The organism is Metabacillus idriensis (genome assembly GCF_009674765.1).
Lineage (GTDB): Bacteria > Bacillota > Bacilli > Bacillales > Bacillaceae > Bacillus_P > Bacillus_P idriensis.
Genome location: NZ_WKKF01000002.1, coordinates 461374 through 576716, shown reverse-complemented (window position 1 = coordinate 576716; position 115343 = coordinate 461374). Strand labels below are relative to the sequence as shown.

Below are 115343 nucleotides of genomic sequence, written 5' to 3'. Positions count from 1 at the left end.
AGAAGTTGCAGGTGCGTAAACTCTTTACATAATTACCGACAGGGTACCAATGGAGCCCGGCTGTTTCAAAAGCTAATTTTGCTTCTTCAAGTCTGCTCTCAGGAATATCTAAATAGAGCTGCTGGAAGGTTGTCAATTCGAGCTCCTGATCTTCATCCATATAATCAGCAAGCGTGATCAGCTGTTTAGCTGTAAGCTTTGAGCCAAAATTGATGCCTCCATTTACAGCAAGCTTTACCATTTTATCCTCCATATTCAAAGCCCGCTCTCCTGTTTTCTTTCAAGTATAGCTTTTTTTCAGAAAAGTGTGAATGATGTCAGACTCGGTTTTTGTAGCCTGTTAAAAAGGTTAAGACTGAGTAGGCGGCTAAACGGCTTGTCATATCACGAAAATCAAGCGTAGGATCAATTTCTACAATGTCCATGGCTTTCACCGGCGGTACTTCTCCTAAAAACCGGATTGCTTCAATCAGCATGCGGGAATCCATGCCTCCCGGACCAATTGCCGGACATCCCGGTGCAAACGCCTGATCCATTACATCCATATCCAGAGAAACATAGATGGTATCTACCTCTTTCAATAACTCTTTCACACATCCCTCGAGAATCTGCAGAATTCCGTTTTCATACACGTCCTGCATCGTGAAAATATGGACGCCTTGTTCTTTGCCGAAATCGGTATATTCTTTGCCATTAGAAAAGTCGCGAATACCAATCTGATAGAGGTGTTTTCCTTCCAGCACACCTTTTTCGATCAGCTGTCTAAATGGTGTTCCATTTGACGGTCCTCCATCTTCAAGGTTGCGCAGGTCATGGTGTGCGTCGAACTGAATAATTCCAGCCTTTCCTTTTTCTTTTTGAAAGGCAGTGAAAATCGGTGCTGTGACAGAATGATCGCCGCCAAGAAAAAGGGGAACCATTAGCGGGTGTTCACTCAAAACTCCTTCCACCGTCGTTTCGATTCTCCGGTGTGATTCAGAAAGGTCTGTTACATGCATAGAAATATCACCAAAGTCTATGATTCTCTCTTCTTTTAAATCTGTATTGTCATGGATCGAATAGGTGGTAAAAGCGTTCATCATTTTTCTGATTGTTTCAGGAGCAAACGATGCCCCTGAATGGCTGATTGATGGTTTAGATAATGGAACTCCAACTAACCCAATGCCTTCACAAATCTCAAAATCCCGTTTTTTAAGCAGCGTTCCCGCCCGTGAAATCCCCCGGTCTGTGAATCTTGCATCATGTGATAGAAAGGGTAGATGGCTCACGGTGATCCCCCTTTTCAAAAACAATGTCACCTTTCTTAATCACGGCCTTCGCGTGATTCACTCCGAAATGATAAGGAATATATTCATAGTTTCCCGCATCCCAGATGACAAGGTCCGCCTGCTTCATCGGGGCGATGATCCCACGAATGCCGCCTAATCCGATAGCATAGGCTGCATTGACCGTGACAGCATTCCAAATTTCTTTCGAAGTCATTTTATACATTACGGCTGCGAAAGCCATAATCAGCTGCAGGTTCTCAGTGGGACAGCTCCCGGGATTGAAATCAGTCGCAAGAGTCACCGCAACTCCTTCTTCCAGCATCTTTCTCGCTTTGGCATGATCCGGTTTGCTCAGATAAAAAGAGGTGCCAGGCAGCAGGCAGGCAATCACCCCTTTTTCAGCCAGCTGCTTAATGCCTTCGTCTGAAGTTCCGACTAAGTGCTCTGCACTGACGGCACCTAGCTCAGAAGCCAGTTCCGCACCTCCTAATGGATCAATTTCATCGGCATGGATTTTCACTTTAAACCCTTTTTGCTTTGCTTTTGATAAAAACACTCTGGACTGTTCAATCGAGAATACGCCGGTTTCACAAAAAATATCGACAAATTGAGCTAATTCTTCTTTTTCAATCACATCCAGCAGCTGAACCATTTCTTCTAAAAAAACGTCCGGCTGATGCTTATGCTCAGAAGGTATGGCATGCGCACCCAAAAAGGTTGAAACTACTTCGGCTGCGTGCTCCGTATTTAATTTTTTTGCAGTCCTAAGCTGCTTCAGCTCTGTTTCTCCGTTTAAGCCGTATCCGCTTTTCGCTTCAACCGTGGTCATTCCATATGATAGCATCCGGTCAAGATGGCCGGCTGCTTTTTCATATAGCTCCGCTTCACTTGCAGCCCGCGTTGCTTTTACAGTCGAAAGAATGCCGCCGCCCTGTTTCAGGATTTCCAAGTAAGGAACGCCCTGCTGCTTCAGTCCCATTTCATGCTCACGGGATCCAGCAAACACTAAATGAGTATGAGGGTCAATGAGGCCAGGTGTAACAAGCTTTCCTTCACAATCGATCCTTTTCTCAGCTTTCCATTCAGATGCTTCTTCATTTGAGCCAATAAGAGCAATTCTTCCATCGGCAATCGCAAGTGCCTTGTTTTCAAGAACAATTAGCTCATTCATGTCCTTTCCGCATAGAGGACCTTCTTTTTCATAATCCATCGTCAAGAGCTGGCCGATGTTTTCGAGTATTAGATCATATTTCATAAAAGAACCTCCCTCTATTCCTGCATTGGAATGCGTACATTGTGTTCTTTGGCAAAAGTCTGCGCCTCTTCGTAGCCTGCGTCTGCATGGCGGATAATGCCCATTCCAGGATCAGATACGAGGACTCTTTCTAATTTGCGTTTAGCTGTTTCTGTTCCGTCAGCGACAACAACCATTCCTGAATGCAGAGAATAGCCCATTCCAACTCCGCCGCCATGGTGGAAGGACACCCAGCTTGCACCGGCAGATGTGTTTACTAATGCATTTAATACTGCCCAGTCTCCAATTGCATCGCTTCCGTCCTTCATCGCCTCTGTCTCGCGGTTTGGAGAAGCAACAGAACCGCAGTCAAGGTGATCGCGGCCAATGACGATCGGCGCTTTCAGTTCTCCTGTCCGTACCAGCTCATTAATGGCAAGGCCCATCTTCACCCGTTCTCCGTACCCAAGCCAGCAAATACGAGCCGGCAGACCTTGAAAAGCAACATGCTCATGTGCCATATCAATCCACCGCAGCAAGGCTTCATTTTCAGGAAAAAGTTCTTTGATTAGCTGATCTGTCCGGTGAATATCAGCAGGATCTCCAGATAGAGCTGCCCATCTGAACGGACCTTTGCCTTCACAGAAAAGCGGACGAATGTAAGCTGGCACAAAGCCCGGGAACGCAAATGCATTTTCCACTCCTTCGTCTTTTGCTACCTGACGAATGTTATTGCCGTAATCAAACACGATGGTGCCGCTCTTTTGCAGCTCCACCATGCATCTAACATGCTCTGCCATTGATTTTTTTGACTTCTCAACATACAAATCCGGATGATCCTGTTTTAACTGCAGCGCTTCATCCATCGATAAACCATGCGGAAAATATCCGTTTAACGGGTCATGTGCGGATGTCTGGTCAGTAAGGATATCAATCTTGATGTTTTTCTCCATCACTTCATGAAGAACATCTACTGCATTTGCCACTAATCCGATTGATAGAGCTTTGCCTTCTGATTTCGCTTCCATTGCCCATTGCACGGCTTCATCCAAAGAGTGTGTCAGCCTGTCACAATACTTTGTCGCAAGTCTCTTCTCAATTCTGCTTTGATCAACATCAGCAGCAATCACAACTCCGCCATTCATCGTGACTGCAAGAGGCTGTGCCCCTCCCATACCGCCAAGGCCGGCCGTCAATGTGATTGTGCCTTTTAAGCTTCCTCCAAAATGCTCCTTTGCCACTGCAGAGAACGTTTCATAGGTTCCCTGAAGAATTCCCTGTGTTCCGATGTAGATCCAGCTTCCCGCCGTCATTTGGCCATACATGGTGAGGCCTTTTTGATCTAGTTCGTGGAAGTTTTCCCAATCTGCCCATTTCGGCACAAGTACAGAGTTCGAAAGAAGAACCCGCGGGGCATGTTCATGCGTTTTAAATATACCGACAGGCTTTCCTGATTGAATGAGAAGCGTCTCATCATGCTCCAATGATTTTAACGACCGGACGATCCCACCCAGTGCCTCCTGATTTCTTGCGGCCTTTCCGATGCCTCCATAAACAATGAGCTCTTCCGGCTTTTCTGCAACCTCAGGATCCAAGTTATTCATCAGCATTCGGAGTGCAGCCTCCTGCTCCCACCCTTTACATTCTAATTCCGTACCCCGTTTTGCTCCTGTGAATTTTGCTTTCATGATAAAATTTCCCCCTTTTTATCGTTATGATCTTTTTTAAATCTGTTCACATCCGCTTTTTTCAGCCAGGCGGCAGCAGCTTCCATATCCTTTGAAAAAACCCTGTCCTTCGTAATCGCAGGGACCACCGTTCTTCCATGAAAATAAAATGTTCTTGTCGTTTCGGACATCTTCTCAATTCCCCGGTAGGCTGCTGCCTCCATTGCACAAATCAATTCAATCGCAAGCACACGTCTGCAGTTTTGAATAATTTGATAGGCATGCCTGGAGGCAATCGTCCCCATGCTGACGTGATCCTCCTGATTTGCTGATGAGGGGATTGAATCCACACTCGCAGGGTGGGCAAGCGTCTTGTTTTCAGACACAAGCGACGCAGCACAATATTGCATGATCATCGCTCCTGACTGGAGTCCGGGCATTGGACTCAAGAACGGCGGCAGATCATTGAGCTGCGGATTGACCAGTCTTTCAATTCTTCGTTCGGAAATATTAGCAAGCTCTGCGATGCCCACCTTCAAAAAATCCATGGCAAACGCAATCGGCTGACCGTGGAAATTCCCTCCTGACAAAACCTTTTTGCCATCATCAAAAATCAGCGGATTATCCGTAGCTGCGTTCATTTCAATTTCAAGCTTATCTTTCACATAAGAAAGGACCTGAAGACTTGCCCCATGAACCTGAGGGATGCACCTTAAGGAGTAGGCATCCTGAACCCTCAGCTCTCCCTGATGGGTCACCAGAAAGCTGCCTTTTAAAATCCCTCTGATTCGCTCAGCCACTTCCATTTGCTCTTTGTAGCCGCGGGCAATATGAATGTCTTCATCAAACGCATCAATGATTCCTCTCAGACCTTCAATCGTCATTGAAGCGATGTAGTCTGCCTGCAGCGCCACCGCTTCAGCTTCAATGTAATTGACGAGTCCCATTGCCGTCATTGCCTGTGTCCCATTGATTAAAGCCAGACCTTCTTTAGCCTGAAGCGTCACAGGATGAAGTCCCGCTAACTGAAAGGCTTCATCGGTCTCCATTTTCCGTCCCTGATAAAAAACCTCTCCTTCACCGACAAGAACAAGTGCCATGTGAGACAAAGGAGCCAAATCTCCGCTTGCTCCAAGTGAACCCTGCTGCGGCACAACGGGATGAATCTCGTGATTCAGCAGCGAAACAAGTAAAGATAAAACCTCCCTGCGGACTCCGGAAAAACCTTTCAGCAAGGCATTAAGCCTAAGCAAAAGCATCCCCCGTGACACCTCTTCCGGAAACGGGTCTCCAACACCGCATGCATGACTTCGAATCAAATTGATCTGCAGCTCTTCTGCATGTTCGGCATCAATCAGCACATCACTGAATTTCCCAAACCCCGTTGTAATTCCGTAAACGATCTTCTTCTGAGCGACTATGTTTTCAACCGCTTTTCTGCTCTTTTCAACCGAATCCCACACATAGTCAGGAATATGAATCATGGATTTTTCATATAAAACCTTCTTTGCTGATTCAATTGTGAGTGAACTTCCCGTTAATTCAATCATCTTTCTGCTCCTCTTTTGTTCAAAATAAAAACCAAAAAGGAGGCCATACCAATAGAAACACGCAAAACCGTGTTTCTACCGATACAGCCCCCTGCTATCTATTAACTATGGGTGCATCTTATATATGATTGATTCCCAAACCCATTGCCTCATGCTCTGAACCTTTAACAGGTGCACCTATTGTGCCGTACAAAGCAATCGCAATCCATTCGCCTTCCGTTTCTGCCTCGTAAGGCTTGCCGCGGACAATGGCAAAACGAAGTCCCACGGTGCGCAAAACACTTCCAAGCTGAACCTGCCCTCTCGTCACGCCATGAAGCGCTTCCATAATAGCATGATACAAGGAGTGTGTTTCACGGTATCCATCAGGCGATATTACACCTGAACGTTTTGCTGCCGTTTCAATGGCCGCAACTACTTTATGCGTCTCCATTGAACCCGTTTTTCCCTGACAAAATTGAAATCCCTGCTCTGTCAGCTGCTGCCCATAAAATTGATCGTCTTCACCGAGCAAAACGAGCTGCATGGCATTTTTACCAATACGATGATCCGGTTGTATGCTCATATCCATTCTCACTTCATACTGAATTTTCTGATAAACTAGTGTCTATCGTTAGTTTATGATTGAATGAGGAAAGTGTCAAGAGTTTAATTGCTGTCTGATCCGGTACTGCTGAAACGGACCGAGAGAATGACTTTTGTGATTGCCCAGCTGCCCAAATGAACAAAGAGAAGCAGCGAGAGCATCATCGCAGGACTTAAATCCACTCCGAAAAGCAGCAGCGTGAAGAAAATATAGATGGCCGCCATCGTAAGGATCCATGCGACCGACCGTGATTTCTGATCAATGAAATGAAAAACTTCATCAACTCCCCTTTTTTTCTTCGCAAAATAAAGACCAAGCAACCATCCGATCAAACCCGCTGCCATTCCCCCGTATAACCCGATAAAAGCTCCAGCTGATTCCATCATCCCTCTCCCCCATCCTCAAAAATAAAAATTTCTTCAATTCTGCACGTAAACGAGTTCGCAATCTTAAATGCAAGTTCCAAAGACGGATTGTATTTTCCAGATTCAATCGCAATAATCGATTGTCTTGAAACGCCAACCTGAACCGACAGCTGTTCCTGAGTCATCCCTTTTTCTGCGCGCATTTCCTTGATTCTGTTCTTCATGTTCATCCACCTTGTAAAGCTTCCTTTACGTTAAGTTTACTTTACATGGAATTAAAAGTAAACTCTTTTTCCAGCTGAACAGAAAAAAGAAGAGAAGCCTGCGCCCCTCTTCTTGCTTACCATTCTTCTGATTACCTCAACCCGTATGCCTTAATCACATCCTGCGTGATTTTATTCCCGGCATCATCCCAGGCAGATGCCCTCAGAGATACGTGTTTGCTGTTTTTAGTGTTGTTGATTTTAGCCTTCCATTTATTCTCTGCTGTACGCTCGAGTTTCACTTTCTTCCATGACTTTCCTTCATTGAAAGAAACCTCAAGTGCTGCACCTTCCAGTTTTCCATATCCTTCAACTCCATCCAGTTTTGAAGCAGATAATTCCAGATTTGTTGATGGAGCAGCTAATGCATTACCGTTCATATCGGTTTCAACCTTGTAGTCAAGAGAATAGAACGGTAGCAGTGTATGGAAGTCATCTCCTTTTCCAGACCAAAATGTCCACTCTGTTTGTGTGCTTACGGATGTGTCCCAGCGGTTTGGGTCACGCTTGGCATCTGTGACTAAACGGTACTGTTTTCTTTCTTCTGAGATGCCGCTGAATACATTTAATGCCTGACTTGTCCCTTGTTTAATCAGGGTATCTCCCTGGTACAGCTTATGTGATTGATTTTTAACTGATTCATCATAACCCGTTCCGCCAGTGCTTCCATTTCCTGAATCTGCCCAGGCTGGAATGTTGAACTGGAACGAGTTTCCTTGGCGATTAGGCGTCCAATATCCAGCTCCGAGACGCGGGCGCACAACGGGTGAGAACCAGTCTTCCTGCAGTCTTTCACCTTCTTCATAGGTTACAGCCGGCTGACGGACTTCCCACGGACTGTCTAAAACCTGTGCCTGGTGATACCAGCGTGTCCCTTCAACTGCTGAAACCCACTCGGTTCGTACAGATGGCAGCTCAATCTTATACTGGAAACCGACTGCTCTGACTGTATGTGGACGCAAGTCATAGCGGAATTCTCCTCCAGGAGCTTCCTGATCAGACTTGTACCGTGTATCAATTTTTACGAGTTCACTGTTAGAAGGAGCATAAGTCAAATCCTTCGGAATGCTTTCTCCATGAACATCCATTAAATCATAAACAAATGGCGTGTTCGGTTCACCTTCAACAAAAAGCTTCAGGTTGCCTGAACGTGCAGCCTTTATCACTTTGTCTCCTTCACTTTTGCTGATGCCGGCAACAGCAAGGGGAATGTCCGTATAATCCGGATTTCCTGCAAATACGCTGAATTCTGTATCTTCATGATTGACGATAATTAAAAGCTTCGCTCCTGCTGCATGTGCGGCAACAGCTTGCTGTGAAGGAGTAACATCTGCATTGCGGTCAACAACGACAGCCTTTCCTTTTGCGTTTAATCGTTCAAAATCAGCTGCTGATCCGTTTCCTGCATAAACGGCTGATAAGTTATACTTTCCATCCAGCATTGTGCTGCCTGCCAAAGGAATATCATCCAATACTTTATCTTTAAAGTGAATTTGAAGATAAGGCTTGATTAACCGCCAGCGGTTCAGCATCTCAAATTCTCCATTTTTCACTTTCTTTGTCGGAGCAGCATACATTTTATCAATCCATACCGGCATTAAGTACACATGGTTCATCGATTTGCCGTCGAGTGAACGGTAATATTCCATGCGCTGATAGCTTGGCTCTGTCTCCTTTGGCACGTCAACTTTTATTTCGTTTGCTTTACGAGCATCAAGTTCTACTGTTTGAGGTCCGTCTAATGTAATTTCAGGATTTCCGACTAATGCAACCCCGCGGTGGTCTGTATTTTCATCTACTTCCATCATGGACATAGCGGAGTACGTTCCAGGGCGCAAACGGAATTCTGCCGTTCCATTTACAGCCACAAACTCTGGATCCATGTCCTTGTTTACAAGGCCAACATATGCAAGGGCAGGGTTACCGTTACGGTCTTTTGCTGTCAGCGTTAACGTGTATTTTTCCTCTTCTTTCACCATACCCATTGTGGTATGAGCCACTTGTTTGCCATCAGCATCCGATGCCGTTAAATGACCTTCATATCGGGTCCCTGCTTCACCAAATTGCGGATCCAGCGTGATTGAAACGGTTTTTGTTCCATTTGCCGGAATCGTGATCTGGCTCTCAGAAATCGTTAGCATGCCTTCTGGTGAAGCGTTTCCTTTTGTATTTTTAAAGTCAGCCTGAAGATTTAATGTGGCTGCTGTGTCCGAATCATTTGTATACGTGACTGTTTTTTGTACAGGCTGTGCATCCGCGTTCGGCCACTTGAAGAAACCGAATGACAGAGAACCCGTTGCCCGGACTTTGCTTGCTGCTGCAGCCGGTACATCCAGACGTCCTGAACCAATGTGATACGGGGAATAAGGCAATTTTTTAGAAGTACTCATCAGTGCTTCTTTTAACTGAGTGCCGTTCCAGCCCGGATTTTTCTGCAAAAGAAGCGCTGCAGCACCGGCAACGTGAGGTGTAGCCATTGATGTCCCGTTCAGACTCTTATAAGAACCTGTTCCAGCTGAAAGGCCTGAACGAGCGGCAAGAATGCCGACTCCAGGAGCCGATAAGTCAGGTTTTAACCCCTGATCCCCGTAGCGTGGTCCTTTAGATGTAAAATAGGCAATCTTATCAGACTTATCAACAGCTCCGATCGTTAAGGCAGCATCTGCAGCTCCCGGTGAACCAATCGCACCTTCCGCCCCATTGTTGCCTGCTGCGATGACAAAGAGAGTCCCTTTTTCTTCACTAAGCCGGTTGACAGCTTGAGCCATCGGATCGGTTCCATCAGAAGGTTCAGAGCTTCCGAGACTCATATTCACGATCTTCGCGTTTTCAGCTGCCCATTCCATACCGTCAATGATCCAGGAATCTAAACCGCTTCCTGAGTCATCCAGTACTTTGCCGACTACTAAACGCGCTTCAGGGGCAACCCCTTTATTCTTTCCTTCAGAAGCAGCACCTGTTCCGAGGACGGTTGAAGCAACATGTGTACCATGACCGTGTTTGTCATCCACCTGCTGGCCTGGAACAAAGCTTTTTGACGTCTCAATTTGGCCAGAGAAATCAGGGTGGGCTGGATCAATCCCCGTATCAAGCACAGCCACTTTTACGCCTTCCCCTGTAAACCCAGATTCCCATACTTGCGGAGCACCGATCTGCGGCACACTTTGTGCAAGAGATGCTTCTACTTTTCCATCCAGCCAGATCTTTTCAATTCCTTTTTCAAACTCAGCTGTTTCCGGCTTCGCTTTTTCTAAAACTGCTGTTTCAGGGGTGATATCTTCCCAGAATATTTCTGCTTCCTTTTTTGATGCAGAAAGCGCAGCACCGTTAATACTTTCAAGTGTACGTACTGTTTTTGTCCCTTTTGGCTCCGATTTTGCTTGGGCAGCCCGCGCTTTCGTCTCTTCATATTCCACGATTACCGGGAGAGAAGCGAGACTCTTGTCGTCATAGCCATTTTCAATTAATTCCGTTACGTTAAATAAATCTTTGTCCAGCTTGTCAGCTGCCAAGTAAGGCATGGCTGAATTTGGAATGACGAACGTTTCTTCACCGATGGTCAGGATCTGTGCTCCTGCACTGTTTTGATCGGCAGGCTCAACATTGATCACGCTTTTACCGTCTTCAATCTCTTTAACCGTGACCACATCGCCTGTAATAAGGGTGATTTTGTGCTCGCCTTTATTTGTTATCGTATTTATTATGGAAGAAGTCTCAGAAGTTTTTTTCAGATTTGTTTGATCAATTGCTTGGACGCTGCTGAAAGTTGAGGAAAGCATGACTGCAGATACAGAGGTTGCGACTAACGACTTTAGAATAAATTTTCTCAATTTACATCCTCCTAAATAATAAAAATATATTCTTTCAATATGTACGTCTGGATGTAAGTAAGTAACATGCACTCATAGATAAGAGAGATGAACCGTTTGCTGCTTTCTGGAAAAGACACCTCCTCTGTAAATAAAAGCTACTTAAATTGAGTTTCTGTAATGATGTTTATTGCCAAAGAATTTAATAGAATTGTATATTGCCGGATGCAAAGTAACAATTGGGGTTTTTGAATGGTCTTGTGAACTATTCAGAACGATATAAACTTCAATTATGATAAAAAAAATTGAATATCTGAGGCAAAGTATCTATTTAACCGCATTTAAAATTGGGGTTTTTGCTCAAACTATGGATTATTTTGAAAGATTATGAATGTAAGAATGATAGAACTTGAAAACTGATTGGAATGGTTTTGTTTGCTGCAAAACGTTACATAACTCAGCAAACCGTTTCATTCAAATGGGCTCTGTCAACCATCAGACTTAACCTGCATAAAGGCTGAATAAAAATAAAAAGGAAACTCCGCTTGAATTGGAGTTTCCTTTTTAAAAATTACAGCGCCGCTTGTTTAACAAGTATGTCCGCCTTTTTCACTATTTTTAAATGCCAGGGTGTGCTCACGATGCACTATCCTGTTTTGACACCCATCTTTTTCATTTTGCAACAAGTAATTACGTTGCCACGGTTTCTTTTTCATTCAACAAAAGACGGAAGGTTTCTTGATCTGATCCTGCAGGAAGCTCGTATTGATCTTTATATTTCTCGCTTCCTTTCCCGGTCACAAGAATCCAGTCTCCGGCTTCTGCCAGTTCCCATGCTTTTTGAATGGCAAGAGTCCGGTCCGGCATTAGCATGTCAGCTTCTTTGCCTGAAGACTGAAGATACGCTTTCAGCTCGTCAATCATTTCGTTTTGCTCAACACCGTTTAAATCGTCAAATGTCAGAATCGAACAGTCGCTCATGCGCGACGAGATCTCCATCATTTCCGTCCGTTTGCTTTCATCACGATCGCCTCTGAAGCCAAATACATGAAATATCCGCTTTGCTCCGCAGTCTCTTGCCGTTTTCAGAATGTATTCAAACGCATCTGCCGTATGGGCATAATCAATAACCGCCGTTGCATCCTTTTGATGGCTGTACATTTCGAACCGTCCAGGGATTCCTTTGAAGGTTCGAAAACCTTCAATAAGCTTTGCTGAGTCTATGCCAATTTTCCGTCCAGTCAAATAGGCCATTGATGCATTATAGATATTATGAAGACCCGGAATGCTCATGGAAAAACGAAACTTTTCTCCGTTTTCAGTGACTTCAAAATTTGAACAGTGTACATCATTTTCCGATGTAAAAACAAGATCATCCATTGGTGAACGTCCGAAAGTGGACACCTGAATGTTCCGCTCTTTCAGAAGGCCAGCAAGCTTCTGACCCCATTCATCATGGGTGCTGATGATTGCCTTTCCGCCCTGTTTCAATTTTGAAAAAAGCTGCTGCTTCACTTCAAAATACTCTTCGATCGTATTGTGATAGTCCAAATGTTCATGAGCAAGGTTCGTAAAAAGACCTACATCAAATTCGATTCCTTCCAGTCTCTTTTGGGAGAGCCCGTGTGAAGAAACCTCCATAATCACAGCGTCATCCCTGCTTTCAGCCAGTAACCGCTGCAGCTCAAGCGGATCAGGCGTCGTGTTCTTTGAAACGTATGCCTGTCCATTGATCACATTGTGAACAGTGCCAAACAAGGCACAGGAATAGCCGGCCTGCTGCAGAATGTGCCTCAGCATAAAAGAAGTGGTCGTTTTTCCGTTTGTTCCCGTAATCCCGATCATAATGTGTTTCCGTGATGGATAATCATAAAAGTGTGCAGCAAGGTTGGCCAGCGTATCTCTGCTGTTAGCTACCCTTACGTATGGAACCGGCAAATCCGTCAGATCTTTTTCCCCGACAACGGCCGCAGCCCCTTTATTGATTGCATCCTGTATATAATCATGGCCATCCCGTTCAAAGCCTGAGATCGCAACAAATAAGCAGCCTGGTTTGATCTTGGCTGAATTTGCGTCGATTCCTGTGATTTCGGCAGATCCCAGTTCTTCCTGATTTAAAATGGAATGGCCAGTCTGCTCGAGCAAAGTAAGTAATTTCATAGTTGATCTCCTTATTTCATGGCATCCGTTCTGTTATGTTGCGTCAAAAAGAGCTTTGTTATCATTTTGCGTTATGTGATACCATATCTGTTCGAAATCATTCCGGTTTTATGAGGGATGAATGGAGATGAAAATATTGGATATTGTCGAATTTACATGTGTTTGGGCTTTTTAGTGGCTAAAAAAGAATGTGGCTCGTCAATTTTGGTGAGTTACTAGTTATTTGCCCCCCCACTTATCGACCTTACTGACTAATTGAAGTGGGGGAATCAAAAAACGGCTCCAACTAAGGAGCCGCCTAAAAGGGGGGTCTATGTTAACTATTCACAACCTCTTTTTGAGAGAGCTTCACTTTTTTAGTGATTTTTTCTCCTTGGCGGTAGAACTCTATATTTATTTCATCACCAATATTGGTTTGTGAATAGAGAAATTTGCGCAGTTCACTTGAATTATTGATGGCTGTGCCGTTCATCGCAACGATGACGTCTCCTTCTTGCATGCCAGCTTCAGATGCCGGTGATCCCGGGCTAACACCCTGTACAAATACTCCTTCAGTCACTTTGTTCGGAAGCTGAAGCGTGTTTGTACGGTACTGCTCAGGTACTTCGCTTAGGTCAAGAAGACCAACTCCTAAGAATGGACGATCTACTTTTCCTTTTTCCAGCAGTTCATCTACAATTGGCTGAAGGTCGTTGCTCGGGATAGCAAATCCTAATCCTTCCACCCCGTCCTGTGTGATTTTCAGGCTGTTGATGCCAATAACCTGGCCATTCATATTCAATAAAGGTCCGCCGCTATTTCCTGGATTAATGGCCGCATCCGTTTGAATAACATTTAACTCCCAGCTGCCTTCAGAAGTTGAAATTGGAATGGTTCGGTCTGTTCCGCTGATAATACCTTCCGTAACCGTGCGGGAGAAATCGAGTCCAAGGGGATTTCCAATCGCCACGACCCTTTCACCTGCACGAAGGTCTCCTGAATCTCCGAAATCAGCAACCGTTTTTGCATACTTGCTGTCGATTTTAAGGACGGCTGTATCTGTTAACGGATCCGCTCCAACAAGCTCTGCCTGCGATTTTTCTCCATCTGAGTAGGAAATCTCGATGCTGCTTGCTCCCTCAATGACGTGATTGTTTGTAATAATATAGGCTGTATCACCATCTTTTTTGAAAATAACCCCGGAACCTGTGCCTGCTTCAGCATCCTGAGTTCCGCCGCCAAATCCCTGCTGCTGCTGTTTATTTGATATCCCTACAATCGCTGGCGACAGCTTTTCCACCATATCCGCAATATCGCTCGTTTGACTGATAGGCTGGGTATTCACTGTACTTGAATCGTTTTCTTCTTGAGAAGTATTTGAATCAATGGAATAAGAAGGTTCATTTGAGCTTGTTTCTTCATCAAGAAAAGGCTGTACCCCAAGCACCAGCGCTCCTCCGACTACCCCGCTGATTACAGATGACATAACCGCTCTCCATCTGGACGGCTTTTTTTGAGGCTGTCCAGATCTGACCATCATTTCTCGTGAGTCCGGGTCTAATAATGTATCTTTCCGTTCTGTATCGTCGTAATATCCCATCCTGATTCCTCCTAGTGATTTTCTTTGTTAACCCTACTATAAAAAATCATTTTGGGAGAAAGATGAAAAGATTATGTGAAATTGTTAAATGATGACCATATCTGTGAAGACATTGTATAATTACGTATAAGAAGGAGCGTGAATGGGTTTGTCATACTCTATTTTTCTTGTGGAAGATGAACAGAATTTAAATGATTTGCTGACAAAATATCTGGAGAAGGAAGGCTATAAGGTCACCTCATTTACAAATGGGGAAAAAGCGCGCCAGGCCATTCATGAAACTCCTCACCTTTGGGTTCTCGATATCATGGTACCGGATGTTGACGGCTATCAATTAATAAAAGAAATTAAAGCAGTATCATCAGATACCCCAGTTATTTTCATTTCTGCGCGGGATACAGATATTGATCGGGTGCTCGGGCTTGAGCTTGGAAGCGATGATTATATTTCAAAGCCTTTCCTTCCCCGTGAACTTGTCATTCGCGTTCAAAAGCTGCTGACCCGTGTTTATGAAAGCAGCACAGTTAAATCAAGCGTACAGCTTCCGCCTTATACGATTGATGAAAGTGTGCGCTCGGTCTCGCTGAATCAGGAAAATCTGAATCTAACTTCTAAGGAATTTGATTTATTGCTGCTGTTTTTGCATAACAAAGGCCAGGCTTTTTCGCGTGAACAAATGATTGAGCATATATGGGGAAGCGACTACTTCGGCACAGACCGGGTGGTAGATGACCTCGTCCGCCGCCTCCGCAAAAAAATGCCTGATTTGAAAATAGAAACCATTTACGGTTACGGATACAGGATGCTGACGGGATAATGAAAAATAAATCATTGACGTTTCAAATTTGGATTGTGATCTCAGGGATTCTTCTCGTCATTTCTTTGCTGCTGATGATCATATTCCCAACTACACTCAGGAATTTTTTCACGAACGAGATCTATACAACGATTGAAAATGAACAGCATATTCTGACGGAATACCGCCTTCAGGGAAATGTGCAAATGGACCCTCTTACGAGAAACGGAGAGAAGCTCTCTCCTGACCGCTCGGTTCAGCACATCATTCTCCCTGAGAGTGCGCCTTTTTTTTACAACGAAAAAAAGCTTCCATTGAGATTTCTTCAAGAAACGCAATCACTTGCTTCTAATCAAAAGGACATCACAGAAGAATACTCGAGGGAAATTAATCATGAACGGCTCTTTTTTGTAATCAAGAAGGTGACCGTTGACGGACAGCCGGCATTTCTTCTTTCCTACGCATGGGATTCTTACCGGAATGATCTTGTGCTGACTTTGTTCAAGCAGCTTGTTTTTGTGATGATCATTGTGTTTCTTTTCAGCTGGATTCCGTCCATCTGGCTTGCAAAATATCTGTCGCGTCCTATTGTCTCTTTAGAAAAGGATGTGAAAAGAATTTCGAACGAAGATTGGCATGAACCCGTTGTACTTGACCGGAGCGATGAAATTGGAAAGCTTGGAGAAACAATTGAAGTGATGCGAAAACGGCTTGTTCAAAAGGATGAAGCACAGCGCACCCTGCTGCAGAATATCTCCCATGACTTAAAAACGCCGGTTATGGTCATCCGCGGATATGCGAAATCAGTGAATGACGGCATTTATCCAAAGGGTGATCTGACAAGCACGATGGATGTGATCGAGGAGGAAGCACATCGTCTGGAGAAAAAAATTAAGGACTTGCTGTATATAACAAAACTTGATTATTTATCTTCGAGAAACTCCGGTAAATCTGAGGTTGAACTGAATATGACAATTCGCGAAGTCATCGACCGCATCAGGTGGTCACGCCAGGAGCTTGATTACGAAATAAACCTGGAACATGCGGCTATTCATGGCGATAATGAGCTGTTGATCAAGCTGCTTGAAAACTTATTTGAGAATCAGCTCAGATATGCGGATTCAATGATTGGTGTTCATCTAAAACAGGCGGGGAATGACTTCCTTCTTAAAATATGGAACGATGGGCCTCCGATTGAAGAGGACGTTCTGCCCCATCTGTTTGAGCCTTTCCATAAAGGCAGCAACGGCGAATTCGGACTTGGCCTCAACATCGTTAAAAGAATCGCCGAGCTTCATCACGGTACAGTTTGGGCTGTGAATGAGGATGGAATGAGTACGTTTTATGTGAAAGTACCAAAAAGATAGCAAACGGCCTTTTTAGGAGGCCTTTTTTTTATGTTGAAGTGCGTGATTAATGTTCTGGCATCCAATAACAAAAAAGAACAGCTTTGATGCTGCTCTTTCATTTCCCATCTTAATTAACATCTCCCAAATATATCTTTTCCGGCTTCTTCCCAGATTCAAGCTCCATAATGGACGGCAGCATCAACATCGGATAAAGCCGATAATCGGTAAGGTTTTTTACAGGCAGCCATTCTACACCAATTTGGCCTTCATCAGGAATGACACCCGCGGCCGGGGCTTTCTGTCCTTCTTTAATGCGGCATAAAAACATCAGATCCAATTGATGGAATCCTTTATCCCATTCAAACCCATGATTGCCCCCGACATAATCCCGAACAAAAATCAGGTCATCAATCTCAACTTCAACCCCGATCTCCTCCATGCACTCTCTTTTCAAGTTTTCATGAAGGTTCTCTCCATGCTCCTGTCCGCCCCCTGGCAAAATGTAGAAAGGTCCGATCTCATCTTCTTTCTTGATGACTAAAATCTTGCTGTCTTGAATAATAATGGCTTTTGATGCTGTACGTACCATATGTGATCTCCTTTTGACTAAAATTTCATCCTCCCCCATTATATTGGAATCATAGTGATAATTGTCATTTTTTGTACAATGTTTCTTTTAATATCCTGTCGGCCAATTCGCTAATCTGCGTTCACTTTTTGTCCCGTTTTTAACCACTGCAAATTCAAGCGCTTTACACAGATATTTTCTTGTATCTCTTGGGTCAATCACATCATCAATATAGTGCTTGGATGCCGCTTTGTAAGGGGAGCTGTCAAATGCCCATTGCTCGAGTAATTTTTTCCTTGCTTCAGCCTGGTTGATTTCATTTTGCAGCTGTCTGCCGTACACAACATTAATGCCAACCTCTGGTCCCGTGAAATTAATTTCTGCCGTTGGCCACGCAAAGACGAAATCAGCCCCCATCGTTGGACCGCACATGTTTCCGTATGCTGCACCAACACTTTTTCTAATGACTACGGAGATTTTAGGTACAGTCGACTGAGCCAGCGCCTGATTCCAGACCATGATTTTAGTCGGCATTTTTTCCCGCTCAGCTTCTTGACTTATTCTAAATCCAGGTGTGTCATGCAAGAAAATCAACGGGATATGATATGAGTCGCACAGGCATATAAAATCAGTCGCCTTATCGCACTCCTTCGGTCCGGCAGCACCGGCAAATTTCTTTGGCTGATTTGCCACAATGCCGACAACTCTTCCATTCATTCTGGAAAATACCGTAACAAGGCCTTCTCCATACGCAGATTTATATTCAAAGAACTGCTGATTATCTACAATTTCCCGTATAATCTCCTTCATATCATAGACTCTGTTTTTGTGTCCCGGCAAAATAGTCAAAACGTTCCCTGTGCTCCGATATGGATCATCATTAGTATCAATGAAAGGAGGTTCCTCTCCTCCGTTCAAAGGCATATAGCTGAAGAAAGTTTTCAGCTGTTCAATACATTCTTCTTCCGTACTGCCAAAGGTATCTGCCTGACCTGTTTCATTCGCATGAACCCTCCATCCGCCGAGCTGTTCTGTATCAACCTTTTGACCTGTTGCCATGGAAAGCATTCTTGGACCTGCGATAGCCATACAAGTTCCTTTTAGCATCGAGACAAAATCAGAGGATACCGCCATCCATGTCGGCCCGCCAAAACTGTCTCCCAAAATGGCCGTCATTAGAGGGACTTGTCTGGAATGGGTCAGCATTTCTTGAGGGAAGAGCTTATCGCTGATGCCGTCAGATCCCATTCCATCAGGCATCCTAAGGCCCCCTCCCTCATTTAAATTAAAGAGAGGCAGTCCTCGCTTCAAAGCATATTCATGTATTTTTTTTGATTTTCTAATATGAACAGCGCCTTCTGTACCGGCAAATACCGTTTTGTCACCTGCCATAATAACCGCAGGCCGCCCATCTATTTTTGCTAATCCTGTAATTAGCCCGTCCCCATAGCTTCTGTCCTCTGCACCTGGATAATCTGAATGATTCAGCATCCCGAGCTCCATAAAGCTGTCCGGATCAGCTAACAGAGAGATTCTTTCTCTTGCAGTCTGAGAGCCATTCTTGTGGAGCAAATCCATTTTCTCCTGACCCCCGCCAAGCTTGGCTTTATCTTTTCTCCTATTCAAATCCTCAACTGCGTCATGAACTGAATTCTTCACTTCATTCATTTTCTCACCTCCGCACTTTCAGGTGTTTTTAATAGCCTCCTCAACACTTTTCCTGAGCTTGTAGATGGCAGTTCCTCCCTGAATTCAATTTCTCTTGGGTATTTGTAGGCCGCCATATGCTCCTTGGACCAGTTAAGGATGTCTTGTTCCGTCACTTTTCCTCTCTCATTTGGTTTCAGCACAATAAACGCTTTAACGCTTTCGCCCCTGACAGAATCAGGTATGCCTATGACTGCACTTTGCATCACTGCTGGATGCTCATTCAATAATGCTTCAACATCTTCAGGGAAAACACTGTACCCGGAGCACTTAATCAGTTCCTTCATGCGGCCAAAGAAATAGAGATACCCATCCTCGTCAAGCAATCCGATATCCCCTGTAAAGACCCATCCATCCCTCAACGCTTCAGCGGTTGCATCAGCCCTGTTTAGATAGCCTTTAAATATCCCCGGATTCCTGACAGCAATTTCTCCTTTTTCACCTGGAGCAGCAGGAAAACCTGTCTCAGTTTCTACTATTTCGATTTGATTCTGATAGACAGGGATCCCGCAGCTTCCAAACTTTATCTTATCTTTAGGCATGAACGTATCACATGTATGAGTTTCGCTCAGACCATACGATGCCTCATGCATAATGCATCCTTTCGTAAGTTCATGCCATCTTTCAGCCAGTTCTTTTGTAACTGGCATGCCAAAGCTTGTGGATGGATTATGCCTGAGTGATGTAAGATCTCTTTTTTCCACACCCGGTGTTTGCAGAATGGCTGCATTCATCGGTGCAACACTATACCAATTTGTTATTTTGTATGTTTCTATAGCATCTATGACTGTCTCCGGATCAAACCTTGTTAATAGATAACAAGTGTTCCCTGCATAAACAGGGATATTTACACCCATGACCATTCCGGCAATATGGCATAACGGAGCAATTGCAAGTGAGCGGTCATCCTCCCTCATTTCATTGGTTTCTGCAGTTGCAGCTGTTTTATATAGAGAGCTTCCATATGTCAGAAGCGCTCCTTTTGGTCTTCCGGTTGTGCCAGAAGTAAAAATCATTAAGCCAATATCATTCCAAATATCAATCTCCGCATTTTTATTAAATGGAGATTCTTCTATAAAAATATCCTTCATATCATGTGCAGATTCAAAGGTTTGTCTTGCACCAGATAAGTCTTCAGGCTGCTTTAGAGCAGGGGGTTCAGGGGAAAAATCCCTATAATGAACGGTAATTGCAAGGATTGGAGATTCCAAATCACGACTGGCTGTGACAACTCTTGAATACAGCTCGCATCCTGCTATGATTCCTTTCATCCCTGCTTCTTTAAAAAAGTAAGAAAGTTCTGATTCTTTGTACATTGGATTAAGAGGGACAACGATACCTCCAATTTTTTGAATGGCATAGTGAGCAATAATGTATTGCGGGCAATTCTGCATATATAACCCGATTGCATCTCCTTTCTTTATTTCATTTCGGTTTAGATATCCTGCAAGCTGGCCGATTTTTTTATGCAGCTCTTTCCATGTAATTTCTCTTCCATAATACGAAAAGGCAATTGCATCAGGTTTTTCAGCGCAATGCTGATCAATATACTCGTGAAGCGGTCTCTCACCATGCCGATATTGTAGAGTTTCAGGCAGATAAGATGGCCAATAAGACGGAATTGTCATTTCCATTCCCCGTTTCCTTAAAGATTGTGAAAGGCATTAAACTGACCGGTTAGTATGTTGTGAGATTATTATACAATGAACCGTCCTTCCAATAAACAAAATTGTTTTAATTTTCTAAAAACAAACCTTATGTTTACTGCTTCACATACGGGGAAAATGAACATCAGATAGTAAAGGAGGTTTTCCTTATGGGAAGATTAAAGGATAAACTGGCGGTTATAACAGGAGCAGCAACAGGAATTGGCGCTGCGACTGCAGAGGTTTTCGCTAATGAGGGAGCAACCGTGATTTGTGCAGATATTAAGGAAGATCAGCTGCATGAGACGGTCGAAGCCATCCGCTCAATCGGAGGACAGGCGGAAGCTTATTATCTGGATGTTGCTGAAGAAGAGAGTGTTGTCTCTTTTGCAGAAAAAATAAAGCAGGCATACGGAAAGATTGATATCCTCTTCAACAATGCGGGAGTCGATCAGCAGGGCGGAAAAGTCCATGAATATCCTGTTGAACTGTTTGACCGGATCATGGCTGTAGATTTGCGCGGAACCTTTCTATGCAGCAAATATTTGATTCCGCTTATGCTTGAAAATGGCGGCTCTATCATTAATACGTCCTCAATGTCAGGGCGTGCAGCAGATCTTGACCGTTCAGGCTACAACGCTGCAAAAGGCGGCATCACAAACTTCACTAGAGCGATGGCCATTGACTATGCCAGGAATGGAATTCGGGTGAATTCTCTATCCCCAGGCACAATCGAAACACCCTTGATTGATACACTTGCCGGCAGCAAAGAAGAAGAAATGGGACAGAAATTCAGGGACGCAAATAAGTGGATAACACCGCTCGGCAGATTAGGAAGTCCAAAAGAAATGGCGACTGTAGCTCTCTTCCTTGCATCTGACGACAGCTCTTATGTGACGGGAGAAGATATTACAGCAGACGGCGGAATTATGGCCTACACGTGGCCGGGAAAAATGCTGATCGAAGAAAAATGGAAAAAAGAAACGGAATAATGGTTATCTGGGGTACTCCTGTTTTTGGGAGTACCTTTTTACCCGCTCATATTTTCTCTAATTTCCATCAATGCTACAATATAGTTAATTAACACTAACTCACCCAGGAGGTCCCGCCTTTGAAACTGCCAACATGCACGTCATGCCATTATCAATTCACATGGAAAGAAACACTTCTTACCTCGCTGAAATTCACCAGAATTCTGAAATGTCCAAAATGCGGTAAAAATTTGTATCCAACCCCTAAATCAAGAACAAAGGGAACTCTCTTAATCGCCATTCCAATCGTTGCAGCGAGTTTTATAAGTTCCATGATTGGTGCTGATGCAGCAGTAAGAATAACAGCCATTATTCTCGCAGGAATTCTATCTGTCCTGCTATCGCCTTACTACTATGAATACATAGAAGAAGATAAACCATTATGGTAAATAAAAGAGCGTGCTCTTTTATTTACGGGTTCGGTTTCCGAGTGCAAAATTAAATATAACAAGACAATTAGAAGGTCAATTCGCATAAGAATTGACCTTCTCAGCGATGAAAGATTTGGGGTGCAATTCTACCCACCCAAATCCTCTGTCTGAAATTTCGTGTTAAAGTTTAAAAAGAAAGTTTAGGAGAGGAAAAGGGGGAATGGTATAGTGCAAAAAGTTTTTTCTCGTGTACTGATAAAAGATAATAACGATAATATTCTGGTTGTTCAAGACAGGGCGAACATTTGGAATTTTCCAGGCGGCAAAAAGGAAATAGGAGAAACACCTTTTGAATGTGCTAAACGAGAAGTTATAGAAGAAATAGGCTTACACATTCATAATCTTACAGAAATATTTCAAGGTAATTATCGCTTTGAGGATATACAATGGCGTGGACACTTTTATTTTGCTAATTGCGTTAGTGGTATTCCTTCAATGAATGAATTAGATAAAATAAAGGGAATACAATTTATTAACAGCTTTGACTCAGCTGATTTTCCGAAGGAACTTTTGGAAATTACTAAACAATTGTTCGAAAGTCCCCTTTTAAAAGAAAAATCAACTATATGGAATTAAAGTAGTTTCGTCTTTAGAATGAAGGACCAATATAAGTTAGTTTGAGTTCCTAATTATCAATATTAAAAATGATTGCAGCTTATAAAAGGGATTGTCCAATAAGTCTCTAAAACGAAGCAGGCAGGAAGAACTAATGTTATTTCCTTTCTGATTTTTTCTATAGGGTCTTTTCATAACTTTGTTATTTTTAGACTCCATGTTACAAACTATTAGTGGATTGCAGCGGAAGGAACTTGACTCCTGCGGGAAATAGAGCAAAATGGGAGACCCCCCAGGCAACGCCGAGGAGGCTCCCATGCTCCCCGCGGAAAGCAAGTTCCTGGAGCGGAAAGGAACGGACAACATTTATCATGGAAAACAACAATCTATGCGAAAACAGACTTTCTGGACAGCCCCTTATCCTAATTGCATTTCCATTTCTGTGTTAATGATTGTGTGTTATTTTTGTACTTCAACACCAGCCCGTTACTCTTTTATTTACCTGTTTTTTCATAGAATTCTTGAAAAACTGCAATAACACTAAAAAAAGAGAATGCTCCCGATGAAGGCCTATTCCCCCCGCGGTCCAATCATATCAAGCGGATTTACATACTCATCAAATTCCTCTTCCGTCAGCAGCTGAAGCTTTAACGCAGCTTCTTTCAGCGTGCTTCCATCTTTATGTGCTTCTTTCGCTATTTTCGCAGCATTTGCATAACCAATATGAGGGTTCAAAGCTGTTACGAGCATTAAAGATTCATTTAAATATTTATCAATAACATCCAGATTCGGCTTGATGCCAATCGCACAATGATCATTGAAAGAATGAATTGAATCGGCAAGCAGTCTCACTGATTGCAGGAAATTATACATAATAACGGGCTTGAACACATTCAGTTCAAAGTTGCCCTGACTAGCTGCAAATCCAATGGTTGCATCGTTCCCCATTACTTGTGCTGCCACCATCGTAATGGCTTCACTTTGGGTTGGGTTCACTTTTCCAGGCATAATGGAGCTTCCCGGTTCATTCTCAGGAATGGTGATTTCTCCGATTCCGCATCTTGGACCGCTTGCGAGCCATCTTACATCATTGGCAATCTTCATTAAATCTGCTGCAAGACCTTTTAAAGCCCCATGAACAAAGACGATTTCATCATGACTTGTCAGGGCGTGAAACTTATTTTCAGACGTGCGGAATTTAGTGGCTGTATAAAGGCTGATTTCTTCAGCTGAAAGTCTCCCAAAATCAGGGTGGGCATTGATGCCTGTTCCAACCGCTGTACCTCCGATGGCAAGATCGCGCATCTTTTCAACGGATAAGAGAATCATATCTTTCGACTTTTGCAGCATATGCACCCAGCCGCTTATTTCCTGACCCAATGTGAGAGGGGTAGCATCCTGAAGATGTGTTCTGCCGATTTTGACAACATCTTCGTTTTCTTTTGATTTGTTCACAAGCGTTAAATAAAGCTTATCAATGGCAGGAATTAATAAATCAAAAATAGAGAGCACTCCTGATATATGCATCGCAGTAGGAAATGTATCGTTCGAGCTTTGCCCCATGTTGACATCATCATTCGGATGAATGAGCTGATCCGATTCTCTTAACAGTGTGTTTCCTCTGTTTGCAATCACTTCGTTTACATTCATATTGCTCTGCGTTCCGCTTCCTGTCTGCCATACAACTAAAGGAAAATGATCATCGAGTTTTCGGCTGAGAATGTCATCGCATACTTTCACAATCGCATTTTCTTTTTCTGCGCTTAGTTTTCCTAATCTGCCATTCACTTTAGCAGCACTTCTTTTTAAAATGGCAAATGCGTCAATCAGCTCCTTAGGCATTTTTTCCGACCCGATTTTAAAGTTTTCTTTGCTTCTCTGCGTCTGAGCCCCCCAAAACTTATCTGCAGGAACTTTAATCTCACCCATCGTATCTTTTTCAATTCGAAATTCCATTTTCTGCACCTCCATATTTTTTATCCTTACCCTTTTTATTCAAGAAAAGTTCATATAAACCTTTTTAACACACCTATTCTTCCGCCGCTTTTTTGATAAAATATAGAAAAACGGCGGAGGAAATAAAATGAATTCTTTTAAGCTCGCTATGTTCGATTTGGACGGAACTCTCACAGATCCCGGGACAGGAATTATTCATTCTATTAAGTACGCATTAAATGCAATGAATGTAAAAATGCCATCAGCCGCTGTATTAAAAGACTTTATTGGACCGCCGCTTCAAGTGTCGTTTCAAAAGCATTTAGATTTTGATCAAGCTGACACAGAGCAGGCCATCCGCTTTTACCGGGAGTATTTTTCTGAAAAAGGGATGTATGAAAATGAAATTTATCCCGGAATCATCAGTCTCCTTGAAGACTTGCATGGTGAAAATATAAAGCTTGCTGTTGCTACTTCAAAACCAACTATCTTTGCAGAAAAAATTCTTAAGCATTTTAAAATGGATGCCTATTTTGAGCAAATAGCCGGAAGCAATCTAGATGGCACACTTACTTCCAAGACAGACATCATCGCAGAGGTTGTAAAGCATTATCCTGATATATCCAAATTAGAAATCATTATGATAGGTGACCGTGAGCACGATATTATTGGAGCGAAGGAAAATAACATTGCTTCAATTGGGGTTTTATATGGGTATGGTTCAAAGAAAGAACTGAGCTCAGCATCACCGGATATTCTTGCGCCATCAGTGAGAGCACTGAAGAAAACCTTGATGCAGCAAGGAAATACACAGCTTAATCAAACGTTTGTTTAACTATTAATGAGGTGATAGAATGGGAGATTTCTTCGTACTGACTGCAGCATTGCTGCTCTTAATTTTTGTTTTAGACTCGCTTGCAAAATTGAAGGGTTCAAGTAAAGACAAGAACGAAAACATTCTTAAACTATATTTAGGATTTCTAATTCTGATTGCCATTTCGGTGATTCCCTATAAATTGTGGATACTGACAGGCAGCCATCACAGTCCTGACGGCATGCTCGTTACGGCAAGTGCTGCTCTTGCCATGATTGCTTTCGTTATCAGCTTTTATTCCCGCAGAGTTAAAAACCATGCTTGAGGATAGATACTAAAATGATAAATGCAGCGAATGAAACATATACAAGCATACGATATTTACGCAATATTTAGGAATCGGCGCATAAACGCAATCGTTTATGCGCTGTTTTCATCTTGTAACAGCAGGAACATTAAAACTATTCATCTTCCCAAAAATCATATACGATTTTATTAATAAAATTTATTGATGAGAAGTGATCTTTTCAGCAAGAAGATATCGTTACCTTTGCATAAAGGTAAAGGATGGGATGATATGAAAAAACGGAATGTGAAAATAATCATGTCAATCGTGCTGATTCCTAGTCTTGTCTTTGTCATGGTCAAAGGCGGAGAAGCTTTATTTACAAGATCATCAGGCAGCACTGCTGTTCAAGCCAATTATGAAGATGAAAATCTTGAAGCAGCGACATTTGCAGGCGGCTGTTTTTGGTGCATGGAGCCCCCTTTTGAAAAGCTTGACGGTGTTTTGGAGGTTATCTCAGGATATACGGGCGGCACCGAGGAAAACCCTTCGTACAATGACGTTTCTTCAGGAAAAACAGGGCATGTTGAGTCTGTTCAGGTCGTATATGATCCTGCTGTGGTGTCCTATGAAGAACTGCTGGATGTTTATTGGAAGCAAGTGGACCCAACCGATTCTGAGGGGCAATTTGTCGATCGCGGCAAGCAATATTCCACAGCAATCTTTTTTCATAATGAAGATCAGAAACTGGCGGCACAGGCCTCTAAAGAAAAAATGGATCAATCCGGACGCTTCGATCAAAAGATTGTCACACCAATTCTGCCTGCCTTAACATTCTACATGGCAGAGGACTATCATCAGGATTATTACAAAAAGAACCCAGTCCGATATGAATATTACCGGAACAATTCCGGACGGGATCAGTTTTTAGAAAAAACGTGGGGCGATGAACTGAAAAAAGAACAGGCATCTGATAAAGCCTATCCCAAACGTTCAAAAGAAGAGTTGAAAAAAGAACTGACCGACATACAGTATGAGGTCACTCAGGAGGACGGCACCGAAAAAGCTTATGACAATGAATACTGGGACTTAAAAGATGATGGCATCTATGTAGACATTGTTTCAGGAGAACCGCTTTTCAGTTCTCTTGATAAATATGATTCAGGCACAGGCTGGCCGAGTTTTACGAAACCGCTTGTGAAAGAAAATATCGTTAAAAAAGAAGACCGCAGCTTCTTTACAGTCCGCACCGAAGTAAGAAGCAAACACGCAGATTCCCACTTAGGTCACGTATTCGATGACGGACCTGAACCGACCGGACTCAGATACTGCATGAATTCAGCTGCGATGCGCTTTGTGCCTGCAGAGGATTTAAAAACAGAAGGATACGAAGAATTTGCAGCTCTATTTTAGAAATAAAAGAGGCTGGGACAAATGGTTTTCAGCCAAAGAAAAATCCGAACTATTATGTGAAATTCCAACTTGAATTTCGTTTTAGTTCGGATTTTTTTCTTTGGCTCTTTTCATAAATATTGTTGCTACAGTACTAAATGTTAGAAACCTTTAGTGGATTGCAGCGGAAGAAACTTGACTCCTGCGGGAAATAGAGCAAAATGGGAGACCCCACAGGCAAAGCCGAGGAGGCTCCCATGCTCCCCGCGGAAAGCAAGTTCCTGGAGCGGAAAGGAACGGAAATGATATATCATGAAAAACAACAATTTATGCGAAAATAGCTCTTTCTATTAATGGTTTTCGCACTATTCAATGTTCGGCTTTCATTCAGGAGATTATCGTTACGTCCCGGTCTCTTTTTATAGCCCTTCTATCCTGTTAAACTCCCGCAAAAGTTTCAGTTTTTCAAGCGTAAGAGAGCCCTTCCACTCTTCTCTGGCAATAAGCCATGTATCTTCATACTGCCCCCATGACCAGGCTGGTGCAAAGCTGCCGTCATCAGTTTGCTGTCCAATGATGAAATCAAGATTCAGTTCCACGCTCTCAGAAAATAATGGATAATACCTGGAGCTTGGAGATTGAATCACACCCGCAGGCTGGAGTCCGTATCCCATCCACTCTTCTGGATTCCTGATGATACATTTGTTAACAAATTCATCAATATGAACGGTCATTTCACGGCTGATTACCTCCGGCGCTCTTTCAGTAAGTCTTAGATAGCAAAGCAATTCATGAAATTCATATTCCTTAAGGGCCCGAAGATGGCTGATTGCATAATCTGTCATTTCAGATAGCATACTCTCTGGTATGAAACTTTTATATTCGAATAAATAACCAAGTATTTCAGCATTTGGATTTCCCCAATCTTCTCCGGACTTTTGATAATTCCACCAAGGTGCCCTCGGCGCTGCTTCTACCTCTGGGGGAACTTTCTCCCATCCAGGAAGTTCGGTTTGAAACGTCTGGATGAAATAAGCAATAACTTTGTTAAGGATATCGTCTTCCTCATTCGCATTTACTCTGGATAGATACTGCATGGCAATCGTCGAGGCGAGTGCGGAAGAAGCTGAGCATCTGAAATCCGGCTCAAGTCCATTACCGAATCCGCCATCTTGATTCTGGTAAGCTTTAAGCTCCAATAGCACATCTTCTTTAGAGCCGTTCTCAAATTCAAATAGATATAAAGCACGGTCCACTTTTCGTGCTTTTTTAAGCATAAATTCCCGTGCTTTAAGAAATTGCTCCTTCGTAAACTGCTTCATAACCCCATCCCCCGCTATTTTTTCAGTCTTATGATCACCTTTGTACCTTTGCCCATTTCACTTTCCAATTTGAATTCCCCGTTATGCTCGGTAATGATTTTGTTGCTGATCGTAAGACCGAGGCCGATTCCTTTTTCTTTTGTAGTAAAGAAAGGTGTTCCGAGCTTTTCAAGCCGTTTTTCATCAATACCTGTCCCATTATCCTCAAACGTCAGCCGATAATAGAACCCTTCTATGCTCTCTCCTCTGATTTTGAGGCGGCCGCCATCCGGCATAGCTTCTATTGCATTTTTCATGACATTGATGAAAACTTGTTTAATTTGATTTTTTTCGCATTCTATCTGTGCGGCATCTGAGTCAAACTGAAGATCGATGTCCACATTTCTGAGGGAAGCCTCCGGATTCAGCAGAATCATTGTATCTTTAAGAAGCTGAACGATATTTGTGCTTTCTTTCAGATGAATCGCCTGCGGCCTTGCCAGTGCCATGAATTCATTGACAATCTGTTCAATTCTGCTTAATTCATCCATAATGACATTCTGATATTTTTTATCTTTCCCGTTACTGTCTTCTTCTGTCAGCAGCTTGAAAAACCCCTTTATGGATGTAAGCGGATTCCTTATTTCATGGGCAACACCTGCTGCAAGCTCACCTAATACCGTAAGCTTTTCATAGTTGCGGATATAATCCTCGACTTTTCTTTTTTCAGTTATGTCCCTCGATATAAACACAATGCTCTCAGGCTCTCCGTGCTGATTCAAAACGGCCATCCCTTTTCCCTCAAACAAAACGGCCTGTCCTGAATGACTGATTTTGTGATAAGGAATGGTGACAGGTTCTTTTGTGGTAAAAAGAGTGCTCATAATTTCTTCTGCTTTATCTTGATCTTCTGCAAGAATATAGTTGAAAACGTTTTGCCCTATCATACTCTCAGGCTCATATCCCAGAATTTTCTTGTAAGACGGTGATGCATATTTATAATTTCCTTTTAGATCGACTACACAAATTAAGTCGTTGCTGTGCTCTAAAATGATCCGGTATTTGCTTTCGCTTTTTCTCAGCTTTTCTTCTGTTTGCTTCCGCTGGGTAATGTTTCTGGAAATGACGATTGCATGTTTTAACGTTTCATTTTCAGTGACAGGAACTCCGTGTGATTCAAGCCATATATAAGTATTGTCCTTGCATAAATAACGATACTCAACCGTCAGCTGTCTATTTTCTTTCAGCATTTTATAAAATTGGTCTGCAATCTGTTCTCTGTCTTCAGGATGAACAAATTGAAAAGGGCTATACCCTACTGCTTCTGACATGTCGTACCCAAGCACTTCTTTGTAAGAAGGAGATACATAGGTAAACAGTCCGTTTTCATCAAGAAGCCCAACGATATCACGCATGTTCTCCGTAATCAGCCGGAACTTTTTTATCGTTTCCTCGTGCTCTTTTTCAAGCTTTTTTTTATTAGTGACGTCTCTGATTATCACCTGGGTGGACTGCATGTCCCCCCATACGTTTGGGAGTGTCGTGACTTCAACGTTTATGGGCAAACCTTTTTTGGTATACCAGATCTGTTCCATTGAGGTTGGCGTGAAACCATTTTTTGTATCAGTAATCCGCTGTTCGATCATCTCTTTATATTGCGGATCAATGGAATTCCAGATCGGTTTTCCTATCAGATCCTCCTTGCAGGTGTACCCAAGCAGCCTCCTTGCAGAAGGATTTATATATGTCCACTTTCGGTTTTCGTGAATTAAAAATGCGGTTGGAGAGTTTTCAAGCTGATTTAGATAAACTTCCATTAATCCATCCAGTTTTTCCTGAGAAAGGACTTTCTCTTCATGAGCCTGTTCCAGATTCTTCATTGCGGTCCACCCTCCTCCAAGTACATTCATACCCATAATATATCAAATTTTCTGGCATTACTGAACTTTTATAAAAAAGCTATATTTAATAAAGCCAGCATCCTAAAACGGATACTGGCTAAAATACATTGCTAATGTGTAATGCCATGATGAATAATTTCCACACTGATCTCGGGCTTAATGAGAATATTCGGGTAGTCCTCCTCCCATTTTAACTTCTTCCAAAGAGAAGGATGATAGGCGATGAGTTCTCTCCCAATCCCGAGAAAATCGCAATTTGCCTCCAAAAGCTTTGCAGCTGCATCCTCTGATTGCTGCTGAAGATATTTAGTAATTTCAGTTTGGACTTTCTTTAAAAGCTTTGTGTCATATAAATGATCGTGCGGGAATTCACTGATTTCTATTTTCACATTTACAGGAAGGACAGCCTTCACTTTATGATTCAAATCCTTTTTAATTTTCAGTTTTGCTTTGGACTCTGCTACATCATAGGAAACAACAAGCTTTTCCCCCTTATATGTGATCTTATGGCTCATATCCATCTGTTTATCTTTTCGATTTGCCATGATTAATAGTGTTTTTGATTGTGCCAAATCCATGGTGGTACCAGAAAATTTATCTTTGTGAAAAAGGGCCGTTCCGATTAAATCGGCTGTATGATTTTCTTTATCAAGCTTCATATATGGAAGAACCAGACCTTTTCCTTCATCGAATAAAACCGTGCACATAGATTGAATGGTTTCAACAGGTATGACAGAAGACGTTTCGGAGGTATCAATAAGCCCTGCTAAATATTGTCCAATCAATTCCTCGCCAACCTTTTGCAGATTAAGAATTCCTTGAGGATTTTCCTCAACTATGACAAATTTCCCGTTTAAAGGGTTTTCAGGCGTGCGATATAGGACATCCGCTATTTGAAACAACCCCTTTTCAGCGAGATCATCCTCTATTAAAAAAATTTTATTTTTAGCGGTCATCACCGTTCCGGACATTTGCTGATTGAGCTTTATTTTTGCATTTCTAGGCGAGGTTGCTGTTACAAAAAATGTTTTATTGATGGGCTGCTGTTCTTTAGACGTATAGGAGTGAATAGACGTAGTCGTCAAAATTTCATCATCATTCGCGATTTGAAAGGCAGTAGCGGACATGAATACCGTGTTTTTCAGCATTTTTTGATCCCAGCACCCCGTAATCACCGGCAACATCAACAGTACCGGGATCATCCGCTTAAAAAGTCTGATCATGTTTTTTCTTCCCCTTTCTGAAAAAGGATAATATCAGCAAACAAACAGGGATTGTAAACACAAATATATAGGAGAGTTTGTCAACATAATCACTGAGTTTTCCTGCCAGCTGATCACTTTCAGCCGGTGATAAAGCAAGTAAGGATACAGCTAAAACGATTAACGGAACAAAAGAACGATGGTTTTTCTTATTAAACACATTCTGCATCCCTGTGCTTGCAATATATATGTACATCAGACCTGACGTAATAACAGAAACGACCCAAATGGCGAGGAAAACAAGATCGACCCTTTCAATAATGGAATATGTAATGGCCTTAAGCAGATAAAGGGTTGGTTCAGGTACAATCTTCATCTCTTTTGGACTAAAAAACACATAACTGGTAAATGTAATGTAGGAATAAAAAATGGTCACAATGATATTGCTCACCGTAACTGATTTCAATACCTGATTCGGCTGGCTGTTTATATATGGATAAAGAAACAGCATGATTTCAAAACCAAGAAAGGACATAATTGCTTCTTTGCTTCCCAGTAATATTTTTACCGTTCCGCTGTCTCCGATAGGAAAAATGTAGCGAATATCAGCTATTTGATAAGCGTTAAGAGTGAGTAAAAAAAGGAAAATCAGCAAAAATGAGACGATCACGAAAAACCGTGCCATTTTACGGATATTCTCTTTTGCAAAATAGACTGAAACTGAAGCAAGGAGCAGGATTAAGACCCATGCCGGAGTTTCGTGATAAATCCATCTCTTTAATACATTTACATACAATACAGCGATTAAGCTTGAAACGAAAATATAAAACAGGACGTAGCCCAAATTAACCAAATTCCCTAAAATTTTTCCAAGCAGCAGTTTATTGATATCAAATAAGGACTTATCCGGATATTTTTTAACAAGAAGCCAAAATAAAATGGTGAACAGCTGGGCAAATACACCTGCAATAATTGCGGATATCCACCCATCAGTACCAGATACAAGATAGATATTATAAGGCAGCGACAAGACCCCAATGCCGATCTGAGTTTGAAGGACAAGGAAAAACATCTGTTTGTGTGTGATATTATGATTCGTTTTCATGCTTCGACCAATTCCTTAGCGAATTTTGTCTTCTGACCTTTTGAGGAGATGTATCTTTCGGACGATCATTCATATACCAATGATGCATTCTCAGCACAGAATCTTTAAGATTGTCAAATTGCATCGGAGCAAGGGGATAAAAGTAAGGTGTTCCAAAGGATTCAAGGAGGCTGAGGTGCATGAGAATGATGACGAAAATAAAAACAATTCCCAGATAGCCAAATATCGCTGCACCGAACATCATTGGAAAGCTCACCAGCCGCAGTGCTGTACTCATCTCATTTGAAGGGACTACAAAGGAAGCAATGGCCGTTAATGCAATGACAATAATCATCATATTAGAAACTAAATTTGCTTCTACAATGGCTGTCCCGATGACTAAACCGCCAACTACCCCAATGGTTTGCGAAATCGATGTTGGCAGACGCAATGCCGCTTCTCGCAGCAATTCCAAAATGATGACCATCAGGAGTGCTTCAGCTATCGGCGGAAGGGGAACATTTTCAAGCGAACTTTTTACAGTCAGAATTAAGTCATTTGGAATGAGCTCATAATGATAAGAAATGGTTGCGATATACAAAGCTGGCAAACTTATGGAAATAAAGAAGCCTAATATTCTAATAAGGCGATAAAAGGACCCGAAAATCCAGCGGCTGTTATAATCTTCAGGTGTTTGAAAGAATGAAAAAAAATTAACAGGTGCAATCAGTGCAGAAGAACTTCCTGTCGGCAATATGACTACTCTTCCTTCAAAAAGATTAGAAACAACCTTATCCGGACGCTCTGTACTTAAAATTTGCGGAAACAGAGAATATGGTGAATCCTCAATCGATTCTTCGATAATTCCCGGTGTATCAACAGCATCAATTTTTATAGACTTTAATCTGGTGAGAACTTTCTCAATCAATTCTTTGTTTGTAAGATGGTTTATATAAAGTACAGCTACCCTTGTTCTTGATATGTTTCCAATTTCTAAGTATTTCACAACTAGACTTCCATCCAATATTCTTTGTCTGATTAAGTTGAGATTGATATCCATATTCTCCGTAAAACCTTCATGAGATCCGCGGACAACCTTTTCATTCTGTGTCTGTTCAACCGATCTTGCCTCATGGATAGCAGAATCAAATGCATAAATGCAATCCAGGTCTTCTAAAAGCAATAAACATTTACCCTTACAAAGAAAATGAATGGCTTCGTGAATATCCTTCGTTTTTGAAATCGAGGCAATCGCAACAACATCCTCTACCACTTCAGACTCTGCATGCTGTAATGGGGCTATAATATCCTGATTGATCTTGTCAGACTTCATAAGAGGCACAAAATACAGCAATAGCCCTTGCTTGCCTTTAAACATAATTTTTCTTTGGCCTAAATCATCCGTATGATCCAGGTGAGTCAGGATTTTTGCGATATTTACATTAAAATGGGATGAAACAGGTATGTTTGTATCTTTGGGAGGTGCCGTATTCTTTGGCTGCTGTGCTTTTTGCTTTGATTGTTTTTTTTTCTTGAATAAAGAAAACATAGACCCACCCCTCCACTAGAATCTTTATTAGTTTCTTAGTATGTTGGTAAAAGTATGCATCCGAATATTTTATAAGAAAAGCGCAAGCGCCCGTTTGGCGCTGGCATGTCAGATAAGGGTCCGAGGAGCCTGAGCGATTCCGCTCGCAATTGAAGCGCAAATTTTTATACTTTCTTATCTCAGTCTGTAATCAGGCACAAGGAACCACAACCTTGTACCTGGATTATTTTCAACATTTTTAATTGTGAAAATAATCACTTGCAGCTTGTTGCTTTTCCTGCTATATTGCTAACAAATGAATATTTTATTCATTCTGCTGGGGGAGTCCATGATGCTGGACTGAGAAAAGAACGCGAGTCTTTGACCCTTTGAACCTGATCTGGATGATACCAGCGTAGGGAAGCGGTGTGGCGTAGGCCGTTCTATTTGGCTTTTTACACATACTGTTCCAAGGGTTCTGTTCATTAACAGAACCCTTTTTCTATTCTTTCGCGGGTGCAGATCAAAACTCTACTAAACGATATGAGGAGGAGTTAAGATTGGATTTCGCATTTACTAAACCGTTTGAGGGCAGCAAAAAGAGGTACAAAAAAGGATCAAGAGAGGACATTTGTGTACCTTTTCGGGAAATTGAACTCGCGGAAGATCATGAGCCTGTGCTTGTTTATGATACGAGTGGTCCCTACACAGATTCAGCAGCTGTCATTAATATTAAAAAAGGATTGGCTGAAGTAAGAAGAAGCTGGATTTTTGATCGGGGAGATGTTGAAGAATATTCAGGGCGCAGCGTAAAACCTGAAGATAACGGCCGAAAAGGGAATGTTACTCCACTTGAAAACGTCTTTACTGGTGATAGAAAAGTACTGCGTGCAAAAAAGAATTCCAATGTCACTCAGCTTCATTACGCCAGAAAAGGAATCATTACACCCGAGATGGAGTTTATAGCCATTCGTGAAAACATGGACCCTGAGTTCATTAGAAGTGAAGTTGCGGGCGGCAGAGCCATCATTCCTGCAAACATCAATCATAGAGAAAGTGAGCCGATGATTATCGGCAAGCATTTTCATGTCAAAATCAATGCCAATATAGGCAACTCAGCCGTCTCTTCATCCATTGAAGAAGAAGTGGAAAAAATGACATGGGCGATTAAATGGGGCGCTGACAACATCATGGATTTATCGACTGGCAAAGATATTCACACAACCAGAGAATGGATCATCAGAAATTCTCCAGTACCTGTTGGCACAGTTCCCATCTATCAGGCGCTTGAAAAAGTGAATGGCATTGCAGAGAATTTGACCTGGGAAGTATATAGAGATACCTTAATCGAACAGGCAGAACAAGGGGTCGATTATTTTACTATTCATGCTGGTGTTTTGCTGCGGTACATCCCTCTTACAATTAAAAGAACAACCGGGATTGTATCAAGAGGAGGATCCATTCTTGCAGGATGGTGCTTAGCCCACCACGAAGAAAACTTTCTCTATACTCACTTTGAGGAGATTTGCGAGATCTTAAAGCAATATGATATTTCCATTTCCTTAGGCGATGGCCTTCGTCCTGGATCGATTGCAGATGCAAATGACGAAGCCCAATTTGCAGAACTTGAAACACTTGGTGAGCTCACTAAAATCGCATGGAAGCACGATGTTCAAGTGATGATCGAAGGTCCTGGACATGTTCCGATGCACATGATTCGGGAAAATGTAGAAAAGCAGCAGGAGATTTGTCAGGAAGCGCCTTTTTATACACTTGGACCATTAACAACTGATATCGCACCGGGGTATGATCATATCACTTCAGCTATAGGTGCAGCCATGATCGGCTGGTTCGGAACGGCGATGCTTTGCTATGTGACGCCGAAAGAGCACTTGGGATTGCCTAATAAAGATGATGTCCGCGAGGGAGTCATTGCTTATAAGATCGCTGCGCACGCCGCGGATCTCGCCAAAGGACATCCAAATGCACAATATAGAGACGATGCCCTGTCTAAAGCCAGATTTGAATTCCGGTGGGAAGATCAATTTAATTTGTCCCTTGACCCTGACCGGGCAAAAGAATATCACGATGAAACGCTGCCGGCTGAGGGAGCCAAAACCGCTCATTTCTGCTCGATGTGCGGACCTAAATTCTGTTCGATGAGAATATCCCACGATTTAAGAAATACCGTAAAAGAACAGGAAATGGAAGAAGGACTGAAGCAAAAGTCGAGAGAATTTGTTGAAAAGGGTTCGGCTATATATCAGTAGACCATTTAAGCTGTGAACGTTCTGCCGGTTCATTGAATCATTTTGGGCAGAACCTTGTATTACTTTCCAAACCGGTCCATTTACTGTCCGGAATGTCGGTAATACTGGCGGAAAACAGGAAAATACTTTCTTCTTTGAATGAAATACTATCTTTTTTACAAATTCTCACAAAAAACAGCGGAATACACACATTCCGCTGTTTTCATATCTTACTGTATCGCCTGCAAACCTGCCTGGTTCAAGAAGTTCCAAGGCTTGTTGTAATGCGGCTGGAAGAAAAAGTCGACAAAGCCAAGCTCATCAATCGTCATGCCATTTTGGATACAGACAGATAAAGTATTGATTGATTGAGTCAGATCAGCTTTTGACATCACTTGTGCACCAACAATTCTTCTTGTTCCTTCTTCATAAACGACCTTCAAAGTGACAGATTCATAAGATGGCATGAACTCAGGACGATCATTTTCTAAGATTGTGATACTTTTCACATTCATATCCATAAAAGAAGCGGCTGTTTCTGTCATTCCAGTTGAAGCGATATTGTTTTCATAAATCTTAATGCCTGATGTACCTTGAGTACCCATATATTTGATTGTTTTCTTCACTAAGTTTTTTGCAGCTAAAGTTCCCATGCGGACGGCATTTGTAGCCAGTGGAATATACGCATGCTTCCCAGTAGGATTGTAGAGAATCGCGCAGCTGTCGCCTGCTGCAAAAATATCTTCATTGCTTGTTTGCATATACTCATTGACGATGATAGCGCCATTATCCAGCATATCTACCTGCCCTTGCAGCAAACCCGTATTCGGTTTAAATCCAATGCATAGAACAACTAAATCTGTCTCGTATGCTCCTTTTGTTGTCACTACTTTTGAAACATGGCCATTTTCGCCTTCAAATTTGCTGACTGTCTCACCCAGAGCAAGAGTAATGCCGCGATTTTCAAATTCATTTTCTATGACTTCTGTATATTCTGGATCAAGATATTTGCTTAAAATGCGGTCTGAACTGTCTATTAAAGTAACTTCTTTTCCGTAAGATTCAAACGCTTCTACAAGCTCAATCCCAATATAGCCTGCCCCAACAACTGTGATTTTCTGGGCATCCTTCGCTTTTTCAATGATATTATTTGCATGAGTATAGTTTTTTGAAAGGACGATATTATTCAATTGAATTCCTTCTAAAGGAGGAACAATCGGCCAAGATCCTGTCGTCATCACTAATTTGTCGTACGTATCTTCAATGACCTCCCCTGTTTCAAGGTTTTCAGCTGTCAGTGTTTTCGCTTCTGAATCGATAGACGTCACGGCATGTTTCATTTTCATCGTTACTCCCATATTCTCAAGTTCCTGAGGTGAAGAGTAAAATAAGCCCTGTGCGTCCTGAACAACTCCTCCTACATATAACGCGATGCCGCAAGATAAGAATGAAACATTATCATTTTTTTCATAAACCGTAATTTCTGCTTCCGGATAAAGCTTCGTCATATTTGAAACTGCTGCTGTTCCAGCATGTGTACATCCAATCACTGCGATTTTCATAAAGGTAGTTCCTCCTTGAGATTATCATTTGTGAATGTTTTCACATAATATTGTGAAGTTATTCACATATGTTGCTTAATTCATATTATATTCCCCTATTTTCAAAAACGCAAGAGATATTGTGAAGTTTTTCACATAAAGTTTTTTCCCTGTTACTATCTATTCATCAGTCAATCGTCATGGTAAAATTTTTACAATAATGTAAGAAAAACGCAAGCGCCCGTTTAGCGCAGGCATGTCAGATAAGGATCCGACAGAAAAGGCGCTTTTTGCCAATACTTTCGGATCCTTACTGGCCGAGGAGCCTGAGCGATTCCGCTCGCCATCGAAGCGCAAAATTTTATACTTTTCTTATCTTTTTAAAAAAATGCGAGGTTTTCACATGAAATCTGCCGTAGAAATCAGCAAGCACATTTTACTATTTCTCTTAATTGTTCTATCTCTCATTCTAGTCGTTCTTTTCCCCAGAGATGTTGAAATAAGAGCTGAGGGCAGAGCACAGACAGTCATATATGACTTTCAGTTTTCATGGTCTGTCTATCAAGAAAACATAACATCTTTTTTCAGCGGCCTTTATCAGGATAAAAGCCTTGGACTGACAAAATATGAACGCCCTGTAGAAGAAGAAATGAAACTGTACTTTTCAAGAAGCATAAAAATCATTATGACTGCTTTCCTCCTGAGCTCAATTTTCGGAATCCTGAAAGGAGTATATGATGCATCGCACCCCAGTCCGCTCGGAATGATTTTTGGAAAAGGATTCACATGGGTGCTGCAGGCCATTCCTGATTTCTTTCTGTTTCTCTGTCTGCAATGGGTTCTCATCATCTATTTTAAGGACTATGTCGATCTATTTGGACACGATAACTGGTACAGTTTTTTGTATCCCGCTCTGCTGGTTTCCATATACCCTGCCCTGTACATAAGCCGCATTACTGCTGCATCCTTTCAGGAACAATCAGACAAGCAATATATTATGGTAGCCCATTCAAAGGGATTGCCGCAAGCTTTTATCACATTTAAGCATGTTCTTAAAAACAGTGCAGTTCCAATCTTAAATCATGCCGGCTCCATGATGATCTATATTCTTTCCAATTTATTAATTGTGGAATATCTGCTTGATTACAAAGGGGCAGCATACCGTCTATTCGAAGCGTTTAATGTAATGCCTGTCTTAAGTGTTGGCTTGAACACAGCAATCGAGCCAAACGTCATTATTGCATTTGGCACTTCTTTCATGCTGCTCGTGCTTATTGTTCAAATCACGAGCTTACTTATTAAAAGAATGATAGATCCTAGGGAGGGAGGGGTATGAGAAATAAGACATTGTTGGTCGGAACCATTATGCTTGCTGTCATTATCATGATTTCTCTGGTTGGCCCTCTTTTCCCAAATGTGCAGGAAGGGACCAAAGAACAGCGAATGGTTTTTATAAACAGCACGACCTATGAACGGGCGCCTTTCCCTCCCTCACTGCATCATCCTTTTGGAACGGATGATGACGGGAGAGACATCGTCAGCCTCATTATCATGGGAGCAAAAGACACACTGCTCCTTATTTTCAGCATTACAGTCATACGTTATCTTGCCGCCATTGTGCTTGTTTTTTTAGGTTCCAGTAAAAAAAGTCCGTTCAGGCTGCTGATATACGGCTTAAACGGTTTTGCTGCAAGTCTTCCCTTAATTTTTGCAGCCATTCTTTTTATTACGATGCCCATGTTTACCTTCAGCCCTAATCGCGTCATCTGGATCATTCTCTTTCTCTCGCTGACTGATGTCGGCAAAGTTGCGTTTATCATTCAGCAATCAATGAGCAGCCTTTCGCATTCTCAATTTGTAGAAGCAGGAGTGACTGTCGGCAATAAACCATTAGGTCTTTTCACTCGCTATTACCTTCCGAATTTATTGCCGGAGCTGATCGTCCAATTTTTTATGGACCTCGGAAAAGTGGCCCTTTTACTTGGACAGCTCGGGATTCTATCTATCTTTGTCACACAGGTTTTTGTTCAGACGAACTATGGATACGGTGAACTGCAAAATACAAGCCTGAATTGGTCAACTCTTCTTGGGATGGCAAGATCTGATATATTAAGAGGCTTCTGGATTCCATTTTTTCCGGCACTTGCCCTGACATTCCTGATTTTCACCTTCAACTTCATCGGTGAAGGGCTTAGATAGCATTTCAGCCGTGTATAAACGGTTTTAAAAAAGTAAATGCCTGACTGCAGGAACAGTCAGGTACTCTTCTATATTTGGTCTTTATCAAACCATCCTTTTCGTTTAAACCAAATAAACATCATGAAACTTAGGAAGCCCATTCCTCCAAGTACATAAAAATAGCCGTATTCCCATCTGAGTTCTGGCATATTGTCAAAATTCATGCCATAAACCCCTGCTATAAATGTCAGCGGCATAAAAATAGTTGTAATGACAGTCAGTGTCATCATCACCGTATTTGCACGATAAGAGTTAACCGAGATATAATTTTCCCTTATTTCAGCTGTGAAATCCATATTGGCAGAAATCAGCTCGGACAGTTTTATCAGATGGTCATACACATTCATGAAATAGGTTCTTTCACTCTTTGGGATATTCAGTCTTTCTGAATTTAATAGCCGGTAAAGCAAATCTCTCATTGGATAGATGGTCCGCTTTAACTTAAGCAAGCCTGAACGCGTTTCAAACACCTGCTTCATAATCTGCTTGATTCTGAATTCCCCGCTCTCAAGCGCATTCAGCGTCTCTTCCATTTCCGTTATACATGGAAAATAGAAATCAACCAGTTTATCTAACAATTCATAAAAGACAAAATTGGGTGTAAGAGATTTCACATTATTTACTTGCTTTATTTTTTCATAAAGAAGCTCTGTTTCTTCCGACTGATGTAAATGAAAGGTTACAATATACTTATCAGACAGGAAAACATCCACTTCCTCGGCCTCCATCGTTTCTTTATTAATAGAATGAAGAACGAAAAAATGATACCCGTCATAATAGTCAAGCTTCGGCCTCTGCAGAAAATGAAAACAGTCTTCAATAGCTAAAGGATGAAATTTGAAAAGATCCTTTAGCACTTTTCCTTCCTCATCTTTTTCAGGATAAATATCAAGCCAGACCATTTTATATGGATCAAGTGAAAAATTCTTTAAATCGACTGAGTGAATGATGCTGCCGCTATGATCGACTGCCATCGTTTTAATCAAAATGTTCCATCTCCTTTAAATCGACACATCCCGCTTCGTAAAAGCTGCCCATGCTGCTGCGAAAAACAGGCATAAATAAATACACAAAACAGCAATGGAAAATCCCATTGTTGTCCCCTCAAATAACGGCCTGTTCCCTTCAAGATGCTGCTTAAGGCTTGTATTGGCAAACAGGATGTACTTTCCCCATTCCAAATTGTAGTGTGCAAGGAGCTGGACGAAGGTTTTTCCTGAAAACGTGATGAACATCGACAGTCCTATAGCAAGAGAGCTGTTTCTGAATACAGCAGATATCATAAAAGCAAATGTCGAAATCATGATCATTTCAATGAATACGGTAAGATAATTCAGGCCGATGCTTTTTATTAACTCTGACTCCCACGTTTCGCCCGCTGTCCCAAAGAAAATTAGTCCTAATAAAACAGACAGGGCAAAATAGAAAAGTAAAAAGTACAATCCGAACAAAACAGAAGTGATGTATTTCGCCAGAAGAATTTTCGTGCGGACTACAGGACGGATGAGCAGAAATTTAATTGTGCCCCACGTAAATTCATTTGCTACAATAGCCCCGGCAATCACAAGTGCAAAGAAAGGCAGAACAAATAAAAAACCTGTAGTCAGTGATACATATCCCAGTACAAATTCATTGGTTCCTGCACCGGAAAACATTCGTTTTGATATGACTGCCAAAAAGACGCTGACCACAGCAAGTGTAATAAAAAGGACGCTTGAACTTTTCTGAAAAAGCAGTTTCATATGCTCGATTTTAATTAATTTCATCATGGAACATTTCCTCCGTAAGCTCGATAAAGGAGTCTTCCAATGACTTATAAAAAGGCTGGATGGAATAGACATCGATCTTTCCCTGCACGAGTATTTGATTGATTTTTGGAATCTCCTCTTTCTTGATTAAAAGAGAGATTCCATTATTGTGAATGACTGCGGAGTATTGGGGCTTTAATATTTGCATAGCGCGTTTGCCCTCTGATAATTCAAACCCCACTTTAAGCAGTTCATCCTTCTGCTTGCCAATCTCATTTACTGCAGCGATCTGCCCTCTTCTAATAATGGCAGCTCTTGTACAAAGTTCCTCTACTTCTTTAAGAAGATGAGATGCAATAATAACGGAAACATTTTCTTTTTCACATAGCTCTCTTAAATAGGTTCTAAGCTCTCTGATCCCAGATGGATCCAGTCCGTTTGTCGGCTCATCCAGAATGAGAAGCTTAGGTTTATGTAAAATGGCCTGTGCAATTCCAAGACGCTGTCTCATTCCAAGCGAGTAAGTTTCCACTTTGTCGTGGATTGCATTTCCCATATGAACAAGACTGACAACATCATCAATCCTTTTTTTACTGATGCCTCCGTGCATATGGGCAAAGTGCGATAGGTTCTGATAACCCGTCATAAAGGGATAGAATTCTGGATTTTCAACAATGGCTCCAGCATGTGAAATCGCTTTTTCAAATTCTCTGTGAACCGAGTGCTGATTGATTGTTATTAATCCGGAATCTATCTTAACGAGTCCTAGGATGGATCTGATTAATGTCGTTTTCCCTGAACCATTGGGACCCAGAAGTCCGAATATTTCTCCTTCATATACGTCCAGGGAAATTTGATGGAGCAGCTGTTTTTGACCAATTGACTTGTCCACATTTTTTACGCTGAGAATGACCTTCTTCATGCAGCATCCCTCCTCCTATCAACAGTATATACCGGAAGATGAAAATTCGAAAAGATGGATGGCAGAGGAACGGTATACGAAAAAAACTGCCGATAAGAATGCCTCAGACAGTTTTCAGGGATATTTATGTATCTTGCGGATGCCCAGGAGGCTGAAAATATGGCGGCACCTTAAGCCAGCTTCTCTCAATCATCAAATTCTTTAAATTGACACTATATTGAATGACAGCCGTTAAAAAGGATAAAAACATGACGGCAACATCGTTCCGGACAGTCTGAGCGAGTGCCGTTCCGCAAAAGGTTATATAGGTTGCCGTTTTCACACTCAGGAAATTAGCGATTTCATTGTCAGTAAACCTCACTCCGTATGGAACATTGCCTGGATTCGATAACGGCTTCTCTTCTGAAGTAGGCGGCAGCGGGATTCCCTCTTTTATTAAAAACTCTTTAAGGTTTTGAATCACGTCTGACGTTTCTAATCAGTTCTGTATCTGTTGTTGTATTTAAAAACACACCATAAAACACCACGGCTTCTTCCATTAAAGTCGATAATGTCCAAAGTGCCATTACTTCTCCCACATGCAGAGGCGCCTTTGGTTCATCATCAGCCGTTAATTTAATCATATTTTTTATCGTTTCAATTACATTCAACATTGTGAACACCTCCAATTCATATATTTCCCATTTTTTAAAAATAGTATTTCCTTATGTATAAAAAACTAAAAAGGGAGGATGCTCCGTCATCTAAATGACATTAGCATACTCCCTGATCTAAACTTTATCTCGGCTAGGCTCTTCTCTGTTCCACTTTTAAGCGTTTATGCTTTTAAGTGATAAAGTACTGTCTCTATAATACCTCTCTCTTCAAATAGCGTCAAGGTCTTTTTTCATTAGCATATTAAAAAAAGGCTCTTTTCGTAAATATTGTTGCTTTTAGACCAGATGTTAAAACCATAAGTGGATCTACGCTGCAGGAACTTGACTCCTGCGGGAAAATAGAGGGAAATGGGAGACCCCGCAGGCATGCCGAGGAGGCTCCCAGCCGGACCGCGGAAAGCAAGTTCCTGCAGCGGAAAGGAACGGACAACATTTATAATCAAAAACAACAATTTATGCGAAAACAGCCTAAAAAAAAGAGACCCATAAGCTTTGAGTCCCTTTAAGATTACATTTGATCATTCTTTTTTGCAGATGCTGTTTCAGTCAGAGTATTCACATTTTCCTGCACCTTCGTGCTGTAAGTAAAATCGCCATAGCAGTAAGGATAGCGGAAGTTCTCTTTATCTCCGCCGCAATTGTAGAGATCAGGCTGCTTTTTGACCTGTAACATCGAAAATTCTTTTGCAAGGTCCTCGCTGTGTTTGCCGCCATTTTTCACAATAAAATCAATGTAGCCAATTCCCATATTATAAGCTTGAATGACCGTCAGCTCGTCCACATTTCGTTCTTTTCCATACTGTAAGCTTTTTTGAAAATAGTTAACGCCCTGCTCAATGCTTTTAGCCGGATCTTCAATTGTATTTCTCGGAAGCCCCGCAGATTCAGAGGCCTGCATGGGATCTCCGCCCACTCCTTTGCTTTCCTGCTGCATCAGAGCAAGAACAAGCGGCGTATATTCTTCAAGCTGATACTCTGCAAGCTCCTGTGTAATCAGCTGCTCATACTTCTTTACATTTTCAAATCCGTCATTTGGATAGGTAGCCGGCAGTTTATTTTCTGCTGAATAAAAAATGGTCAGCACAAAAAATGCAATAAACAAAACCAGAATAAAGCCTATACTATTTTTAAGGAATCTTATCATTTTTCATACTCCGTTCCCTTTTCCCCTTGTATCTATCATTATAATGATTCTAGCAATCTCATCAATAGTTAGCTCGCTGCCTGCTTCTAATCAATCTAAGAATAAGGTAGAATGGGAGGGAGGGATACGGCCTGAAGTCTTTCTATCCATAAGGCCAGAGTCTGATGTGAAACTTTTTTGACCTTGCCTTCGTCTTAATTCTATGAAACTTCTTGTACATCAAAGTGAGGGATACTGCATGTTTGAAATAAAACAAATTGAAGCAGAACATACATACGCCTTAAGGCAAAAAGTTCTTATGCCTGACCATTCGATTGATGAATGCGGGTATACGCGTGATAAAAAAGAAGAAACGCTCCACATTGGTGCTTTCAAGGAAGAAACGTTGATTGGAACCGCCTCTTTTTTCAAGGAAACACATGAAAAAATGAAACAAAAAAACGTCTATCGTCTCCGCGGACTAGCAATCGATCCTGAGCACCGCAATCAGCTCCGAGGGCAGACGCTGCTTTTATTTGCTGAAAATAAACTGACTCAGCTTGATGCAGCCATGCTTTGGTGCACAACGAGCGTGAAGAATGTTGAGTACTATCAGCACCTGGGATTCAAAGAAACGGATCACCGTTTTCATTTGCCTTCAAAAGGGTTAAACGTATTGATGGTAAAACCTTTGTAGAACCGCTTCGGCGGTTTTTTTTGCATGCTATGGACTCGGAGGTTCGCTATCATCCCCGCTGACTTGGATTGGAGCATCTCATTTATTAGCTGAAATACAGCAGCTTCTGCTATTTTTTCTATCTAAAAAGCCTGCAGCATTCGACCGCTGCAGGCTTCTTTTCATTTTACTTCTTTATTTTCGATTGTCAGCTGTCTTGTCCCATCCGTGCTTTTCAGCCATTCGTATACAGACTGAGACAGGTTTTTTTCAATAATCCGGTCAGCGGCAGTCGGACGTGAGCTCATGCATTGGGATTCATCAAAGATAAGCTCTTTAAAATCAAGATCCATCTGCTGCTGCAAGAATGCCCCAAGCTGCTCTGGACGGATGGACTCGTTAATAATCAAGAAAGAGTAAGTCACTCCTTTTTGATCTTTTTTCTTGAGATAATCTGCAGCGTGCATCCACACAGATTCTCCACCTGTTACGACAACACCATCAACGGCTGACGCCGCATCCCGCATTAAATCAGACAGTTCCTCTCCTGGGAGCTGAACACAGCACACTCTCTGCTTCATATATAAAAGAGAGCTGATTGTATCTTTTACCTTAAGTACATTTGTTACAACTTCATTTAAAGCCGTATCGTATCCCAGTGAGCTGTCAGATAAAATAGAGATTGGGAGAAAGAGCAGCTTCACTTGTGCCAAAGACAATAAGTCGACAGCCTTCTTGCTTCCGCCGAATACGATGACAGCGTCATATGCTTCGATGACTTTGAGAAAACTTTCCTTGTTCTCTATGATCGTTTTTTCAGATACAGAGCGAACCCAGCTTTCCAGAGTTTCTGCCTTCAGTTCTGATAAAACAGTGTGCCATTCAAGTCCTTCTATTACGCTGTTCGTTTCAGAGGCGTACTGTGTAATGGCCTGGGTGATAGACTTCGTTTCATTTATAGTATCGATGCCGAGAACTCCGATGCGCATGCTATCCCTCTTTCTTTTCTATAGGCTCTTTTCGTAAACATTGTTGCTAGAAGCAGTTAGTAAAAAATCGGGTTTTGGATTTTTTACAGTCCTTACGCCCTCTAAAATAGCTCTGTATCCTCAAATTCAGGAAAAGAGCACGACAGAGAACTCCTTCGCATGAAATAACGATACGCAAAGCAACAACTAATGTGAACTCAGCCTTTCTATATATGCTTTTGCTGATAAGCCGCTATGCTTGCGTACTCCTCTTTCAGAAGGCGTGAAAGGCGAATATAGATAGGTGTTAGTTCTTTATAAACCTCAACATGTTCTGAGATTGGCTTATGGTGGTGGGTACCGCCGACCATATCTGATACTACATCAAGAGAGTCCACATGTCCAAGTCCATATAAACCAAGAAGCGCAGCACCTAAGCACGAGCTCTCAAAGCTTTCAGGAACAGAAACCTCCTGATCAAAAATATCCGCCATCATCTGGCGCCATAATTCTGAACGGGCAAATCCGCCGGTTGCCTGAATTTTTTTCGGCTCGCCGATCAGTTCTTCAAGTGCAAGAAGCACAGTATATAAGTTAAATATAACGCCTTCTAATACAGACCGTATCATATGTTCTTTTTTATGGTGAAGTGATAGCCCGAAGAAGGATCCTCTCGCGTTTGCATCCCACAGAGGCGCACGCTCGCCGGCAAGATAAGGATGGAAGAGCAAACCGTCAGATCCCGGCTTCACAAGTGATGCAATCTCAGTCAGCACTTCGTATGGATCTTTGCCTAAACGCTTGGCTGTTTCCATTTCAGAAGATCCTAATTGATCGCGTACCCATCTGAAAATCATTCCGCCATTATTAACCGGACCGCCGATTACCCATTTATCATCAGTCAAAGCATAGCAAAAGATCCGTCCTTTTGGATCTGTCACCGGTTTGTCCGTAACTGTCCGGATGGCTCCGCTTGTACCGATTGTAACTGCAACAACTCCAGGCTGAATCGCATTAACACCAAGGTTTGACAATACTCCATCACTTGCTCCGACTACAAACGGAACTGATGCAGGTATGCCCATTTCTGCTGCATAAACAGCATCGAGTCCCGTTAATGAGAATGTAGTATTTACAGGTTCTGAAAGATGTTCAGGCGTTATTCCTGCGACTTCAAGGGCTTCTTTATCCCAGTCTAGGGACTCCAGGTTAAACAGCCCTGTTGCTGAAGCAATTGAATAATCGATAACAAAACGCTTAAACAGCTTATGGAAAACGTACTCTTTAATGGAAATAAATTTAAACGTTTTCAAAAATAAGTCTGTTTGTTCATTTCGGATCCACGTAATCTTAGACAGCGGGGACATTGGGTGAATAGGTGTGCCCGTGCGTAAATAAATCTCATGGCCATTCATTTCTTTTGCTATTGTTTCTGCCCATTTGGCACTGCGGTTATCTGCCCACGTCATGCAATTTGAGAGCGGTGTTCCATCCCGGTCAACAGCGATGACACTGTGCATCGCAGAGCTGAAAGACACGCACAGCAAATCAGCCGGATCCACCTTGCTGCTTACTTCCTTAATTGTTTTAATCACAGCTTGAAAGATCTCATGCGGGTTTTGTTCTGCTGTTTCAGGATTAGGCGAGTATAACGGATACTCCACTCCAAATGTTGAAACGATTGTTCCATCTGTTTTAAACAAAACCGATTTTGTACTTGTTGTTCCAATATCGACTCCGATTACAAATTTCTGATTCATGGTGACTCCTCCTTACAATGCCCAAATCATTTTTAGAAATGAAAAAGAAGATGCTTGTTACTAAGCCTCTTCCCTTCTAATTTCAATGCCTAAACGTATTAGTCTTTATTTACGACAGCATGTCCGCCAAACTCATTGCGCAGCGCTGCGACTACTTTTCCTGAGAATGTATCTTCATCAAGCGAGCGGTATCTCATCATTAAGGATAAAGCGATAATCGGCGTAGCAGTCTGAAGATCCAATGCTTCCTCAACTGTCCATTTTCCTTCGCCGGATGAATGCATAACTCCCTTAATGCCATCAAGTCTTGAGTCTTTAGAGAATGCATTTTGAGAAAGCTCCATTAACCATGATCTAATAACAGAACCGTTGTTCCAAACTCTTGCAACCTGTTCGTAATCAAAGTCAAATTGGCTTTTCTCAAGGACTTCAAAGCCTTCTGCAATAGACTGCATCATGCCGTATTCAATGCCGTTATGAACCATTTTTAAATAGTGGCCGCTTCCCATAGCTCCTGCATAAAGATAGCCATTTTCAACACAGATATCTTTAAACAGAGGTTCGATTGAAGCAAACACTTCTTTTTCTCCGCCGATCATCGTGCAGGCACCATTTCTTGCGCCTTCCATTCCCCCGCTTGTTCCTACATCAAAGAAGTGGATGCCAAGTTCCTTCAATTCGTTTCCACGGCGAATGGATTCCTTGTAATTAGAGTTTCCGCCGTCAATGACGATATCGCCAGGAGCAAGAAGATCTTTTAATTCTGAAAGCACGTTTTCTGTAATAACGCCTGCAGGCACCATCATCCATACCGTTCTTGGAGATGGAAGCTTAGAAACTAGATCTTCAATTGAAGATGAACCAGCCGCACCCATATTAGCAATTTTATTTACAGCATCTGAGTCGATGTCAAATGCGACAACCTCATGTTTATGATCAATTAAATTAAGTGAAAGATTATATCCCATTTTCCCTAAACCGATTAAACCTACTTGCATGTTGTAAAACTCCTTTATATCTTGTTTTTGTCCTATAACCATTATACGAAAATTTTTTTCTTGTGCAATCGTTTTCAAGAAATTTTTTTTCATATTCTTTTTATGCTATACTTTTTTAAAGTATAAAAATGCAAATAAGATTCTGTATTCATGTCTAGCTGCAGCGCCTGACTCCTCGGTCAGAACGGATTCGTCAAAAAAGTCAAAACCGGACTTTTCCGACGGATCCTTATCTGCCATGCCTGAGCTGAGCAAGGCGCTTCCGCTTTTCTTAGTAAATGTAAGCGAGGTCATACTCTATGGGGCAAAATTGTTTAGGAAGTATTCGTTCTCATTATGCAAGGTTAAGTGAAAAAGAAAAAAAGATAGCTGATTATATTTTGGAGAACCCGAAAGAAATTATTCATAGCACCATCAATGAAGTGGCAGATAATCTTGGTGTTGCAGAAGCAACTGTTTTCCGTTTTTGTAAGCGCATAGATTTTAAAGGCTACCAGGCAATGAAAATTGCGCTTGCCTCTGAAATTATGAGCCCGGTTCAGCAGATTTACGAAGAAATTAATGACAATGACAATGAAAAGGCTGTTGCTGAAAAAGTTTTTCACTCCAATATCCGTACACTTGAAAACACCCTTCAAATCTTGGATTTTTCCTCCATTCAAAAGGCTGCCGGCATCCTCTCAGACGCAAACCGCGTTAACTTTTATGGAACGGGAGGATCAGCCATTATTGCGATGGATGCATATCATAAGTTTATTCGAACTGGAATTTCGGCCTATGCGTTTATTGACTCACACTTTCAGCTGATGTCGGCTTCACAGCTGACCGACCGCGATGTTGCCGTCGTAATTTCTCACTCAGGAACGAATAAGGATACCATTAAGGTGATGAATACAGCTAGAAAAAACGGGGCAAAAACCATTGGCATTACGGGATTTCCAAAATCTCCAATCGGTCAAAATGCGGATGTCTCCCTCTATACAAGCTCAGAAGAAACCGAATACCGGTCAGAGGCGCTCGCTTCTAGAATTGGCCAGCTCAGTCTAATTGATGCTCTGTATGTAAACATGATGATTTCAAATAAAGATGACGCAAAAAAATCATTGGAAAAAGTCCGGGATGCCATCTCGGAAACACGCGTATAAGAAAAGCGGAACCGACTGGTCAGACCCGACAGACGGAGCCGTTCTGGCCGAGGGGCTAGGAGGTGTAGCTAGACATCGAAGCGCAAAATTTTATACTTTCTTATCTCTTAAGAAATGCGGAAGCGCCTGGGTCAGCTCCGAAAGGCAGAGAAGAATCCGATCTAAACGATGAGTTAATAATCCCACTCTAATTAGAGAGCCCCCTAGGTTCTCTTTTTTTTCGGCTTATTAAAATAAAATATTTTTTCATAAATGTATTGATTTTAAAAAATATTTTTCATATAATCAGAGTCACTAGTTGAAAGTGCTTTCAAATTTTCAAACAAGAAAGGATTTTATCCATGTTATTACTTATTGTCTTTGCAGCAATCGTTGCTCTCCTACTGCTCATAACTGTGGCAAAGCTGAATCCTTTTGTCGCTTTAATTGTAACCGCTATCGGTGTTGGTCTTGCGACTGGAATGCCGCTTATTTCTACAAATCCCGAGGTGCCTGGCATTATTGACTCGATCAAAGCAGGTATGGGAAATACGTTAGGGTTTCTTGCAATCGTTCTTGCACTTGGTACAATGCTTGGCAAAATGATGGCAGAATCAGGCGGTGCCGAGCGCATTGCCAACACTCTGATTGCAAAATTCGGAGAAAAAAATGTTCACTGGGCAATGATGTTTGTTGCTTTCATCGTTGGTATACCTGTATTCTTCCAGGTTGGTTTCGTTCTTTTGATTCCGCTTGTGTTCACAATTGCACGCCGAACTGGAGTTTCACTCGTCAGTCTTGGAGTTCCGCTTGTAGCCGGTTTATCGGTTGTGCATGGTTTAGTGCCGCCGCATCCTGCCGCAATGGCAGCAGTTGGGATCTTCAAAGCGGATGTAGGCATGACCATTCTTTATTCGATTATTGTCGGTCTTCCGACTGCCATTTTAGCAGGTCCTGTTTATGGTAAATGGATTGGCAAACGCATCCACAAAACCGTTCCAAAGGAAATTGGCGACCAGCTGACAGAACAAAAAGATGAAAAAGAGCTTCCTGGCTTTTTAAATACAGTTATTACAGTATTAATTCCTGTTTTCTTAATGCTTTCTGCTTCGATCGCAGAACTGTTTTTATCAAAAGAAAGCACAGCATTTGAAGTATTCCGATTCCTTGGAGACCCTGTTGTTGCTTTATTAATCGCAACAGTTTACTCATTCTTCAGTCTCGGTTTCTTCCGCGGCATGAACCGTGATAAGATCCTGAAGCTGACAAACGACTGCCTTGCTCCTACTGCTACAATTCTATTAGTTATCGGTGCTGGAGGCGCGTTTAATAAGGTTCTTCTCGATTCAGGCATTGGCGATTACATCGCACAGCTTGCACAAGAATCAAACGTTTCACCCATTCTTCTTGCATGGGGAATTGCTGCAATGATTCGTGTTGCAACAGGTTCGGCCACTGTTTCTATGATGACAGCAGCCGGTATCGTTGCTCCAATTGCAGCTGTAGTTCCAGGTGTAAACCTTGAGCTTCTTGTTTTAGCAACAGGTGCAGGCTCACTCATTCTGTCTCACGTGAATGATTCAGGCTTCTGGATGATTAAAGAATATTTTGGAATGACTGTTAAAGAAACGCTTCAAACATGGACAGTGCTTGAGACGATTATTTCTGTTGCTGCACTTGTGTTTATCTTATTGCTAAGTATGTTTGTATAAAGACGAAAAATCCTCAGGCAATTGCCCTGAGGATTTTTTTATGGCCTGGTTCTAATGAATTGAAGCACATTCTTCTCACATATTTGTTTCCCGCGAAAAAAACTGACAGAATAGACAGCAGCTGTAATAGATATTGAGACGAGCAAATATATCATCCAGTACAAATGTGTTCCGGCATGATAGATGCTCAGCGCAAACGCACCCGTGAACCATACGATAATATGCAGGAGATGCTGAAGCTTGTATCGCTTGCGTTCAGCTATGGCCTCAATAAAAAAGACCGTATAGACGACCGCAAGAAGCGCATAAATAATAGAAACAAAAACGAGCATAACAAACATGCAGGATCACGCTCCTTCCCTTCATTTTCTCACAATTGATGTCCACTATAAAGAAATTTATCCGATAGTTACCCAGGTAACTTTTTTATAAATTTATGTTATAATTACCTAGGTAACTAATTTTTAAGGAGAAATGATATGTCAGAAATCGATCAGAATATTTTTCATTCCATTCAGCAGCTTTCAAGGCAGCTTACAAAACGGCTGAATGAGGTCCTGCAGCCTCATGGCCTGTTCAGTGCTCAATGGACTGTTTTATTCACCTTAAAAAAGTATGGAACACTGACACAGACAGAGCTGTGTGACTATCTCTCAATTGAAGCTCCGCCTATGACACGAACCATTCAGAGGCTTGTGAAGCAAGGATATGTTCTTCAAACTCCAGGTTCAGATAAACGGACAAAGCATATTAAGCTTACAGATAAAGCAATAAATGATTATGCTCTATGGGAAAAATCCGTTTTAGAAATGGAGAATGATTTACTCAAAGGAATTCCTGATGACATGCAAGCTCCTCTCCGGACATACATCCAGCAGTGGCTTCAGCACATAAGAAAGACAGAACGGAGATGAAAGAATGAAAGAACAAAAACTATGGACGAGAGATTTTCTCTCTATATCTTTAAGCAGCTTTTTTCTATTTTTAACATTTTATTATTTGCTTGTCACACTTCCGATCTATGCTCTTCATGACTTAAACGGCAAGCCATCTCAAGCAGGCCTGATTGTGACCATTTTTCTGCTTGCAGCGATTGTCATCCGTCCTTTCGCAGGAAAGTGGATTGAGCGCCATGGAAAAAGGATTGTGCTGATATCCTCTCTTTCTATCTTTGCTTTAGGATCTCTTCTCTACTATTTTACAAATACAATGAACGGATTGTTTCTTCTCCGCTTTTTTCACGGGATTGGATTCGGAATGGCTACAACAGCTGCAGGAGCGATCGTTGCGGATATAATTCCTGAAACCCGCCGCGGGGAAGGAATGGGCTACTATGCGATGTCAATGAACCTTGCCATGGTCATCGGCCCTTTTCTAGGACTTACCGCAATGGAAGAATGGGGAACAGCAGTGAGGTTCGGCATCTGTATCTTTACTGCCTTTTTCTCTCTGTTCTCAGGTCTTATAATCAAGCTGCCAAAGGCTGTAAAAGCAAGCAGCAAAGTGATGCCTTCAGCCGGCAACAAAGGTTTGAAAGGATTATTTGAACCAACAGCGATTTCGATTGCCCTTGTTGCAGGATTATTTGCCCTTGTCTATGCTTCTATTCTTTCGTTTGTTTCGGTTTATGCAAAAGAAATAGGCTTAATTGAGGCAGCAAGCTACTTCTTCGTCGTATATGCCATCGTTATGCTGATTGCAAGACCATTCACAGGAAGATGGTTTGATCAATACGGGGCAAACGTCATTGTTTATCCTGCGATTATTTGTTTTGCTGCTGGCATGGTGCTTTTAAGTATGGCAGAGACATCGTTTACCTTTTTACTGTCTGCAGCTCTTATCGGCTTAGGCTGGGGAACGCTGTTTCCAAGCTTTCAAACGATTGCTATTCAGTCTGCTGAACCTAAACGGAGAGGGCTTGCCACCGCAACCTTCTTATCCATTTTTGATATCGGAATCGGAATTGGCTCCTTCCTTGTAGGTGTCATCACGACTAAAATTGCATTCAGTTCTCTGTATTTCTTCAGTTCATTTTTCATCCTGGGATGCCTGGCTGTGTATTATTTATTGCATGGCAGAACCGCAGCTTCTGCTAAAGAAGAGAAATCAGAACCAGAAACTTATTTAAAAGCAAATGGATAATTCGAAACCATCACTTCAAATAGGAGTGATGGTTTTTTCGTTTGACTGTTTTCGCATAGATTGTTGTTTTCGATTATAGATGTTGTCCGTTACTTGCAGCGAGAGGAACTTGCTTTCCGCTGGGAGCATGGGAGCCTCCTCGGCGTTGCCTGTGGGGTCTCCAATTTTGCTCTAATTCCCGCAGGAGTCAAGTTTATCCGCTGCAATCCACTTAGAGTATAAACATTTTTTTAATAGCAACAAAGTTTACGAAAAGTGCCTTTCTTTTACACTATGATTGAACTTTTTAACTAACTTCCTTGAACATCCGATTTCTAATCATTTAAAATGCTAATAATGATGATAATTAATATTTATTTTACTAATAATAAACTCACTGATAAAGTAAAAGGAGAACGAATTGCTTAGGAAGTGTACATCATGTTAAAAAGTCAAACAAAGGAAAAACAGAATATTTTTCCATTTATGCAGGGGATTTTGCTGACATTTATATTTGCAGCTGCAGCTTCTTATATAGCAACATTTTCCTTTTTCTCCATAATCGGACCGCTTATTATCGCCATGATCATTGGAATCATGTGGAGAGCTTCTGCTGGTATAAGTGAACAAGTGCTTGCAGGAGCAGTATTTTCAAGTAAAAAGCTATTGCGATTCGGCATTATTTTGCTCGGAATGAGACTGAATTTATCTGACCTCTATCATGCAGGTTTCAATGTATTTGTCTTATCCCTGATCGTCATCCTCTTTACCATACCTCTTGTATATGCTCTATCCCGCTTTCTCAAAGTGGATAAGAAACTCAGTATCCTCACCGCCTGCGGAACAGCGATTTGCGGTGCCGCAGCAGTTGCAGCAATTGCCCCATTAGTCAAAGCGAATGACGAGGAGACTGCTGTGAGTGCTGGAACCCATTGCCATTTTAGGCACGGCCTTTACCCTGCTTTACACCTTTATCTATTCATTTATTAATCTAACACCCTATGGGTTCGGTGCTTTTTCGGGAGGAACGCTTCATGAAGTTGCACATGTCATAGCTGCGGCATCGATCGGAGGAACCGAAGCAGAGGATATGGCCATAATCGTAAAATTAACCCGTGTCGCCCTTCTTGTACCCGCTGCTTTAATAGTCGGAATCCTATTTAGAGAAAAAAAGACAGATGGGGCTCCCTCATCCTTGCCAATCCCATGGTTTATTCTTGGATTCCTTTTCATGAGCGGATTGAATACAGCCGGGATTGCATCAGAGGAAACGGCTGCTTTCATTGTCTTCTTATCCTACCTATTAATTGGCATGGCCATGGCCGGACTGGGATTGAACGTCAACTTAAAGTCTTTTAAAAAGCTTGGCGCTAAGCCGCTGATTGCCGGTTTGACAGGGTCGCTGGTGCTGTCTGCAGCGGGGTATGGGTTAGTCCTGTTATTGGGGTTGAATTAAACAAATAAAGCCGGTCATTGCCTGACCGGCTCTTTATTTACCTATCAGCTCTCTTACCCTCGTCTCAAGCAATTCCGCCCCGCCATACCCAGTAAGCACACTCACTATTTCTCCATTCCTGTCTACAAAAAAAGTGGTAGGCACCGCTGCCACTCTGTACAGGGATGAAGCTTCCCCTGTTTGATCAAGCAAAACTGGAAATGAAAATCCATGGTCTTTAGCGAACATATACGCTCCTTCTTCAGAATCCTGATTCGTCATGTTCACTGCATAAATCATCACCTGATCTTTATATTTCTCTGCAAGATTCACTAAGTCAGGTGCTTCCATTTTGCACGGGCCACACCAGGATGCCCAGAAGTTCAGAACAATGGGCCGATCGTAGGGCGGTTTTAATTCGTGTTCTTTCTGGTTGATATCCGTCAGCTTAAGTTCAGGTGCTTTTGCTGCAGCAGGTTGTCCCAGCGGGATCCAAAAGCAGAAAAGAACAACAAGCAGGATCATTTGCCTCATAAAGATCACCTTCCTTTTTTATCCTTATCATTCTCCTTGAAGATTGGACATATTCCTGTAAGACGAGCGTACATATGAATTAAGAAGTTTTTGAAAGGAGCGGCTGGTGTTGCTGTCTAAAACAAGTTCAAAAATCTTCACCCTCTTTTTCCTCGTTCTCCTGATTGGAACGATGGCCTATTTAGATTCATTTCAGGCACATAATACGGAAACCGGAACTTTTCCTATGGCTGCTGATGAAGAAGCAGAGACTGCGGCAAAGGAGCAGCTGCTGTTTACAGTGTTCGAGGATAAGAAAATTGCATCCGAAGTAAAAGATGGATATAGGGTGGAAACGTATCAGGAATTTGAAGTCCTTAAAGATGCAGATGGAAAAACAGTTGAAGTGAAGCCGACAGAGAACTACAGTTATATAAAATACAAAGTTGAATGAATAAAATGTCAAAAAGCTGATCTTCAGAAAGATCAGCTTTTTCATTTCGAAAGAAGGATATAACCTTTGTTATACAGCTTTCCGCTCTGCTGAAATTTAGAAGGATGGGTTTCTACCAGATATTCTCCCTGCAATTGGCCAAGACTCAATTGCATCCTTTTCTCAAATGGCGCATTTTGATAAAAAGAATCCGCCAGCTGCCGTTCTTTTCCGATTGAAAGTCCTTTAGGCACGAAGATGGCCCAATCTGCCAGAGGAATCACACCTGAAATCGCCAAGTCCCGGCGACCAGCAGCATGAAAATCTGTCACCATTAAAATGGTCCGGTTTTGATTTTCGGCACAGCCTGCAAATTTGACCGCAACGGCTTCTAATGAAGCATGAAAGTACTTTGCGAGCGGCTTAAAGGAGGACAATTTCTCGCCATGCTGATTCATCTGCCGCTTAAATTCAGCTGTTGGAAGCAAGAGCTCAGATGCTATTTCATCACAAAGCCTCTCAATTTCATCTTGCACACTTTCTTTTTTCCTGTACTGAATATGATCAAACTCATCCATCAGGGTATGAGCGATTTCATGGGCAATCGTGAAATTCTGCCTCCTCGGCGGATCAAAAATATTAACGTACGCAGCTATTTTCCCGTCCTGAATGACAAGCTGGCCGGATTGATCGTTCTCCATATATTTTTCCCGAACCGTGATCCCTGCTAGCGAAGCAAGCATTTTCATATTGATGGGAAATGATCCGCCGAAACTAAAATAATCGTCCATTAGCTGTCGTGCCCTCAACAGTGCTTTTTCTCTGGAATTCATTCTATTCGCTCTCGATTGAGGTTTTTATTGCCAGGAAGATTTTCTCCCATTCATCTTCAGTGGATGGCTGTTTCCCTCTATATTTAATGTTTGCAAGCATCTGAATCTGTTCATCGTGAAGTCCGTTCTTCTCTGCAAAAGCAAGCAAACTTGCAGGTACATCCGCCTGACGGTTGAGAGCGACCTCTTTTCCCATCAGCTGACCCATAGTTACTTCAAGTGCGATGGCAAGCTGATATAGCTTTTCCGCGGAAATTTGTTTGTTTGGGGTATTCTCAATTTGTGAAAGATAAGGTTTAGAGACTCCAGATTCACTTGAGAGTTTTGCTAAAGTCCAGCCTTTTTTCACCCTGAACTCTTTTACATACTTTCCAATATTCAACGAAACTCCTCCTCTTGCTCTTAATATAATAAATTTTGTTTGCAATAGCAAACTCATGTTGATATAGTAAAAGAAAGTTTGCAATAGCAAACACTCTGGAGGTACAGATATGGGATTTCATTCAGATACAAGTGCTCTATTCAATCTGCTGAAGCATCACCCAAAAAAGCCTTTACCGGATTTTCTGACAGAGGAAATGCTGCTTGGAATTGGCGGAGGTGCAGGATACGGATACTTTACTTTCTTTTATGAAAAAGAAGATTTTTCGAGCTTCTATTTAGGAACCCGTGCGTTATGGGAAAGCAGTGAACTGTTTATTTCCGGCGCATTAAAAGCGCTAGGTTTTCAGCCTGCTGTTCAGCAGACAAAAGACCGCAAAGCTGCCTTTGAAAAATTAGATAAGCAGGTTTCAGGCGGAAATCCAGTTATTGTTGCAATAAACGAAGATGTGTTCCGCAAAAAAAGCATTTCTCCAAATGGCTATCAGATCTACGGTCTGGTGTCAGATATCAACAAAGAGACAGGAATCGTTAAAATCGCTCTACAAAAGGACATACCTATTGAAATTTCAATTGAAGATCTTATCCTGGGGCGCGATCATTTGGCAACAAGGAAAATCATTAATCAATCGATTTTCTTGAAGGAACCTGCTGACCAAGACCTTTCGTTAAAGAAAATCATAGCTGCTGCAAGAACAGGTATTGAAACAGGGTTAAAAAGCGCACACAACCCGAGAATGAGCAACTTCGGCATTACCGCTTTGGACAGATGGAAGACAAGCCTGACAGCTTCAAACAAGCAAAGCTTCGGTAAAATCTTTCATAATACCGCTCATCTCGTAAATGCCCTTTACTATACGTATTATTGGATTGTGGAAAATACGGATGGCTATGCACTTCGCCGCTCCTATTCAACATTCTTGAATATGGTCGGAGAGATCATTCATGAACCTCTGCTGCTGGAAGCCGGCGGGCTATATGAAAAAGCGGGATTGATATGGAGACAAATTGCCGAGGACTCCTTAAACAGTGAATACGATGAATTCCTTTTAATGAAAGAAAAATTTCAGGAACTGAATAAGTTTTATCATAGTGAAGAATTCAGGTTGAAAGAATATAAGCAAATGAACGCGGACCTGCTTGAGCTGAAAGCAGAAGCAAGCGAACAGCTGCAGGTTACTGAGACTGACCGCAAGGAACTGTTTACGCATCTGGCCGGATTGATCTGCCAAATTCAAACACTTGAAAAAGAAGCTCTTATTAAACTAGAAGAAGCTCTTCATTCAAAGAAATGGGAGGATTATCTATCTTGAAGCATACAGTCGTTATTAAAGCACCAGCCGGCTTCGTCTTTGAACAACTATCAACTCCGTCTGCACGCGAATCATGGACAAAGGAGATTCAAAGCATTCAATATGAACATCCTTCAGAAGAGAAAACAGAGGGTGCAGCATTTATCCAAGTTCAAAAAGAAGGTGCAATCCGAACTTCTTTTCACGGAAAAAATGTTGCAGTGATCGAACCGGAAACTTATTCGTATTCCTTGGAAAGCAAAGCATTTAAAATGGTGATCTCCTATCACCTTGAAGATTTGCAGGGTGAAACAAAGGTTACCCAGACCTATGAGACGATCTATTTATCGCCATTTGCAAAAATCATGGGCACACTTTCAAGCAAACTGACCGGGAAATTAGCTCTGTCCCTGCTGCATCAATTAAAAAGATATTGTGAAAATTCTTTAATAAAATAAAAAGGAAGCTGATGCACCTGCACCAGCTTCTTTTTTAAGAGATAAGAAAGTATAAAATTTTGCGCTTCGATGGCGAGCGGAAGCGCCCAACTCCTCGGCCAGAACGGCTCCGCCAGTAAAGGCAAAAAGCGCCTTTTCTGGCGAAGCCTTATCTGTCTGTCGGAGCTAAACGGGCGATTCTGCTTTTCTTATTTACCGCCTGTAAATGAAATTCCCTTAATGAAATAGCGATTAAAGAATGCATAAATCAATAGAACCGGCAGCGTAAATACCATGGATGCTGCCATAATGTAGTTCCAGTAGCTGACGAACTGACCCTTGAAGGTATTCAGCCCAAGCGGGAGTGTAAACATTTCAATATCTGTCATCACAATCAGCGGTCTCATGAAATCGTTCCAGAAGCCCATAAATACAAAGATTGACTGTGCAGCAAGAGCCGGTCTTGCAAGCGGAAGCACAATTTTAAAGAACGTGCCAAGTCTGCTGAGGCCATCCATTTCAGCTGCTTCTTCCAATTCTTTCGGAAAGTTGATAAAGAACTGGCGCATCATGAAAATGAACGTAGCATTAATCATGGCCGGAACAATCATACCCTGATACGAATTCAGCCAGCCAAACTCTTTTAAAATCAAGTAGTTTGGAATCATCGTGACCTGGGCCGGAATCATCAGTACAGCAAGAATCGTAATGAACAGCGCTTTTTTTCCGGGAAAGCTGAGTCTTGCAAGAGCATATCCTGCCATAGAATTGAACAATAAATTTAATATCGTTCCAATGACGGCAATTAATATACTATTAAACATCCATCTTGGGAAAAGCTCCTGCTCTATGAAAATCTGCTTATAGTTATCAAACGTAAAGTTTTTAGGAATAAAGCTTAGCGTGCCGCTGACTATTTCCTGCAGCGTTTTAAACGAAGAGGAAAGAGCCCATAAAAACGGCACAAGTGTCGTAACAGCATAGAGTACTAGAATCGCGTATACAATCGCTTTTCCAATTCCAAATTTCTTTTTCATCTTTCCATCCTCCTTTTAGTAGAGTGACTCTTCTTTTGAAAATTTCCGCTGCAGCAATGTCGCCACAAGAATTACAATCGCAAGCAGCAGAACAAGAGCCGCCGCGTATCCCATCGTTCCGAGATTTTTAAACGCATACTGATAGACTAAAAGAACAACGGTTAAGGTTGAATTATCCGGTCCCCCTGATCCAGCTGAGAAAATGTAGGACTGATCAAAAAGCTGGAATGTTCCGATTAAGCCCATAATCGCGACAAATGATGTGACCGGGCGCAAGTGCGGTACCGTAATTTTCAAGAATTTCTGAACGGTATTAGCCCCGTCAAGCTCCGCTGCTTCGTAAAGTGAGTCCGGAATATCCTGCAGAGCAGCTAAATAAATAACCATGAAAAATGGTGCTGTGGACCAAATATTCATAATCATAATCGCATTAAGCGCGATATTCGGGTCTCCAAGGAAGTTATAGGTCGGCAAGCCCAGTGTGTCTAATACGTTGTTGATTAATCCATTTTTGTTGTACATCCACATAAAAATCAGGGTTAATACAGCAGACGATGTCAGGGTAGGCAGAAAGTACACAATTCTAAAGAATGTTTGGCCCTTCATTCCTGCATTTAATGTTGCCGCAAGGATCAGCGCGAGAATCGTCTGACACGGAACAACAATCACCACATATTTAAATGTGTTCCACAAAGCGATCTGCGCCCTTGTGTCATCAAGGATTCTCGTAAAGTTATCAAAAGCGACAAAATCATAGCTTGCTGTTCCCAGCAGCTGCACTTTATGAAACGAGAGAAAGACTATATAAAAAATGGGACCGATGATAAATAATAATAAGACAAACAATGCAGGCGACATGAAAAAGTAGCCTTGTCCAGCCTCTCTTAATGTTCGTTTGGAAAATAGATTTTTCATTTTGCTATCCAAGCCCCCCACTTTAAGTAAATCCTGCACAAACTCTTTCTGACGAAGTAAAAAGGACTTCGTCAGAAAGAACCAGTGCAGATTTTAAAGAAGAAAAGGGAAACAAGCATTTCCCTTTTCTCAGCCACTTTTTCTTATTTTGAGTCAATTTCGCTGTTTGCCTGTTTTTCCGCTTCTTTTAATGCTTCTTCAAGCGGACGGTCTCCAAGGAATGCACTCATAAATTGGTTGTTGAAGTTATTCACGATAATAGGAAGATTTGAGCCTTCTGACCATACAGTTGCATAAGAAGCGCCTGCTACAAGCGGTCCGCGCAGCTCATCTTTGTCATAGCCAAGCTTTTCTGCAACGGATTTACGGGTCGGCAGAGCATAGCCTTTACTGGTCCATGTCTCCATGCCTTCTTTTCCAGTCAGGTATGAAAGCAGCTCCCATGACGCTTCTTTCTTTTCAGAAGCAGCATTCATGACATAAGCAACACTGTAAGCCATCGTTGATTTCTCACCATTAATCGCCGGCAGCTCAGCTGTTCCGTACTCTACATCAGGGAATGTATCAGCTAAAAATGGAATTGCCCAGTTTCCTTCAATGACCATAGCCGCTTTTTGCTGGCCGAAAATTTCTCCGCCCCAGGTTGCGCCTACTTCTTTGGCTTCAACCGCTGATTTATCGACATTGTGCATATCAATAACCGGTTTTAATGCTTCTACCACTTCATCAGATGCAAAATTTGCTTTATCCTCTTTTACTACATCGCCGCCAAGTGATTCAGCCACCCAGTATTGGCGTGCAAGCTCAGGCGCGACGCCAAATCCGTATTGTCCGTCTTTCGTTAGTTTCTTAGATGCCTCGCGGAACTCTTCCCACGTTTTAGGAACCTCTACGCCAGCATCAGCAAGCATTTTTTTGTTATAAAAGAGCGCTAAAGTTGAATAGTCTTTTGGGAAACCGTACGTTTTATCCTCAGATATAAACGCTTCCAATAATGGCTTTTCAAAATCTTCAACGTCAAAATCCTCTGTAACATACTCATCTAAAGGTTCAATAACGCCAGTTTCAATCAGACCAGGAGCTTCAAATGCATCCAAATAAAAAACATCTGGTCCTTCTCCGCCGATTAAGCGTGTTTTAATAACATCCATATATTGTTCTGTAATAACCTCAAGCTTGACATCAATTTTAGGATGCTTCGCTTCAAAGTCTTCGATCGTTTGCTTTAACAGCTTTTCTTCAGTCGGATTTCCGCCCCATCCAGCAAGCGTTACTTCCACTTTTTCACCGTCTGCGCCCTCTTTAGATGTTTCATCAGAACTGCACCCTGCCAAAGCCCCTGTAAATAACATCGAAGCAACTCCAAACCCCGCTAACCATTTTCTTGATTTCATTGCCGTTTCCCCTTCCATTGCTTTTTATGATCTAAAGGAAGCTGCCTTCCAAAAGATTGAAGTAAACCTGCTTATTTTTGGACAAGTGTTCCAGTTGATTTTAAAGAATATCCTGTTGTGTTTTTAAGAACTTCCACTATAAAGGTCTCTCCGCTGCGAGTGACTGCAATTGATAATTGTCCTTCTCCAATTGCAATATTTTGAACTTCCAGAGCATTCATACCATCCAATAAAACCGGAGAGAGTGTGATTTCCTTTTTTAAGCTGTCTGGAAATAACCCCAGCATCGACTGGATAAAGACAAGCGGTGTACCTGCTGCCCATGCTTGAGGTGAACAGGCCACAGGGTATTTCACTGCTTTGCCGCCCAAGCTGTCGTATCCGCAGAAAAGTTCCGGCAGACGGTCATATTCGAAATGAGCTGCAGCATCAATGAGCCCGCTCATCACTTTGCCTGCTTCTTGCTGATAACCCGTTTTGCTCATGCCAAGAAGAGAGATGCTGTTATCATGCGGCCAGATGCTGCCATCGTGGTAGCTCATAGGGTTGTAGCCTGCTTCGCCTTCAGCCATCGTCCGGATTCCGTATCCAGAAAACATCTTGGGTGAGACAAGCATCTCAGTTACAGCTTTCGCCCGATCCTCATTCAGCATTCCTGAAAATAAAACGTGACCTGGATTCGAGGTAATCGTTCCGACCTGCTCTTTCTTTTCATCAAGTGCGATGGCATAGAACTGAACATCCTCCATCCAGAATTCCTCATCAAATCTTTCCTTGAGCGAATTCGCCTGTCTGCGAAGCTGTTCTGCACGTTCTATTTGATTCATTGTTTCATAGATATCAGCAATTCCCATTTTGGCCTGATAAACATATCCTTGCACCTCTGCAAGTGCGATAGGTGTTTTTGCGTATTCTCCATTTCTGTGAACAACAGAATCGCCTGAATCCTTCCAGCCTTGATTCGCAATGCCTTTGCTTGATTCCTGATGGTATTCCACAAAAAGATCTTTGTCGCGGTCTCCATATTCATCGATCCACATTAAAGCGTTCTCAATCGTTTTCTCAAGACTCAAAGCAAGTTCCGTGTCACCTGTCCACTTCACATACTCTGATAGAAGAATTAAAAACAGCGGTGTGGCATCAACCGTTCCGTAATAAGGAGTAAACGGGATTTGACCTGTAGCAGCGAGTTCTCCAAAACGAATTTCATGCATGATTTTACCCGGCTGTTCATCTCTCCATGGATCCACATTCTGACCTTGATAGTGTGCCATCGTAAGAAGTGTTCCTTTTGCAATTTCCGATTGAAAGGGCAGGATCTGCAAAGCTGCAATTAAGCTGTCACGGCCAAATGGAACGCCAAACCAAGGCAGCCCGGCAACTGGAAATGGACCAAATCCTACATCTGTCAGCAAAACCCTCATATCATTCAATCCGCGGTCAACAAGACGCTGAAGCGGAGCAAAATCTGTTTTGATGCTTGCTGCTTTTTCATTCCACTCCTGATAGGATTCTTCAAGCTTGCGCATTGCATCATCTTTTTGCGCAGCAGTGTTTGGTTTTGCTTTCCCGATTTGCGGACGAATCGCAAGTGTGACTCTGTCTGTCTCTGAATGAGCTAATTCAAATTCAAAATCGATTTTTCCTTTTTCATCAACTTTTTTAGCTTCTTTATCCCACGTGATCAATGTGCTGCGATTAACATTGTCCGCTCCTGCATAGTGAAAGGAAAGTGTATTTCCTTCAGCCGTTTGACCTGTTCTGCTGCCAAGATCTCCATTTTGAAATCCGCGGACAACAAACATATCCAGAAAATCTGCATCAGCATGGATGCTGATTTCAAATCTCACAGGCTTTGGAAAATAGTTTTTCACTTTTATCTCTTCATAAAGGACATCATCATAAATGAATCGTGACCGTTCAATCTCTACAGATTCCCTCCATAAAATCAGTTCTCCGTCTTCTTCCATATGGGGATTTGTTAAGAGAATGTCAGCTTTATAGTTTTGATCTGCGTCAGATGAGAGCAAAATAGGGTCTTCACCATTAATCTTCAAATCCAGTTTACTTAAAAAACGTGTGTCTTTTGTATAAAGCCCCAAACCATAAGGATGGTTTTCAGGGATATTCCCATTTGTATCTGTCAGCAAAAATAAGTCATTTTCTTTTATCACACGGTAGTCCATCTTTGTCCTCCTTGATGTTCCGAAACGTTTCGGATTTACAGAAAAAAATATAGGTTTTCATCCGTAATCCCGAAACGTTTCGGATTTTATGTGTAACCACTTATGGTTTGTGGTTTTTTTTGGTTGATTCTCTAATGATCAAGTCCGTTTTAAGGGTTATGACATTTGATCCGCTTTTTCCTTCAAGCATATCGATCAGAGAATTTGCAGCCTGGTAGCCAAGTTCAAATTTATTCTGGGCCATTGTCGTTAATGCAGGATTAGAGTAGGCAGCAAGCAGAATGTTGTCATAGCCAATTACAGATAGCCCTTCTGGAACAGGTGTGCCTGATGCTTTCGCACTTTTCATGGCCCCAAGCGCCATTAAATCACTTGCACAAAAAACGGCCGTTATTTCAGGGTGTTCTCTAAGAAGCTTTTCAGTAACCAATTCCGCTTTTTCCTCGGAAAAATCACCGCTGACGATCCAGTCTTCATTCACTTCAAGCTTTGCTTCCATTAGTGCATCTAAATAGCCTTTTAACCTTTGTTTGCTGACATACGCTTGATCATGGCCATTGATCAGTGCTATTTTTGTATGTCCCAAGCTGATTAAATGTTCAACAGCCCGCTTTGCTCCGAGCACATTATCTGTCGTTACATAGCCAACACTGTTTGATGCAATGGGAATATCGATGAGCATACAGGGAATATCACTCTCAACAACCTCTTTTAAATAAGGATCATCGATTTTCATTCCTTGAAGAATGGCTCCGTCTACCCGCCGTTCCCTGCATAGCTGGGAATAGGTTTTCTCCCGCTGTTTTGTTGTCGTTGTACTGAAAAGCACCAGATCGTAATCCCGCTCAGAAATGCATTCATTAACCCCTGACAGTACTTCAAAGGTGAAATTATCCTTCGAACTGACGCGGTCCATGCCTGAAACGAGCATACCGATGGTTTTTGATTTCTTCATGACCAATCCCCGAGCAAGCGTATTAGGACTGTAGTTTAATTCTTTAGCAATTCTGGAAATTTTTTGTCTCGTCTTTTCATTCACATCCGAATAGCCGTTCAATGCTCTTGAAACAGTCGTAACGGATACTCCTGCGGCCTTCGCAATGTCCTTAATTGTCGTCAAAATTATTTCCTCCAAAACGTTTCGGATCCCTTTGATTGAAATCATACTTTATCTTGTTAGCGTTTGCAATATCTTTTTTTCTGAACATTGTGTTTTTGTTTTCAGGTGATGTAAAAGCATGGCAATCAAATAATATAAAAAGGCCGTTTTCGCATAGATTGTTGTGATCGATTATAAATTTTGTCCGTTACTTTCCGCTACAATCCACTTAGGGTATAAACATTTTATTTAATAGCAACAAAGTTTACGAAAAAAACTTAAAAAAAAAAGAGAAAGGCATTGTATTTCTCCATTCTCTAAACATACCGCAGCCCTATTCTATTATTAAATGTCTGATTTTTATTTTTAAATACAAAAAAATGGTTCGAGTAATCAATCGTCAGCTCATGATCGTATGTATCTTCAAAGTCATCATCAACGATAAAATCCAGCTTTTCTGATGTAATCACTTTTTCATACGGTTCCTTTTCTCTTTTATTAATGACTTTCATTTCATACAGCGTATTCACAATATCACAGCTGCCCCGGTCAAAAGATAGCTGGATCAGCTTATCATCAGGTATTTCACTTAACTTGCTTTTAGCTTGTTCAGTAATCGTTATATTCATATAACGAACCTCCTATTCTTCCTTTGGAACCAGTATTTCAATGTGTCTTTTCAGATTTTCTACTTTTATCGGAAGCTTATCCCCTTCATCACCGTCGATATTTGCAATCATTTCATAAGTGGAGGAAGCTTCTATCATTGGCACCTTTAAGTATTCAACATGCTCGCTGCTTGCAAGCTCACCCGTCATTATTTTCGGGAGCAGGAGCAGAAATTGCGGCAGGGCAACATCTTTAATAATGATGACGTGAAGCATGCCGTCGTTTACCTCTGCTTCTGGTGCGATCGTTTCAAATCCGCCGACTGAGTTTGTCAGGGCTATAAGCATCAGCAAAGCTTCACCCTCCCATACACCCGCATCGGATTGAACCCGGAGTTCAAAAGGCTGCTTCTCCTTCATCTTTTTTACTCCTTCAATGATGTAGGCAAGCGGACCAAGTTTTGTTTTCTGCTCAACAGGTGTAGAGAAAGATGCCTCAGCTAAAGCGCCGACAGCTACTATATTAATAAAATATCGATCATTGATTTTTCCAACATCCGTTTTCCTTGTGTGCTGCTGCTCCAAAATAGAAATGGCCTCTTCAGGATCGAGCGGAATATTGAGTGCTCTCGCAAAATCATTTACCGTACCGAGGGGGATTAAACCGAATAAAGGCCGGTGATCCTGTTCTGCAATCCCGTTTATGGCTTCATTTATCGTGCCGTCTCCGCCCATTGCCGCAACAAAATCAAGCTTTCGTTCACAGGCTTCCCTGGCAAAATTCATAGCATCACCCTCGCCTTTTGTCGTGCGAAGCTCTGTTTCATAGCCCATGTTCTTCATTGTATTTAAAGCGTGTTCCGTATATTCAGTTCCTTTTTCCTTGCCTGAAGATGGATTTACAATTAACATTGCCTGCTTCAAACCTTTTTCCCCCTCGACTTTAAATGTCTATAATTTACCTTACCCCTAAAATATACAATTTGAACCATCCATATAAAAAAAACATTGCTTCTTTTACTGAAGTAATGTTTTTTATCACAGTATGGCGATCCGTTCGTAAATATCACGCAGGTTTCTGCAGCCGAGCCCTTTTACGTCCTCAACATATTTACACCATAGTTTTGCTGTCAAGATCGCATCGCCTAATGCATGGTGACGGTTTATGACTGCAATCTGTTTATGATCGCACCATTCTTCAAGTCTTACAAACTCTGCATTCGGTTCAGCAATGCGGTATAAAAAAGAAGTGTCCACTATCCGGTGCTTGAACGCAGCGCGGAACAGTTTCCTGCTTGCATGCTGCATAAAGTTTTTTTCATGAGATGAGTGATGAGCAACAAGAGTATCTCCTTTTACGAACTTTAAAAATTCAATCATGGCTTCTTCAAGAGAGGGAGCACCCTTTAAGTCTTCATTCCTAATCCCCGTTAACTCACTGATTTCATCAGACATCCCATTTTCATGCCTGACAAGCGAGTAGAAACGTTCCTCTTCCTGCAGCGTGCACCCGCTCACCTTCACTGCACCGATGGAAATGATTTCGTTCCCCTGCTCTGGAAAAAAACCGGTTGTTTCAATATCAAAGACCACCACATTCAAATCATCCAGTGGAACCGACAGCGCCTCTTCAGCTTTCATTTCGCGCTGCAGCTGACGCAGAAACGCGATTTGCTGGGAGTTTTGCCCGCTTTGAGCCGTTCCAAAAACACTCGTTTGAAACTTTCCATGCACCTCTCTAATAAAATGAACGAACGGATTCGACTTCATTTATGAACACCCTTTTCAATGATTCCCTGTACAAAGTGATGCAGTTTTTTTCCGTTTTTCAGAATGGTCTTCATTTCTTTTTTCTCTGCACGGCCGAGCTTCTGAATGGGAAGGTAATGGACATCATCGTATTCTTGGATTCTATTTAAATTAGACATTCGAAACTGCAGGAGTTTGGCAAAACTGGTTTTATAATCCCCCAGCTCGTTTCGATAAAACTCGTCTTTGCTGAGCTCATCTATCCGTTCCATTGTGGAGGCAGCTAACACTCCTTCTTTAATGGCAAGGATTCTAACTGCATTTACGTAAGGTAAAAAGGCAGCTTGCTTTAAATTGAGTGATCCCTGATAAGGACCGCTGCTTTCAGTGAAGATTTGCCCAAGAGGACCAACAGAAGGCTTGAGATGCATGATATTATCCATAAAGCGTTTTAATAGCTTCGGAGATTTTTTCTGGCACTTATCAATTCCTTTTTTTAAATGATCAATAAATGCTTCTTCTCCCGCAAGCACTCTTGCATCCACAAAAATCTGCAGGTACCTCATAGACTCAAAGCTTACTTCCTCCATCCATCTTAAAAGCTGTTCTTCAAAAGCTCCAAGCGATTTGCACCAGACAGGATTTGAGCTCATGACTTTTCCTTCGCAATAAGGATACCCTGCAAGATGAAGACCTAGGGAAACTTCTTTTCCAAGCGCCAGAAAGTACTGATCTGCATCCGTACCGCTTTTTTCATAAACCATTCCATGATCCTGATCACTGATGACCCCCTGTTCAAATCTCCCTGCACTCCCCATCACAAACCACGAAAATGGCGAAGGAGGAGTCCCTTTTTCCTCCTTCAGCTTTTGCAGAGATACTTCAAAAACCGCCCGCATGACTTTATCATGGAATTTATTTAATGATTGCGTATCAGATGTATATTTTTTAATCTCTTCATCTTTCCATGAACGAATTGATTCGTAGCTTTCTCCCATTTACAGCACTTCCCTTTCGCTCCGGAATTAAGAGCTGATCTTATCCTCTTTTGATAAGAATACTTCAGGATAGCCGTAACTTCCATGCTCACTCATATCAAGCCCCATAATTTCTTCTTCTTCTGTTACACGAAGACCGCCCATCAGCTTTTTAGCAGCAAAAAGAATGATAAACGAAACGGCAAAGGCATAAGCTCCCGATACGCCGACACCCATGATCTGAACCCCTAATTGTTCAAAACCTCCGCCGTAGAATAATCCCGGCTTTCCAACTGCCGCAAGTTCAGGTGTTGCGAAAAATCCAGTTGAAATGGTTCCCCAAACTCCTGCTGCCCCATGAACAGATAATGCGTAGATTGGATCATCTATCTTTCTCTTTTCAAAAAATCTCACACTATAGAAAACTAGGATTCCAGCGATAAAACCGATAAGAACGGCTGCCCACGTATCTACAAACGCACATGATGCTGTAATCGCTACAAGACCCGCGAGTGCACCATTAAGCATCGTCGGCACATCTGATTTCCCAAGCACTGCCCATGAAACGATAAGCGCTGCAACCGCACCAGCTGCCGCAGCAAGATTCGTATTCAGAGCAACATAACCGAAAAATCCATCTTCTACTCCAAGTGTGCTTGCTGCATTAAATCCAAACCAGCCAATCCACAGCACCAAAACTCCTAAAGCCGTAAACACCTGATTATGCCCAAAAATGTTATTAGCAGAACCATCCTGATTGAATTTCCCAATACGGGGCTTCAGTAAAATTGTCGCCGCAAAAGCTGCCATTGCACCCGTTAAATGGACAACCGTAGAGCCGGCAAAATCCTGTTTACCGTGTTCTGCCAGCCAGCCTCCGCCCCAGATCCAGTGTGCAACCACAGGATAGACAAGTGCTGAGAAAAGCACCGTAAAGACAAGATAGATTGACATCTTAGCACGCTCTGCAAATCCACCAAGTGCAATTGTTATTGCAATTCCGGCAAAAGCAAGCTGGAACAGAAAGAAGACAGATGAAGAAAGATTCATCCCTTCCAGCTCATATCCTGAATAGAAAAAGTGGGATAAACCGACAAAGAAATTAGCATTGTCTCCAAAAATAAATCCAAAGCCCACAGCCCAAAACACAAGTGATGCAAGGCCAAATGTAAAAATCGTCTTTCCGGCAATATGACCGGCATTTTTCATGCGTGTAGATCCTGCTTCAAGCAGAATGAATCCGCCCTGCATGAGAATAACCAAAATTGCTCCCAGAACCACCCATAAACTATTTAACAGATAGATAGAATCCAATTTAATGTCCTCCTATTGCTTATTTCATAACATTGTATGTTATAAAATATAACATGAGTTAATCATTTTCTATTTTAACGTATATTTTTCTATAGTCAACCAATTTTCTAAAAATTATTATAACTTAATGTCAAAAAAACTAACACGATTATAATTGCATTATGTTTTTGATGAATCGTTGATTACCTGTATTTATAATAGACATTTCTTCCTTAATAAGGTAAAATTATATTGTGAAGTATTTCACAATTATATGAAAGGGTGTTGCACAATGGCACAAGAAAAGATAAACCGTGTAGTCTTGGTTGGAACCGGATTTGTCGGATCCAGCTACGCATTTGCTCTCATGAATCAAGGAATAGCTGATGAACTGATTTTAATTGATGCTAATGCCGAAAAAGCGCTTGGGGATGTAATGGATCTTAATCATGGAAAAGTGTTTGCGCCAAATCCTACCGCCATCCGTCTCGGAGAATACGAGGATTGCAAACACGCAGATATTGTTGTCATTTGTGCAGGGGCTAACCAGAAGAAAGGCGAAACCCGCCTTGATCTTGTAGCGAAAAACCTGGCCATATTCAAAGAAATTACCGAAAGCGTGATGAAATCCGGATTCCGCGGAATATTTCTAGTAGCAACGAACCCAGTTGATATCCTTACCTACGCAACATGGAAATACAGCGGCCTGCCGAAAGAACGGGTGATAGGTTCAGGAACCATCCTTGATACTTCCCGCTTCCGCTATCTGCTTGGAGATTATTTTAAAATAGCTCCAAATAACGTTCATGCCTACATAATCGGCGAGCACGGTGACAGCGAGCTTCCTGTTTACAGCTCTGCGGATGTCGGCGGAATCCCTGTCATGAAGATGATTGAACGAAGCGAAGACTACAAAAAAGAAGATTTAGATGAAATCTTTAAAAACGTTCGGGATGCAGCCTATCAGATTATTAATCGAAAAGGGGCAACCTACTATGGAATCGCAATGGGACTTGTCCGCATTACGAAGGCAATCCTTCACAATGAAAATTGCGTCCTGACCGTTTCTGCTCATCTTGACGGACACTACGGAGAAAAAGATGTCTATATCGGAGTCCCGGCTGTTATTAACCGCGAGGGAATCCGCGACATTATTGAGCTTGACCTGAATGCTGAAGAACAGGATAAATTCAGGAAAAGTGCTGCGATATTAAAAGGGATACTGGCACCTCATTTTAATTAGAAATCGGCTGTGTACCTGATTCGTTAGAAAAAGACCGTTCTGCTCCGGCTTTAGAAGCTGGAGTTTTTCTTTTTAGCTGAAATAAAGGTTCTTATAGCCGGTTTGCCAATTATTTTAACTGAATGAAGATTTTCTGATTTAGCGACTATCCAAAAATTCAGCTGCCATTCTTCTTTTCAAGATAAAGTCCTCAATTTCTAGCCCTCCTAAAAAAAAGAGCATGAACCACTAATCGGTTCATGCTAGCTGTCTTTCTTTTCCTTCACTCTTAAAAGCCTCAATCCATTTAACGTAACAAGCAAAGTCGCACCCATATCTGCAAAAATCGCGATCCATAATGTCAGCCATCCTGGAACAACGAGCAGCAAGGCAAGCAGTTTGAGCCCTAAGGCAAAGGCGATGTTCTGCTTAATAATGACAAGCGTTTTGCGGCTCAGTTCAATCGCAAGTGGCAGTTTTTTCAGATCATCTCCCATTAGGGCAACATCTGCTGTTTCAAGAGCCGTATCCGTCCCAGCTCCTCCCATCGCGATACCAACTGATGCTGCAGCAAGGGCAGGAGCATCATTTACGCCATCCCCCACCATTGCGGCTGCCCCGTATTCACCTTGTATCTTTTTCACGGCATCCAGTTTATGCTGAGGAAGCAGCTCAGCATGAATCTCAGACACTTCTAACTGATGTCCGATTGCTGCCGCGGTACTTGCATGATCCCCCGTCAGCATGATGGTCTTTTGAATGCCAAGCTCTTTTAGCTGCTTCACAACACGGACACTGCTTTCACGGACCTCGTCTGCCACTGCTGATACAGCAAGCACCACTTCATTCGTACCAGCGAGCATGACTGTTTTTCCCTGTTTCTGCAAAGAATCAACCTTGTTTCTTAATTCACCTTCAAGTGTACGCCCCAGCATATCTTCAAACAGCGAAACATTTCCAACGTAGTACCACTCTTGTTCAATCTTTCCTTTAATGCCTTTTCCAGTGATGGACGCGAATTCATCTACAATCAGAGATTTATAATCGAGCTCCTGCTGCTCTGCTTTTTTAATAAACGCAGAAGCAAGCGGATGCTGTGATCTATATTCAAGCGCACTTACCAATTTAAATAAGTCATTCTGTGAAATTCCCGATTGTAAAACGTCAAAATCGGTAACCACAGGAGCCCCTTTTGTTAAGGTGCCTGTTTTATCAAAGGCAACCGCCTTGATTCGGCTTAATTCTTCAAGGTAAATACCGCCTTTGATTAAAACTCCATTTCTCGCAGCGTTTCCAATGGCCGTGACAATGGAAACAGGTGTTGAGATGACAAGTGCACACGGACAGCCGACAACCAGAACGGCTAATCCCTGATAAATCCAAGTATCCCACATACCGCCGAAAAACAGCGGCGGAATAACAGCGACTAAAAAGGCAACCGCCATAATCGCAGGTGTATACCACTTTGCAAACTTGTCTACAAATGCCTGCGATGGTGCGCGTTCCGCCTGAGCTTCTTCTACTAAATGAATGATTTTAGCAATCGTCGTATCATCAGCAAGCTTGGTAACCTTTACTTCAAGCAAGCCTTCCTCGTTAAGAGTTCCTGCAAACACTTCCGCCCCAGGTTCTTTTTCTGCGGGGAGCGATTCACCCGTGATGGACGCCTGATTAACAGCAGATACCCCTTTAACAACAACTCCATCCATGGCAATTTTCTGGCCCGGCTTCACAATCATTATATCGCCGGCTTCAATTTCATCCACGGAAATGGAGCTTTCAACGCCGTTTCGTCTAATTAACGCTTCTTTCGGAGCGATATCCATTAACGAACGAATGGACTTGCGAGCCCGGTCCATTGAGTAGGATTCCAGGGCTTCACTGATGGCAAACAGGATAACTACAACAGCCCCTTCGCTCCATTCCCCAATAATGGCGGCGCCAATAATGGCAATCGTCATGAGCGTTCGCATATCAAACTCAAGTCGAATCAAATTTTTAAACCCTGTGATAAACAGGGAGTATCCTCCGATGATGATGGCAGCCAAAAAGGCAAAGATAGACGGGGCACTCTCTTCCCCATATGAAAATAAAGCATAATAGCCCATCACTATGAACAGTGCTGATACCAGAAGTGCACCGTATTTTTTTAGGAATGTTTCTTTAGGCGCTTGAACGGCTCCCTTTTCAGAAAGAATTTTAAGATGCTCGAACGCACCTGCTTTTTCAATATCGCGCATGCTCGCTTTGCCAATCACTGTTAATTTAGCGGCACCGAAATTCACTTTGGCATCGGTTACACCATCAAGTTCTTTTACATTGCGTTCGAATTTCCCGGCACAGCCTGCGCAGGTAAATCCCTGAACCCGGTACACGTTTTTTTCAGCCGATTGTTCTGCTCCCACGCTGGCTCATCTCCCCCTGATGTTCAAATGCAAGCTGAATCAGCTGCTTTACATGATCATCATCCAATGAATAATAGACTAGCTTTCCTTCTTTGCGGAATTTAGCAAGCCCCGTATTTTTCAAAAGCCTTAAATGATGCGATGCCGTCGCAGTGGTAGCCCCGACGATATTCGCCACATCACAGACACAAAGCTCCTCTTCTTCTAAAAGCGCATAAGCAATTTTCAATCGAGTATCATCAGCAAGGGCTTTGTAGATTTTCGTCACATTAGCCGTTTCCTGCCCGCGAAGCTTATTCTTAACCCGTTCCACTTTTTCCGAATCCACACAAGTTATTTCACATACATCCTGCATCTTCACTTCATCACATCCTATTCATTCAAACGTTCATTTGATTAAAGTATATGCAGGGAAGCATGAACAGTCAAACAACAATTTGAATGTTTGTATAAATAGATAATCTTTCCTATAATGAATTTACATAAGAAGTCAGAAGGAGACTCACGATGAAAAAAGAAAACCTAGACGCAGACACGTTTCAGGACCTGGACGAAGAAACCCTTTTCATCGCTTCCCAGACCTTCAAGGCGCTGTCGGATCCGACACGGCTTCGCATATTAAACCTGCTCACCCAAGGGGAACGATCCGTAAATGAAATTGCCGATACATTATCTCTTCTCCAATCAACCGTATCCCACCAGCTGAGATTTCTAAAAAACCTCCGTCTCGTCAAATTCCGCCGCGAAGGGACAACCTTATTCTATTCACATGACGACGAACACGTTATCGGGCTATTGAAGCAGACGATTGAGCATGCTAGGCATTAACCGAAAAGCGGAACCGCCCGTTTAGCTCCGACAGACAGATAAGTCTCAGCCAGTGAAGGCGCTTTTTGCCTTTGCTGGATGAGACGTTCTGGCCGAGGAGTTGGGCGGTGGAGCTAGACACCACGAAAAGCGGAACCGACTGGTCAGGCCCGACAGACAGATAAGAATTCACCCGAAAAGTCCGGTTCCCGCCTTTTTGGGGGAATTTGTTCTGGCCGAGGGACTAGGAGGTGGAGCTGGACACCGTGTAATGCGATGTTCCCCCAATTGGGACTTCATTTAACCAAACGCTTTTTTTGCGATCACCGTTTTGTTGTAAATTTAGCCATAATCCTATTTATTTAGCCGAACACCACAAAAAAGAGACACAACCGTGTCTCTTTTTAATTACAATGATCATCCCCGCAGCATGCTGAATCTTTTCGATCAATCTGAATCGTTGTATGATGCAGTCCAAATTGATCATGCAGGATCCGGTTGGCTTTTTTCAATAAGTCCTGCTGATTCTCCCCGCTCTCAACTACTAAATGACAGCTTAGAGCCGGGAAATCTGACGTAATCGACCATACATGCAAATCATGGACGCCGCACACTTCCTCCATTGTCAGGAGAGCAGCCCGAATATCATCCGTTTTCAAATTCCCAGGTGCACCTTCCATTAAAATATGAAAAGAATCCTTCGTCACGCGGAAACCGCTGATGATAATCAGCACCGCAACAATAATACTCGCGATTGGATCTGCCAAGCCCCAGCCAAAAAACATAATAAGAAGCGCCGCGATAATTGCGCCAACAGAACCAAGCATATCGCCAATAACATGCAGGAAAGCACTTCTTACATTCAGATTTTCTTCCTTATCACCGCGCATCAGGATAAAAGCAGCCGCGATATTGACAAGCAGACCAATACTGGAAATCAAGAGCATGCCAGAACTGATGACCTCAGGCGGATCGATAAAGCGCTGATATGCTTCTGCGAATATATAGAGTGCAATAATGATTAATGTGAGGCCGTTAATAAAGGCAGCCAAAATCTCAAACCTTTTATAGCCGAACGTTTTAGATGTTGAAGCGCCTTTTGCTCCAAATGTCATTGCAAGATAGCTTAAACCCAATGCTGCTGCGTCACTGAGCATATGTCCCGCATCAGACAGCAGCGCCAGACTATTTGTCAGCAATCCCCCGATCACTTCCACAATCATGAAAAGAGTGATAATGGAAAATGCCAGAAGGAGCGCCTTTTTATTACTTGTATGGTGGTGGTGGTGATGATGCCCCTCATGGCCGTGATGATTATGCGAGTGCCCCATTTTCAATCCCCCCAATTCAACATTATATGAGTATGTGTTCATATATTAATTATTTCAAATAATTTCAACAATTGCAAGATATATTTATGTTTCACATACCCTATATTTTTCATTAAAAAAGTTATATGAGAGGATTTCAAGATTGAAGAACGAATTTATCGGATTGATTATGCAAACTATTTTTACAAACTATTAATTTATAATAATTATAAAATAATATTGATTTTTTACTGAGAGATGTTATCATTATAAATGGGTTAAATAATATAAAACTATGAGGTGATTCGATTTATGAGTAATGAGAGAAAAAATCTTACTACTAGTTGGGGTGCGCCTGTCGGGGACAACCAGAATTCAATAACAGCAGGTTCTCGCGGTCCAACGTTAATTCAAGATGTCCACCTTTTAGAGAAGCTTGCACACTTTAACAGAGAACGTGTGCCTGAGCGCGTCGTTCATGCAAAAGGTGCAGGAGCACATGGTTATTTTGAAGTAACAAATGATGTAACAAAATATACAAAAGCAAATTTCTTATCAGAATTGGGTAAACGCACACCTATGTTCGTCCGTTTCTCAACTGTAGCCGGAGAAAACGGTTCAGCTGATACAGTGCGCGACCCGCGCGGATTTGCTTTGAAATTCTATACAGAAGAAGGAAACTATGACTTGGTCGGAAACAATACGCCGGTTTTCTTCATTCGCGATGCAATTAAATTCCCTGATTTCATCCACACACAAAAGCGCCATCCGCAAACACACTTGAAAAATCCAGATGCTGTTTGGGATTTCTGGTCTCTTTCACCTGAATCTCTTCATCAGGTAACAATCTTGATGTCTGACCGCGGTATTCCGGCAACGTTCCGTCATATGCATGGCTTCGGAAGCCATACATTTAAATGGACAAATGCTGAAGGCGACGGCGTGTGGATTAAATATCACTTCAAAACAGAACAGGGCATCCAAAACCTTGCTCCGGAACTTGCAGCTAAAATTGCTGGAGAAAATCCGGACTACCACACAGAAGACCTGTTTAATGCCATTGAAAAAGGTGATTTCCCTGCATGGAAAATGTACGTGCAGATCATGCCTTTAGAAGATGCGGACACATATCGCTTCGATCCATTCGATGTTACTAAAGTATGGTCACAAAAAGACTATCCGTTAATTGAGGTTGGCCGCATGGTTCTAAACCGCAATCCGGAAAACTACTTTGCAGAAGTCGAGCAGGCTACATTCTCTCCTGGAACACTTGTGCCTGGAGTCGACGTATCTCCGGACAAAATGCTTCAAGGCCGTTTGTTTGCCTACCATGATGCACATCGCTACCGTGTAGGTGCGAACCATCAGGCACTGCCGATTAACCGTCCTAAAAATGAAGTCAACACTTACCAGCGAGACGGCCAAATGCGCTTTGACAACAACGGCGGCGGCTCTGTCTACTACGAGCCAAACAGCTTCGGCGGACCAGCAGAATCAGCTGAAAACAAACAGGCGGCATACCCTGTTCAAGGCGTTGCAGACAGCGTCTCTTACGATCATAACGATCACTACACTCAGCCTGGAGACCTTTATCGCCTCCAAAGTGAAGAAGAACGTGCCCGACTTGTTCAAAACTATGTTGAAGCAATGGCTCCGGTCACGAAAGATGAAATCAAACTGCGCCAAATCGCGCATCTTTATAAAGCTGATCCCGAATTCGGCCAGCGTGTAGCTCAGGGACTTGGACTTCAGGTTCCGCAGCAGGTTTAAGTAATTTAAAGTAATAGCTTTACAATTCGTTCTCAGGTTATATTCTCACTTTTGCACCCGCTTAGTTGGCGGGTGCTTTTTTGTAGATTGATAAGGCTGCAGGAACGATTTCTTGTGATTAGCCAAACCGAAAACTTCATTATTCTTACTAAATTCCTCATTTTAAATAAAAGACTGTTTTCGCATAGATTGTTGTTTTACATGATAAAAGTTGTCCGTTCCTTTCCGCTCCACTTAAGGTTTTTAACATTTAGTCTGGTAGCAACAATATTTACGAAAAGAGCCAAATAAAAAAACAGCCGCTACCAAGCGGCTGCCACTCAATAAATATCCCTGCGCGAAAACACGACAAACGAAACAATCAGTCCGGCTGCTGCCCAGATGCCGAGGACACTCATGGAGAAGCCCAGAGTCATCCCGTTGATAGGAGGCGCCATGCCGGCTACATAATCAGTCAATCTTAGGTTGACCATGAAAAAATACTTGGCTGATTCCCATGAGGAGACCATATTCGCCAAAATCGCTCCTGCAATCAATGCTGCGAGCATGACTCCCATAACAGAGGCAGTGCTTTTCATGAGCACGGAGAGTGTAAAAGTCAAGGTTCCGACGACAACAGCCACGAACCATACTAATCCAAGCTCCATTAAAATGTACTGCCACTGTTCAACCAATCGTACCTGATCGGTGTTCAAGTCCTCCCCCTGAACGGTAAACCCGGTCAGGATCGGCATGTTCCATCCCCCATATCCGAAGACGGTTCCTGATATGAGATAGGACAGCACTCCGAGCGATAAGACGATAAAAGAGACCGATAATATTAATGTGATGTACTTGCTTAATAAGATCTTCCACCTTTTAACCGGCCTTGTTAACAGCAGCTTGATTGTACCCCTTGTTGCCTCTGAAGAGACGAGATCGGCTGCAATGACCATGACCATCAGCGGCAGCAGGAGGTCAATTGAATTCTCGGCAAACATCCTCATAAAGGTTGGGGCTCCTGGAGCGCTCGGATTAATGTCATTATCCAGGTAGTACTGCTGCTGCTCCATCCGGATTTGCAAATATTTCTTCCATTCTGCAGAGATGCCGCTAGAGCTCAATCTGTTTTGTGCATTGATAATTTCCTGCTGCAATTGAGAACGCCAATCGGTTGTTCCCAATTCTTCCTGCAGGGTTTTCGCTTCTTTCATTTGTGCATATGTGAAGAGTCCGACGAGTACGGCTAAAATGCCGGCAATGATAAAAAGGCGCTTTTTCCGGATGATTTTGATCATTTCATTATAGACAAGGTTAATCAATGGTTTCACCTTCAGTCAGCTCGATAAACAAATCTTCAAGTGTAGGCAATTTTGTCTGAATTTCACGCACTTTTACACCGGCTCCAACTAATTTCTCATTCCATGCGGGAATGCTTTCTTCCTCATTATAGGTAATGATTCGGTCATCATATTCGGCAATCAGGGTTGTTTCTCCCGCCAAGATGGCCTTTCCTTTTTCAAACGGATCGAGTCTCCAGATGACCCGTTCTTTTTCAGCAAGAAGGTGCTCAACTGTATCTACTTTAAGAATGGCCCCTTTAGAAATGATCGCGACCCTGTCGCACATTAACTGAATCTCACTTAGTAAATGGGAAGATACAAGAACACTCAAGCCTTCTTTTTCAGCTAAAAAGCGAATGAATTCCCGCATCTCTCTGATGCCCACAGGATCAAGTCCGTTTGTCGGCTCGTCTAAGATCAGCACGTTCGGCTTGCCTAATAATGCTTGTGCGATTCCAAGGCGCTGGCGCATTCCCAGCGAATAAGTGCTCACCCTGTCGCCAATCCGATTTTGCAGCCCGACAAGCTCTACGACTTCATCGATGCGCTCCTTAGGAAGTCCAGGAACCATTCTAAAGAAATAGTGAAGGTTTTCAAGTCCTGTCAAATAAGGATACAGCTCAGGATTTTCAACAATGCAGCCGATATTTTTGATGGCATTTGAAAAATCAGATTTAAGATCATGACCGCAGATGGTAATCTTGCCTGACGTTGCTTTTATCAATCCGACAAGCATGCGGATCGTTGTTGTTTTGCCTGCGCCATTTGGACCAAGAAATCCAAACACTTCTCCCCTTTCAAGCTGAAAAGAGATGTCTTTGATGATTTCTTTTTTGCCTATTTTCTTCCGTAGATTTTCAACCACCAGTGTTTCGTTTGAGTTAGTCATCCTGATTTCCCTCCCCGCTGAACACGATCAAAGATGCCAGCCGCTCTCCAATCAGCTTGTAGCCTTCTGAATTCGGATGAAACTTGTCGCTGTACAAATAATCGTTTACATTCTGCTCAAATAGATCAAATGTCGGAACCATGACAACCTTTGGATAGTTCGCTGCAATTTCAGCAGATTCAAAATTCCACTGCCTTACAATAGCAGAAGTTGTTTTTGCATCCTCCAGGTCATTAAAGGGATTGTAAAGACCCACATAATATACAGCTGCTTCAGGATTTACCTTGCGAAGTTCCCCAATGATTTTCTTTAAGTTCGCTAAATATTTTGCTTTAGCCTGATCATTTTCCGCTGATGACAAATTCTCAAGCGCCTGTCCGCCTTGAAAAAGGTCATTTCCGCCAATGGTCATAACAATTGTATCTGCGGCGCTGACCTGTCTTCTGATCTCAGGTTTTTGAAGCTGCTTCACTACCTGATCTGAGACTTGGCCTTTAATCGCTAAATTCGAAAGCTTAATATCCCGGTCTGTCTTTTCTTTAAGCTCATCTACTAAATAGCCAATATACCCCTTGCCTGACTGATCACCTGTTCCGCGCGTCAATGAATCGCCAAGTGCTACAATTTGATAGTCTTCATCTGATTTGCTGACTTCGGCTTCATTAGCAGAATCCGAGTGTACTTTGGCATCCGGCTTGCTGAAAAAATAGCTGTTAATCGTCCAGCCCAAACCAAAAATCCATAAGACTGTCGCCAGTACCGATAAAATTGCTATAAACTTCGCTGTATTTATCTTCAAACGATCACCTTTTCTTAAAAACTTGTTACCCATCAATTTACATGAATGTAAAACAAATAAGCAACTATGAATACTTCCATTTTCAGATAATTAGAAGTCTTGTTCAAGTAATCGCCATATTTAGATTCTGTTTATACTTACGAAGTGAGAGGGTATTGTCCCAGTAAATCGGGAAAGGCGGTACTCTATGAATAATGAAATAAAGGCATTTGTTTTTGATGTATACGGAACTCTGTTTGATGTCCATTCCGTGAAGAAAAAAGGAGACGAGCTATACGAGGGCAAAGGAGAAGAATTAAGCAAAGTCTGGCGTCAGAAGCAGCTGGAATATTCCTTTTTGCGGCAAATCATGGGCAGCTATGAATCCTTTTTGACGATTACGAGAGATTCGTTAAGATATGCTCTCCACTCACTTGAGTTAAAGGATGTGAAAGTACATGAGGACGCCTTAATAGCAGAATATACAAAGCTTTCGCATTATCCAGAGACTGAAAAGGTGTTATCTCAGCTGAACCATAAAAAGCTTGCCATTTTTTCAAATGGATCACATGATATGCTGGATCCGCTGATCAAACAATCAGGACTTTCTCCCTTCTTTGATCATGTGATCAGCGTCGATGAAGGGAAGCAATATAAACCTTCACCGGCCTCTTACACACTTGTGCTGAAGGAGCTTGGAGTTAAACGTGAAGAAGTTCTCTTTATGTCATCAAACGGATGGGATATATCAGGTGCAAAAAACTTTGGATTCAGGGCGGCCTGGATCAACCGCGGCGGATTGCCGGAGGAGGAGCTTGGTTTGAGTCCTGACAGTATTTATTCTGATTTAAATGGGATTCTTGAGTGGAAATAGAAGAGAAAGAGGCTGGGACAAATGGTTTTCAGCCAAAGAAAAATCCGAACTATTATGTGAAATTCCAACTTGAATTTCGTTTTAGTTCGGATTTTTTTCTTTGGCTCTTTTCATAAATATTGTTGCTACAGTACTAAATGTTAGAAACCTTAAGTGGATTGCAGCGGATAAACTTGACTCCTGCGGGAAATAGAGCAAATTGGAAGACCCCACAGGCAACGCCGAGGAGGCTCCCAGCCGGACCGCGGAAAGCAAGTTCCTCTCGCTGCAAGGAACGGACAACATTATCATGAAAAACAACAATTTATGCGAAAATAGCTCTTTCTTTTAATGGTTTTCGCACTATTCAATGTTCGGCATTAATTCAGGAGATTATCGTTACGTCCCAGTCTCTAAGAATTACATATAGAATAAATGCTTATTTCTTTTCAGAAAAATTCCTTTTCATCCATCTTCTTTCCTTTACCGAAATAGAAAAATAAGCAAAAGCTGAAAGGAGTGCCCCTCCTGCTGAAGCATAAAGCAAGATATTATGGTGAAAAAGGATGGATATAAAAATCCCAGCAGTTCCAAGTAATCCAAAATAGATTGAGGACTTCTTATGGTTTTCAATGATAATAAATTCAAATTCTTTCCTTTGGTTCTGTTTCTCTGTTTTTCCTGAGTTTATAAAGTCATTTATAAACATCGGCAAGGCTTTTAACACAGGCTGTGAATAAACCCAATTGACCAGCAGTCTCCACTTATTGGCATCACTTGTCTTTAGCCAGCTAATGAATGCCGGTTTGATGATCTCAATTGTTTCCTGATCCGGACTGATCGTGCGGACAATGCCTTCAATCGTTACGAAAGAGCGCCCTAAAAAGACAAAACGAGTTGGAACCTGTACGGGCAGTGATTTAACCCTATCATTTATTTCTTTATTTAAAGCAATCAAATCGAGCTGCTTCAATTGTGAAAGATCAAATGACAGCGCCTCTTCAAGAACTCTTTGAATAACGGCAGGATCAGCCTCTGGAAGTAAAAAGCCCAAGTTTAATAGAACATCCGCGGCTTTTGAGTAATTCTTCATTAAAATGGCTGCAAGCAGTTCCTGAAAATGTTTAGCATCCTTTTTTGATATCTCTCCTATCATTCCGAAATCAAGAAGAACAATCGTACCATCTTTCTGAAGCAAAACATTTCCTGCATGGGGATCGGCATGAAAGATTCCCGGTTCCAGCCATTGAGGCAAAAACAGACTAAAGAGCTGCTCGGCCAACTCAATCCGGTTAATTCCGTTCTCTTCCATGAAATCCTCATCCGTTATTCGCACCCCGTCCGCCCATTCCATTACTAAAACTTCAGATGTACTTAAACTCTCATAAATCTGGGGAATTTTAAGCTTTTTAACCGTTTTAAACCGTTCACTGAAGTGTTTGGCTGTTTCTTTTTCCTTCAAAAAGTCCAATTCTCTCTCAATCACTTGTTTTAGCTCTTTATAAAGCATTCTAAAGTCAATAAATCCTTTAGGAACTGGGGCAAGGTAACGGGCAGCCAGCATCACAACATAGAGGGACCGGAAATCGGATTTTACAATTGATTTAATCGTGGGGCGCATGACTTTTATTGCAACCTTTGTTCCATCCAGTAATTCACCTTGAAAGACTTCTCCAATTGAGGCTGAAGCTACAGCTTCCGGCTGAATGAATCGAACCTTTTCTTCAATTGCACAGCCCCATTCTCTTGCAAGGACTGCTCTCATTTCCTCCCAAGGTGAAGAAGGCACTTGATCAACTAAATCCTCAATTTGTTTTATAAAGCCGGCAGGAAGAAGATCTGCACGTATGCTCATAATCTGGCCCACCTTAATCAGCAGACCCTCTAATTCGAATAAGGTCCGGCGAAACCGCTTGCCGATTTTCACCCACAGTTCTTCCCAATCTTTATCCTTCTTCCTTACTATTCGGTACCAATATACCTCGGCCAGAACGGTGAAAGCCAGAGATAGAATCTTCCACATGCGATACCACTTGCGCTGATTTTTCATTTGCTCCTCACTCCCCGTCATTGACCAAATGTTGACTAGCCATCTCCAGAATCATGTTCATCACCTTTGGATGTTCTCTCCCAATTTCCTGCTTTTGCATGGCAAGAAGAAACAGGCTTTTGATAAATGCTGCTACAGTATCAGGGTCATAATCCTTCAAGTATCCCTTCTCTTTCCATGCTGTTACTAAGGTTCTGATTTCCCGATCATCATTTTGGGAGTGAGCTTCTAATTTCTCTCTCGGCAGTGTTCTAAGCAAATGATTCATTTCATCAGAGCTGATATTTCTCATTAAAGGATTTTCATCTATAAATGCAAAAGCGCCTCTCATTTTGGATTGAAAGCTTTCCCGCGGTGAAAGTTCCGGAACGAATAATTCACTGAAAAATTTCGTGCGCATTTCGTTTTCAAGTTCCTCCAGAATTTCGAAGAACAGCACTTCCTTAGACGGGTAAAATTTATAAAAAGCCCCTTTAGAGATTCCGGCTGCTCTCGTCAAATCTTCTACGTTTGTTTTTCGTATACCGTGAAGTTCAAGCATCTCTTTGCCTTTTTCAAGTAAAACTTTTTTGATTCTTTGTTTTTCGTGTTCTGTAAATGCTCTTGGCATTGGGTTCAATCCTCTCTGAATCTCTGTGACTGATTTATTTTTATAGTCACATAATACTTCTAAAATCCAGTTTAATCCATCTTTTTCTTTCGACAAAAACGCAGACGCCAAGGCCTGCTCCGACAGGCAGAAAAGGATTCTGACAGTAAAGTCCGGTTTTGTCTTTGGCGGCAGTTCCGTTCTGACCGAGGAGTTAGGCGCCGGCACTTACCGGAGATATCCTTTTTGCACTATCCACAATCTATAAAATTTATAATTTCTCTAAACAAAAAAAAAGTCTGCCCGAATATGAGCAGACTTTCTATCATCAGTTATTTATATATTTTTCAAAAACTTCGCCGAAATCTTTAATATGATACTGCTCGCGGACAGAAGTCATCCAAGTAAAACCAAAATCAGTCAGGTCTCTGTATGTATCAGAGAGCTTATTGTTGTCTGTTCTTGAGTTTTGAAGGATGTTTACGGCTTTATCAAGGCTGCTTGATGCCATATCTATGTATATAGCATTTTCATGTGTGATTTCAGCAATGCGAAGAAGTGATTTATATAAGTCTTTCAGCTGTTCAATTTGATCTTTTCTTACATCAATATCAAACCTTTGGCTGCCTAGGCTGAATTTTATTTCTACATCCATATCGATTTTACCGGCTGTCTCAAGCATTACATCTGAAAATTTATACTGTGCGTAAGGATAGCGTTTGAGAGTTCTTTTAGAAGAGACAGCATTTGCCCCATCTACATGAATAAAAGAAAGATTTGTAAAGCAATATTCATCTGCCTTTGTCTTAATTAAAAAATAGATCTTCTCATTATCCTCATGCATCACATAATCATCTGCATCCGTTTTGTCATAATCAGCCGGACTAATAATCGTACCAATATCGGATAACCCTAATGCCTCTGAAGCTAGTTTTTTAAACATGGCTTTTTCATCCTTCCTTGTTTTGCATCTCCCTAATTTTAACAAGAGACTGTGAGATTGAAAACTCTTTTCTTTGCTTGTCAGGAAAGACTTTTCTTTAATGAAAAATGAGACAAGCGCCAATTTATTGACCGAAAAGTTACACTCATATTTGCCTTTGCATATCTTATAAAATAGTAGCGGAGAACTGCAGAGTAGGCGGTCAAACGATGAGCAATAAAGATAAAGCTGTATTTGGAGCATGGATCCAGGCAATTGGGACAGTGACTGCGGCTGTTGGAAGCACACCCTCAAATGTCCTCACAGATCAGCAGCTTGAAAACTTAAATTTATGGGGGAATGTTCTGCAGGGGACTGGCAATGCAATCCTTGCAGATACAATTGACTCATTTAACTTAAATAAAATCGGCAATATGATTCAGGCAATTGGGAACTCAACAGTTGTCACAGGAATTATCATTGATTTCAGCGAACGCACTCAGACACTTCTTGATGTTCAAGGCAATCTCCTTCAGGCGACAGGTGGGGGTTTAGGCATTGCATATTCATTAGAGCAGGAGAAGTCGATCGAACAGCTGTACAGTATATACGGCAATCTTCTTCAGGCAATAGGAAATTCCATGCAGGCCATTGCTGGCGGCATGCAGCTTCGGAATGAAGATCCCGGTAACATCAACACTGTCGGAAGCTGGATTCAGGCGATTGGGTCCATTATCTCAGCCATTGGAGAAACGAAATACTGAATACCTGCTAAGGAAAGAAGGGCAGCGTCAATTTTGACACTGCCCTTTCTATATTATTTACTCCCCTTTTGTCGTTGGAAGATTTCCGTTTTCCCATGATGCGTATCCGCCTTTTATATTGATGGCATTTTTAAACCCTTCCGCCTGCAAAAGACTCATCCCAATCGCAGATCGAACACCAGATTGACAATGGACAAGCAGCTTTTTATCTTTAGGAATTTCATCGATTCGATCGCTGATAGTGCCTAACATAATATGTTTGGCATCCAGGATATGACCCTGTTCCCATTCTGCATCATTTCTGACGTCAATCACTGCGTACTCATCAGGATTCATCCTCAGTTTTTCATCAGCTTCTGCTGCAGAAATCTCTTCATAGGATTCATACTGATCAAGCTGTTCAATTGCATCTGGCTCAATATAAGCTTCAGCCCCATCAAACCCCACTGATTCAAGCATTCTTTCAGCTTGTTCCAGCTGGGTGCTTTCACAGATTAAAATGGCGGGCTGATCATAATTTAATAACCACCCTGACCAATTAGCAAAGGTTTTAGCGAAAGGAATGTTCAGGCTTCCTTTATAGTGCTTCTTCTTGAACGATTCAGAAGGTCTTAGATCGATGATCTGAATTCCTTCGCGCTCATCAAGCTCTTTTACGGAAGTTAATTTGTGCAGTTCCTTTTCCTTCAGAAACTCCGGTCCTTCTTTGTTTACTTTTTTCATTAGCGCAAAATATTTCGGAGGCTCTGGCTGTCCTTTCAGCAGTTCTTCTGCAAACTCGTCCTTATTTTCAAACTGAAAGGCCCAATTGTTCATCTTTTCGTATCCGACTGTTGTAACAGGTACCGCTCCAAGCGACTTTCCGCAGGAACTGCCTGCTCCATGGGCGGGCCATACCTGCAAGTAGTCAGGCAGTTCTTTGAATTTCCAAATAGAATCAAACATCGAAGCCGCACCTGTTTCAGCAGTTCCTGACACACCCGCTGCCTTTTCAAGGAGATCAGGCCTCCCGACGTCTCCGACAAAAACGAAATCTCCCGTAAAAATTCCCATCGGAACATCTGAGCCTCCGCCCTTATCTGTCAGCAGAAATGAAAGACTCTCTGGTGTATGGCCAGGTGTATGTATCACTTTCATCTCGATTTTGCCTATCATAAAGTGCGAACCATCTTTGATTAATTGATGATCGAACTCATCTGCGAACGCATACTTCCAGTTTTCATCGCCTTCATCTGATAAAAATAACTTAGCATTTGTCGTTTTAGCAAGCTCCCTGGAACCAGACACATAATCAGCATGAATATGAGTTTCAGTGATTGCCGATATATCAAATCCCTCTTTCTTTGCTGTTTCAAGATAAGGCGCAATGTGCCGCGCAGGATCTACCACTAAAGCCTCACCTGTTTTTTGACACCCGATTAAATAGGACATGTGTGCAAGGTTTTCATCAAAAAATGAACGAAAGAACATATTGAAGCCTCCTATGCATTTTTTCAGGGAAATAAATACCCCCCTATGTATATATATATATATCTTATTTCCTTTCTTTTTACAAACAAAACATTTTTTGTCATGAAGCTTCATATTCAGGGAAAACTTTTATAAGATAAATTCATTTGTATAAATACCCTATATAGTATTTAATAAAGGTAGAACTTAAATTATGAGGTGAGTAAAATGAATAAAACCATCAGTTCAAATTACATACAGCAGCATCTTGCGAATGAAAGAACCTACCTTGCATGGATCAGAACCTCTATTGCCATAATTGGTATTGGGTTTTTGATGACGAACATCCATTTCACCTTTTTGTCAAAGCTTTCCTCTCTTGCAGACACCATTACAATGGGCACTGGGATTGTTTCGATCATCTCAGGAATAGCGATTGTCCTTTTTTCTACTTTTGACTATTTGAAAAAAATGAAGCAGATTGATGCTCAGACGTTTGAGCCGTCGAAGAATATTGTTATTTTTCTCTCGTTTATTATCTTAGTATTCATTTTGGGCTTTGCCTTTTATTTTATGATTATTATTTAACCTAAAAAGCAGCGGAATTATATCCGCTCCTTTTCTTATAAAATGTCCATCCAAATCTTCACTGCAGTAGCAAAAATCAGGACCGCGAGGATGATTTGAAGCACTTTCGTATTTACTTTTTTCCCTGCAATCGCACCAAGAGGAGAAGCAATTAAACTTGCCACAACCATGATAAGCGCAGGGTAATAGTCAACCTGTCCTGTGGTGATTTTCCCGACTGTCGCGCCTATTGATGATATGAACGTGATGGCGAGAGACGACGCAATCGTCATGCGTGTAGGAATCTTCAGTACTACAAGCATGATCGGCACCAATAAGAATGCACCGGCAGCACCTACGATCCCAGACCCAACACCTACGATTAAAGCAAGGACAGCTGCAAGCCATTTATTAAAGATAACCTGATCAAGCGGAATGTCATCGATCCCCTTTTTAGGTATAAACATCATAATAGCCGCAATTAGTGCGAGGATACCATAGATGAGGTTGATTCCCTCCTCAGACATCGTCTTTGAACCGAATCCTCCGATAAAGCTTCCAATCAGAATGCTTGCACCCATATAGATGATAAGCGTTTTATTTAAGTATCCGCCTTTTCTGTAGGCCCATACCCCGCCTATAGTGGCAAAGAAAACTTGAACCGCACTGATGCCTGATACCTCATGTGCGCTGAAAGCTGCTAAACCAAACAACGGCGGTATATAAAGTAGCATCGGATATTTGATGATAGAACCGCCAATCCCGAGCATACCGGAAATGTAAGAACCGATAAAACCGATTAAGAAAATGGTTATGATAAATGCAAAATCCATGGTTGTACCTCCTTATAAGAAAAGGGAACCTTACATGGTTCCCTTCTTTTTATCCTTTTTTAATCCAGAACTTGAATACATTGCTTTCTTCTTCGTGTTTTACAAGCTCATGTCCTCCGGATTTTGCCCATGCAGCGAGGTCATTTTTAGCCCCTTTATCTGTTGCATGAATTTCAAGCACCTGACCGCTTTCAAGGTCATTCATTGCTTTCTTTGTTTTCACGATCGGCATCGGACATGCCAGTCCTTTTGCATCTAATACTTTTGCTGTTTCCATGTCTAAATTCCTCCTATTTGTTTGAGTTATCGTACTGCACAGCGATTTGGACCAATTTCCATTTCACGCTGTTTTTCCTCATCAGGATTGATTTTCCCCATGTTTGTTTCACGGATTTCCTGATAAGCATTTGGCTGAGGGGGTAAATTCTCAGTAACAAGCTTTCTGAATTCGTTTTCGTCTTCAATGTTTAAACCGTGGTTCTTTGCAAACAGGACACCCAATTTTTCAGAAACACTGCCATCATCATTCAGTTCATCAATGATCATAAAGTGTGCCGGAAGGACGATTAACTCTTCAGATAACTCTTTATAACGTGTATAAAGACTTTCTCTCAAATCACCCACCCAGTCTTCTGCCATACCAGCAAGATCAGGTCTTCCAATTGAATCAATGAATAGGATATCTCCTGAAAGCAGGAACTTCTCATCAATCACAAATGATGTAGATCCGATCGTGTGGCCAGGAGAATACAAAGCATGAATATTAATTGTTGTACGGCCGATTGTGACATCTGTTCCGCCTTCTAATGGCTTGTAATCAAATGTAACTTCTCCTGCATCTTTAGGAGGCAGCCAGTATGCTGCATTCATTTTTTCAGAGATGATTCTGCCGCCCGAAATATGATCGGCATGAAGATGCGTGTCAAATACATGCTTTATTTCTGCACCCTTTTCCTGTGCAAACTCAAGGTAAATATCCGTCATACGCGTTGAATCAATAATTGCTGCTTCATTATTTGAGATAATCATATAAGAAAGACAGCCTTTTCCGATGCGCACGAATTGATAAATTTCGCCGCCATCCTTTAAATCTCCAACTTTTACAGGCTCTAAATGCTCACTCCAGGCTTTCATTCCGCCTTTTAGATAAGATACAGACAGCCCTTCCTCTGCAAGCATCTCGCCCACCATAATGGAAGATCCTTCTTTAGCACACACAACTAACACTTCTTGATCTGCAGGAATGCTTCCCATAATTTCTTCTACGCCATCAAGCAAATCAAAATAAGGGACATTCAGATAGCTGAAGTTTTCACCTTCGATTTTCCAATCCTGAAAATCACTTTCGTTGCGCACATCCAAAATAAATAATGCTTCTTTGTTAAACACTTTTTTGGTTACTTCTTTTGCAGTCATAGCTTGTAAAGTCATTTTATTTTACCCCCTAAGGTATATTTTTTATTAAAAAAATTTAGCTTTTTAAAAAGTTAATGTGATCTCTGCATCTTTAGCAAATTCCAAAAAGGTTACCGCTCCGCCCACTTCAATGCCATCTACAAAATCTTCTTTTTCAAGACCCATAACATCCATTGTCATTTGGCAGCCGATAAATGTTACACCCATTTCCTTCGCCATTGAAACAAGCTCAGGTATAGCAGGCACATTAGCTTTTGCAAATCCCTCTGCAAAATGCTCCTTGCCTTCAGGCATTGGAAGCTGCTGATATGCTTCCTTATGAATCAAATTTAACCCTTCGAAGGTAAAGAATATCGCTACTTCCTAATCTGTAGCAGCAGCTGCAGTTGCAATATTAAATACTTTATAAGCGTCAAATAATCCGCCGTTGCTTGCGATAATTGCCGTTTGTTTAGCCATCATAATTCCTCCAAATGTAGAATTTATCGATTATTTTTAGATATTTTCCGTTTTTCCAGTCCATTCGCTCATGCCCGGCACAACATTTATTACATTTGAAAATCCATTGTCAGCAAGCTTTTGAGCTGCAAAATCACTTCTGCTTCCTGTACGGCAAACTACGTAGATTTCATCTTCTTTATTTAACTCGTTCAAACGGTCTTCAAGTTCTCCAAGTGGAATAGAGACTGCATTTGGAATGTGATTAAATGCATATTCTGCTGCTTCACGCACATCCAGTACAACAATGTTCCCTGCTGCAAGCTTCTGTTCAAGTTCTCCATTGCTGCTTACATTTGGATACTTTCTTTCAGCCGTTTCCTCGCTTGATGATTTTCTTAAATAATGCTTTAAAACGTCTCCATCTTCAATCGTGCCTAAATACTGGTGTCCTGAACTTCCTGCCCATGCCTTCAAGTCAGCCTTTGATCCTTTATCTGTTGCCAGAACCTCAAGAACCTGGCCTGCTTCTAATTCCTTCATTGCTTTTTTCGTTTTTACGATTGGCATTGGACATGCAAGTCCTTTTGCATCTAAAGTGATATCTGTTTTTAATGAGTTCATGAAGTATTCCTCCTATTTACCTGCTGGGGTATATTTTAAAGTAAAAAAATTTATTCTGTTTTTCCATCCCAATCAAGCATACCGCCTGTCATATTAATGACCTTAAAACCTTGGCCTTCAAGGAATTGCGCGGCACGTCCGCTTCTTCCTCCAGAACGGCAAACCATTGTGTATTCCTTTGATTTATCAAGCTCATGCATGCGGAATTCTAAAAGGCCTAATGGAATGTTTACTGCTCCAGGAATTTTCCCTGACGCTACTTCATCCGCTTCACGCACATCAATGACATTTAAAGAATCCAGAGCATTTTCAACTTCTTTTGCAGTCAATTGTTTCATGTTCATTTCCTCCTTAATTCCAGGCGTTCATTCCGCCTTTTACGTTTGTTACCTCTTTAAATCCTAACTTTTTCAGTGTTTTGCTTGCTTTTTGGCTTCTCATGCCGCTTTGGCAGATGACGATAACCTCTTTATCCTTCGAAAGCTGGTTTGCTTTTTGTGTTAATTGGTGGATAGGAATATTTGTGAATCCTTTTAGATGATTCCCTTTAAACTCCCCTGGTGTACGCACATCAATAAGCTGTTTGTTTCTATTTTTCAACTCGGATTTCAGCTGCTCAACTGATATTGTTTTGATTCCTTTAGCAGGAATGAAACGTTTGATGATGAAAAGAAGCAGCAGACCAATCAGAATATAATTAACGATTTCCAAGCATGTTCACGCCTTTCTGGATTCATCTTAGATAAACAGATTTACATTGCCGTCTTCTGCATCTGCTAAATAAGCAGCAACACCTGCATATTCAATATTGTCCAAAAGCTCTTTTTCCTGAAGTCCAAGCAGATCCATAGTCATTGTACAAGCAACAAGCTTAATGTCCTGTTCCTGCGCCATTTCAATAAGCTGCGGAAGCGGAATGGCATTGTGTTTTTTCATGACGTCTTTAATCATCTTTGGACCCATTCCGGCAAAGTTCATTTTTGAAAGCCCCATTTTATCTGCGCCTCTTGGCATCATTTTGCCGAACATTTTCTCCATGAAGCCTTTTTTAACTGTAATAGGTTCATCTTTTCGAAGAGCATTTAAGCCCCAGAATGTGTGAAAGATTGTTACTTCATGATCGTAAGCAGCTGCACCATTTGCAATAATATAAGCTGCCATTGCTTTATCATAATCACCGCTGAATAGAACGATTGTTGTTTTTTTAGTTTCACTCATGTTGTTTTCCTCCTTGGTTATCCTTTTTTTATATAAAAAACAAAAACATTGTCTTCTTCTTTCATATCAACCATTTCATTGCCTGTAGAAGCAGCCCATGCCGTTAAATCATTTTTTGCGCCTTTATCTGTTGTAAGAACTTCTAAGATCTGGCCTGTTTCAAGATCATTCATCGCTTTTTTAGTTTTGACGATCGGCATCGGACATGCTAATCCTTTTGCATCTAAAACCTTATCAATATTCATTTCTTTTTCCTCCCTTTTCAAAATTACCTTTACCCCTATGGGTATAATACTAGTTAAAAATAAAGAGGGTGTCAACCCTTTTATTTTATCTGCTTCGCACAAGCAGATTCACCGCTTCTTTTACAAGTTCTTCTGTGTTTTCGCCTTCCTCATTTGCAGCACGGACGCATTCAACCAAGTTTGAGCTGACGACAACTCCAATTGTACGGTCAATCGCTGTTCTAGTGGCAGAAAGCTGTGTAATCACATCTTTACAGTCTTTTTCTTCTTCCATCATGCGTAGAATGCCTCTTAACTGGCCTTCAATCCGTTTCACCCGGTTTTTCATTTGATCGTTGTACTCCATATTGATTCTCCTTTCAATTATGCTGATTTCATCTCAGCACACTGTGTATTTGCAATCGTACATCCAGTGACCTGAAATCCTTTTTGCTTTAGAACGCGAATGCCAAAATTTCTTTGCATTTTATCCGATGCAATCACATGGATCTTCTTATGCTGAATCTCCATGTAGTATCTGTTTAAAAATAAGCAATCGGAATATTCATTGCACCAGGAATCGGATCTTTATATGACTCATTGTAGTCTCTTAAGTCTACAACATCTATTTTGCCCAATTCCAGCTCGGGCATATTGCTGCAGCGGATTCCCCGTACCGGAAAATACCGATTATATATAAAAATAAATGTAAGTACTATTATACTTGTAATAAAATAAATCATCTATACCCCTCCAAATTTCCTTGATGAAGGAATTGATGTGAACAAGACTTATATTATACCCATTAGGGTATTTTGTCAACAACCAAGATTCTTGGGTGGACTAAAATTACCGAGAGCGAGTGAGTTTTAATGGTGTCAGCGGACATAATTAACCAAATCAGAAATCTTAGCCGAAGAGACCAGCAGCGATTGAAGGAGTTCTTTACAAACTCATTGGGGAGTGCAGCAGAAACAGAGTCTGTATTCTAAGATGTAGCAGAACAGAAACACAAAGACGGCTACACCTGCACTCATTGTCAATCCACTAACGTCATTCGTTTCGGTAAATACCAAGTTAAAACTACAATCAATACCATTGAACGCCAAAGATACCGCTGCAAAGAGTGCTGTAAAACATTCACAGATATGAACACTCCTCTTCACAGAACACATATGCCGAGTAAATGACTTCAGTTTATCGAATGTATGATTGAGGGGTATTCCCTTCGAAAATCAGCTAAACTCATTGGTGCTCATTATGAAGGGCAGGTTAATTCAATAATCGGAAGGAAAAAGGTATATAGAAAGGGAACTATTTGATTTACCGGATTAAATAAAGGAGAGACGGCTATGAGTAAATCATTTATTGAACAAGTACATTATATTAGAATTCCTGTAAAAGATTTAGAACTGTCTGCACAATGGTATAGAGATGTATTAGAGCTCCAGTTACTAAACAATACTGAGGAACTTGCAATTTTAAAAGTTAATGAAGGACCTTTCTTACTTATCTTAGTTCCTACCGAAGATGAAACATTTGCACATTTTACAATTGATAATGAACAAGAATTTAGCATTGGCTTTACAAGTCCAGAATTATCTAAATTTCATCAACACTTAATTGATAATCAAGTTAAGGTCGAGGATATAAAAGAAAATAATGGTCATGCCTTTTTTCACTTTTATGACCCAAATGGTAATAAACTTCAAGTACACTGGTAAGATTATAATAAATAAATTACCTTATTTCATTAACTGGTGCTTTAACGGAATAAGAACGGGAACGTCCAAATCAGACGTTCCCATATTTTTTGCCTGAAAAACAACAATATTTACTAAAAAAGAAAAAAAATGAACTTTTTACCATAGCTGTTACTCTTATAAAGGAGAGAGGTGAAGGGATGAATGCCGGACGATTAGTGAAAAAGGCGAAGAAAGGCAATAAAGAAGCATTGCTTCATTTAATCATGTCTGAAAAAGATGCTTATTATAAACTTGCTCTAACCTATATGGGGAATACACATGATGCGATGGATGCAATGGATGAAATGATTGTACGAGTATATGAAAAACTGGATCAGCTGAAAAAACCTGAGGCGTTTCACAGCTGGAGCAAAACCATCTTGGTCAATTGCTGCAAATCACTGCTTCGCGAGCGGAAGAGGACGATCTTAATGGAAGATTGGACATCTTCAGAAGGGAAAGAAACAAATCCCTTAATAAAAAGTGAGCAGCTAATGGAGATTCAGGAGCTTCTTGTTCATTTAAATGAAGAGCAAAAAGAAGCAGTCACCTTAAAATATTTGCATGATTTCGACTATCAAACGATTGCGGAAATCACCAATACCCCTATTGGTACTGTGAAATCAAGAATCTTTCAAGGACTTAAAAAGCTGAGAAAGCTTTTCGGAGGTGAAGATATTGGATAACATCGAAAAACATTTTGATGATGCTAAAAGGAAAATGGAATCCATTCAGGTACCTGAGGAACTGGAAACAAGATTGCGGAACTCGCTTCAGTCAGCTCCAGTTAAAAGAAGAAAACGTTCAGCCTCTCTTGTCTTAACAGCAGCCGCGGCCATATTCCTGCTTGGCTTCATCACGTTTCAATATAATGCTTTTGCCTTTTACGGCAAGAAGCTTTTGGGATTTGATGAATTGAGTTCAGGTACACTAAATGAGCTCAATGAAAAAGGATTGGGGCAAATGATCGAAAAAAAGACCACCCTTGGTAATGGAACGATATTTGAATTAAATGGAGTGATGGCAGATGGCAATCAGTTTGTTATGTTTTACACCCTGTCAAACCCTGCAGGAATGAATGATGACAGCATCTACGAAATGAATCCTGCGAGGATCACTGGCCTTTTTACTAATTCACATTCAGAATACGGTACCTCTCAGTTAAATGAAACTGGTACTGAATTAAAGGGAATCTTGTCATTCGAACCCGTCAGTCCCTTTTCAAAAGAGTTAACGCTGCATTTTTCGCATCTAACGGAAATTGGACAATTAAAAGAAGAAAAGCTCACCTTTCCCTTCAATCCAAACAAAGCCATGCAATCAATTGTAAAACAACCGATTAAGCAAACACTTAACGTCGATAAGGGCAAAATCACATTCAGCTCTATAAAAGCTACACCGACCATGACAGTCATTGAGGGAAAACTGAATGTAGATAACTTTGACAGGGTTGACTTTGCACTGGGAGGAATTGAGTTAAGAGCAAATGGCAAACCCGTGCCATTAACAGGAGGCGGCAGCAAATCCTCTCTAATAGGCAAAACATTTGATATCAGCTATGATGCTCTGCCGGAAAAACTGGAGACGTTAGAACTTGTATTGAAGGAATTTGCAGGCTATCAACAGCTGAATGAAAAAATCACGCTTGCTTCAAATGAAAATGAAATCATCAAACTAAGCGGGAAAGAATTGATGATAAAGAAAGTATCCATGACATCTCAAGGAGCTGAGATCACTATTGCTACAGATGATGACGTCATGCTTGATGGGGTATCCATTGCATCGGACGATATCGAAACCCCTATAAAAACAACAATCAAACAAACCAGCACAAAGCAAGAAAACGGACGGGTAATGAAAGAAAGAACGTTGATTTTTGAAACAGAGACAACACCAGAAGTTCTGTTAATAGAAGGGTTTCATTATATGAAACTCTATAATGATTCTATTATGATTCCAGTTGATTAGAGGCTCAAGAACCTGAAAACCAAGAAAAAACGTTTGGCAGCAAGCGTTTTTTCTGTGATCTTAAGGAAATAGGTTAGCTGGCAAATGTCCATTTTTCCTCCTATGCTAACTGTATTTTTATATAAAGGAGTTCATGCAAATGAAGAAAACTCATCACGAAGATGAGTACCGAATGAATTATTGATGCCATTTGCTCTCCAATATCGCTTCGGCAGAATGGAAATAGGAATCTACAGACATATATCCGATTGCATAAAATCCATTATCCGGATCCCAGATCTTATAGCTGTCCAGGCTTTTTCTATAGTTTTCTGCAAGGTCGTCCGGAACAGCGAAAGCATCTTTAAAGTCGATGGTCTGGTGTTCCTGAATAGGAAGATAGAAATACCCGGCAGAAATCACGCCTTTTTCTACTAAGTCTTTTAGAGCCATGCCTGAGGCAGCGTGATCACGATGCGGATCCTTATAAGACATAGCGTGGTGTGAAGCGTTTGGGAATTGCTTGTTCATTTTTTCCATAATTTTTGAAACAGCTTCTTTTTGAATGTCCCCATCAGGCAGATCATATATGAAGATATTTTCAGGATCAACCCCAAGTGCCTCTGCTGATTTTTTGAACTCTTTTACACGGGCTTCTCCAAATTCCTCTACTGAAAGGACAGGTTTAGCTTCTTTTTCCAGCCTGCTGTTCACAAGATCTCTCGCTCCGCTTGCTTTTCCTTTTGACAATAAGACAACTGCAACCTGATCTCCCTTTTCTAGAGACGCAAGCATCGAACCGCCCATACTGAGAGCCTCATCATCTGCATGCGGTGAATAATAGACGGCAGCAGCAGGCTCATCACCCAAAGGCATACAGCCGCTTATCATTGACAGCGGAAGCATGAACAGCAGCAAATATACAATTTTCATAAAATCCCCCATATATAGATAAGCATTCCTTTTTGATAAATGTATTGTACCAAAGATTCCCGTTCTCATGTATACTTTGCTAGTAGGATTACTATTAAGACGTGACGAAAGGAACTTAATATGGAACAGCTTCAAGAAAAGAAAATCAATAAAAAAAGAGTGTATTCTCTTGATATGTCGAGAGGGTTCATTGTTATGCTGTCTGTTTTTTTAAGCACAATCCCATATGGGGGTTATGAATATTTACGTCATGCAGATTGGTACGGAGTAACAATTATTGACCTTATTTTGCCTTCATTTATCACAATCTTCGGAACCAGTATGGCGATTGCTTATCAAAGAGGCGTATCCTGGGAAAAAATTATAAAACGCACCATCCGGTTAGTTATCTATGGGCTGCTTTTTACAATTATTGTTTCCTGGAGTTTCGATTTATCAAACATGCGATTTACAGGTGTTTTGCAGATGTTTGCTTTTTTAGGCATCTCTGCTGTATTCATTACTAGATTTATTAAATCTCCAATCCAGCTCATTCTTTTCGCTCTTTTTCTATGGAGCCTGTACGGAGGAATTCTCTTATATGCCGCACAATCCTGTGAAGGGGGACTCCCGCAGGAGCAGTGTAATCTCTCGGGTCCGATTGATGGAGCTATATTCGGTGAAAATCATATTTACCAGCAGGGCCAAAGAGGATTCGATCCTGAAGGAATGGTCACAAGTTTTGCTGCACTTGGAAATGTTTTAATGGGATATGCAATCGGCAGACTCATCCTGACCAGAAAAGAAACAGGCGCCTGGAAGGAATTATTAGCTTTAGGTGCAGTTTTAATTCTATTCTCACTAATATGGGATCACTTTCTCCCTTACAATAAAAGAATGTGGACACCTGCATTCGCTATGCTTGCCGCTGGTACTGTATCAATCATGATTTCCGTTTTCTATCTCATATTCGATAAACGGGAAGTCGATGCTAAACATACTGGGCTGAAACCATTTGTCTGGTTCCTAGAAGCTTATGGACGAAACAGCTTTTTAATTTACTTTGGGAAGTTTATCATTGCTGCGGTGCTGACTCATATTACAATCACAGCGGATGCGCGCACCTTAAACTCCTACCTTCTTGAATGGGTAAACACACTCAGTCCTTTCCCGCAGATTACATATGCTTTGATCATGCTCTTGTTTTGGACAATTGTTGCGATGGTTTTACATAAAAAGGGACGGTATATTAAAGTGTAGGAAAAAGCCAGAATCGCGATGATTCTGGCTTTTTTACAGGTTTTATTCAGCTGATGAATGTAAGGTTACCTGCATCCCGTCAGTAGCAGTCAATGAGTATATTTTTTCATCATTCTCAAATTATTGGACCATCCAGCCTTACCCCTTTAGAATACGCAAATTGAGCAAACTCATCTGCATCATCAACAAGGAGCTGCAGCATGACCGACTCTGGCATGCATTCACTTTTTCTCCAAAACTCAAGGGCGCTTTGACCACTTTTGAAAACCCCGCCCTGGTGCTCTTCTGCAGCTTTCCAGTCGTTTGGAATACCGAGCTTATTTTCAAAAAAATCTGCCATATCCATACTATGTTCAGAGACTGAAACATATCGATAGCCTATAACCTTCATTTTTTCTACCCTCCTAAAAATTTCAATTTTATTCCATATTAACGCTTTTAGGATTGATAACAAACTTTTCGGAGAAGCCAAAAACGGACCTGCCTATCGGCAAGTCCGTTATTTATATCGTATTATAATTAGTCACCAAGTATGTATGGTGGAGACGGTGGGAGTCGAACCCACGTCCAGAAACATCGCCACTAAAGCGTCTACGAGTGTAGTTGATATATTCGCAATTCGCTAACTCTTATGCCTATCAACGGGCGTCGGAGCAGCTAGTCTGATTGGTCTCTTCCTTTATCCCCAGACGGAGGCATCAGGCGTAGCCCACTTAGAGTGAGTCCCTTACCCTACCACATGGGCGATGGAGGGAGGAACCGCTATAGTCTGTTATTAAGCAGCTAAAGCGAAGTTGTTGTTAGTTTTGCCAGTTATTATTGGCGTGACGTTTTAACGAGGACGATCCCCTCGACTCGCAACTAAAGCTCGAACTATCCCTGTCGAATCCGTAACGTCCCCATGATAATAAGTTCAGCATGGAAGTTAATCCAGCTTCACTATGGGAAGTCCCTTAAAGGGAAACGGAAACGCTCATGAAAGATCAGAGCGGATATGAAATTGTTGTTTGTCTTACAAGTTCTATTATATCAGATAGGGACAATAAATCAATTGTAAGTTATTGTCAATCAATAGTCCTTCTGACGATCGCGGAAAGCTCGTTCCACTTCACGTTTCGCTTCTTTTTTCTTTAAGTCTTCACGTTTGTCATATTTCTTTTTACCCTTACCGAGTCCAAGCAAAACCTTGGCAAAGCCGTTTTTCAGGTAAACTTTCAAAGGAACAAGCGCATAGCCTTCTTCTTTTGTAAGTCCGATCAGCTTGCTGATTTCTTTGCGGTGAAGCAAAAGCTTTCTAGTTCTCAGGGGCTCATGATTATAGCGGTTGCCTTGTTCGTACGGCGAGATATGCATGTTATGAAGGAAAACCTCTCCCTGCTGCACTCTTGCAAAAGCGTCCTTTAAATTCACGCGTCCAGCACGAATCGCTTTGATTTCCGTTCCCTGCAAAACAATGCCTGTTTCATACGTCTCTTCAATAGAATAGTCATGGTTTGCTTTTTTATTTTGAGCAACGACTTTTCCGGCTCCTTTTGGCATGCTGCATCCCCCTTTCTCTCTCTATAGCGATAGGCTCTATTTTATCAAAATATGAATGGAAAAGGAAGCCTGAGAGGCTCCCATCACGTTTTCTATTCAGTATACTAAAGCTTAACGTTTTTTCTTTTTCACTTTTCGTTTGCTTGCAGGAGCATTTTGAAACGATTTTTTCTTCTTCTTCTTTTTGTTCGGGTTTTGATTGCTCCAGCCATCATCAACACTGCCGCTTCGCTCTGCAGGTGCTTTTCTGTCATCTGATGATTTTCTTCTGCCTCTGCCCTCTTTAGCACCGCTTCGTTTACCGCGATCTCCTTTAATCACTTTAGGAGCATCATTCGGCTGACGGCGTCTTGTCCCTTTCATCCCGACGATTTCAAAATCAACAGCGCGTTCATCTTTGTTTACATTGACTACGCGTACTGTAATTTCGTCACCAATGCGGTAGACAGTTCCTGTCCGTTCGCCGATCATTGCGTAATTGCGCTCATCATATCGGTAATAATCGTCGGTCAAATAGCTGACGTGAACAAGACCTTCGATTGTATTAGGAAGTTCAACGAACATTCCGAAGTTTGTTACTGAGCTGATAATGCCGTCATATTCTTCCCCGACTTTATCAAGCATGTATTCTGTTTTCTTAAGGTCATCTGTTTCACGCTCTGCATCAACTGCACGGCGCTCCATATTCGATGACTGATCCGCAATCATATCCATTTTTTCTGCCCATTTAGTTTTCGTTGCTTCATCCACCTTGCCTTCAATTAAGTAGGTGCGGATTAAGCGATGGACGATTAAATCCGGATAACGGCGGATCGGTGATGTGAAATGAGTATAGAACTCGGTCGAAAGGCCAAAATGCCCCAGACTTTCCGGATCATATTTTGCCTGCTTCATCGATCTCAGCATGACAGTTGAGATGACCATTTCCTCAGGCTGTCCCGCTACATCATCTAGGATATCCTGCAGGGCACGAGGGTGAATCGTGTTTGCTGTTCCTTTTACGGAGTATCCAAAGTTAGTCACAAATTCTAAGAACCTCTGCAGTTTTTCAGCATTTGGCTCCTCATGGATACGGTAAATAAATGGTACATTCATCCAATGGAAATGCTCTGCAACTGTTTCGTTGGCAAGCAGCATGAATTCTTCAATCAGGCGTTCTGCGACTGTTCTTTCACGTATAACAACATCATGAGGCTTTCCTTCTTTATCAACCAGCACTTTTGCTTCTTTAAAATCAAAGTCAATTGCCCCGCGGGTCATCCGTTTGTTGCGGAGAATTTGCGCAAGCTTCTCCATCCGCTGGAACATCGGCACAAGCGCTTCATATTTCTCAAGCAGTTCAGGTTTTTGATCGACCAGGATTTCCTTCACATCTGAATACGTCATGCGTTCAGTCGTTTTGATGACGCTTTGGAAAATTTCGTGCTTTACGACTTCCCCTTGGCTGTTGATCTCCATTTCACAAGAGAGCGTCAGACGGTCTACTTTTGGATTAAGAGAACAAATGCCGTTTGATAAACGGTGCGGAATCATTGGAATAACGCGGTCAACTAAATAAACGCTCGTTGCGCGCTCTAATGCTTCCTTATCAATTGGCGAGTTCTCTGTTACATAATGACTGACATCTGCGATATGAACGCCTAATTTGTAATTTCCGTTTTCAAGCTCTGTTACTGTAACCGCATCATCAAGATCTTTTGCATCGGCACCATCAATTGTGACAATGACTTCATTGCGAAGATCTCTGCGGTCCTTGATATCCTCTTCACTGATCGTTTCAGGAACATCATTTGCCTGTTCGAGAACCTCGACCGGGAAAGCCTGAGGCAGCCCATGCTTATGAATGACAGACAAAATATCAACGCCTGGATCGTTTTTATGGCCAAGGATTGCAATAACTTCGCCTTCTGCACTCATTCTTCCTTCTGGGTATGTTGTCAGATGAACGACCACTTTGTGTCCTTCAATCGCTCCATTTGAAGCTTTTTTAGGGATGAAAATATCATTTGGAATCTTTTTATCGTCAGGAATGACAAAACCGAAGTTTTTGCTTTCTGTATAGGTTCCGACAACCTCTTTCAGACCGCGCTCAACGATGCGGATGACTGTGCCTTCCTGCCTGCTTCCGCTGGATTCTGTGCTGACTCTGACCAGGACAGTATCCCCGTGCATGGCGTTACCAAGCTCGCTCGGCGGAATAAACACATCTCCCTGATTTGGATCCTCTGTAATGACAAAGGCAAATCCTTTCGCATGTCCGCTGACTCTTCCGCGGATTAAATTCATTCGTTCTGGCAAACCATAGCGGTTGCTTCTTGTGCGCACAACCAGACCTTGTTCCTCCATCATGACAAGAGCTTTTACAAACTCCTTGAATTCAGAAGAATCCTCAATTCCAAACGCTTCTTCAAGCTCCTGGACGGTTAAAGGCTTGTATGCCTCTTCTTTCATAAAAGAAAGCAGTTTATTAATATGTATCTTCATATTATTATCCATTTGCGTCCCTCCTTTTGGGATTATTGCCAATCAAGACTTTCTAAAAACTCATAAACATCTGCATGAAGCTGATCGCGCTCTTTATCCAGTGTGATGACATGTCCTGATTCTTCGTACCATTTTAAATGCTTGTTATCAGATTCTACTTCGTTATAAATAATATTTGCACTATCTGTATTAATCATGTGGTCATGTCTCGCTTGAGCGACAAATGCAGGCGAATAAACCATATCCACATTGTTCCTCACATCTGCAATCAGTTCCTGTAGAGCCCTCAGTGTATTCATCGGCGTTTTCTCAAATTGCTTCATTTCCTCTTCGATTTCTGCCTCTGATTTTCCTTCGAATTTCTTAAAGTTGCGGGCATACTCTAAAATACCCTTGTACATCACTTCTTCACTCTTGATATACATAGGGGCGCACATCGGAACAATACCCTTTACAGGTACAGTGTAACCCAATTTCACAGAAAACACACCGCCAAGGGATAACCCGGCAACTGCAATCGATTCATGGCCGCGCTCTTTCAGCAGATTATAGCCGTCCATCACGTCCTTCCACCAATCTTCAGGACCAGTATGCACAAGCTCTTCAGGCGGCACGCCATGGCCTTTGTATTGCGGGGCATGGCAAGTATATCCTCTTTCATTCAAATAGCGTCCAAGCATCCTGACGTCAGCTGTGTTGCCCGTAAAACCGTGAAGCAGCAGAACGGCACGGTCTCCGCCTTCAAATGTAAATGGTTTTGGCAAAACTCTCTTCATATAAAAAACTCCTTTTATGTAAGTATCTATTTATAAGGTTCCATCATCTGTTTCTATTTAAACAAACGTTTGATTAAAGGGCAAAAATGTTGATTCGGCAAGGGATTCTGGATAAAGAACAAAAGCGCAAGCGCCTTGGTCAGATCCGACAGGCAGATAAGAATCCGACAGAAAAGTCCGGGTTTGTCTTTTTTGGCGGATTCGTTCTGACCGAGGATCTAGGCGCTGGAGCTGGACGTAGATAACTTTATCTATATATCCACAACCTTATAACTTTTATAATTTCCTATACAATGACAAAAGGAGTCTGATAAGAATCAGACCCCCGTTCGATCAATGTCATGTATTAAAATCCAGCGTACGAAACCGCAATCGTCAGTATAAAGAAGAGAACTGATAACACGACTGTCGCACGATGAAGCACCAAATCCATTCCGCGTGCTTTTTGTTTTCCGAAAAGCTGTTCAGCTCCTCCGGAGATAGCACCTGATAAACCAGCACTTTTGCCTGACTGAAGTAAAACAACAGTAATAAGAGCAATACTTACAATTACAAGTAATGTGATTAATAAAATGTGCATGGACGACACCTCCTAGAACCCGGTTAGCATTATTTTCAATTTACCATATTGACGGTCAAATGTCACTATCATTCGAACGTTTGTCCATTCTTTATTCTTAGCATTCCGAAACAATTCTTTTGAGGGAAAAGCTTCCTTTGTGATATGCTACTTAGATAGTTTTGCAGAAAGAAGGGAAAACCTTGAAAAACACACGCATCTATCTTATCTTGATCGGTGTTATGCTCATATGGGGACTAAATGTGCCTTTACTCAAAATCATCGTTGACAGCTTTATGCCCGTAACAGTAACAGCCTTACGCATTTTCACAGCAAGTATTTGTGTACTGATTATCTTATCTTTTTTTAAACTTCTCCGCAAACCGACTCTTAAGGAAACCATGTATATTACAGGGGGCGGCCTGCTGAACGTTGTGTGTCATCATTATTTCCTTTCTGTAGGACTTACAATGACTACTTCTACAAATGGCGGTTTAATACTCGGCCTCGGTCCAATGCTTACAGCTATCTTATCGATTCTTTTTCTTAATCAAAGACTGACCATCATCCGTTTTACAGGGTTTGTGCTGGGACTGACGGGAGTAGGATTTACCATTTTAGCAGGAAGCAAAGGCATCAGCAGCATGAATACGGGAGATATCTACATCTTCATCTCCATTTTCACACAGGCCTGCAGCTTCATTATTATTAAAAAAGCGTGCCGAACGCTCGATCCGCGCTTAATGACAGGCTATATGCTGTTCTTTGGATCTCTTGTTTTATTTATCATCAGTCTGTTAACAGAGCCTGGAGGAATTGAGAGCCTGTTTCACGGAACGCCTGCTGTATGGGGAGTCTTTTTCACCTCAGCCATTCTTGCGACAGCGATTGGACACATGACCTATAACTTTGCCATCGGAATGGTTGGTCCGGCAGAAACATCAATCTTTATGAATTTGAGTACATTCTTTGCACTCGCAGGATCGGCTCTTATTTTAAAAGAAGCCATTTACGCATCGCATTTAATTGGTCTCATGTTCATTGTGTCAGGGGTTATCCTGGGCTCGGGAGCGTATGAGGAGTTTCGGTACCGGCACCGGCATCATAAGAATGAAGCATCTTCCTCCGGTTGAGGGAGGTGCTTTTTTGTATGCACAATTTCATTTTAGTGATTTGCTGGATTGATGTGCTGGTTTTATGATGGGGGAAAGGAGGTAGTTTTATTGATTTTAAGAAAAAGAACAGAATCTGGAGAACTGAGAACGTACAGGAGTTTAAATGCACGAATGGAATTAGCTGCAGCAGATGAGAAACTCTACAATCATCTCGAAATTGGCTTTGATGGAGAATTAATTTTTGATGGATGGCTAAAACAGGCGGGAGAAGGACTCATCTTAAATGACCTCCTATTTGTCACCAGCAACTCCCACTACCAAATGGACTCCTTATACATTGCCCCACAAAAAATCTATCTTTTTGAAGTGAAGAATTTGTCAGGAGACCACTTCATTGAAAAGGAAGAATGGATCTCGTGCACCACAAAATCCGAGATCAAAAATCCCATTTTGCAGCTTAAAAGATGTGAATCTCTGCTCAGGAGGCAGCTTCAGGTTTTAAAGTGTTCATTACCGGTTGAAGCCTATGTGGTTTTTGTAAACCCCGAATTTCACCTGTATCATGCTCCTCTACACTCCCCACTGATTTTTCCATCTCAATGGAATCGTTTTTCTCAAAGGCTTAAAAATGTCCGTATATCCAATGGGTTTCACTCGAAGCTTGCGGAGAAGCTTTTGTCACTTCATGTGGAAAAATCCCCATATGAACGGCGTCCTGAGTTTAGATATGAGGATCTGTTAAAGGGGGTTGTATGCGGAGGGTGCGGGAGGCTCGGGATGGAGGTTTTTAATAAGACCAAGCTCGTTTGTAGAAACTGCAAACGTTCAGAAAGGTTTAAAAATGGCATTTTAAGAAGTGTGGAGGAGTTTAGGCTGCTGTTTCCGGATAGGCGGGTGACAACCAGTCAAATGTATGAATGGTGTGGAAGAATAAAAGATAAGAGAGCGTTTCAAAGAGTTCTCAGTGAGAATCTTGACCGGATTGGCTATGGACCCGGCAGCAAGTTTGTTGAGAAGGGATAAAAAAACAATTTCTCTATGTAGCTCATAGATTTGTGGCGTCACTCCGATGAGTGCTGCCACTTTTCGTGCGGGGCGAACCGTTTTCTGGCGCATCACCGATGAGTGCTGCCACTTTTCGCGCAGGACGAACCGTTTTCTGGCGCCACTTTAATGAGTGCTGCCACTTTTCGTGCGGGGCGAACGTTTTCTGGTGCCTCTCCGATGAGTGCTGCCACTTTTCGTGCGGGACGAACGTTTTCTGGCGCCTCTCCGATGAGTGCTGCCACTTTTCGCGCAGAGCTAACCGTTTTCTGGTGCCTCTCCGATGAGTGCTGCCACTTTTCGTGCGGGACGAACCGTTTTTTGGCGCCACTCTGTTGAGTGCTGCCACTTTTCGTGCGGGACGAACCGTTTTTTGGCGCCACTCTGTTGAGTGCTGCCACTTTTCGCGCAGGGCGAACCGTTTTCTGGCGCATCTCCGATGAGTGCTGCCACTTTTCGCGCAGGACGAACCGTTTTCTGGCGCATCTCCGGTGAGTGTTGCCACTTTTCGTGCGGGGCGAACCGTTTTCTGGCGCCACTCTGTTGAGTGCTGCCACTTTTCGCGCAGGACAAACCGTTTTTTGGCTTCACTCCGATGAGTGCTGCCACTTTTCGTGAGGGACAAACCGTTTTTTGGCTTCACTCCGATGAGTGCTGCCACTTTTCGTGCAGAAAGAACTCCTTTGTGGCGCCCCTCTACTAAAAATGTACCCACAAAAAAACCGCCCAAGATCTAAATCCCGGGCGGTTTCTTATTCATTCATTATTTTTTAATGTTATAGAAAGTGTGGATTCCATCGTAACGAGCTGTGTCACCAAGCTGATCTTCGATGCGAAGAAGCTGGTTGTATTTCGCAACACGGTCAGTACGTGACGGAGCACCTGTTTTGATTTGGCCAGCGTTTGTTGCTACAGCGATGTCAGCAATTGTGCTGTCTTCTGTTTCACCAGAACGGTGAGAGATTACAGCTGTGTAGCCAGCGCGTTTAGCCATTTCGATCGCATCAAATGTTTCAGTTAATGTACCGATTTGGTTAACTTTGATAAGGATTGAGTTGCTGATTCCTTTTTCAATACCTTCAGCAAGCTTCTTAGTGTTTGTAACGAATAGGTCGTCACCAACTAATTGAACTTTGTCGCCAAGGCGCTCAGTTAATAGTTTGTGGCCTTCCCAGTCGTTTTCATCCAAACCGTCTTCAATTGAGATGATTGGGTATTTAGAAACTAAATCTTCGTAGAAGTCTACCATTTCAGCAGATGTTTTTACAACACCTTCGCCAGATAAGTGGTATTTGCCGTCTTCTTTGTTGAAGATTTCAGAAGCTGCAACGTCCATAGCAAGTTTTACTTGCTCGCCAGGTTTGTAGCCAGCTTTTTCGATTGCTTCGATGATTGTTTGAAGAGCTTCTTCGTTAGATCCAAGGTTTGGAGCGAATCCGCCTTCGTCACCTACAGCGGTGTTAAGGCCTTTGCCTTGAAGAACTGATTTCAGGCTGTGGAAGATTTCAGCACCCATGCGAAGTGCTTCGTGGAAATCTTCTGCTCCAACCGGCATAACCATGAATTCTTGAATGTCAACGTTGTTATCAGCATGCTCTCCGCCGTTGATGATGTTCATCATTGGTACTGGCAATGTTTTAGCGTTGAATCCGCCAAGGTATTGGTAAAGTGGAAGACCTAGGAATTCAGCTGCTGCACGAGCTGCTGCCATAGATACACCAAGGATTGCGTTAGCACCTAATTTACCTTTGTTTTCCATGCCGTCAAGTTCGATTAGAAGGTGATCGATTGCAACTTGCTCAGTTACGTCGAAACCTAATAATTCAGGAGCGATTACTTCGTTTACGTTTTTAACAGCGTTCAATACGCCTTTTCCAAGGTAACGGGATTTGTCGCCGTCACGTAGTTCTACTGCTTCGTATTCACCAGTAGATGCGCCAGATGGAACCAATGCACGGCCCATAGCACCTGTTTCTGTGTGTACTTCTACTTCAACTGTCGGGTTACCGCGTGAGTCTAATACTTCGCGAGCAAATACATCAACAATGTATGGCATAATTTATTTCTCTCCTTTTAAATGGTTATTTTTTAAGTAATGAATTACCTGTCATTTCTTTCGGAAGGTCTACTCCAAGCAAGTCGAGCATGGTTGGCGCTAAGTCGCCAAGAATTCCATCTTCTCTTAAGCCTGCAACTTCCTTTGTTACGATTACAGGAACTGGATTTGTTGTATGTGCTGTCATTGGTGTACCTTCTAAGGTTGTCACTTCATCAGCATTTCCATGGTCCGCTGTAATAATAGCTGTTCCGCCTTTTGCAAGAATCGCATCAACGATTTTGCCAAGACATTCATCAACTGTTTCAATCGCTTTAATCGTTGGTTCAAGCATGCCTGAATGTCCAACCATGTCTGGGTTGGCGAAATTCAGAATGATCGCGTTATGCTTGTCCGCTTCGATTTCGCCAAGCAACGCGTCCGTTACTTCGTAGGCACTCATCTCAGGCTTCAAGTCATAGGTTGCGACTTTTGGTGAATCAATCAGGATGCGTTCTTCACCAGGGAATTCCGCTTCACGTCCGCCGCTCATAAAGAATGTTACATGCGGGTATTTTTCCGTCTCAGCAATCCGAAGCTGGGTTAAACCGTTTTGCGAAAGAACTTCACCTAGTGTGTTATCCAAGTTCGTTGCTTTAAATGCAACATACCCGTCAACAGTTTCACTAAAATGAGTCAAACATACAAAATGCAGGTTTTTCGGATGCTTTGGTCCACGGTCAAATGAACGGAAGTCTTCATTTGTAAATGTGTTTGAAATCTGAATTGCGCGATCCGGGCGGAAATTGTAGAAAATAACCGCATCGTTTTCGCTGATTGTTGCAACAGGAGAGCCGTCTTCTTTTGTCATAACAGAAGGAAGAACGAACTCGTCGTGGATTCCATTTTTATATGAATCCTCCACTAAGTCAAGCGGATTCGTATAAGCTGGGCCCTCGCCGTATACCATTGCGCGGTACGCTTTTTCAACACGATCCCAGCGCTTGTCGCGGTCCATAGAGTAATAACGGCCTGAGAGGGTTGCAATTGCACCAACACCATACTCTTCAATTTTTTCGTTCAATTGCTTAATATATCCTTCTGCTGTTTGCGGTCCAACATCACGTCCGTCAAGGAAGCCATGGATATAAACATTTTTGACGCCTTCTTCTTTTGCCAGTCTGAGCAAAGCAAAAAGGTGATTAATATGGCTATGGACGCCTCCATCAGAAAGCAATCCAAAAACATGAAGGTTTGTGCCGTTTTCTTTCACGTGATTCATTGCTGAAAGGAAGGTTTCATTTTTCTCAAATTGACCTTCACGGATGGCTACGTTCACGCGCGTCAAGCTTTGATAAACGATGCGGCCGGCACCGATGTTTAAATGCCCGACCTCTGAATTCCCCATCTGTCCTTCTGGCAGGCCGACTGCTTCGCCGCTTGCCGTTAAAGTAGCGTGAGGATACTGATTCCAGTATCGGTCAAAGTTTGGTTTTTTTGCATGAACAACCGCATTACCCTTCTCTTCGCTGCGAAGTGCAAACCCGTCAAGGATAATTAAGGCTACCGGTTTCTTACTCATGTTTTCCTGCCTCCAAAAGCTGTAAGAAAGATTGAGGCTCAAGGCTTGCTCCGCCGACTAAAGCACCGTCGATGTCAGACTCAGACATGTATTCTTTGATGTTTTCAGGCTTTACGCTGCCGCCGTATTGAATGCGGACTGCTTCAGCCACTTCTTTTGAAAATTTCTCTGCCACAACTGAACGGATGTGTGAACAAACGTCATTTGCATCTTTTGCAGAAGAAGATTTGCCAGTGCCGATAGCCCAGATTGGCTCATAAGCGATGACAACTTCTTTTAATTGCTCGTCTGTTAAACCAGCAAGTGCTTTTGTTACTTGATCTCCTACAAGATCATTTGTTTTGCCTGCTTCACGCTCTTCAAGCGTTTCGCCGCAGCATACGATCGGCACTAGACCATGTTTGAAAGCAGCCGCCGTCTTTTTATTAACTGTTTCATCTGTTTCAGCAAACATTTCGCGACGCTCTGAGTGACCAAGGATCACGTAGCTTACGCCTAAGTCTTTAAGTGCCACAGGACTTGTTTCGCCTGTAAATGCTCCATTTTCTTCGAAATGCATGTTTTGGGCGCCGATTTTGACATCTGTTCCCTTAGAAGCCTCTACAAGGCGGTCTAAAAATAGTGCAGGTGCACAAACTACAGCATCAACTTTGTCAGCAGAAGGAACTAATCCTTTTACTTCTTCGATGAATGCTGCTGCTTCGCCCATTACTTTGTTCATTTTCCAGTTACCAGCGATAATTGGCTTTCTCATCACGCACACCGTCCTTACCAAACAAGAATTTATTTAGGCTCTTTTGCTAACAGGGCTGCATGCAATGGAAAAACCATCAGATTGGTGCACACAGCTTCTATTTTGTAAAAGAACTTATTTATCGTTTAAAGCGACAACTCCTGGAAGCTCTTTGCCTTCCATGAATTCAAGAGATGCTCCGCCGCCTGTTGAAATGTGATCCATTTTGTCTGCCATGTTGAATTTTTCTACTGCAGCTGCAGAATCTCCGCCGCCGATGACTGTGTATGTATCTTTTGCTTCTGAAAGTGCTACAGCCACAGACTTTGTACCCTCTGCAAATGCATCTAATTCAAATACGCCAAGCGGTCCGTTCCAGATCACAAGCTTTGAATTCTTAATAACATCTGCATAGATTTCACGGGATTTCGGACCTGCATCTAAGCCTTCCCAATCACTTGGAATGCTGTCGATCGGCACAACTTTAATGTTTGCATCATTTGAAAAATCATCCGCGACAACTACGTCAACAGGCATGTAGAAGTTAACGCCATTTTTCTTCGCTTTATCCATGAACGATTTAGCAAGCTCAACTTTATCTTCTTCAAGAAGAGATTTTCCAACCTCGTGGCCCAATGCTTTAATGAATGTATAAGCAAGTCCGCCGCCGATGATGATGTTGTCTACTTTATCTAAGAGGTGATCGATGACACCAATTTTGTCTTTTACTTTAGCTCCGCCGATAATTGCTGTGAACGGACGCTCCGGGTTTGATAATGCTTTGCCCAATACTTCTAATTCTTTTTCCAATAGGAATCCTGCTACAGCCGGAATGTGGTCTGCAATGCCTGCAGTTGAAGCGTGTGCACGGTGTGCTGCTCCGAATGCGTCATTTACATAGACATCAGCAAGCTCAGCGAATGCTTTTGCAAGCTCAGGATCATTTTTCTCTTCACCAGGGTAGAAACGAACGTTTTCTAATAGAAGTATGTCGCCTTCCTGCATTTTAGAGATTTCAGCTTTTACAGAGTCGCCATAAGCTTCGTCTGCTTTCGCTACATTTTTGCCAAGTAATTCTTGAAGACGCTCTGCAACTGCGTTTAAACGAAGCTCCTCAACAACTTGTCCTTTTGGACGGCCTAAATGGCTTGCTAATAGAACCTTTGCACCTTGCTCTGTTAAGTACTGAATAGTAGGTATTGCTGCACGAATGCGTGTGTCATCTGTTACTTGGCCATCTTTCATCGGTACGTTGAAGTCTACACGGCAGAAGACAACTTTCCCTTTTACCTCGATGTCTTTTACTGACTTTTTGTTCATCTTCAGGAATTCCTCCTTTAATTGGAATGGTATGGCATACAAAGCAAAAGGGAGGGGGCCTTGTATTCCCCTTCCCCTTTGCATTCATTATAACCTTAGTTTTGGTTGTAATCCAAGTCTCGGGAGACTTAAGGATTAAAGACCTTTAGAAGCGATGTAATCAACTAGGTCTACTACACGGTTAGAGTAGCCAGACTCATTGTCATACCAAGAGATTACTTTTACCATGCTGTCTTCCATAACCATTGTTGATAAAGCATCAATAGTAGAAGAAGCTGGGTCGCCATTGTAGTCTCCAGAAACTAACGGCTCTTCGCTGTAGTTAAGAATTCCTTTTAATGCGCCTTCAGAAGCTTCTTTGAATGCTGCATTTACTTCTTCAGCTGTTACGTTAGTGTCAAGCTCAGCAACTAAGTCTACTAAAGAAACGTTTGGAGTTGGAACACGCATAGCTCCGCCGTTTAATTTACCTTTAAGCTCAGGCAATACTAGAGAAACTGCTTTAGCTGCTCCAGTAGAAGTAGGGATGATGTTTTCAGCTGCTGCACGAGCACGACGGTAGTCTTTGTGCGGCAAGTCAAGAATTTGCTGATCGTTTGTATATGAGTGAACAGTTGTCATCATACCGCGTTTGATGCCGAATTTGTCGTTTAATACTTTAGCAAAAGGCGCTAAGCAGTTAGTAGTACATGATGCATTTGAGATAACATCGTGGCTTGCAGCGTCATATTTGTCATGGTTAACACCCATAACGATTGTGATGTCTTCATCTGTTGCAGGAGCAGAGATGATAACTTTTTTAGCGCCAGCTTCTAAGTGCTTAGCAGCATCTGCACGCTTAGTGAAGAAACCAGTTGATTCAACAACTACTTCTACTCCGCGCTCGCCCCAAGATAATTTCGCAGGATCGCGCTCTGCTGACACTTGGATTGTTTTGCCGTCAACAACAAGGTTGTTTCCGTCTACTTTCACGTCAGCATCTAATCTGCCATGAATTGAGTCATATTTTAAAAGGTGAGCAAGCATGTTAGCGTCTGTTAAGTCGTTAACCGCTACAACGTCCACGTTAGGATTTTTAAGTGCTGCACGGAATACGTTACGTCCGATACGTCCAAAACCGTTAATACCAATTTTTACTGCCATGTTGAAATTTCCTCCTTTAAATAAGTGAGAGATTTTTTTAAAAACTATATAATTAGGGATTAAGTTCCCTTATTAACTCTTTCGCGGCGCCTTCATCCGTGATAAGAATGGAATCGGCTGCCTGCTTCAGGTAAGCCCGGATTGCCTTGGCCTTTGAAGCTCCGCCAGCTACTGCGATGACGTTTTGAATCTTTTCCAGGTCGTTCAGCTGCATACCTACTGTCTGCACTTTATGAACAACTTCGCCTTCCTGGTTGAAATAATACCCGAACGCTTCTGCAACTGCCTGACCCTGCTCTATTTTTATGTAATCATCAGGCTTCGTTTTGCGGCGTTCCGCCATTGTCTTAGCGTCTCCTATTCCATGAACAACCATACTTGAAGATTTGATGAGCATAAGCAGCTCTTTAATCGACGGTTCCTCAATAATAGAGAGATAGGCTTCCTTGCTTAACTGATCTGGAACGTGAAGCAGTCGGTAGTTTCCCATCGCTCTCTCAGCCATCTTTGCACAGATTGTATTGGCCTGGTTTTCTACATTTTCCCCAAGCCCGCCTCTGGCAGGTACATACAGCTGTTCGCGATTTTTACTGTCCGGCGTCATCATTTCAGCGACAGCGGCAATGGTTGTGCCACCAGTGACAGCGACGATATTTTCCCCTATAAGCCGCTCTTTTATGCATGCGACACAGGCTCTGCCCATTTCTTTCTTTACCCATGAGAACTGATCGCTGTCTCCGGATACGACGATAACGTTTTTAAGATTTAAACGTTCCTTTAATGTATTTTCCAAAAACGTTAAACCTAAAACATCTTTCATCGTTTCTTCGAGAATTCTTAACAGAGATGATCCTTCCTTCGTTAATGTCATGCCAGAGGAAAAAATATCGATCAGATTCTGATCTTTCAAAAACTGTACTTCCCCTCTTAAAACCCGTTCACTGATCCCGAGACTAGATGAAAGACTTCGACGTCCGATTGGCTGCATTAGTCGTATATACTGAAGGATCTGATAACGTTTTTGCATAACTTGAAGCAGATCAGGCAATAATTTTTTTTGGACTTCTATAATTGACCTCATTTACAAATTCCCTTTCAAATAGAAAAGCGGAAGCGCCTTGGTCAGCTCCGGCAGAGCAGTACTGACCGAGGAGTTAGGCGCTGGAACTAGACACAGATGTGAATACTTCCTTAACCATTAAATCCTACGGGACGAAAAGTGTCCCTCTATGACGTATTATGTCCCACTATCCCTAAAAAAAATCATCCCTGCTATATTTTCATTTTAGCAGGGTGAAAATGCTTATTCAACTATTGTTTCTTGCTTTTTATCAAGTAACCGCTTTCTTATAAAATCTTTTTTAATTTTACCGTATCCAAGCACCATTCCCTCATATTCAACGACAGGAATCATTAGCTGATACTGTTCAAGCAGAGCATCGTCGCTGTAAATATCAACGACCTCGATTTCTATATCCATGCTCTCTTTCAGCTTTTCAAGCTCCTCTAGAGCTTCCACACAAAGAGGACAGCTGGTTCTCGAATATATTTTTAAAAGCATCCTATATACACATCCTAATATCGTTTTCTTGCAGAAGACGAGGCAATGCCTAACTGATCCCTGTATTTAGCCACCGTTCTTCTTGATACATCGATTTGATGATCAACAGCAAGCTTGGATACAATTTTCTGATCGGACAGCGGCGCAAGCTTATCTTCCTTTTCGATCATTTGTTCTATGATCGTTTTTACAGTTGAAGAAGTAATCTCCTGTGAAGATTGCTCTAAACCATTCGAGAAAAAAAACTTCAGCTCATATAGTCCATGAGGAGTCTGAACATACTTTTCCCTAACTGTCCGGCTGACAGTAGATTCGTGAACTTCAATTGCATCAGCAATCACCTTTAATGTCAGCGGTTTCATGAATAATTCGCCTTTTTCGAAAAAGTCCGTTTGTCTCCGGACAATTTCTTTCATTACTTTCATCATTGTCTCTTTCCGCTGATTGAGCGTTTTAATCAGCCATCTGCATTGATTGAGCTTTGCAGACAGATAATGCTTTACTTCTGAATCTTCTATAGAAGAAAAATTAGATTCATAGGCAGAGTTGACGGCCACCTTTGGAGAAATGTCATCGTTGTACATAACTTGCCATTCCCCGTGAACTTTAGCTACGGTCAGCTCAGGAACAATATAGTTATCATGAACGTGATGATAGGCAAGTCCAGGGCGAGGATGCAGCGTTTTTATGAAATCCTGGACGTTTTGAATTTC

General features: G+C 41.9%; 110 protein-coding genes, 1 other RNA gene, 3 pseudogenes and 1 riboswitch (2 of these 115 only partly in view). Of the genes and pseudogenes, 34 read left to right on the top strand and 80 right to left on the bottom strand.

Annotated features, from left to right (window positions below):
* The 11 genes from GJU41_RS11075 to GJU41_RS11025 form a co-directional block, all read right to left on the bottom strand.
* Positions 1-259: the beginning of an NAD(P)/FAD-dependent oxidoreductase gene (locus GJU41_RS11075; RefSeq protein WP_191557507.1), read on the bottom strand. Its footprint begins 368 nt before the window's first position; the window shows 259 of its 627 coding nt (coding positions 1-259); its start codon is at positions 257-259; its stop codon lies beyond the left edge, outside the window.
* 58 nt (positions 260-317) lie between these two features.
* Entirely contained in the window at positions 318-1268 is a 951-nt protein-coding gene (hutG, locus tag GJU41_RS11070; protein WP_170292777.1) for a formimidoylglutamase, read from the bottom strand.
* On the bottom strand, positions 1240-2523 hold the full coding sequence (gene hutI, locus GJU41_RS11065) for an imidazolonepropionase (protein ID WP_154318599.1): 1284 nt from the start codon (positions 2521-2523) through the stop codon (positions 1240-1242). The genes hutG and hutI overlap by 29 nt, the downstream gene beginning before the upstream one ends.
* Before the next feature lie 14 nt (positions 2524-2537).
* Positions 2538-4190, bottom strand: a complete 1653-nt coding sequence (gene hutU / locus GJU41_RS11060; RefSeq protein ID WP_154318598.1) for a urocanate hydratase — start codon at positions 4188-4190, stop codon at positions 2538-2540.
* Complete coding sequence (gene hutH, locus GJU41_RS11055; RefSeq protein ID WP_154318597.1) at positions 4187-5719, bottom strand: histidine ammonia-lyase; 1533 nt, start codon at positions 5717-5719, stop codon at positions 4187-4189. Before hutH ends, hutU begins: the two co-directional genes overlap by 4 nt.
* A gap of 118 nt (positions 5720-5837) precedes the next feature.
* Positions 5838-6284, bottom strand: a complete 447-nt coding sequence (gene hutP / locus GJU41_RS11050; protein ID WP_070874867.1) for a histidine utilization transcription antiterminator HutP — start codon at positions 6282-6284, stop codon at positions 5838-5840.
* A gap of 83 nt (positions 6285-6367) precedes the next feature.
* Entirely contained in the window at positions 6368-6691 is a 324-nt protein-coding gene (locus tag GJU41_RS11045; RefSeq protein WP_170292776.1) for a hypothetical protein, read from the bottom strand.
* Positions 6688-6894, bottom strand: coding sequence for a helix-turn-helix transcriptional regulator (locus tag GJU41_RS11040; RefSeq protein WP_154318595.1), 207 nt, complete (start codon positions 6892-6894; stop codon positions 6688-6690). The genes GJU41_RS11045 and GJU41_RS11040 overlap by 4 nt, the downstream gene beginning before the upstream one ends.
* Before the next feature lie 131 nt (positions 6895-7025).
* Complete coding sequence (locus GJU41_RS11035) at positions 7026-10763, bottom strand: S8 family peptidase (protein ID WP_224771397.1); 3738 nt, start codon at positions 10761-10763, stop codon at positions 7026-7028.
* 669 nt (positions 10764-11432) lie between these two features.
* On the bottom strand, positions 11433-12902 hold the full coding sequence (locus GJU41_RS11030; protein WP_154318594.1) for a UDP-N-acetylmuramoyl-L-alanyl-D-glutamate--2,6-diaminopimelate ligase: 1470 nt from the start codon (positions 12900-12902) through the stop codon (positions 11433-11435).
* Positions 12903-13218: 316 nt separating this feature from the next.
* The gene (locus GJU41_RS11025) at positions 13219-14481 is read right to left on the bottom strand and encodes a S1C family serine protease (protein ID WP_224771396.1); all 1263 of its coding nucleotides are present in this window, start codon (positions 14479-14481) and stop codon (positions 13219-13221) included.
* A 148-nt stretch (positions 14482-14629) separates the two neighbouring features.
* On the opposite strand from GJU41_RS11025, the gene GJU41_RS11020 reads away from it, so the two are divergent.
* Together GJU41_RS11020 and GJU41_RS11015 are read left to right on the top strand one after the other, a co-directional pair.
* Positions 14630-15298 carry a response regulator transcription factor gene (locus GJU41_RS11020; protein ID WP_070874910.1) on the top strand — a complete coding sequence of 223 codons (669 nt, stop codon included), beginning with the start codon at positions 14630-14632 and terminating at the stop codon, positions 15296-15298.
* Positions 15298-16644: a sensor histidine kinase gene (locus tag GJU41_RS11015; protein ID WP_070874878.1), complete on the top strand. Its 1347-nt coding sequence runs from the start codon at positions 15298-15300 to the stop codon at positions 16642-16644. The genes GJU41_RS11020 and GJU41_RS11015 overlap by 1 nt, the downstream gene beginning before the upstream one ends.
* A gap of 109 nt (positions 16645-16753) precedes the next feature.
* On the opposite strand, the gene GJU41_RS11010 is transcribed toward GJU41_RS11015, so the two are convergent.
* The 3 genes from GJU41_RS11010 to GJU41_RS11000 all read right to left on the bottom strand — a co-directional run bounded on the left by GJU41_RS11010 (position 16754) and on the right by GJU41_RS11000 (position 20535).
* Positions 16754-17215: an NUDIX domain-containing protein gene (locus GJU41_RS11010; RefSeq protein ID WP_170292775.1), complete on the bottom strand. Its 462-nt coding sequence runs from the start codon at positions 17213-17215 to the stop codon at positions 16754-16756.
* A gap of 87 nt (positions 17216-17302) precedes the next feature.
* Positions 17303-18862, bottom strand: coding sequence for an acyl-CoA carboxylase subunit beta (locus GJU41_RS11005; RefSeq protein ID WP_154318592.1), 1560 nt, complete (start codon positions 18860-18862; stop codon positions 17303-17305).
* Positions 18859-20535, bottom strand: coding sequence for a class I adenylate-forming enzyme family protein (locus tag GJU41_RS11000; RefSeq protein WP_154318591.1), 1677 nt, complete (start codon positions 20533-20535; stop codon positions 18859-18861). Before GJU41_RS11000 ends, GJU41_RS11005 begins: the two co-directional genes overlap by 4 nt.
* Positions 20536-20717: 182 nt before the next feature.
* Here GJU41_RS11000 and GJU41_RS10995 point away from each other — a divergent pair, with 182 nt between their 5' ends.
* From GJU41_RS10995 to GJU41_RS10985, 3 genes are all read left to right on the top strand, one after another.
* The gene (locus GJU41_RS10995; RefSeq protein ID WP_070874892.1) at positions 20718-21539 is read left to right on the top strand and encodes an SDR family oxidoreductase; all 822 of its coding nucleotides are present in this window, start codon (positions 20718-20720) and stop codon (positions 21537-21539) included.
* A 119-nt stretch (positions 21540-21658) separates the two neighbouring features.
* Positions 21659-21967 (top strand): TIGR04104 family putative zinc finger protein, encoded by a 309-nt coding sequence (locus GJU41_RS10990; RefSeq protein WP_070874894.1) that lies wholly within the window; start codon positions 21659-21661, stop codon positions 21965-21967.
* 210 nt (positions 21968-22177) lie between these two features.
* Entirely contained in the window at positions 22178-22585 is a 408-nt protein-coding gene (locus GJU41_RS10985) for an NUDIX hydrolase (RefSeq protein WP_170292774.1), read from the top strand.
* Positions 22586-23134: 549 nt separating this feature from the next.
* Here the strand turns inward: GJU41_RS10985 and fumC are convergent.
* Positions 23135-24520 carry a class II fumarate hydratase gene (gene fumC / locus GJU41_RS10980; protein WP_154318590.1) on the bottom strand — a complete coding sequence of 462 codons (1386 nt, stop codon included), beginning with the start codon at positions 24518-24520 and terminating at the stop codon, positions 23135-23137.
* Between the two features lie 127 nt (positions 24521-24647).
* On the opposite strand from fumC, the gene GJU41_RS10975 reads away from it, so the two are divergent.
* The 3 genes from GJU41_RS10975 (at position 24648) to msrB (ending at position 27012) form a co-directional block, all read left to right on the top strand.
* Entirely contained in the window at positions 24648-25334 is a 687-nt protein-coding gene (locus GJU41_RS10975) for an HAD family hydrolase (protein ID WP_154318589.1), read from the top strand.
* Between the two features lie 19 nt (positions 25335-25353).
* Complete coding sequence (locus tag GJU41_RS10970; RefSeq protein ID WP_154318588.1) at positions 25354-25638, top strand: hypothetical protein; 285 nt, start codon at positions 25354-25356, stop codon at positions 25636-25638.
* A 252-nt stretch (positions 25639-25890) separates the two neighbouring features.
* Positions 25891-27012: a peptide-methionine (R)-S-oxide reductase MsrB gene (gene msrB / locus GJU41_RS10965; RefSeq protein ID WP_154318587.1), complete on the top strand. Its 1122-nt coding sequence runs from the start codon at positions 25891-25893 to the stop codon at positions 27010-27012.
* 398 nt (positions 27013-27410) lie between these two features.
* Here the strand turns inward: msrB and GJU41_RS10960 are convergent, their stop codons facing one another.
* From GJU41_RS10960 to GJU41_RS10940, 5 genes are all read right to left on the bottom strand, one after another.
* Entirely contained in the window at positions 27411-28313 is a 903-nt protein-coding gene (locus tag GJU41_RS10960) for a hypothetical protein (RefSeq protein WP_154318586.1), read from the bottom strand.
* A gap of 14 nt (positions 28314-28327) precedes the next feature.
* Entirely contained in the window at positions 28328-30172 is a 1845-nt protein-coding gene (locus tag GJU41_RS10955; RefSeq protein ID WP_170292773.1) for a PAS domain S-box protein, read from the bottom strand.
* A 131-nt stretch (positions 30173-30303) separates the two neighbouring features.
* The gene (locus GJU41_RS10950) at positions 30304-31416 is read right to left on the bottom strand and encodes a Ger(x)C family spore germination protein (protein ID WP_070877022.1); all 1113 of its coding nucleotides are present in this window, start codon (positions 31414-31416) and stop codon (positions 30304-30306) included.
* Complete coding sequence (locus GJU41_RS10945; protein ID WP_070877023.1) at positions 31400-32500, bottom strand: GerAB/ArcD/ProY family transporter; 1101 nt, start codon at positions 32498-32500, stop codon at positions 31400-31402. Before GJU41_RS10945 ends, GJU41_RS10950 begins: the two co-directional genes overlap by 17 nt.
* Positions 32484-34028, bottom strand: a complete 1545-nt coding sequence (locus GJU41_RS10940; protein WP_083328232.1) for a spore germination protein — start codon at positions 34026-34028, stop codon at positions 32484-32486. The genes GJU41_RS10945 and GJU41_RS10940 overlap by 17 nt, the downstream gene beginning before the upstream one ends.
* Positions 34029-34336: 308 nt before the next feature.
* Positions 34337-34446, top strand: a riboswitch (TPP riboswitch).
* A gap of 121 nt (positions 34447-34567) precedes the next feature.
* Between GJU41_RS10940 and thiC the strand changes: the two genes are divergently transcribed.
* Positions 34568-36277, top strand: coding sequence for a phosphomethylpyrimidine synthase ThiC (thiC, locus tag GJU41_RS10935; RefSeq protein ID WP_070877024.1), 1710 nt, complete (start codon positions 34568-34570; stop codon positions 36275-36277).
* 209 nt (positions 36278-36486) lie between these two features.
* Here the strand turns inward: thiC and GJU41_RS10930 are convergent, their stop codons facing one another.
* A complete protein-coding gene (locus GJU41_RS10930) occupies positions 36487-37818 on the bottom strand; it encodes an FAD-dependent oxidoreductase (RefSeq protein WP_070877025.1) in 1332 nt (443 codons plus the stop codon).
* Between the two features lie 382 nt (positions 37819-38200).
* Here GJU41_RS10930 and GJU41_RS10925 point away from each other — a divergent pair, with 382 nt between their 5' ends.
* Both GJU41_RS10925 and GJU41_RS10920 read left to right on the top strand, forming a co-directional pair.
* Positions 38201-39133 (top strand): ABC transporter permease subunit, encoded by a 933-nt coding sequence (locus GJU41_RS10925; protein WP_070877062.1) that lies wholly within the window; start codon positions 38201-38203, stop codon positions 39131-39133.
* Positions 39130-39996, top strand: coding sequence for an ABC transporter permease (locus GJU41_RS10920; RefSeq protein ID WP_154318583.1), 867 nt, complete (start codon positions 39130-39132; stop codon positions 39994-39996). The genes GJU41_RS10925 and GJU41_RS10920 overlap by 4 nt, the downstream gene beginning before the upstream one ends.
* Positions 39997-40064: 68 nt before the next feature.
* On the opposite strand, the gene corA is transcribed toward GJU41_RS10920, so the two are convergent.
* From corA to GJU41_RS10890, 6 genes are all read right to left on the bottom strand, one after another.
* On the bottom strand, positions 40065-41021 hold the full coding sequence (gene corA, locus GJU41_RS10915; protein ID WP_070877027.1) for a magnesium/cobalt transporter CorA: 957 nt from the start codon (positions 41019-41021) through the stop codon (positions 40065-40067).
* A gap of 15 nt (positions 41022-41036) precedes the next feature.
* Positions 41037-41804, bottom strand: coding sequence for an ABC transporter permease (locus tag GJU41_RS10910; RefSeq protein WP_070877028.1), 768 nt, complete (start codon positions 41802-41804; stop codon positions 41037-41039).
* Positions 41788-42705, bottom strand: coding sequence for an ABC transporter ATP-binding protein (locus GJU41_RS10905; protein ID WP_070877029.1), 918 nt, complete (start codon positions 42703-42705; stop codon positions 41788-41790). The genes GJU41_RS10910 and GJU41_RS10905 overlap by 17 nt, the downstream gene beginning before the upstream one ends.
* Positions 42706-42829: 124 nt before the next feature.
* Positions 42830-43168: a DUF3231 family protein gene (locus GJU41_RS10900; protein ID WP_154318582.1), complete on the bottom strand. Its 339-nt coding sequence runs from the start codon at positions 43166-43168 to the stop codon at positions 42830-42832.
* A complete protein-coding gene (locus GJU41_RS10895) occupies positions 43152-43358 on the bottom strand; it encodes a hypothetical protein (RefSeq protein ID WP_083328235.1) in 207 nt (68 codons plus the stop codon). Before GJU41_RS10895 ends, GJU41_RS10900 begins: the two co-directional genes overlap by 17 nt.
* Before the next feature lie 511 nt (positions 43359-43869).
* Positions 43870-44505 carry a lysozyme family protein gene (locus tag GJU41_RS10890; protein ID WP_070877030.1) on the bottom strand — a complete coding sequence of 212 codons (636 nt, stop codon included), beginning with the start codon at positions 44503-44505 and terminating at the stop codon, positions 43870-43872.
* A gap of 238 nt (positions 44506-44743) precedes the next feature.
* Between GJU41_RS10890 and GJU41_RS10885 the strand changes: the two genes are divergently transcribed.
* Complete coding sequence (locus tag GJU41_RS10885) at positions 44744-45181, top strand: GNAT family N-acetyltransferase (RefSeq protein ID WP_070877031.1); 438 nt, start codon at positions 44744-44746, stop codon at positions 45179-45181.
* 161 nt (positions 45182-45342) lie between these two features.
* Here GJU41_RS10885 and GJU41_RS10880 read toward each other — a convergent pair whose 3' ends face one another.
* From GJU41_RS10880 to gnd, 3 genes are all read right to left on the bottom strand, one after another.
* Positions 45343-46149 carry a 6-phosphofructokinase gene (locus GJU41_RS10880; RefSeq protein ID WP_070877032.1) on the bottom strand — a complete coding sequence of 269 codons (807 nt, stop codon included), beginning with the start codon at positions 46147-46149 and terminating at the stop codon, positions 45343-45345.
* A gap of 206 nt (positions 46150-46355) precedes the next feature.
* Positions 46356-47888, bottom strand: coding sequence for a gluconokinase (gene gntK / locus GJU41_RS10875; protein WP_070877033.1), 1533 nt, complete (start codon positions 47886-47888; stop codon positions 46356-46358).
* Between the two features lie 98 nt (positions 47889-47986).
* On the bottom strand, positions 47987-48886 hold the full coding sequence (gnd, locus tag GJU41_RS10870; RefSeq protein WP_070877034.1) for a phosphogluconate dehydrogenase (NAD(+)-dependent, decarboxylating): 900 nt from the start codon (positions 48884-48886) through the stop codon (positions 47987-47989).
* A gap of 299 nt (positions 48887-49185) precedes the next feature.
* On the opposite strand from gnd, the gene GJU41_RS10865 reads away from it, so the two are divergent.
* A complete protein-coding gene (locus GJU41_RS10865) occupies positions 49186-50031 on the top strand; it encodes a MurR/RpiR family transcriptional regulator (RefSeq protein WP_070877035.1) in 846 nt (281 codons plus the stop codon).
* 341 nt (positions 50032-50372) lie between these two features.
* Positions 50373-51722: a GntP family permease gene (locus tag GJU41_RS10860; RefSeq protein WP_070877036.1), complete on the top strand. Its 1350-nt coding sequence runs from the start codon at positions 50373-50375 to the stop codon at positions 51720-51722.
* Between the two features lie 38 nt (positions 51723-51760).
* Here GJU41_RS10860 and GJU41_RS10855 read toward each other — a convergent pair whose 3' ends face one another.
* Positions 51761-52063, bottom strand: coding sequence for a hypothetical protein (locus GJU41_RS10855; RefSeq protein ID WP_070877037.1), 303 nt, complete (start codon positions 52061-52063; stop codon positions 51761-51763).
* Positions 52064-52201: 138 nt separating this feature from the next.
* Here GJU41_RS10855 and GJU41_RS10850 point away from each other — a divergent pair, with 138 nt between their 5' ends.
* The 3 genes and pseudogenes from GJU41_RS10850 to GJU41_RS10840 all read left to right on the top strand — a co-directional run bounded on the left by GJU41_RS10850 (position 52202) and on the right by GJU41_RS10840 (position 55299).
* Entirely contained in the window at positions 52202-52636 is a 435-nt protein-coding gene (locus GJU41_RS10850) for a MarR family winged helix-turn-helix transcriptional regulator (RefSeq protein WP_070877038.1), read from the top strand.
* Positions 52637-52640: 4 nt separating this feature from the next.
* Entirely contained in the window at positions 52641-53864 is a 1224-nt protein-coding gene (locus GJU41_RS10845; protein ID WP_154318581.1) for an MFS transporter, read from the top strand.
* Positions 53865-54284: 420 nt separating this feature from the next.
* Positions 54285-55299, top strand: a pseudogene (locus GJU41_RS10840) (YeiH family protein).
* A gap of 33 nt (positions 55300-55332) precedes the next feature.
* On the opposite strand, the gene GJU41_RS10835 reads toward GJU41_RS10840, so the two are convergent.
* The gene (locus GJU41_RS10835) at positions 55333-55812 is read right to left on the bottom strand and encodes a TlpA family protein disulfide reductase (RefSeq protein ID WP_070877041.1); all 480 of its coding nucleotides are present in this window, start codon (positions 55810-55812) and stop codon (positions 55333-55335) included.
* A gap of 109 nt (positions 55813-55921) precedes the next feature.
* Between GJU41_RS10835 and GJU41_RS10830 the strand changes: the two genes are divergently transcribed.
* The gene (locus GJU41_RS10830; RefSeq protein WP_070877042.1) at positions 55922-56245 is read left to right on the top strand and encodes a hypothetical protein; all 324 of its coding nucleotides are present in this window, start codon (positions 55922-55924) and stop codon (positions 56243-56245) included.
* Positions 56246-56286: 41 nt separating this feature from the next.
* Here the strand turns inward: GJU41_RS10830 and GJU41_RS10825 are convergent, their stop codons facing one another.
* On the bottom strand, positions 56287-57057 hold the full coding sequence (locus GJU41_RS10825) for an ImmA/IrrE family metallo-endopeptidase (protein ID WP_070877043.1): 771 nt from the start codon (positions 57055-57057) through the stop codon (positions 56287-56289).
* Position 57058: 1 nt separating this feature from the next.
* Positions 57059-57439 (bottom strand): helix-turn-helix domain-containing protein, encoded by a 381-nt coding sequence (locus tag GJU41_RS10820; protein ID WP_070877044.1) that lies wholly within the window; start codon positions 57437-57439, stop codon positions 57059-57061.
* Positions 57440-57548: 109 nt separating this feature from the next.
* Between GJU41_RS10820 and GJU41_RS10815 the strand changes: the two genes are divergently transcribed.
* Both GJU41_RS10815 and GJU41_RS10810 read left to right on the top strand, forming a co-directional pair.
* Positions 57549-58751 (top strand): BtrH N-terminal domain-containing protein, encoded by a 1203-nt coding sequence (locus tag GJU41_RS10815; RefSeq protein WP_154318580.1) that lies wholly within the window; start codon positions 57549-57551, stop codon positions 58749-58751.
* A complete protein-coding gene (locus GJU41_RS10810) occupies positions 58748-59188 on the top strand; it encodes an SRPBCC family protein (RefSeq protein WP_070877046.1) in 441 nt (146 codons plus the stop codon). Before GJU41_RS10815 ends, GJU41_RS10810 begins: the two co-directional genes overlap by 4 nt.
* A 188-nt stretch (positions 59189-59376) precedes the next feature.
* On the opposite strand, the gene GJU41_RS10805 is transcribed toward GJU41_RS10810, so the two are convergent.
* The 10 genes from GJU41_RS10805 to GJU41_RS10760 all read right to left on the bottom strand — a co-directional run bounded on the left by GJU41_RS10805 (position 59377) and on the right by GJU41_RS10760 (position 70446).
* Complete coding sequence (locus GJU41_RS10805) at positions 59377-60204, bottom strand: carbohydrate ABC transporter permease (protein ID WP_070877047.1); 828 nt, start codon at positions 60202-60204, stop codon at positions 59377-59379.
* A gap of 15 nt (positions 60205-60219) precedes the next feature.
* Positions 60220-61119: a carbohydrate ABC transporter permease gene (locus GJU41_RS10800; protein WP_070877048.1), complete on the bottom strand. Its 900-nt coding sequence runs from the start codon at positions 61117-61119 to the stop codon at positions 60220-60222.
* Positions 61120-61262: 143 nt separating this feature from the next.
* Positions 61263-62513: an ABC transporter substrate-binding protein gene (locus GJU41_RS10795; protein ID WP_070877049.1), complete on the bottom strand. Its 1251-nt coding sequence runs from the start codon at positions 62511-62513 to the stop codon at positions 61263-61265.
* Between the two features lie 71 nt (positions 62514-62584).
* Positions 62585-64699 carry an amylo-alpha-1,6-glucosidase gene (locus GJU41_RS10790; RefSeq protein WP_070877050.1) on the bottom strand — a complete coding sequence of 705 codons (2115 nt, stop codon included), beginning with the start codon at positions 64697-64699 and terminating at the stop codon, positions 62585-62587.
* 100 nt (positions 64700-64799) lie between these two features.
* Complete coding sequence (locus GJU41_RS10785; RefSeq protein ID WP_070877051.1) at positions 64800-65819, bottom strand: LacI family DNA-binding transcriptional regulator; 1020 nt, start codon at positions 65817-65819, stop codon at positions 64800-64802.
* Between the two features lie 296 nt (positions 65820-66115).
* The gene (locus GJU41_RS10780) at positions 66116-66427 is read right to left on the bottom strand and encodes an iron-sulfur cluster biosynthesis family protein (protein WP_070877052.1); all 312 of its coding nucleotides are present in this window, start codon (positions 66425-66427) and stop codon (positions 66116-66118) included.
* Positions 66428-66439: 12 nt separating this feature from the next.
* The gene (locus GJU41_RS10775) at positions 66440-67330 is read right to left on the bottom strand and encodes a YegS/Rv2252/BmrU family lipid kinase (RefSeq protein WP_070877053.1); all 891 of its coding nucleotides are present in this window, start codon (positions 67328-67330) and stop codon (positions 66440-66442) included.
* 114 nt (positions 67331-67444) lie between these two features.
* A complete protein-coding gene (locus GJU41_RS10770) occupies positions 67445-68176 on the bottom strand; it encodes an exonuclease domain-containing protein (protein ID WP_070877054.1) in 732 nt (243 codons plus the stop codon).
* Entirely contained in the window at positions 68173-69153 is a 981-nt protein-coding gene (locus GJU41_RS10765) for a DUF294 nucleotidyltransferase-like domain-containing protein (RefSeq protein ID WP_070877055.1), read from the bottom strand. The genes GJU41_RS10770 and GJU41_RS10765 overlap by 4 nt, the downstream gene beginning before the upstream one ends.
* Positions 69154-69180: 27 nt before the next feature.
* Positions 69181-70446: an ammonium transporter gene (locus tag GJU41_RS10760; RefSeq protein ID WP_070877056.1), complete on the bottom strand. Its 1266-nt coding sequence runs from the start codon at positions 70444-70446 to the stop codon at positions 69181-69183.
* 271 nt (positions 70447-70717) lie between these two features.
* Between GJU41_RS10760 and GJU41_RS10755 the strand changes: the two genes are divergently transcribed.
* Positions 70718-71668 carry an L-lactate dehydrogenase gene (locus GJU41_RS10755; protein ID WP_070877057.1) on the top strand — a complete coding sequence of 317 codons (951 nt, stop codon included), beginning with the start codon at positions 70718-70720 and terminating at the stop codon, positions 71666-71668.
* A 242-nt stretch (positions 71669-71910) separates the two neighbouring features.
* Here GJU41_RS10755 and GJU41_RS10750 read toward each other — a convergent pair whose 3' ends face one another.
* Both GJU41_RS10750 and GJU41_RS10745 read right to left on the bottom strand, forming a co-directional pair.
* Entirely contained in the window at positions 71911-74052 is a 2142-nt protein-coding gene (locus GJU41_RS10750) for a heavy metal translocating P-type ATPase (RefSeq protein ID WP_070877058.1), read from the bottom strand.
* Positions 74030-74413 (bottom strand): ArsR/SmtB family transcription factor, encoded by a 384-nt coding sequence (locus GJU41_RS10745; RefSeq protein ID WP_070877059.1) that lies wholly within the window; start codon positions 74411-74413, stop codon positions 74030-74032. The genes GJU41_RS10750 and GJU41_RS10745 overlap by 23 nt, the downstream gene beginning before the upstream one ends.
* A gap of 146 nt (positions 74414-74559) precedes the next feature.
* Between GJU41_RS10745 and GJU41_RS10740 the strand changes: the two genes are divergently transcribed.
* Complete coding sequence (locus GJU41_RS10740) at positions 74560-74880, top strand: ArsR/SmtB family transcription factor (RefSeq protein WP_070877060.1); 321 nt, start codon at positions 74560-74562, stop codon at positions 74878-74880.
* Between the two features lie 383 nt (positions 74881-75263).
* Here the strand turns inward: GJU41_RS10740 and GJU41_RS10735 are convergent, their stop codons facing one another.
* Positions 75264-76190, bottom strand: a complete 927-nt coding sequence (locus GJU41_RS10735) for a cation diffusion facilitator family transporter (RefSeq protein ID WP_070877847.1) — start codon at positions 76188-76190, stop codon at positions 75264-75266.
* Between the two features lie 291 nt (positions 76191-76481).
* Here GJU41_RS10735 and katA point away from each other — a divergent pair, with 291 nt between their 5' ends.
* Entirely contained in the window at positions 76482-77939 is a 1458-nt protein-coding gene (gene katA, locus GJU41_RS10730; protein ID WP_070877846.1) for a catalase KatA, read from the top strand.
* 320 nt (positions 77940-78259) lie between these two features.
* Here the strand turns inward: katA and GJU41_RS10725 are convergent, their stop codons facing one another.
* From GJU41_RS10725 to GJU41_RS10715, 3 genes are read right to left on the bottom strand one after another with little or no spacing between them, the layout of a single operon-like run.
* Positions 78260-79240 carry an ABC transporter permease gene (locus GJU41_RS10725; RefSeq protein ID WP_070877845.1) on the bottom strand — a complete coding sequence of 327 codons (981 nt, stop codon included), beginning with the start codon at positions 79238-79240 and terminating at the stop codon, positions 78260-78262.
* The gene (locus GJU41_RS10720; protein ID WP_070877844.1) at positions 79233-80150 is read right to left on the bottom strand and encodes an ABC transporter ATP-binding protein; all 918 of its coding nucleotides are present in this window, start codon (positions 80148-80150) and stop codon (positions 79233-79235) included. Before GJU41_RS10720 ends, GJU41_RS10725 begins: the two co-directional genes overlap by 8 nt.
* The gene (locus GJU41_RS10715) at positions 80143-80949 is read right to left on the bottom strand and encodes an SGNH/GDSL hydrolase family protein (RefSeq protein ID WP_224771395.1); all 807 of its coding nucleotides are present in this window, start codon (positions 80947-80949) and stop codon (positions 80143-80145) included. The genes GJU41_RS10720 and GJU41_RS10715 overlap by 8 nt, the downstream gene beginning before the upstream one ends.
* A gap of 187 nt (positions 80950-81136) precedes the next feature.
* Here GJU41_RS10715 and GJU41_RS10710 point away from each other — a divergent pair, with 187 nt between their 5' ends.
* Entirely contained in the window at positions 81137-81802 is a 666-nt protein-coding gene (locus GJU41_RS10710; protein ID WP_070877842.1) for a haloacid dehalogenase type II, read from the top strand.
* 418 nt (positions 81803-82220) lie between these two features.
* On the opposite strand, the gene GJU41_RS10705 is transcribed toward GJU41_RS10710, so the two are convergent.
* From GJU41_RS10705 to GJU41_RS10695, 3 genes are all read right to left on the bottom strand, one after another.
* Positions 82221-83831: an ABC1 kinase family protein gene (locus tag GJU41_RS10705; protein WP_154318579.1), complete on the bottom strand. Its 1611-nt coding sequence runs from the start codon at positions 83829-83831 to the stop codon at positions 82221-82223.
* 7 nt (positions 83832-83838) lie between these two features.
* Positions 83839-84537, bottom strand: a complete 699-nt coding sequence (locus GJU41_RS10700; RefSeq protein WP_154318578.1) for a TetR/AcrR family transcriptional regulator — start codon at positions 84535-84537, stop codon at positions 83839-83841.
* 211 nt (positions 84538-84748) lie between these two features.
* Positions 84749-85363, bottom strand: coding sequence for a PH domain-containing protein (locus tag GJU41_RS10695; protein ID WP_070874478.1), 615 nt, complete (start codon positions 85361-85363; stop codon positions 84749-84751).
* A gap of 209 nt (positions 85364-85572) precedes the next feature.
* Here GJU41_RS10695 and GJU41_RS10690 point away from each other — a divergent pair, with 209 nt between their 5' ends.
* Positions 85573-86106 carry a DUF6944 family repetitive protein gene (locus GJU41_RS10690; RefSeq protein ID WP_070874477.1) on the top strand — a complete coding sequence of 178 codons (534 nt, stop codon included), beginning with the start codon at positions 85573-85575 and terminating at the stop codon, positions 86104-86106.
* A 57-nt stretch (positions 86107-86163) separates the two neighbouring features.
* On the opposite strand, the gene GJU41_RS10685 is transcribed toward GJU41_RS10690, so the two are convergent.
* Complete coding sequence (locus GJU41_RS10685) at positions 86164-87576, bottom strand: MBL fold metallo-hydrolase (protein ID WP_154318577.1); 1413 nt, start codon at positions 87574-87576, stop codon at positions 86164-86166.
* A gap of 207 nt (positions 87577-87783) precedes the next feature.
* Between GJU41_RS10685 and GJU41_RS10680 the strand changes: the two genes are divergently transcribed.
* Positions 87784-88143 (top strand): YidH family protein, encoded by a 360-nt coding sequence (locus GJU41_RS10680; RefSeq protein WP_070874475.1) that lies wholly within the window; start codon positions 87784-87786, stop codon positions 88141-88143.
* A gap of 35 nt (positions 88144-88178) precedes the next feature.
* Here GJU41_RS10680 and GJU41_RS10675 read toward each other — a convergent pair whose 3' ends face one another.
* The 11 genes and pseudogenes from GJU41_RS10675 to GJU41_RS10625 form a co-directional block, all read right to left on the bottom strand.
* The gene (locus tag GJU41_RS10675; RefSeq protein ID WP_154318576.1) at positions 88179-88955 is read right to left on the bottom strand and encodes a sulfite exporter TauE/SafE family protein; all 777 of its coding nucleotides are present in this window, start codon (positions 88953-88955) and stop codon (positions 88179-88181) included.
* Between the two features lie 49 nt (positions 88956-89004).
* Positions 89005-89232 (bottom strand): sulfurtransferase TusA family protein, encoded by a 228-nt coding sequence (locus GJU41_RS10670; RefSeq protein ID WP_070874473.1) that lies wholly within the window; start codon positions 89230-89232, stop codon positions 89005-89007.
* Positions 89233-89258: 26 nt separating this feature from the next.
* On the bottom strand, positions 89259-90386 hold the full coding sequence (locus tag GJU41_RS10665; protein WP_154318575.1) for an MBL fold metallo-hydrolase: 1128 nt from the start codon (positions 90384-90386) through the stop codon (positions 89259-89261).
* Positions 90387-90434: 48 nt separating this feature from the next.
* Positions 90435-90830: pseudogene (locus tag GJU41_RS10660) on the bottom strand (DsrE/DsrF/DrsH-like family protein).
* A 36-nt stretch (positions 90831-90866) separates the two neighbouring features.
* Positions 90867-91433 carry a sulfurtransferase TusA family protein gene (locus GJU41_RS10655; RefSeq protein WP_070874470.1) on the bottom strand — a complete coding sequence of 189 codons (567 nt, stop codon included), beginning with the start codon at positions 91431-91433 and terminating at the stop codon, positions 90867-90869.
* Between the two features lie 50 nt (positions 91434-91483).
* Positions 91484-91771 carry a rhodanese-like domain-containing protein gene (locus tag GJU41_RS10650; RefSeq protein ID WP_154318574.1) on the bottom strand — a complete coding sequence of 96 codons (288 nt, stop codon included), beginning with the start codon at positions 91769-91771 and terminating at the stop codon, positions 91484-91486.
* A 13-nt stretch (positions 91772-91784) separates the two neighbouring features.
* Positions 91785-92144, bottom strand: coding sequence for a rhodanese-like domain-containing protein (locus GJU41_RS10645; RefSeq protein ID WP_070874468.1), 360 nt, complete (start codon positions 92142-92144; stop codon positions 91785-91787).
* 27 nt (positions 92145-92171) lie between these two features.
* Complete coding sequence (locus tag GJU41_RS10640; RefSeq protein WP_070874467.1) at positions 92172-92651, bottom strand: DsrE/DsrF/DrsH-like family protein; 480 nt, start codon at positions 92649-92651, stop codon at positions 92172-92174.
* Between the two features lie 17 nt (positions 92652-92668).
* Positions 92669-92896 carry a sulfurtransferase TusA family protein gene (locus GJU41_RS10635; protein ID WP_070874480.1) on the bottom strand — a complete coding sequence of 76 codons (228 nt, stop codon included), beginning with the start codon at positions 92894-92896 and terminating at the stop codon, positions 92669-92671.
* An 85-nt stretch (positions 92897-92981) separates the two neighbouring features.
* Positions 92982-93242, bottom strand: a complete 261-nt coding sequence (locus tag GJU41_RS10630) for a metal-sensitive transcriptional regulator (RefSeq protein WP_070874466.1) — start codon at positions 93240-93242, stop codon at positions 92982-92984.
* A 175-nt stretch (positions 93243-93417) separates the two neighbouring features.
* Complete coding sequence (locus tag GJU41_RS10625; RefSeq protein ID WP_154318573.1) at positions 93418-93618, bottom strand: rhodanese-like domain-containing protein; 201 nt, start codon at positions 93616-93618, stop codon at positions 93418-93420.
* Between the two features lie 129 nt (positions 93619-93747).
* Here GJU41_RS10625 and GJU41_RS24990 point away from each other — a divergent pair.
* The 4 genes and pseudogenes from GJU41_RS24990 to GJU41_RS10610 all read left to right on the top strand — a co-directional run.
* Positions 93748-94137 (top strand): annotated as a pseudogene (locus GJU41_RS24990) (transposase); the annotation flags it as partial.
* Between the two features lie 90 nt (positions 94138-94227).
* The gene (locus GJU41_RS10620) at positions 94228-94599 is read left to right on the top strand and encodes a VOC family protein (protein ID WP_070874464.1); all 372 of its coding nucleotides are present in this window, start codon (positions 94228-94230) and stop codon (positions 94597-94599) included.
* Between the two features lie 179 nt (positions 94600-94778).
* On the top strand, positions 94779-95306 hold the full coding sequence (locus tag GJU41_RS10615) for a sigma-70 family RNA polymerase sigma factor (RefSeq protein WP_070874463.1): 528 nt from the start codon (positions 94779-94781) through the stop codon (positions 95304-95306).
* Positions 95299-96588: a DUF4179 domain-containing protein gene (locus tag GJU41_RS10610; RefSeq protein WP_154318572.1), complete on the top strand. Its 1290-nt coding sequence runs from the start codon at positions 95299-95301 to the stop codon at positions 96586-96588. Before GJU41_RS10615 ends, GJU41_RS10610 begins: the two co-directional genes overlap by 8 nt.
* A gap of 177 nt (positions 96589-96765) precedes the next feature.
* Here GJU41_RS10610 and GJU41_RS10605 read toward each other — a convergent pair whose 3' ends face one another.
* Positions 96766-97500 (bottom strand): PIG-L family deacetylase, encoded by a 735-nt coding sequence (locus GJU41_RS10605; protein WP_070874461.1) that lies wholly within the window; start codon positions 97498-97500, stop codon positions 96766-96768.
* Between the two features lie 120 nt (positions 97501-97620).
* Here GJU41_RS10605 and GJU41_RS10600 point away from each other — a divergent pair, with 120 nt between their 5' ends.
* Positions 97621-98739: an acyltransferase family protein gene (locus GJU41_RS10600; RefSeq protein ID WP_070874460.1), complete on the top strand. Its 1119-nt coding sequence runs from the start codon at positions 97621-97623 to the stop codon at positions 98737-98739.
* A 115-nt stretch (positions 98740-98854) separates the two neighbouring features.
* On the opposite strand, the gene GJU41_RS10595 is transcribed toward GJU41_RS10600, so the two are convergent.
* The 5 genes from GJU41_RS10595 to GJU41_RS10575 all read right to left on the bottom strand — a co-directional run bounded on the left by GJU41_RS10595 (position 98855) and on the right by GJU41_RS10575 (position 103538).
* Positions 98855-99130, bottom strand: coding sequence for a hypothetical protein (locus GJU41_RS10595; protein WP_070874459.1), 276 nt, complete (start codon positions 99128-99130; stop codon positions 98855-98857).
* A 146-nt stretch (positions 99131-99276) separates the two neighbouring features.
* Positions 99277-99640, bottom strand: a transfer-messenger RNA (tmRNA) gene (gene ssrA / locus GJU41_RS10590).
* Positions 99641-99807: 167 nt separating this feature from the next.
* Complete coding sequence (smpB, locus tag GJU41_RS10585; RefSeq protein WP_070874458.1) at positions 99808-100278, bottom strand: SsrA-binding protein SmpB; 471 nt, start codon at positions 100276-100278, stop codon at positions 99808-99810.
* A 111-nt stretch (positions 100279-100389) separates the two neighbouring features.
* Positions 100390-102774: a ribonuclease R gene (gene rnr, locus GJU41_RS10580; protein ID WP_154318571.1), complete on the bottom strand. Its 2385-nt coding sequence runs from the start codon at positions 102772-102774 to the stop codon at positions 100390-100392.
* 20 nt (positions 102775-102794) lie between these two features.
* Positions 102795-103538 carry an alpha/beta hydrolase gene (locus tag GJU41_RS10575; protein WP_070874456.1) on the bottom strand — a complete coding sequence of 248 codons (744 nt, stop codon included), beginning with the start codon at positions 103536-103538 and terminating at the stop codon, positions 102795-102797.
* Positions 103539-103624: 86 nt separating this feature from the next.
* On the opposite strand from GJU41_RS10575, the gene GJU41_RS10570 reads away from it, so the two are divergent.
* Positions 103625-103783, top strand: coding sequence for a hypothetical protein (locus tag GJU41_RS10570; RefSeq protein WP_170292772.1), 159 nt, complete (start codon positions 103625-103627; stop codon positions 103781-103783).
* Between the two features lie 101 nt (positions 103784-103884).
* On the opposite strand, the gene secG is transcribed toward GJU41_RS10570, so the two are convergent.
* Positions 103885-104118: a preprotein translocase subunit SecG gene (secG, locus tag GJU41_RS10565; protein ID WP_070874455.1), complete on the bottom strand. Its 234-nt coding sequence runs from the start codon at positions 104116-104118 to the stop codon at positions 103885-103887.
* Between the two features lie 182 nt (positions 104119-104300).
* Between secG and GJU41_RS10560 the strand changes: the two genes are divergently transcribed.
* Together GJU41_RS10560 and GJU41_RS10555 are read left to right on the top strand one after the other, a co-directional pair.
* Positions 104301-105230, top strand: a complete 930-nt coding sequence (locus tag GJU41_RS10560) for a DMT family transporter (RefSeq protein ID WP_070874454.1) — start codon at positions 104301-104303, stop codon at positions 105228-105230.
* A gap of 90 nt (positions 105231-105320) precedes the next feature.
* Positions 105321-106235: a nuclease-related domain-containing protein gene (locus GJU41_RS10555; RefSeq protein ID WP_170292771.1), complete on the top strand. Its 915-nt coding sequence runs from the start codon at positions 105321-105323 to the stop codon at positions 106233-106235.
* 784 nt (positions 106236-107019) lie between these two features.
* On the opposite strand, the gene eno is transcribed toward GJU41_RS10555, so the two are convergent.
* From eno to rpoN, 8 genes are all read right to left on the bottom strand, one after another.
* On the bottom strand, positions 107020-108312 hold the full coding sequence (eno, locus tag GJU41_RS10550; protein WP_070878081.1) for a phosphopyruvate hydratase: 1293 nt from the start codon (positions 108310-108312) through the stop codon (positions 107020-107022).
* A gap of 25 nt (positions 108313-108337) precedes the next feature.
* A complete protein-coding gene (gpmI, locus tag GJU41_RS10545) occupies positions 108338-109873 on the bottom strand; it encodes a 2,3-bisphosphoglycerate-independent phosphoglycerate mutase (RefSeq protein ID WP_154318568.1) in 1536 nt (511 codons plus the stop codon).
* The gene (gene tpiA / locus GJU41_RS10540) at positions 109866-110627 is read right to left on the bottom strand and encodes a triose-phosphate isomerase (RefSeq protein WP_070878079.1); all 762 of its coding nucleotides are present in this window, start codon (positions 110625-110627) and stop codon (positions 109866-109868) included. Before tpiA ends, gpmI begins: the two co-directional genes overlap by 8 nt.
* Before the next feature lie 114 nt (positions 110628-110741).
* Positions 110742-111926: a phosphoglycerate kinase gene (locus GJU41_RS10535; protein ID WP_070878076.1), complete on the bottom strand. Its 1185-nt coding sequence runs from the start codon at positions 111924-111926 to the stop codon at positions 110742-110744.
* A gap of 135 nt (positions 111927-112061) precedes the next feature.
* A complete protein-coding gene (gap, locus tag GJU41_RS10530; protein WP_070878074.1) occupies positions 112062-113069 on the bottom strand; it encodes a type I glyceraldehyde-3-phosphate dehydrogenase in 1008 nt (335 codons plus the stop codon).
* Between the two features lie 52 nt (positions 113070-113121).
* Positions 113122-114150: a sugar-binding transcriptional regulator gene (locus GJU41_RS10525; RefSeq protein ID WP_154318567.1), complete on the bottom strand. Its 1029-nt coding sequence runs from the start codon at positions 114148-114150 to the stop codon at positions 113122-113124.
* A 222-nt stretch (positions 114151-114372) separates the two neighbouring features.
* Positions 114373-114630 (bottom strand): glutaredoxin family protein, encoded by a 258-nt coding sequence (locus GJU41_RS10520; RefSeq protein ID WP_070878071.1) that lies wholly within the window; start codon positions 114628-114630, stop codon positions 114373-114375.
* A gap of 14 nt (positions 114631-114644) precedes the next feature.
* Positions 114645-115343, bottom strand: partial view of an RNA polymerase factor sigma-54 gene (rpoN, locus tag GJU41_RS10515; RefSeq protein ID WP_070878070.1) — the 3' portion only. It continues 621 nt past the right edge of the window; the window shows 699 of its 1320 coding nt (coding positions 622-1320); its start codon lies beyond the right edge, outside the window — the gene reads right to left on this strand; its stop codon occupies positions 114645-114647.

Coding starts and splice junctions, on each gene's coding strand:
- GJU41_RS10800 (WP_070877048.1), bottom strand. CDS start 61,119: ATGAAAAATCTATTTTCCAAACGAACATTAAGAGAGGCTGGACAAGGC.
- eno (WP_070878081.1), bottom strand. CDS start 108,312: ATGCCATACATTGTTGATGTATTTGCTCGCGAAGTATTAGACTCACGC.
- GJU41_RS10890 (WP_070877030.1), bottom strand. CDS start 44,505: ATGATAAGATTCCTTAAAAATAGTATAGGCTTTATTCTGGTTTTGTTT.
- GJU41_RS10780 (WP_070877052.1), bottom strand. CDS start 66,427: ATGAATATAACGATTACTGAACAAGCTAAAAGCAAGTTAAGTGAAATA.
- GJU41_RS10865 (WP_070877035.1), top strand. CDS start 49,186: ATGGGGCAAAATTGTTTAGGAAGTATTCGTTCTCATTATGCAAGGTTA.
- GJU41_RS10570 (WP_170292772.1), top strand. CDS start 103,625: ATGTTGATTCGGCAAGGGATTCTGGATAAAGAACAAAAGCGCAAGCGC.
- fumC (WP_154318590.1), bottom strand. CDS start 24,520: ATGGAATTTCGAATTGAAAAAGATACGATGGGTGAGATTAAAGTTCCT.
- tpiA (WP_070878079.1), bottom strand. CDS start 110,627: ATGAGAAAGCCAATTATCGCTGGTAACTGGAAAATGAACAAAGTAATG.
- GJU41_RS11025 (WP_224771396.1), bottom strand. CDS start 14,481: ATGGGATATTACGACGATACAGAACGGAAAGATACATTATTAGACCCG.
- GJU41_RS10625 (WP_154318573.1), bottom strand. CDS start 93,618: ATGATTTATTTTATTACAAGTATAATAGTACTTACATTTATTTTTATA.
- GJU41_RS10535 (WP_070878076.1), bottom strand. CDS start 111,926: ATGAACAAAAAGTCAGTAAAAGACATCGAGGTAAAAGGGAAAGTTGTC.
- msrB (WP_154318587.1), top strand. CDS start 25,891: ATGAAAAAACGGAATGTGAAAATAATCATGTCAATCGTGCTGATTCCT.
- GJU41_RS10575 (WP_070874456.1), bottom strand. CDS start 103,538: ATGAAGAGAGTTTTGCCAAAACCATTTACATTTGAAGGCGGAGACCGT.
- GJU41_RS10815 (WP_154318580.1), top strand. CDS start 57,549: ATGGGATTTCATTCAGATACAAGTGCTCTATTCAATCTGCTGAAGCAT.
- GJU41_RS10925 (WP_070877062.1), top strand. CDS start 38,201: ATGAAATCTGCCGTAGAAATCAGCAAGCACATTTTACTATTTCTCTTA.
- GJU41_RS10685 (WP_154318577.1), bottom strand. CDS start 87,576: ATGTTCTTTCGTTCATTTTTTGATGAAAACCTTGCACACATGTCCTAT.
- GJU41_RS10680 (WP_070874475.1), top strand. CDS start 87,784: ATGAATAAAACCATCAGTTCAAATTACATACAGCAGCATCTTGCGAAT.
- GJU41_RS10695 (WP_070874478.1), bottom strand. CDS start 85,363: ATGTTTAAAAAACTAGCTTCAGAGGCATTAGGGTTATCCGATATTGGT.
- GJU41_RS10670 (WP_070874473.1), bottom strand. CDS start 89,232: ATGGAAACAGCAAAAGTATTAGATGCAAAAGGACTGGCATGTCCGATG.
- GJU41_RS10755 (WP_070877057.1), top strand. CDS start 70,718: ATGGCACAAGAAAAGATAAACCGTGTAGTCTTGGTTGGAACCGGATTT.
- GJU41_RS10795 (WP_070877049.1), bottom strand. CDS start 62,513: ATGAAATCAAGAAAATGGTTAGCGGGGTTTGGAGTTGCTTCGATGTTA.
- GJU41_RS10975 (WP_154318589.1), top strand. CDS start 24,648: ATGAATTCTTTTAAGCTCGCTATGTTCGATTTGGACGGAACTCTCACA.
- GJU41_RS11000 (WP_154318591.1), bottom strand. CDS start 20,535: ATGGAAATGACAATTCCGTCTTATTGGCCATCTTATCTGCCTGAAACT.
- GJU41_RS11010 (WP_170292775.1), bottom strand. CDS start 17,215: ATGGTACGTACAGCATCAAAAGCCATTATTATTCAAGACAGCAAGATT.
- GJU41_RS10825 (WP_070877043.1), bottom strand. CDS start 57,057: ATGAATTCCAGAGAAAAAGCACTGTTGAGGGCACGACAGCTAATGGAC.
- GJU41_RS10650 (WP_154318574.1), bottom strand. CDS start 91,771: ATGAAACAATTGACTGCAAAAGAAGTTGAAAATGCTCTGGATTCTTTA.
- GJU41_RS10920 (WP_154318583.1), top strand. CDS start 39,130: ATGAGAAATAAGACATTGTTGGTCGGAACCATTATGCTTGCTGTCATT.
- GJU41_RS10620 (WP_070874464.1), top strand. CDS start 94,228: ATGAGTAAATCATTTATTGAACAAGTACATTATATTAGAATTCCTGTA.
- GJU41_RS10940 (WP_083328232.1), bottom strand. CDS start 34,028: ATGTTTTCTTTATTCAAGAAAAAAAAACAATCAAAGCAAAAAGCACAG.
- GJU41_RS10705 (WP_154318579.1), bottom strand. CDS start 83,831: ATGAAAAATCAGCGCAAGTGGTATCGCATGTGGAAGATTCTATCTCTG.
- GJU41_RS10735 (WP_070877847.1), bottom strand. CDS start 76,190: ATGGGGCACTCGCATAATCATCACGGCCATGAGGGGCATCATCACCAC.
- GJU41_RS10630 (WP_070874466.1), bottom strand. CDS start 93,242: ATGGAGTACAACGATCAAATGAAAAACCGGGTGAAACGGATTGAAGGC.
- GJU41_RS10805 (WP_070877047.1), bottom strand. CDS start 60,204: ATGAAAAAGAAATTTGGAATTGGAAAAGCGATTGTATACGCGATTCTA.
- GJU41_RS10910 (WP_070877028.1), bottom strand. CDS start 41,804: ATGATGAAATTAATTAAAATCGAGCATATGAAACTGCTTTTTCAGAAA.
- gntK (WP_070877033.1), bottom strand. CDS start 47,888: ATGAATCAGAAATTTGTAATCGGAGTCGATATTGGAACAACAAGTACA.
- hutI (WP_154318599.1), bottom strand. CDS start 2,523: ATGAAATATGATCTAATACTCGAAAACATCGGCCAGCTCTTGACGATG.
- hutU (WP_154318598.1), bottom strand. CDS start 4,190: ATGAAAGCAAAATTCACAGGAGCAAAACGGGGTACGGAATTAGAATGT.
- GJU41_RS10905 (WP_070877029.1), bottom strand. CDS start 42,705: ATGAAGAAGGTCATTCTCAGCGTAAAAAATGTGGACAAGTCAATTGGT.
- GJU41_RS11030 (WP_154318594.1), bottom strand. CDS start 12,902: ATGAAATTACTTACTTTGCTCGAGCAGACTGGCCATTCCATTTTAAAT.
- GJU41_RS11040 (WP_154318595.1), bottom strand. CDS start 6,894: ATGAAGAACAGAATCAAGGAAATGCGCGCAGAAAAAGGGATGACTCAG.
- GJU41_RS10970 (WP_154318588.1), top strand. CDS start 25,354: ATGGGAGATTTCTTCGTACTGACTGCAGCATTGCTGCTCTTAATTTTT.
- GJU41_RS11015 (WP_070874878.1), top strand. CDS start 15,298: ATGAAAAATAAATCATTGACGTTTCAAATTTGGATTGTGATCTCAGGG.
- GJU41_RS10955 (WP_170292773.1), bottom strand. CDS start 30,172: ATGAAGAATCTGGAACAGGCTCATGAAGAGAAAGTCCTTTCTCAGGAA.
- GJU41_RS10950 (WP_070877022.1), bottom strand. CDS start 31,416: ATGATCAGACTTTTTAAGCGGATGATCCCGGTACTGTTGATGTTGCCG.
- GJU41_RS10640 (WP_070874467.1), bottom strand. CDS start 92,651: ATGAGTGAAACTAAAAAAACAACAATCGTTCTATTCAGCGGTGATTAT.
- GJU41_RS10765 (WP_070877055.1), bottom strand. CDS start 69,153: ATGGGAGAAAGCTACGAATCAATTCGTTCATGGAAAGATGAAGAGATT.
- GJU41_RS10615 (WP_070874463.1), top strand. CDS start 94,779: ATGAATGCCGGACGATTAGTGAAAAAGGCGAAGAAAGGCAATAAAGAA.
- GJU41_RS10860 (WP_070877036.1), top strand. CDS start 50,373: ATGTTATTACTTATTGTCTTTGCAGCAATCGTTGCTCTCCTACTGCTC.
- GJU41_RS10835 (WP_070877041.1), bottom strand. CDS start 55,812: ATGAGGCAAATGATCCTGCTTGTTGTTCTTTTCTGCTTTTGGATCCCG.
- smpB (WP_070874458.1), bottom strand. CDS start 100,278: ATGCCAAAAGGAGCCGGAAAAGTCGTTGCTCAAAATAAAAAAGCAAAC.
- GJU41_RS11005 (WP_154318592.1), bottom strand. CDS start 18,862: ATGAATGAAGTGAAGAATTCAGTTCATGACGCAGTTGAGGATTTGAAT.
- gnd (WP_070877034.1), bottom strand. CDS start 48,886: ATGCAAGTAGGTTTAATCGGTTTAGGGAAAATGGGATATAATCTTTCA.
- GJU41_RS10710 (WP_070877842.1), top strand. CDS start 81,137: ATGAATAATGAAATAAAGGCATTTGTTTTTGATGTATACGGAACTCTG.
- GJU41_RS10885 (WP_070877031.1), top strand. CDS start 44,744: ATGTTTGAAATAAAACAAATTGAAGCAGAACATACATACGCCTTAAGG.
- GJU41_RS10740 (WP_070877060.1), top strand. CDS start 74,560: ATGAAAAAAGAAAACCTAGACGCAGACACGTTTCAGGACCTGGACGAA.
- GJU41_RS10720 (WP_070877844.1), bottom strand. CDS start 80,150: ATGACTAACTCAAACGAAACACTGGTGGTTGAAAATCTACGGAAGAAA.
- GJU41_RS10995 (WP_070874892.1), top strand. CDS start 20,718: ATGGGAAGATTAAAGGATAAACTGGCGGTTATAACAGGAGCAGCAACA.
- GJU41_RS10880 (WP_070877032.1), bottom strand. CDS start 46,149: ATGCGCATCGGAGTTCTCGGCATCGATACTATAAATGAAACGAAGTCT.
- GJU41_RS10525 (WP_154318567.1), bottom strand. CDS start 114,150: ATGAGGTCAATTATAGAAGTCCAAAAAAAATTATTGCCTGATCTGCTT.
- GJU41_RS10635 (WP_070874480.1), bottom strand. CDS start 92,896: ATGAATATTGATAAGGTTTTAGATGCAAAAGGATTAGCATGTCCGATG.
- GJU41_RS10675 (WP_154318576.1), bottom strand. CDS start 88,955: ATGGATTTTGCATTTATCATAACCATTTTCTTAATCGGTTTTATCGGT.
- GJU41_RS10655 (WP_070874470.1), bottom strand. CDS start 91,433: ATGAACTCATTAAAAACAGATATCACTTTAGATGCAAAAGGACTTGCA.
- GJU41_RS10520 (WP_070878071.1), bottom strand. CDS start 114,630: ATGCTTTTAAAAATATATTCGAGAACCAGCTGTCCTCTTTGTGTGGAA.
- GJU41_RS10855 (WP_070877037.1), bottom strand. CDS start 52,063: ATGTTTGTTATGCTCGTTTTTGTTTCTATTATTTATGCGCTTCTTGCG.
- katA (WP_070877846.1), top strand. CDS start 76,482: ATGAGTAATGAGAGAAAAAATCTTACTACTAGTTGGGGTGCGCCTGTC.
- GJU41_RS10930 (WP_070877025.1), bottom strand. CDS start 37,818: ATGAAAATCGCAGTGATTGGATGTACACATGCTGGAACAGCAGCAGTT.
- GJU41_RS11045 (WP_170292776.1), bottom strand. CDS start 6,691: ATGATGGAATCAGCTGGAGCTTTTATCGGGTTATACGGGGGAATGGCA.
- secG (WP_070874455.1), bottom strand. CDS start 104,118: ATGCACATTTTATTAATCACATTACTTGTAATTGTAAGTATTGCTCTT.
- GJU41_RS10665 (WP_154318575.1), bottom strand. CDS start 90,386: ATGACTTTACAAGCTATGACTGCAAAAGAAGTAACCAAAAAAGTGTTT.
- GJU41_RS10595 (WP_070874459.1), bottom strand. CDS start 99,130: ATGAAGGTTATAGGCTATCGATATGTTTCAGTCTCTGAACATAGTATG.
- GJU41_RS10895 (WP_083328235.1), bottom strand. CDS start 43,358: ATGTTGAATGTAATTGAAACGATAAAAAATATGATTAAATTAACGGCT.
- GJU41_RS10790 (WP_070877050.1), bottom strand. CDS start 64,699: ATGGACTACCGTGTGATAAAAGAAAATGACTTATTTTTGCTGACAGAT.
- GJU41_RS10945 (WP_070877023.1), bottom strand. CDS start 32,500: ATGAAAACGAATCATAATATCACACACAAACAGATGTTTTTCCTTGTC.
- GJU41_RS10605 (WP_070874461.1), bottom strand. CDS start 97,500: ATGAAAATTGTATATTTGCTGCTGTTCATGCTTCCGCTGTCAATGATA.
- GJU41_RS10845 (WP_154318581.1), top strand. CDS start 52,641: ATGAAAGAACAAAAACTATGGACGAGAGATTTTCTCTCTATATCTTTA.
- hutP (WP_070874867.1), bottom strand. CDS start 6,284: ATGAGCATACAACCGGATCATCGTATTGGTAAAAATGCCATGCAGCTC.
- GJU41_RS10600 (WP_070874460.1), top strand. CDS start 97,621: ATGGAACAGCTTCAAGAAAAGAAAATCAATAAAAAAAGAGTGTATTCT.
- rnr (WP_154318571.1), bottom strand. CDS start 102,774: ATGGATAATAATATGAAGATACATATTAATAAACTGCTTTCTTTTATG.
- GJU41_RS10850 (WP_070877038.1), top strand. CDS start 52,202: ATGTCAGAAATCGATCAGAATATTTTTCATTCCATTCAGCAGCTTTCA.
- hutH (WP_154318597.1), bottom strand. CDS start 5,719: ATGATTGAATTAACGGGAAGTTCACTCACAATTGAATCAGCAAAGAAG.
- gpmI (WP_154318568.1), bottom strand. CDS start 109,873: ATGAGTAAGAAACCGGTAGCCTTAATTATCCTTGACGGGTTTGCACTT.
- GJU41_RS10960 (WP_154318586.1), bottom strand. CDS start 28,313: ATGAAGCAGTTTACGAAGGAGCAATTTCTTAAAGCACGGGAATTTATG.
- GJU41_RS10770 (WP_070877054.1), bottom strand. CDS start 68,176: ATGAAGTCGAATCCGTTCGTTCATTTTATTAGAGAGGTGCATGGAAAG.
- gap (WP_070878074.1), bottom strand. CDS start 113,069: ATGGCAGTAAAAATTGGTATTAACGGTTTTGGACGTATCGGACGTAAC.
- GJU41_RS10690 (WP_070874477.1), top strand. CDS start 85,573: ATGAGCAATAAAGATAAAGCTGTATTTGGAGCATGGATCCAGGCAATT.